The sequence below is a fragment of the Blautia sp. MSK20_18 genome (assembly GCF_020553125.1).
Lineage (GTDB): Bacteria > Bacillota > Clostridia > Lachnospirales > Lachnospiraceae > Blautia_A > Blautia_A fusiformis.
On the sequence record NZ_JAJCGR010000012.1, the window covers coordinates 1 to 98,325 of the forward strand.

A 98,325-nucleotide genomic window follows, 5' to 3' on the forward strand; every position below is an offset into this window, starting at 1 on the left:
ATGCGGCTGTTAACCGCAGTGTCGTTGGTTCGAGTCCAACAGGGGGAGTTTTTTTATGCCTGTAAACAAGGAATTGTTTACAGGCACTTTTTATATGTTTGTATAAATATCCGTTATATATATCGTAATATTTGACCGAATCAAGTAATCCCCTATAGAATGTTTTCTGATAACAGACTGGAAACTATTTCGAAATCATGCTAGAATGAAATTGGTTTGGTTAAGAAAGAATAATTTATGAGAAAGAAGCAGAAAAATGGAATTATTTGATATCATAGATGAAAACGGAAATCCCACTGGAAAGATCGTAGAACGGAGTATTGCTCACGCAGAAGGAATCCCTCATCGTACTGCTCATATCTGGATCATCCGTCGGAGGAATGAAAAAACAGAGATCCTTCTTCAGAAAAGATCCAGAAACAAGGACTCCTTTCCTGGAAAATTTGATACTTCATCTGCAGGTCACATACAGGCGGGAGATGAACCAATGGAATCGGCATTACGGGAACTGAAAGAAGAACTGGGAATCCATGCGGAATCAGCTGATCTGCAGTTTGCAGGAAAATTCCCCATATCTTTTGCCAGAGAATTTCATGGAAAAATATTCCGGGATGAAGAAATCGCTTTTGTTTATATCTACGATCACCCGGTAGAGATCAATCATCTTACACTTCAAAAGGAAGAAGTAGAAGAGGTACAGTGGTTTGATCTGGAAGAAACGTATCAGCAATGCAGTCAGCACAGAGATAAATTCTGTGTTCCGCTGGGAGGTCTGCAGCTTGTACGTCAATTTATAAAAAGTAACGGCAATACAATAAAGGAGTGAAAGATCATGAGAAAAGATTTCGGAGCAAAGCCTTACACTTATCCACAGCCGGTATTAATGATCGCTACATATGGTGAGGATGGAAAACCGGATGTTATGAATGCAGCCTGGGGAGGAATCAGCGATGATAAGGAAATTTCCATCTGTGTCAGTGAAAATCATAAAACAACTGAAAACATCCTGAAAAAAGGCGCTTTTACAGTAAGTATGGCAGATGTGGAGCATATGACAGCCTGCGACTATGTAGGAATTGTTTCCGGAAACAAAGAGCCGGATAAATTTGTAAAAGCCGGATTTACAGCAGAAAAATCTGAAAAAGTAGATGCACCTATTATCAAAGAGCTTCCAATCTGTATAGAATGTAAGCTGAAAAGCTATGACAAAGACACCTGCCGGCTGATCGGTGAGATCGTAAATGTCAGCGTGGATGAGAGCGTTCTGGATGAAAATGGAAACGTAGATGTTGCAAAAGCAGCACCGATCACTTTTGATCCGTTCAACAATGCATATATCCGTCTTGGCGAAAAAGTCGGCGATGCTTTTAAAGCCGGAACGGCACTGAAATAAATAATATCTACTGAAATACAGAAAGTCTCTTTCACAGGTACAGATAAAAAATTATCTTCTGGAAGAGACTTTCTATTTGTTATAAATATTCTTTAATTCAGAACTCCCAATTCTTTAAAGGCCTGAAAAATCCCGTCCTGATCATTACTCTTTGTTACAAAAGAGAAATGTTTTTGCAGCTCAGAAGGTGCATTTCCCATCAAAACTCCACATCCTACTGCCTCCAGCATTTCCAGATCATTATAATTATCTCCGAATGCAATAGTACTGGTAAGAGGGATTTTTCGAAGATCACAAAGATATTTTACAGCTTCCGCTTTGTTTATGCCGCCAGCCATGATCTCCAGAAGAGAATCGGAAGATCTTGCAATAGATAATTCCGGAAAATATTTGCGAAGAAGTGTTTCTGACGGTGACATATATTCAGAATCGCACATACACAGGATTTTATCTACCATAAGCGTATCTGAGAGAGACTGAAGGGATCCCTCTATAGAGGTAGTTTCCACAACCGTTTCTTCATGGATCACATGAGGGTCTGTCCGGTCTTTTACGATCCAGTCTTCTGAGGTAAAAACATTCCAGGTCACGTGAGGACATTTTTTTTCGATCACATCAATGATTTTGGAAGCGTCAGAAATGCTTATTCCTTTTTCGTAAAGGATATTTTGATCTTCATCCAGGATTAGTGCACCACTGAATGCAATGGTACAACAATGGAAATCATTTTTTTTAATAATAGGACGGATGCCGGAAGGGCTTCGTGCTGAAGAAATAGTAAATAGAACGCCCTGATCTGTCAAAGTATGAATGGCGGAACTAGTCAGCGGAGATACCACATGTTCTGAGGTTAGTAAAGTGCCGTCAATATCGCTGAAAACAGCCTGTGGCTTAAATGAAGATAATGGTTTCATATTCGAGATCCTTTCTGTAAAAGATGAGTATAGGTGTTTCTGTATATAAAATAGCACATAAATAACAAAATAAAAATATATCCAGATTTCATTATGACAAAGCTTTTTTTGGAGCCAGTGCAGTATATGCCTCTTTTGGAGCATCGGCCACTAGAGAGATCGAAGCAGCTGTGAAACGCTGCGTGTATGCCAATGCAGAGGAAAGCTATCTTCTGGCGGACCATACCAAGTTTGGCAAAAAAATCTCATAAAATATAATGATGTCAGTGAGTACCAGCTGATCTTTACCGATGAAGAATTGGAAACGGAGCAGAAAAATAAAGTGATCCGACAGGGTGGAAGATTTTGTGAATAGCAAAAATACAGAAATCTGTTGACAGAAGATAAATCTGCAGATTATATATAAATATAACAGATTCACGAAAAAACCTCGGATTATTCAGAAAATTCATGCTTGTAGGTGAATATAGGATATGATAACATAAAAAATATCATTTTTGTAAAAACGCAAAAAAGGAGGTGCTGACATGCGCTCAATGAGAAAAAATGTATACAGGAGAGCTATATCTTCCTAATGATGATGAGATCATCCAGGATCAGATCAAAAAGCTGGATTGACTTTATGATTTCAATATGACACGTCCCACACAGTTGGATAAAAGAAAAGAAATGCTGAAAGAGATACTACACTATGATATAAGAGTGGAAGGAATGTCCGGCTTTTGAAAAATCAAAAAGAAGCAGGTTGATAGGAACAGGAATGGATGAGGACCTGTCTGATGCTGAAAGAAAAGAGGATAAATTATGGGAATGAATGAAACACCGTCAGCAGACCGTGTACATATCGGTTTTTTTGGCAGAAGAAATGCAGGAAAATCCAGTATCGTAAATAAGGTGACAGGCCAGGAGCTGGCTGTGGTATCCGATGTAAAGGGAACTACTACAGATCCGGTAAGTAAGGCCATGGAACTACTTCCTATGGGCCCGGTGGTGATCATAGATACACCAGGTATTGATGATGAAGGACATCTTGGAGAACTTCGCGTCCGCAAGGCGAAACAGGTGTTGAACAGAGTGGATGTAGCAGTTCTTGTAGTAGATGCCACTGTGGGAAAAACCAGTGTGGATGAAGAATTGATCCATATTTTTAAAGAGAAGGAGATTCCATATCTGGTTGTTTATAACAAGGCAGATCTGCTGAAAACAAAAGATGGGAACCGGCTTTCTTCAGATAATAACTTAAACCGGAATACCCATGCGGGTGCGGTCAAAGAGAGTAGTGTCAGCCAGAAACAGGATCATGAAAACCAGAACACAGAGCAATCTATTTATGCCAGCGCCGCCACCGGTCAGAATATCTACGAATTGAAAGAAAAGATCGCTTCGCTGGCAGTAACGGATGAACTGAAATTGCGTCTGGTAGGGGATCTCCTTGAACCATCAGATTTTGCGATTCTTGTAGTTCCCATAGATAAAGCTGCACCAAAAGGGCGTCTGATCCTTCCGCAGCAGCAGACGATCCGTGATGTGCTGGAAGCCGGAGCAGCAGCCATCGTGATCAAAGAGGATGAGCTTTCCAATACACTGGAAACCTTGGGGAAAAAACCAAAGCTTGTGATCACAGACAGCCAGGTCTTTGCCAGAGTCAGTGAAGAAACTCCAGAAGATATCTGGCTTACTTCATTCTCTATTCTGTTTGCCAGATTTAAAGGAAATCTAAAGACAGCGGCAGCTGGGGCAGCAGCACTGGACCGGCTGAAAGACGGTGACAAGATCCTGATCTCAGAGGGATGTACCCACCACAGGCAGTGTGATGATATCGGAACAGTCAAGCTTCCACGCTGGATCCGTAATTATACGGGGAAAGAGCTGGAATTTGAGTATTCCTCCGGAAGAGATTTCCCGGAGGATGTGACAAAGTACAGTCTGATCGTGCATTGTGGCGGATGTATGCTTAATGAGAGAGAAATGCGTTACCGTCAGAAATGTGCATTGGATCAGGAGATTCCTATCACCAATTACGGAATTGCCATTGCCTACATGCAGGGAATCCTGAAACGTTGTGTGGAAATGTTCCCGGATGTGAGGAAAGAACTGGATCAGTAATTTTTTTCAGGTGTTTACATTTTTTCCGAAAAATGATATAGTAGCGATTGTTCATTTTATAAATTTGCAAAAGGTGACGATAAGGAGTTGCAGATACAATGATCGATCAGACACTTTCACAGGCCCTACAGAAAGAAATTCCAATACTTACAGCTCAGATCCGAAGTCTCTATGCAGAATTCGATAAAAAATTTCATCTTAACGGAGCAAAGATCCCTATAACTTTTGGCATGGAGCCGGATCTGCTGGGATCTTATACAAGAGGCAACTGCCACGAAAAAGAGCATTTCCATTTTTCTCTGCTGTTTATCGGCTATGCGGTAAAAAATCCTCTGAAAAAAGAAGACCGACTGGATCTTTACAAACATGAATATGCTCACTATATGCAGTATAATTTTCACATTCCCTCAGAGTATCAGTGGCAGCACGGAACCCACGGAAGCGCCTGGAAATACTGCTGTTCCCTGACTGGTGCGGCACCAACGCCATATTATAAGGCAGGGGAAGCTCTGATGAAACACAACTATGAGAAAAAACTCCGAAGCCCGATCCATGACCGTACTGTAACGGTGCGGGATACTTACAGAAGAGAGCAGCAGCACAGGAATACTCAGAACAGTATTGTACGCTATGAGATCGGAGAGGATGTCAGTCATCCGAAATTCGGAACCGGAAATATTGAGCATGTAGAGCAGCTTCCGGGTTCTGTAAGGCTTCACATCCGTTTTGGAGAAGAACTGAAAGTGATCGATCAGAAATGGCTTCTTCGGACAAAATATAAAAAGATCTGAATATAGTTTTATAAAAATAGACATCATCCTGGATATCAAAATAGATATCATATGGAGATGTTTATTTTTTTTATATCATTGATACAGTATAAAAAAATTCTCCGGTACAGAAAATCTGTGTTCCGGAGAATTTTAAGTCAGGCGGATATTTGCGATCCGTATTTAGCCAGTTGCCTGATTCGGTTAAAAAATCAGCTTATATTACTCAGAAACCTTCACAAACTGGCTGTTATAAAGCTTCTGATAGAATCCGCCTTTTGCCATAAGCTCTTCATGGTTTCCCTGCTCGATGATGCTTCCGTCTTTCATGACAAGAATCTCATCTGCATTGCGGATGGTAGAAAGACGGTGTGCAACGATAAAGCTTGTTCGTCCCTGCATCATCCGGTCAAAGGCCTCCTGGATCAGCATTTCTGTTCGGGTATCAATACTGGAGGTTGCCTCGTCAAGGATCAGCATCGGCGGCAGACACAGCATGACACGGGTGATGCAGAGAAGCTGCTTTTGTCCTTGACTTAAGCTGTCTTCATAAAGAATGGTATCCAGGCCATTTGGAAGACGGCGGATAAATTCCCAGCTGTGGGACATTTTAGCTGCCTGGATCACGTCCTCATCAGAAGAATCCGGCTTTCCGATACAGATGTTGTCACGGACAGTTCCATGCTTGATCCAGGTATCCTGGAGAACCATGCCATAGCTTTCGCGGAGGGCATGTCTGGAAATATCGGTGATGGGGGTTCCGTCTACGGAAATACTTCCACCGGTGACGTCATAGAACCGCATCAGCAAGTTGATAAAAGTTGTCTTGCCACAACCGGTAGGGCCTACGATGGCAATACGTCTGCCTGGTTCTGTATGAAGATTAAAGTTTTTAATGAGAGGTTTGTCCGCTTCGTAGCGGAAGGAAACATTCCGGATATCCACGGCACCTTTTACATCGACAAGAGTTCCGGATGGATCCGGGCTTTCTGGCTCTTCCTCCAGAAGATCAAAGATCCTGGTAGCGCAGGCCAGAGCGTTCTGAAGCTCTGTGATCACGGAGCTGATATCGTTGAAGGGCTTCATATACTGGTTTGCATAAGCCAGCAGTACGGAAAGTCCACCGACAGTCAGATGACCGCCCGGGATCAGAAAGGCACCTGCAAGAGCTACACCTGCGTAAATGATGTTGTTGACACATCGTGTGGACGGGTTGGTGAGGCTGCTGTAAAAAACAGCCTTCTGGCTGGCATCACGGAGTTCTTCATTGATCGCAGCAAAACGTTCGGAAGAACGATTTTCGTAACCAAAGGCCTGAACCACTTTTTGATTTCCGATCATTTCCTCGATCAGTGCAGTCTGACGTCCACGGGCATCACTCTGCGCACGGAACATCTGGAAGGAATGGGAGGAGATGAATTTCGCTACAAAAAAGCTTACAGGTGTCAGGACAATGATCATCAGAGTGATCCACACATTTTTGGAGAACATGAAGAGCAGGGTTCCGATGATGGTGATGACACCGGAAAACAGCTGTGTAAATCCAAGGAGCATACCATCGGAAAGAATATCCGTATCTGCGATGACACGGCTGATGATATCACCGGTGCTGTGTCCGTCCAGGTAGGACAGAGGAAGCTTCTGGATATGGCGGATGGATCTTGCACGGATATCCTGTACTGTGCGGTAGGTCATACGGTTGTTGATGACACTCATGATCCAGGTGGCAATGCCGGAAAATACGATCATGACAAGAATACGGGAAAGATAGAATCCCATTCTTGTAAAATCAACTTCGTGGGCAGCAACGACCTCATCAATGGCATAACCAAAAAGTACGGGAACATACAGCTGCAAAATTACAGTGACTGCTGCTAGGATCACACTTGATAAGAGAAGAAAACGGTATTTTCCAATGAAACGTAGTACCTTGAAAAAGGTTGCCATGCTGTTTTTGCTTTTGGCGTTTGTATCTGTTTTACTCATGACAGGACCTCCTTTCCAGTCGCTTTTTCATATTTGGTACGCTCTTCCGGGAACTGTGAGAAAAAGATCTCACGGTAGGTTTTACAAGTAGAGATCAGCTCCTGATGGGTTCCTTTTCCGGAAAGCTGACCGTCATCCAGTACCAGGATCAGATCGGCCTGGCGGATGCTGGCGGCTCTCTGGGATACCAGGAAGGTGGTTGTTTTTCCACCAAGCTGGTGAAGGGATTTCCGAAGTGCCGCATCTGTGGCAAAGTCAAGAGCACTGGCACTGTCATCCAGGATCAGGATCTCTGGTTTTTTCACAAGGGCGCGGGCAATGGTAAGTCTCTGACGCTGGCCACCGGAAAGATTCCGGCCGTTCTGTTCCAGACGGAAATCCAGCTGACCGTCCTTTTTCTCTACGATTTCACGAGCCTGAGCGGTGGTAAGTGCTTCCCACATTTCTTCGTCCGTGGCATCTTCCCGTCCCCAGCTTAAGTTATCGCGGATGGTTCCCTGGAAAAGTGCTGCTTTTTGAGGAACTACGCCGATTTTTTCCCTGAGTTCCTGCCTGGAATAGGTCTGTACATTCTGACCATCGAGGGTAATGACTCCGGAGGTTGCGTCGTAGAAACGGGCGATCAGATCCACAAGAGTGGATTTACCGCTTCCGGTACCGCCGATGATTCCGATCGTAGAGCCTTTTTTTGCGGAAAAAGTGATATCAGAAAGGCTAGGTGCGCCGGTTCCTGCATAGGAGAAACTTACATGGTCAAAGGCAACTGCATAGTCACTGTTTTCCGCAGTCGGTAAGGAAGCTTTGTCCGGGTAAGTCATGGTGGAATCGACCTTCAGGATTCCGGCAATGCGATCCGCACAGGCCATGGATTTATTCAGGGTGATGATCAGGGACGCAAGCTTGACCAGTTCTACGATCATCTGTGCCATATAGTTGTAAAGAGCAACTATTTCACCCTGCTGCATGTTTCCGAGGTTTACTTGTACACCTGCAGTCCGGATCAGGATTACTGTTGCGATATTGATCAGTACATAAGTTGCAGGATTTAAAAGTGCAGAGATTTTTCCGACAAATTCGTTCAGTCTGGTAAGTGCAAGATTGCTTTCGTCAAACTCCGCAACGGCATCAGCTTCACGGCAAAATGCACGGATCACACGGACACCGGTCAGGTTTTCTCTGGTAAGACGGGTGACGGAATCCAGACGTCCCTGTACTTTTTTGAAAAGCGGGATACTTAAAAACATGATCACAAAGACAACCAGGAACAGTACCGGAATGGCAACTGCGAAGATCAGTGCACAGCGCACATTGATGGTAAAAGCCATTACCATAGAGCCTAGAACAATAAACGGGCTTCGAAGAAGAAGACGGAGTCCCATGTTTACTCCGTTCTGTACCTGATTGACATCGTCTGTAAGACGGGTGATCAGCGTGTCAGTGCCAAGGGTGTCCAGCTCCGTATAGGAAAGCTTCTGGATATGGTCAAATACAGCCTGACGCACTTCTGCGGCAAAGCCTACGCTGGCTTTTGCAGCAAAAAACTGTGCAGTAATGCTGACTGCAAGTCCTGCAGCAGCCATCAGTATCAGGATAAAAAACTTCTGAACGATATAGCCGTGGTCATTATTTGCAATTCCCACATCGATGATCTGGGCGATGACGACAGGCACCAGCAGATCAAATACAACTTCCAGAAACTTGAAAAAAGGAGCCAGAACGCTTTCTTTTTTGTAGTTTTGAAGATATTTTGCAAGTGTTCGCATTTCTTTTTCTTCCTCCGTTTCCTTATTTTTCTATAATAAACCTCTGTTATTATACTCCTATGGAGATAATACGTATAATATTGTTTTTAATGTATGATAATATAATTTTGCTATTGCCTGGGACGGAAATCTGTGGGATGATAGAAGTATGGTTTTTCGGATAATTGTGTGGGAAAGATATTCATAGTATTTACAAAGTATTGCAGATATAGTATTTCTTAACCGAATTAAGAAAGTACTTTGTGGGATAGCGAAAAGCAATAAGCAGTAGATGGGTTTTGCCTGTGTTATATACCAGATAAAGAAAGAAGGATTTATATATGGAAATCAGACAGCTGGAATATTTTCATGAGATCGCAGCAACAGGAAGCATCAATGAAGCCGCAAGGAGACTGAACATGTCCCAGCCGCCGCTGAGCTATCAGATCAAGCAGCTGGAAGCAGAGCTGAAGGTGAAGCTTTTTGAGCGGACCAGGGCAGGCGTGACACTGACAGAAGCCGGAAAGCTTCTTTATGACAGGACAGAGAACATTTTGAGCTACGTTCGTTCCACAGAACTGGAAGTATCCAAAGCAGGGAAAAAACAGGTTTTACGTATCGGGATCACGCCAACCACAGTGACCACCATTATGCCTTATATTTCCAGATTTTCCAGGGAAAATTGTGATGTAAACTTTGAGGTAAGGGATGCGATCACCTTTACACTTCTGAATTATCTGATGGATGGGATCATTGATGTTTCGGTAGTGCGTACACCTATCAAGCTGGAAGGTTTAAATTATCTGGAACTGGATGAGGAACCCATGATCGCGGTCCTTCCTCCGGAGATCCCGGAAAATGAGACAAAAAAAGAGGGCATCAGCCTTAAAGAGCTGACTGGATGCCCTCTCATTATTTACCGGCGGTACGAAGAATTTCTGATGAAAGCCTTTGGAGAAAAAAATCTCCAGCCGGATATTTTCTGTGTCTGCGATGATCCCAGAGACGCCATGCTCTGGGTGCAGGAAGGTCTTGCAACCGCCGTTTTTCCAAGATCCATGGAAGATCTCTGTACAGATCTTCCGATCCGCATCATTGAAGAAGAGAAGCTGAAGACCAGGATCCTTCTTGCCTGGAAAAAGGATCGCAGGCCTTCTGCCGTGATGCAGGATTTTATCAATATCTGTGAGAAATATGCAGGAAACCCTGCAATCTGATCATGGACCTGGAAAGGGGATGTATGCAGAAATCAGTCTTTGAGATGCTCTTCCTTCCAGTGCTTCCATTTCTGAACAGCTTCCGGATTCTGCTTTTCCAGCCGTTCTTCCAGCTTTTTCCGGCGCTGTTCCAGCCGTTCTAGGACTTCCGGATGCTCGGCAAGGATTTTTTCTTTCAGCTTGCCACGGCGCTTTTCTAGAAGATGAAGGATCAGTTTCCGGTCGGAAGTTAATTCCTCAGGCAGCTCATCCATATGTAATTCAATTCTTCGAAGCAGTTCATCCTCATCCAGAACACCCAGCCCATGCCAGTTATCCAGAAGCTCTTCCAGACCTTCTTCGGAGAGACGTTGGATATCCGGGATCTGATGCAGCTGTTCAATAATGTGATGGACAGATTCTTCGATCTCTTTTACTGCATCATCACCAAAAGCCCAGGCGAACTCTTCCAGGGTATTTTCTTCCTCTGCCGGAAGAAAAGCGATACTGCGGCGCAGAAGCTTTGTCTCGTCTTCCTTTGGAACATCCAGTTCATAAGGGGCTTCGATCCCTGCGTCATGCAGAGCAGCAAGAATGGTACGGCGGACCATACCGTCCTTGATCATATGACCGATGCCGAACTGACGCAGCTGGTCATTGATCTGGGTGGAATGCTCTGTGAGGTAAAAACGGATCCCACGTTTTTTCAGGCTTGCGGAGATGGCATCCAGACGGTCTGCTGCTGTGATATCAATGCTGTTGATAGCACTGGCATCTACGATCACTACCCTGGTGTCTTTTCGGATGCTGTTCTCAATATCTTCCTGAAAAATCTTTATATTTGCAAAAAACAGGTTTTCACTGAAACGGTAGATCACAACGCCCTTAATAGGGTAGGCGAAACGGTTTTTGGACAGATCAAAATAAGCATCTCTTCCAGGGATCATACCACGGAAGGAGCGCGGCGGGTTGGTGGCCTTCAGGATCACAGCTACGAAAGAGAGCAGGATACCAATGATAACCCCATAAATGGTTCCAAGACAGAGCACACTGAAACCGGCAGCCATGAAGATGTAGAATTCTGTGCGGCTTACTTTGAAAAGACGTACAGCCAGATGGGTTTCCACCACATCCATCAAAGCAGAGATCACAATGGCTGTCAGTACAGGAACCGGAAGATATCCGATAAAACCGGTGCCGAAAAGAAGGATCAGAGCCATGGTGATCCCGGCAGTGATGGAAACCGCCTGAGATTTTCCACCGTACTGTTCATTGAGGGAGGTGCGGGAGATACTGCCGTTTACTGGGCAGCAGCCTACTGCGGCGGCAGCAATATTTCCGGCGGCACAGGCCAGGATTTCCTGACGGTCGTTCAGCTTATAATCATTGCGGAACGCAAAGGTATTCTCTGCAAGAAGAGTTTCTGCCATAATGACAACAGCAACCATAAGACCGCGGCCTGCCGCCTGGGTCAGATCAACATTTCCGAAATCCGGGATCACCAGGGAGGGAAGCCCACGTTCTACAGACTGCAGGAGGACTACGCCTTTTTCGTCTACATGAAAAATAATGGTGGAAAGAACACCCAGAGCCATAATAACGATAGCCATGGGGAATTTCGGCGCCAGCTTTTTAAATGTGCGGATCAGCACCAGAGCACCAAGCCCCATGAAGAGGGAAAGCCAGCTGATATTTTTGGCAGCAGCAAAGATATGCTCTGCCAGTTCCAGGAGCTCTCCGGATCCTGCAGGACTTCCCATAAGTTTCGGGATCTGCATCAGGATGATGGTAACTGCGATACCGCTGATAAAACCGCCCATAACAGGTGTGGAGATAAAGTCCACGATCTTATCTGCGTGAAGCAGAAAGAAGATAAACAGCCACAGACCTGCAAAAAGTGCGATGGCAGGAACATAATCCATGGCAGCTTCTGACTCTGCAGCAATGCCCAGAGTAGACAGTGCACCACCTACAATGGCAGCAGGTGCCGCATCAACTCCGAAGATAAACTGTCTTGAAGTGGAAAATAGAGCAAACAAAAGGATCGGCAGAACAGAACCGTATAGTCCGTATACCGCCGGGATCCCGGAAATCTGGGCATATCCCATGGAGATAGGGATGGAAACAGCTGCTATGATGATGCCGGAGAAAATATCTTTGGGAAGGTATTCCTTCCGATATCCTCGCAGCGTGGAAAACAGGGAAAGCTTCATATAGTCACATCCTTTTCTGAAAAATATTTTCTATTATATACCAAAGAGAGCCTGTAGGAAAGAAGCAAAGCAAAGGTTCCGGGTGAAAAATCGTGGACAAAGAATAACTGCCATATTATAATAAATGCGAAATTGCAGTAACCGTAAGAGATACAGGCTGCAAAGCTGAGAAATCATCAATCATCAGGAAAGGTTAAGATATAAATGAAAAAAGCGATCATAGCAATGAGCGGCGGTGTAGACAGCTCCGTGGCAGCTCTTTTGACAAAGGAATCCGGTGACGAGTGCATCGGCGCTACCATGAAACTTTACAACAACGAAGATATCGGTGTCCACAGGGAAAAGACCTGCTGTTCCCTGGACGATGTTGAGGATGCCAGAAGCGTAGCCTATCAGATGGATATGCCTTACTACGTGTTTAATTTTACCGCAGATTTCCATACAGAGGTTATGGACAGGTTTGTAGATGCCTACGAAAACGGCTGCACCCCTAATCCATGTATCGACTGTAACCGATATCTGAAATTTGATAAAATGTTTCACCGCATGCAGGAGATCGGCTACGATTATATTGTAACCGGACATTATGCAAGAGTGGAGTACGATGAGAAACGGGACCGCTACCTTCTGAAAAAAGCAGTGGACGATACAAAGGATCAGTCATACGTTCTCTATATGCTGACCCAGGAACAGCTGGCACATGTAAAGCTTCCGCTTGGAGGTCTCCGGAAGGACCAGGTTCGTGTCATTGCCGAAAAACATGGCTTTATCAATGCCAGAAAGCATGACAGTCAGGATATCTGCTTTGTGCCGGACGGCGACTATGCGAAATTTATTGAGAAGTACACAGGCAAAAAAACACCGGAGGGTGATTTTGTAGATAAAGAGGGAAACTATATCGGACGCCATAAGGGAATCATCCATTACACGATCGGCCAGCGCCGCGGCCTTGGCATTCCGGCGGCCAGCCGTCTTTATGTCTGTGAGATCTCTCCGAAGACCAATACGGTAGTTCTCGGGGACAACGCAGATCTTTTCAGCAGTGAACTTGAGGCAGACAGTGTAAATCTGATCTCTGTGGACAGCTTAGCTGAGCCGAAAAGAGTGACTGCTAAGATCCGTTACCGTCACAAAGAGCAGCCTGCCACTGCATGGCAGACACCGGATGGCATCCTTCATGTGAAATTTGATGAACCGCAGAGAGCCATCACAAAAGGCCAGGCTGTAGTGATGTATGACGGAGATGAGGTTGTAGGTGGTGGCGTTATAAATAAAATCTATAGCCAGTCATAAATAAAGGTGAGAACCTAAATAGATAAACCCCATTGACATACTAGGAAAAGGGTGATATGATTGCATCATCAAAAAACGGAGCACACAAAACAAGGTGAGCAACGTGATGATCAGGAGGAAATCATGAAGGTTTTACAGAAGTCAACAAGGGTGTTTATCGAAGAAAAGCGAATGTGTTGTTGTCGCTGATAAGCAGATGATCATAAGATAAGCAATTACTATTTTACCGAATATAAGAATAAAAGAAAAGAGGACAAACACATGAGCAAAATTACAAGAGATCAGAGAAAATTCAAATTTGAGACATTACAGCTTCACGTAGGACAGGAACAGCCGGATCCGGTTACAGATGCAAGAGCAGTACCAATCTACCAGACATCTTCCTATGTATTCCGCAACTGCGATCATGCAGCAGCACGTTTCGGACTTGCAGATGCCGGTAACATTTACGGACGTCTTACAAACCCGACAGAGGACGTATTTGAGAAGAGGATCGCAGCACTTGAGGGTGGTTCCGCAGCACTTGCAGTAGCATCCGGTGCAGCAGCTATCACATACACGATCGAGAATCTTGCACAGCAGGGAGATCACATTGTAGCAGCCAAAAATATTTACGGCGGTACAACAAACCTTCTGGAGCATACGCTTCCGGCATACGGAATCACAACAACATTTGTTGATGTATTTAATCTCGAGGAAGTGGAGAATGCGATCCAGGAGAACACAAAAGCTGTTTATATTGAGACTCTTGGAAACCCAAATTCTGATGTTGTAGATATTGAGGCTCTTGCAAAAATTGCTCACAAACATAAAATTCCGCTTGTTGTAGATAATACATTTGCAACACCATACCTCGTAAGACCAATTGAGTACGGCGCAGATATCGTTGTTCATTCCGCAACAAAATTCATCGGTGGCCACGGAACTACTATCGGTGGTGTGATCGTAGAGAGTGGTAAGTTTGACTGGGAGGCATCCGGCAAATTTGCATCTCTTACAGAGCCAAACCCAAGCTATCATGGCGTAAGCTTCACAAAAGCATGCGGACCGGCAGCATTTGTTACAAAGATCCGTGCGATCCTTCTTCGTGACACAGGAGCAACAATTTCTCCGGTGAGCTCCTTTATCTTCCTTCAGGGACTTGAGACACTGTCTCTCCGTGTAGAGCGTCATGTTGAGAACGCACTGAAGGTTGTACAGTATCTGAATGATCATCCGCAGGTAGAGAAGGTTCATCATCCGTCTGTATCCACAGATCCAAGCCAGCAGGAGCTTTATAAGAAATATTTCCCTAACGGCGGCGGTTCCATCTTTACATTTGAGATCAAGGGAGACGCACAGAAGGCAAAGGATTTCATTGATAACCTTGAGCTGTTCTCACTTCTTGCAAACGTTGCAGATGTGAAATCCCTTGTTATCCATCCGGCTACTACAACACACAGCCAGTGCACAGAGGAAGAGCTTCTTGATCAGGGAATCAAGCCAAACACGATCCGTCTTTCCATCGGAACTGAGAATATCGATGATATCATCCAGGATCTTGATGAGGCATTCAAGGCTGTCCAGTAAATAAGACAATTAAATAAGAAGAACACCTTCTAAAATCAATAGCACAGAAAAATCTGTCCCGGGACATATGAGAACATAGTCCCGGGGCAGATTTTTTTTGTGCTTATCTGGAAAATCCAAAAGTGGGAAGATCCGTGTCGATGGCACTGAGGATGCATGGATCATGTGCGCTTTTTTTCAGGCGGATCCCGATGCCACAAGTTCTTCTAATGTTCCGAAGGTATATCCCATCTCTTCCCATTTTGTCAGCAGCTCATCCAGAATGGAAGCATTGGTGGAAGAGGTGCTATGCAACAGCACGATGGCACCCGGATGGATCCGTCCCAGAAGCTTTTCAAAAGCTTCTTCTTTCGAAGGCTGCTTATCCTGATACCAGTCCACATAAGCCAGACTCCAGAAAAAGGTGTGGTATCCCATCTCTTTTGCCATCTCTAAATTTTCCACGCTGTAAATGCCCTGGGGCGGCCGGTAAAATTTTGTCATTTCTTTTCCGGTGGCTTCCTTATAAAGAACCTCCACATCCTCAAGCTGCTTCTGAAAGGCTTCCTTTGTGGAGATGCCGGACATATCCGGGTGTGTCATGGTGTGGTTGCCTATGGTATGGCCTGCATCTACGATCTCACGGATCAGTTCCGGTTTTTCACGGATCAGAGTCCCCACAACAAAAAATGTGGCATGTACCTGATGCTTATGTAAGGCATTCAGAATGGCAGGCATATTTCCATTGTCATAGCCTGCGTCGAAGGTAAGATAGATTTTTTTTTCATCGGTATCGGCTGCATACCAGGCATTGTATTTTTTTAATTCTTCCATAGAAGCATTTCCTGTGGGCCGTTTGCCTTCTTCCTGAAAACCGAGCCCCCAGTTTTCATTTTGGAATGTCATAGAAGCAGAAGAGGTCTGGCTGTTTTTGGCAGAATTCGGATAGGATTGTGGGTCGGAAGTAAAATGAGAATAGATCTTTCCTACAAGACTACCAAGAGCAAAAGCCATGACAAAGAAAAAAATAAGACGGTAGATGTGTTTTTGTTTCATGGGAACCTCAGAGAAAGTGGAGTTATTAATATGTTTATGAACACAAAGAAGAAGATATGAAAGCAGAAGATCATGAGATCATGTCTGTGAGACAGAGGTCAAAATAAGCAAAAAATAAGAGTCATCAGCGATTGATCTCTTCTGCCGATGACTCTTTTAATTTTCATTATCCAATGGAATATACCTCTCATTTCTTAGATTTAAAACTTATACGGAATTAAAATTTACGTTCTCGGTGGTCCGTACCTCCTTGTTTTAATTATGATGGAAAATCTTTAAATCTTCTGGTGGACTGTACCTCTCTTTCTTAGATTATGGGAAGTAAGTTATGTTTTCGGTGGGTTCACGCTCCTTTTTGATTTAGTTTTTTGTTTTCCGTTTGTTTTATTTGATGGTTAAACTATAACAGATAAAATGGAAAATGTCAACACTAAATTTTAAAAACAATAAAAATAAATTAAAAAAGAAATATAATAACAGCCATACATGCAAAATAATCAGATAATATTAAAGCGTCAACAATACAGGAAAAATAAATAGATGTTTTATTAATAGCGCAAAAGAATGACAGATTCAAAAGTATTTCCATAGTCATGCCATTGCCAGCTTCCGTCATACTTGTGGCAGATATCTTCAATAATAGAAAGTCCTAATCCGTGATTAAAAGAATCTTTTTTTGTAGTAGTATGATCAAATACTGTTTGCGGATTTTTACTATTTTTAACCAGGATAGAAATAAATCCTTTAGAGGTTGTCAAGGACAGGGAAAGATATGGTTCCGCAGATTCAGAAGAACGGCATGCTTCAATAGCATTATCTAATATGTTAAATAAAACACTGCATAAATCTGAGGACTGAATATTTGATTTTTCAGGAAGAAAAATCTTGTAGTCTGTATGGATACCTAAATGCTGAGCAAACAGTCGTTTGGATTCCAGAATGGCAAGAATAAGATTATCTTCGCAATAAGGATGAAAGCGGTCACGCTGGAAAGCTTCAAGGACCTCGTAAACGAGTTTCTGTGCATTTTCGCAATCATTTTCATGCAGAAGTTTTTGTATTGACTGGAGATTTTTTGAAAATTGTTTCTGGGCTTTAAGTGAGGTGGCTTCCTGTTGATTCATTAATAGCAGATGTTCAGAGTTTAAAAGTTGTTGCTTTTTTAACAGATTAAGCTCTGCTTCTACTTTTTCGCTTGTAAAAAGTTGCATTAAAAGCTGATATAAATTGTAACATAAGATAGTTGCAGTCAGACAGGTCAGTAAAAAAAATGAATTCAAATATTGTCCGGTATAAGTAGACAGAAGATAAAATATTTGAAAAAAAGCTAAAGATATAATAAAAATTATTTTTTGTTTAAAAGTCATAATATGGAATCCTCCTGATTGAGTGATTTACAGACTGATGTATGATTATTATGGTCTATGTTATTGCTTAACACAGAATTACAATATTTTTCTGCTGCATCTGTTTTTTTCATATCTATAAGATAAGCTAACGAAAACAGATGGTTTTCTATATCATGATTCCATTTGCGGATTTTAATGTATTCTTGTTTCATTTCTTCTGATACTTCCATTTGTTTTTTCAGTAATTCCATTTTATGGAGATTCTGTTTGAAATTTATCTGCTCTTGTTCTAAGGATTTAAGACCATGTATAAATAACAGAAAACTTATACAGCAGCAAGTGATATATAAAATAACAGGAATAAACTGGTTGCTGAATTTATAATGCTGTAGGAATTCTGTTGCAATCATGGGCAGGAAAATAGGAAGAATAATAAACAGCAGTAAAGTAAACTTCAGATAATTTATACATTCCCGTAAAAGAGAGAAAACATTTTTATAAAATAGATAAGCAAAAGAAAAAATGAGCAATTGTATGATCAGCTTTTCATGGAAAGTGCATAGAGAATAAATATTTATTGCAGTATATGTATGCTGGTGAATAAACCGGTTGTAAATTTGTATGTAAATATTCAGTGCCAGAAGTTCAGTTAATATACTGGTAAAAAGAATGATAAAGTAAGCTATCAGCTTTTTTTTAAAGGAGCCTCTGAATAAAGAAAAAAGATTCAGAAACATGACTATTTGTGTTAACATCGTCATTTCGTTATTGTGCCCATATACTTTGATCATATGAAAAGAAGACAGTAAAACAAAACAAACTAAAATATGGACAAAAGCTTTCGCTTTTGAACTTATTCGTCTGGGAAAAAGCTGCATGAAACAATATACAGGCATAGTTGAATGATATGCAGCAATAAGCATTGCAAATAACAGGTTTTTTAACATTACAGAACCTCACTTGAATTTTGGAGTAACAATTGTGCAAAGGCATCTTTAGTTGCCTGGTAATAGTTTCGGCTTACAGGAATATGGGTTCCATCAGAAAGTTCAATGCCAGCATGGCTGAAAGTATGTATGGTATTTATGTTGACCGCAAAACTTTTATGACATATACAAAAATCAGGTTTTAATTGTTCGATAAGAATCGGAATTTTTTCACGACAATAGTAAATCTGCGATTTGGTATGTATTTCAGTATTTCGTAGTTTTCGCTCCATATAAAAAATATCGGATCGAAGGAGACGGTAATCTCGGGACTGATAATTAAAACAAAAATACTGTTGACGGAGTTTATTCAGTTTGCGGCAGGAAGCAGAAAGTGCTTTAGGAAGATATTCTTCCATTTGCTGTTTATAAACAAAATAAATATGATCTGTTTCATAAACAGAAGATGCATATTGCAGATATTGGCTGATAAAAATTATCTGTGTATTCGGATTTAATAAATTGATTCTCTGAGCAAGTTTGATTCCAGACACAGATTCAGATCCAAGTTCAATATCCATGAGAATAATATGATAAGGGCATTGTTCATTGGATATTTGATTGAGAAAATCAGTGGCCGAAGAAAAGGTATCAATTTCGACTGGAATTTCAAGAGAAGAACAGGATAATGTATGAATTTGTCTGCATTGAATGTCATTATCTTCACATATTGCGAGTTTCAGCATAGAAATCTCTCCTTGAAATAAGTGATTTTGAAAGTATTATAACACAATTTTTCAATTGATAGTAAAAATTCAAGTAAAAAATCTATGACAAATGAAAAATTTAAAAAACTGATGCTTGTAGAAATAGTAAATGGTTAATTATGTACTTTACTATGTCTGTTTATGCAAATGACTAAAAAAAAGAAAAAAGTATGGTAAAATTAAAGTTACAAAATTTAGGGGAGGGGAATGAGAAAATGGATAAAATAAAAAGATGTTTGCAATGTGGAAGAGGTGTCTCAGATTCTGTGGACAATGTGGTAAGAGAGTAAATTGAGAAAAGGAAGGAGCGATTTTATGTATTCAAGGATGAAAAGAAAATGTAGTTTTATTGTACTAGTAGTAATGGTAGTTAGTCTGCTTATGGTTTCTGGAACGCCGGTACATGCTGACAGTTACAGCTGGATGGAGAGTGCAAAGAAGGTAAAAATCAATAGTACGATCAAAGGAGTGGCACGGAATAATCAGCCCCCGACTCTCATGGATCCATGGGATAGCTATGAAGAGTACTTTTATTTTAAGGCCCCGGTAAAAATGAATATCACTATTACAGTAACTATGAAAGGAACCCAAGGTGTTTCAATGTCGTTATATAATAGCAGAGGAAATTATATGAGGGATAGTAACGATTGGTTATATAACAGATCTAAAAATCAGAATAGTACAATTCTGCGGAGTACTTGTAATGCAGGAGAATATTATATTCGTCTAACGGAACTTTATAATTCTAATTCAGAAAAACATCCGTATTCATTAACAGTCCAGGGAAAACTTTTAAATTCTGCAAAGATAACTAAAATACGAAAAGTTTCTTCCACAAAAGCTAAAATAATATGGAAAAATCTTGGAAATGTTACGGGATATGAGTTATTTAGAAAGAATTATGGAGGCAGTTATAAGAAGGTTGCAACAATAACGAGAAGGAGAAATTATTACATAGATAAAGGATTGAAACGCAGAAAGAACTATTATTATATTGTTCGTGCTTACAAAACAATTGATGGTAAAAAGGTATACAGTAATAATTCTGCAGTAACAAGGATTAAAATGTAGATACTTTAACCGAATCAAGTAAGCTCACTGTTTCAATTGCGAAAATAAATAAGCAGTGGGCGGAGACTTGCTTGTATCAGGAGGAGGGCAGGCTCCTTCTGATAAACTGCGAGGCAGTTATCCGGTTATGAACAAGTAGCGAAGCGGATTGCGAATATCCGTTTGACTAGAAATGAGAGAGAAAATATAAGAAAAATCAAGAGCTTTTGTTGGATGTTTTTTTACTTTCAATAGTTATTTCAACAAATAAGACAGAAGCAGCAGTACAGGATACTAATGAAGGTACATTGAATGTTCAATGGGAAGATGAAAACTTTGGTGAGTCAATTTGCAATGCTTTGAAAAAAGAAGAAGTCACATATGCAGATATTGAAGGAATAACAGGCATCAGTATCGATTCGCAGTATGTAGTGAAGTTGGATTGGAAAGATAAGACAGAAGAATACGTTTACAATTCAGGGAATGATATGTGTGAAATACTTGCATTGCAGGAATTTTCTACATTAGAGGATTTAAAGAAATTTCCTTATCTTCGTGAATTATGTCTGAATGAATGCATAGTTGATGATAATACTGCATTAGGAGAATTGACTAAATTAGAAAACCTGAAGTTGGATGGATATTCCATAGATTCCCTTGATCGTTTGAAAAATCTGACTGCATTAAAAAGTCTGATCATTCAGGGTGCGGAGTTCGAAGATTTACAGGCATTAAAAGAACTGACTAATATGGAAGAACTAAGGCTGCCTAATAATAATATCAAAAACATCGATGCTTTGGAGAAAATGACAAACCTGGAAGAACTCATATTATACGGGAATCAAATAAAGAATATATCTGCACTCAGAAAACTCTGCAAACTTAGGGTGTTAAAACTGGAAGGGAATCTGATAGAAGACGTAGAACCATTAATGAATTTAAAAAATCTTGAGAAATTAAGCTTAGGGGATAATCCAGTTAAAAATGTACAACTTCTTGAAAATCTTACGGGAACGGATATAGATTTGGAGTGAATGTAGAAAAAGAAGGAGATTATGTGGATTTGAGTACAGATAAAACACCACACTATGGAGTTGTAACAAGAGTAATTGATTCGAATAGTTTTGAAACCATAGAGTGTAATATATTTGGAGCTCCTTGCAAAATTATTGCAATGACACGCCGGAAATCCGATGAGAGAGGTATAGTTCGTTCTACGAAAACAAGATGATGATTAAGGGAGGGATATGATGAGAAAGATTAAAAAGTATTTTATTATAATATTACTAAGTATATTCACTTTAACAACTGTAGAAACTTCATCACTGAATTTTAGTGCATATATCGTTCAGGCAAAGGTTTCTTCTTCGACGAAGAGAAAAGCTCAAGAGGCATATCGAAAATTTCTGACGCAAAGGAGATACAGATATTTTACATTATGGGATATTGATAAAGATGGCTTGAAAGAACTTCTTGTTACCGATGGAAGAGAGCGAGTTGGAAATTCACCGATCAAAGCATATGCATATACTTATACACGGGGAAAACTGAGATATGCAGGTGAGATTGGGAGTCCTATGTCAGGAATAAGCTATAATTGTATAACAAAGCGTTTGCATGCATCTTGGGGTGGATGTGGAAATGTTGAATATTGGTATTATACCTTGACAAAGAATAAAAAAGTAAAACAGGTAATATGCGGTGCGTATGTAAATGGAGTAAAAAATGGAAATGTACAATACAAATGTTTATATAACAAGAAAAAAATTTCATTAAAAAAATGGAAACAGATAACAGATAAATGGATTAAACAAACAAGCACTTTGAAATATTATAGAAATACTACAAGTAACAGAAAAAAACATATGAAAATGTAAAAGTAATAATCACAGTAAAATAGGGAAGAGGTGCAAATTACGCTCAAACGGAATGCCAGTTCCGCTACTGCGGAACGGCTATTCCATTTTTAACGGTACGAAGTACCGCTAGATGATATCATTCTGTTTCACGCATATTTATACCGTTCATCTCCAGACGATATGTATGATGTTTATCTGTGATTCGTGTAAGGCACGCATCAGCGTAGGTATTATCAGCAAACATATCAAACCATGTACTGACTGGAAACTGTGAGATGACTACAGTTGATTTTCTTCTATCCCTGGTGTCAAGGATTTCAAAAAGATCCCGGCATTTATCAAGATTGAGATCCATAAGGCCAAAATCATCGATCACAAGAAGATCCAGCTTGGTCAGCTTATTCAGGTAATCCAGATTTGTGGATTTGATACGTGCCTGTTCCATTTCGCTCATAAGAGTGTTCACTTTTATATACTTTACACTCTTAGACTGCTTCATTGCAGTTACACAAAAAGTATTGATTGAAACAATCTCAAACCCTCAGCAGAACTGGGGAGACTCGTGGACACAAGGAGCGATAAATGTAGTATCAAATTAGAATGTGGGTCTAGCAAACCACATAAAAGACAACAGAGGTATCCATGGATAATCAAAGTTTAGCACATAGTAGGTATAATTTGTACGTACCATATAAGAAGTGATGTCTTTATTGTCAGTAGAAGTAATACAGGCAACTACAAAAGTCTTGTGGACATCAATGCCACAGCAGATTTTGTACACGATTTTTAAAGCCATAGGGATTCCTTTCGGAACAGTGAGGTTTAGAGAATTATAGGGAATAACGGCATTGACTGAACGCCTAAGCCATAAACGAGATTGTTTATACAAAGATAAGATTACGTGTTCAAAGTCACACTTATTTGTGCTTAAAAAGGCGGACTATACATATAAAAATACGGTCATCCGGCAAGCCGGACAGCCCACTCACCTCCCCGTGATTTGTAGTATACCGAGATTCCTATAAGAAGAATTATAAAGAAAAAAGGCTCAGGAAAACATTTTCATAACGTTTTGTGCCTGAGCGAAGCGAAAGGAATGGATATAAATATGAAAAGAATAGTACAAATATGTTTGATAATGACAGGAATTTTTTGGGGAGTTTTTAATGTTTATGGATCTTCGACGTATCAGATTCTAAAAGATCAACAAATCGAATTTACGGATATTCTGGTAGAGGGAGATAGTTTAGTTCTGGTAAGAAATGAAAAAAATGGTTTTTCATCAGAAGGAATATATTTAGGTGTGTATAACTGTGTTGAGAGAATGTGGACTGTAGAATATCAGGCCTATGATGAATATTTGGAATCATCCTATTATGCAGGAGATGGAATATTTGCTTTGTCGGATGGAGAGACCACTACGTTATTAAATACTAAGACGCAGGAATTTTTGAAATTGGATATAAATGTTAATTTTAATAACCTTTATTTTTATAATGGATGTGCGGTGAGCGGAGCCAGAGAATCCTATGGAGATCAATTGTATGGAATTTATGAAATCGACGAAGATGGAAATTACCAAAATACCGGTATTACTGATTATATTACCGAGGATAAAATATTGAGACCTGATGATTTTGAGTTTGTATATGCGGATGGAAAGCAGGCTGTTTATATTTATGATGGGGAAGAGTTTTATATATATGATGTTGCTGCTGCAGAAGTTTACGACATTTACAATCCGGATTATGCTGATAAGTTCTGGCATGGGTGGACTGATACATTAAAAGTAAGTATATGTGGAGAAAAATATCTTGTTCTTTTAAATATGGAAGGTACTGACGGACAAAATTATTATGCGGTTATGGATTTTTATGGAAGTGTGATTACGGAGGCAACGAAATGTGATTTGGCAATAGCAACGGAAAAAGGAAACATTGTAGTAAAAAACGGTGATGGATTAAATGAGATTGAGCTTGCTAAATTGGAAACACCAGAAGAACAGTCATTAAATTTGATGCCTTTATTGGAAACAAACCGTTCTTGGAGAAATGAGCAAACGGCTGGAATGGATATTCAGGGAAATACTTATGCAAATGCAATAGAGTATTCTTTTGTCACTGATCCGTTTGGTACAGAAGAATACAGTACGTGCGATGCGTGGTATTTAGGAGAAAATTATTCAAGACTTACGGGAACCTGGTATTTTCCTGCAGATCAGATTCAAGATGGATTTGCACATATAAGATTAATAGGCGATGGAAATGTAATATATGATAATTCAGAGTTAAATGCAGATAATTGTCGGATCGATTTTGATATAGATGTAAGCGGAATCAGAGAGCTTAGTTTTGAATATAACGGGATTTGTGATATGACGGATATTTTGTTTGGCATGTCTGATGCTAAATTATGTAGTTGAGAGATTTTTAAATAAATAATAAAGGGGAAGAGAAAATGACAAAAGTTAAAAGGTGTTCACAATGTGGAAAAGAAGTGTCTCAAGGTGGTTCGTTTTGTCCGTTCTGTGGAAACATTATAAATGAGAATGTGAAGAGTGAAAGTAGAGAATCAGCTATATATGGGTTAGATGATGATACTCAAAAGAAATATCAAACTGATATAAATAAAAAATTACAAAAACAAAAACATCTGGAATATCAAAAAGAAAATTTATTAAAAAAGAAAAAGAGTTTGGGACTGAAAATTGATAATTACAGCAAGATTATACAAAAAGAGATTCCGAGTTGTGAACGAAATAAAACGGCACCGAATATGCCAGTTATAAAAACTGAGAATTCTAAAATGGACGTCAAATGGTATATAGCAGCATGTATTGCTGTTTTGGAATTTATTTCAGGATTCATGCCATGGGTGAGTTTATATTATGCGGATCTGTTTCAAGGTCAAACAATAAGTTGCGCAGGTATTTTTGATCTATTGAACGATATTTCAAAATTTGAAGATTGGACGAACTCAACACCAGAAGTGTTAAGAGTATTTGTATTTATTATTATGTTTGGTTTTGTAATGCTGTTTATTAATGGCTATTTTATAGCACAGGTCTTACAAAAAAGGGAATCTGAGGTAAGTGGAACGATAGCAGGTATCAGCGGAATTGTAGTATCAGTGGCTATCTTATTGTATAAAATTAGTATGGAAGAAGATGACTGGAGATGGATTTCAATTAATACGCAGGTTGGCGTTTGGCTGATGTTGCTTGCAGGAATCGCTTTGATTTGTGTGATTGTATTTTATAAAAGTGATACAGAAGCAGAGACAAAGAATAAATCAAACTTCGAATTTGAAGTGATGAATTATGATCCAGTTCTGCCGGTTCGAATGAAAACTCTTAAAATCAGAAAAGAAAATGATAAATTAATACTTGAATTGACGTATGCGGAATTTGAATGGGCAGGTATTGAGGAATTTATAGTAGATATTCAGTTAGTAAGATACGATGGCACTGTTAATACGTTTGTCCAAAATGCACTATTTGAGAAAAAAGGACAAAATTTCGCAAGATTCCAATTGCAGGATGCGGGATATGATCTGGATGGCATTGCAAGTGCAAGAGTAAACATTTTAGTTTATAATATATATAAAAGTCAGAAGAAACATGTGGAAAAAGGAAGTGGCTTTTCAGCATACAGTGATTATTCTGTTGATGAACTGCGTAGTGCAAGATTCGCGAATTCGAATATGGTGATGTGTATGGAAAAAAATATCGGGAAAAACCATCAGTGCTGCTGTGGACAGGTGTATTCCAATAAAAATAATAAATGCCCGCTTTGCGGAAAGGAAAGAAGGGATAAGTAGTATGAATGATACAGAATATAGAGAAAGATGCAGAGAGTTAGAAAAAAATATACATATGTTAGAATCTGAAGTCAATGTATTAAACAATGAATGTGAAAAGTTGTTGGATTTAAAAGAAAAGAGTCGAAATAGTCTGCAGATGTCTTCTTTTGGGAATAATCCGATATTTGTGGAAAAAGCACAAGTTAATATGGAGAAAGAAATTCCAACAATAGGTAAATCTCAAGACAAAAAAACAGAAGATAAATCTGAAATTTCACAAGACAAAAAAACGCAGATAAATCAATTCTGCCCGTATTGTGGAGCAGTAGTAAAAGGAATGCAATTCTGTGGACAATGTGGAAAAAGAGTAAACTGAAATAGAGAGGTGCGTATGAAGAAATGTCCGAAGTGTGGGAAAGAAAATATAGATGAGGCAAAATTTTGTACATGGTGCAGAGCAGAGTTACCGGTGATATTAGAGAAAAAGAAAAATGATCCGGGAAAAATAATAGCAATTGTAATACTTATACTAGCTATTTGTGCATGTCTGGCCGGAGTATTTATGCTTTTTAAAGATAAAAACTCTGGGAATGATCAAGGTGAAGCAATAGCACAGAAAGAAGAAAATAGACAAGTGGATAAAGACATATCTGCTGAAAAGAAGAGTTCTGGCGTATATGTGGCTCCTTTTATGAATAATGAAGGAAAGTGGGGCTATATAAACACAGATGGAGATGTAGTTATTGAATGTAAATATGATTCAGCATATGAATTTGATCAGGATGGATATGCGGTAGTTGGAATGCAGACAGACTCAGATGCAAGTGAATATTATACAATTTATGGATTGGTAAATACAGAGGGAGAAGAGATTATTCCTTTAGACTATAGCTATATTAACAGTTCAATTGGTTCTACTTGTGATAATTATGGATATAGAACTATAACCAGACTTCCGTATCCATTTGATTATGATGAGCAATATTCAGGAGTTATGGATAAGAATGGAAACATTATGATGTCTCCAGAGTATAGCAGTATATATAATATAGGTGATTCTGGATATTTTATTGCTTGTGAGTCTGAAACGGGAATGTATGGAATTATAGATGAAAATTACGAGTGGATTTGTGAAGCGGAATATTCAGGTATTTATAAAGTGTGGGAGGATTCTACTGATAATTTGGTGAAAGTAAATGGAGAGTATCTGCTGATAGCAGAGTATGATTTTCAGGAAGGGCATGGTGCTAAGATTATAAATGAATATGGCGAAACTATTGTGCCAATGGAATATTATGATATAAATTCACAATGTGGAATGAATCGTTTAGTTGTTGAAAATTCTGAAGGATATTATGGCGCTATAGATTTGGAAGGTAATCTGGAAGTACCATGTCAATATGATAAATTAGGGGATTTTTTGTATGATGATGAGACCTATGCAATGAAAGATGATGCGGTTTTTATAGTAGACATTTATGGAAATGAGAGCTTTCTTACAAATGCAGATGAGTGTTGGCAGATGGATTCAAATCTTTATGAAGTAGGGATTAATGAGAACTGGAATGTTGTTAATTCAAATGGTGAATATCTGTTTTCAGAAACTCATGATAATCATGAAGTAAATGAGAAGTATATTGCTGGCAATAACGAAGAGAAAAAACATGGTATGTTGATCTTAAAGTCAGGCGAGGTAGTTAACACAGAATATCAGAAATATATGCTTTCATATACAGTGCCGGATATAGTGGGAGTTTATGATGGAACAAATTACGGGATGCTTGGTGCGAATGGTGAATTAATAGTCCCATGTAGCTATGATAGTTGTGAAATATCTGAAGATGGTGCATATATTACTGCTGACAGACAGAGGGATGAGTATGGAAATTATACAGAATGTACTTTGTTTGATAGCAATGGTAATAAAATAGAAACTTTTGATACGGGAATTTATAATGTAGGTGTTTTTCGGAAAATTTCAAACGCTGCATAAGTGAGTTAATAGAAATAAGAGAAGAAGTTTGAAACAAATAAGTAGAGGACAGCCAAAGAATAAAGGGCATGACAAATAAACCATCGTAAGAGGTGGTTTTGAAAAGTAAATATGGACACAACAACCTAAGTCAGTACCACCAGCAAAGCTGGTGGTACTGACTTTGTCCTGTGCTTTTTTATAGTAAGCATTTACCGTATACGTAAATTAGTGTAATATCCTCGTCCTTATCAACAGAACACGTATAGACCCAACCCTTTTCGGACAAGCTACCCTCATAAACATAAGAAAAAAATCAGAAAGTGCAGGAGATCATAAACAGTATTATTATTTTCAAGGAGGGAAAAACTTATGCTACGTTATCTGCCTGTTCGAAAAGTTCATGCAAGACAGGTCCTTGATTCCAGGGGGAATCCTACGGTGGAAACGGAAGTGACTGTGGGTGAAGGAATCGTGGGGATTAACGGATACACAGGAAGAGCCATGGTGCCGTCCGGAGCATCCACAGGTAAATTTGAGGCTGTGGAGCTGCGGGACGGAAACCGGGAGGAATATCTGGGCCAGAGTGTGAAAAAAGCAGTGGAAAATATCAATACACGTCTGGCAGATGCCATTATCGGAGAGAATGCCCTGAATCAGGCCTGGATCGATCATCTTCTGATCGAAACCGACGGAACGGAGAACAAAAGCAGCGCAGGAGCCAATGCCACGCTGGCAGTATCTCTGGCAGCAGCCCGTGCAGCAGCCGGGGCCCTTCGGCTTCCTCTTTATCAGTATCTGGGCGGTTGTCATACCCTGCAGCTCCCTGTGCCGATGATGAATATTTTAAACGGGGGAAAGCATGCGGACAATACGGTAGATCTTCAGGAGTTTATGATCATGCCAACAGGAGCTTGCTGCCTGGAAAAGGGTATCCGTATGTGTGCGGAAGTCTATCAGCACTTAAAGCTTCTTCTCCGGGAAAAAGGACTCTCCACAGCGGTTGGAGATGAAGGCGGCTTTGCTCCGGATCTTTCTGATTCGGAGGAAGTGCTTACCCTGATCGTCCATGCCATAGAAAAAGCAGGATATAAACCAGGAGAGGAGATCACTATTGCCATTGATGCAGCCTCCAGCGAGCTTTATGACGAGGAAAAGGGCGTGTACTTTTTCCCTGGGGAGAGCCGCATGAAAGGAGAAAAAATCTACCGGGATGCCGGTGAGATGACAGAGTATTATGAAAAACTGGTGGAAAAATTTCCCATTGTTTCCATTGAAGACGGTCTCTGGGAGGATGACTGGGAAGGCTGGAAATATCTGACGGAACACCTGGGAAAGAAGATCCAGCTGGTAGGCGACGATCTGTTTGTCACCAATATCAAACGGCTGCACTGTGGCATCGGACTTGATGTTGCCAATGCTATCCTTATTAAAGTAAACCAGATCGGAACTCTCACGGAAACTCTGGATGCGGTGGAGATGGCTCAGCATGCCGGGTATCGTGCAGTGATCTCTCACAGGTCCGGGGAAACAGAGGATTCCTTTATCGCAGATCTGGCAGTTGCCTGTGGGGCAGGACAGATCAAAACAGGCGCACCCTGTCGCTCAGACCGGAACGCCAAGTATAATCAGCTTCTGCGGATCCACGAACAGCTCGGAGCTCTTGGAAGATATAAAGATCCTTTTGCAAAAAAATCTCAGAAAAAGCCCTGCATAAAATAAACGGAAAATGGTTGAAATCCCGGTTTAGCTATGGTAAAATAACCTCTAGTTGATTAGGAGGTGTAACCGCGTGAACATTTTGAAGATTATTCTGACTGTAATTTATGCAATAGATTGTATCGCTCTGACTGTTGTCGTACTGATGCAGGAGGGCAAGCAGCAGGGTCTTGGCTCTATCGCCGGAGTAGCTGATACTTACTGGGGTAAGAATAAGGGCCGTTCCATGGAAGGTGGTCTTGTAAGAGGTACCATTATCATGGGAGTTATTTTCTTTGTACTGTCAATCGTACTGAACATTATCTGATCTGTCAGGGGCAGAACAGAAGTTGGTAACACTCTTGCTGCGTTAGCATGCAGAAGAAACTCGGATGGGGACTTCTTTTGTTAATCAGCAGGAGTGTTTTTGCGTTGATACAGGGGCACGGGTGAGCCTTCCTCCGGAATGATAACAGGGTAAAAATGAAATATAAATATGAAACAGGAGAAAATGTGAAAAGATCGAAAAATTTTGAAAAAAGAAAAAAGTTTATAATGGAGCTTCTGGGAGATCCGCTGTATAAGCCCATGCGCCTGCGTGAGATCGCATCTCTTCTTCAGCTGGATAAGAGTGAGAAAAAAGAGCTTTTTGACGTGCTGGACGAGCTTTGCGCCCAGGGCAAGGCTGAAGTAGATAATAAAGGAAGATACAGCAAGGTTTCCGGCAAGCGCAGAGACAGACGAAAGAATAAAGAAGCTCTGAAGGCAGAAAAGCCGGAGCGTGGCCGTAAGGGAAGAGAATGCAGAGAGAAGAATCATGAGGAATATCGTTTCTCCGAGAAGGACGGAACCATCATGGAGGGAACTTTTATTGGTCATTACAAGGGCTTTGGCTTTGTGGAAGTGGAGGGTCAGGAACAGGATATTTTTATTCCGGAAAATGACACGGGAAGCGCCATGCATCAGGATAAGGTGCAGATCCTTGTACGGAACGGACATAAAGAGGGAAAACGTCAGGAAGGTGTTGTGCTGAAGGTTCTGGAAAGGGGAATGCCTTCGATCGTGGGAACATATCAGAGCAGCCGTGATTATGGCTTTGTGATCAGTGATAACCCCAAATTTTCCAAAGATATCTTTATTTCCAGAAAAAACTCCATGGGAGCAAAGGACGGAGACAAGGTAGTTGCAGAGATCACAGATTACGGCTCCAGAAACCGGAAGCCGGAAGGAAAGATCACAGAGGTGCTGGGAAACTTACGCTCACCTGGAACAGATATCCTTGCTATTGTGAAGAGCTTTAACATTCCAAGTGTATTTCCTGACAAAGTACTTCGCCAGGCTGACCGTGTGCCGGACCATGTACAGGAAGCGGATCTGGATGGAAGACTGGATCTCAGAGATCTTGTTACAGTCACCATTGACGGTGAGGATGCAAAGGATCTGGATGATGCCATTTCCCTGACAAAGGAAGACGGAATCTATCATCTGGGTGTGCATATCGCAGACGTGAGCAACTATGTTCAGGGCGGCAGTGCCCTTGACAGAGAGGCCCTGAAGCGCGGAACCTCCGTCTATCTTGCAGACCGTGTCATTCCTATGCTCCCGGAGCGGCTTTCCAACGGTATCTGTTCTCTGAACCAGGGACAGGACCGTCTGACCTTAAGCTGTCTGATGGATGTTAATGAAAAAGGAAAGGTGATTTCCCATAAGATCGCAGAAACCGTGATCCGTGTAGATGAGCGTATGTGTTACACAGATGTGAAAAATATTCTGGAAGATACTGATGAGGTGGCGAAGAAACGCTATGAAGCTCTGATCCCCATGTTTTTCCTGATGAAAGAGCTTTCCGGGATCCTGCGCAGCCGCCGTCATACAAGAGGTTCCATTGATTTTGATTTTCCGGAAAGTAAGATCATCCTGAATGCGGCAGGAAGAGCTATTGATGTGCAGCCCTATGAGGCCAATGTGGCAACCAGGATCATTGAGGATTTTATGCTTCTTGCCAATGAAACCGTGGCACAGGAATACTGCACCGGAGATTATCCCTTTGTATACAGAACGCATGAAAATCCGGATCCGGAAAAGATTGAAAGTCTTTTGATGCTTCTTCATAATGAAGGAGTCAACATACAGAAATCCGGACAGGAGATCACGCCTGGTGAGATCCAGGAGATCCTGGAAAGTATTGAGGGAATGCCCAATGAGGCACAGATCAGCCGCCTGACCTTGCGTACCATGAAACAGGCAAAATATACTACGGAATGCAGCGGACATTTCGGACTTGCAGCGAAGTATTACTGCCACTTTACTTCTCCGATCCGAAGATATCCGGATCTTCAGATCCACAGGATCATCCATGACCGTCTGAGAGGCAGACTGGTAAGGGAAGGACGTACCGAGCATTACAAGGAGATCCTGGATGAAGTAGCACGCCAGTCCAGTGTGTGCGAACGGCGTGCAGACGAAGCAGAAAGAGAATCCGATAAGCTGAAGAAAGCAGAGTATATGTCCTATCATCTCGGAGAGGAGTATGAGGGGATCATTTCCGGCGTTACAGGATGGGGACTTTATGTGGAGCTTCCGAATACCGTGGAAGGACTGATCCATATCAATACATTACGAGATGACTATTATGTATTTGACCAGGATGCATATGAACTGCGGGGAGACATGACAGGAAAGATCTTCCGTCTTGGGCAGAAGGTCCGTGTCCGTGTGGCAGATGCGGATAAAATGCTGAAAACCGTGGATTTTGTCCTGGCTGAGGAAGACTGAGGGAGCGCGAAATGGCAAAAAAAACAGGAATGAAACTGATCGCAAATAATAAAAAGGCTTTTCATGATTATTTTATCGAGGATACTTATGAGGCCGGGATCGCACTTGCAGGAACCGAGGTGAAATCCTTACGTTCCGGTAAATGCAGCATCAAGGAGGCCTTTGTCCGTGTGGAAAACGGAGAAGTTTATGTATATGGAATGCATATCACTCCTTATGAGAAAGGAAACATTTTTAACAAAGATCCTCTTCGTGTGCGTAAGCTTTTGCTGCATCGCTACGAGATCAATAAGATCGAAGCTAAATTAAAGGAAAAAGGACTGACTTTGGTACCACTGAAGGTTTATTTCAAGGACAGCCTGGTAAAAATAGAGATTGGCATGGCACGTGGTAAAAAGCTTTATGACAAGCGCCAGGATATTGCAAAGAAGGATCAGAGAAGAGAAGCGGAGCGAGACTTTAAAGTAAAAAATCTTTATTGATCGGCTGGTTTCAACTGAAAAAGTAAAAGTATGATAAAATGCGGGGAATGAGAAATGACAGAGGTACAGGAAAGACGTAAAAAAACGGTAGAAGCATCGATGACGGAGCAGGTTCATCTGATCATGCAGCAGCATCTGAACGGAGGCGGAAGACTTTTTGGCGGAGCGCTGATGCAGTGGCTGGATGAGGTTGCCGGTGTGGTGGCCATGCGCCATGCGGAAACCTATCGTGTGGTAACTGCGGCAGTGGACAACCTCCAGTTCAAACATGCGATTTATGAGGGAGAGATCGTAGTACTTAAAGGATATATAACTTATGTGGGAAGAACTTCCATGGAAGTTGAGATTGATACGTATGTGGAACAGCCGGATGGTATACGCCGGACTGTAAATCGGGCGTTCTTTGTGATGGTGGCCGTAGATAAAGACCAGAAACCGATCCAGGTACCGGAACTGATCATTACCACAGAAGCAGAAAAAGCCCGGAATGAAGCGGCGAAAATGCGCCGTGACATGCGGAAAAAAAGAAGAGAAAACGGCTTTTGACCTCAGATGTTTTAATTTTTGACATAGTCTGAAAAATCTAAAGATTCTGTGAAATTCAAACCGGTCAGGTTGACAAGAAAGTGATACTCTGTAATAATAGAAAGAGGTAAGCTGACAGCAAATTGAACCATTTTATATGGAGGAGATATAATGAAAAAACGTTATTTGATTCTTGCAGGAATTCTTGCGGCAAGTATGCTTGCTGCCGGATGTGGGAAGAAGAATTCCGTGGCACCTGAACAGAAAGTGGAAGCAACTGTGACACCGACTGTGACAGAAGCAGCGAAGACAGATGTGGTAGAAATGCAGACATCTACAGATGATACAGCAAACATCAAGAATGTGATGGGAACCAAGAGTGAGACAACCACAAGTATTGTGTTTACAAATAAAATGGGCTCTGCAATTTCCGCGATTTATGTCCGTCCTACCAGAGATGACGGAGATGACAGCGATGAGACATGGGGCAGTGATCTTGTAAACGGTAAGTTTACACTGGCCGACAAGGATAAAGCTGTTTATTATATGGAAAAGAGCCAGAAAGATGATGACGGTAACGCAGTAACAAGTTTTGATGTGAGAATTACGTTTTCTGACGAGGAGCAGAATGAATGCTTTTTCCGTAAACTGCCGCTTCTGACAATTTCTCAGCTAAGCTTCTGCATGGATGGCGAAGGCGAAGATGGAATCCCATATGCTACATATCTGGCAAGTGGAAGCACCAAGGAAGTTTCCACACTGAAGGATGTGAAGGCGAGACTTGGCATTGAAGATGACAGTGAAGAGAGCGACTCCAGTGACAGTAGTACAGATTCCACAGACGGTACAGATTCCAGCAGTACAGATTCCACATCTTCTTCAGCAGATAGCAGCAGGGATAATACTGACAGCAGTGATTCCAGCAGCACGGATTCACCATCTGCTCCGTCTTCAGATTCTTCGGATGATCCGGATCCTACAGAAGCACCATCCAGTGACGAAGATCCGGCATCTGTGGCAACAGGATATATTGGCCAGTCCATGACAGATCTTGTAAATGCATGCGGCAGTCCGAATGGCAGTGACTATGAGGACGAACCGGAGTCCGGTAAGACAGGTTATTATTATTATGATACGTTTACGGTTTCCACAACTTTTGACGATGATGGCAATGAAGTTGTGTCCGGCGTATGGTAAAGGAGAATAAACATATGAAAAGAGTGTTACTGAAATTAAGCGGAGAGGCTCTTGCAGGAGAGCAGAAGAGAGGTTTTGACGAAGCAACCGTTACAGAAGTTGCCAAACAGATCAAGACTATCGTGGATGAGGGACTTCAGGTTGGTATCGTAATCGGAGGAGGAAACTTCTGGAGAGGACGTACCAGCGGGGCAATGGACAGAAGTAAGGCTGACCAGATCGGTATGCTTGCTACAATCATGAACTGTATCTATGTATCTGACATCTGCAGATATGTGGGACTTAAGACAGAGGTGTTTACCCCGTTTGTATGTGGCGCATTTACTACTCTTTATTCTAAAGATGCTGTAGAAGAGAGCTTCGCAGAAGGAAAAGTTGTATTCTTTGCAGGTGGTACCGGTCATCCATATTTTTCCACAGATACAGCTACAGTACTTCGTGCTGTTGAGATTGGCGCAGATGCCATTCTTCTTGCCAAAGCTGTTGACGGAATCTATGACAGCGATCCGAAGGTAAATCCGGATGCCAAGAAGTATGATGAGATTTCCATTGATGAAGTGGTTGCCAAGAAACTGGCAGCTATGGACCTCACCGCTTCCATCATGTGCATGGAGCAGAAGATGCCGATGCTGGTATTCGGTCTTGATGAAAAAGACAGCATCGTCAACACGGTACACGGTAAGTTCTCCGGAACAAAGGTAACTGTGTAATCAGAAGGGAATAATAAAAAAATAACCATACAGGGAGATATGTGAAATGGATGAGAGAATTCAGGTATACGAAACAAAAATGGGAAAAACACTGAATGCTTTGGAGAGTGAGCTGACAACAATCAGAGCCGGCCGTGCAAACCCGCATATTCTTGACAAACTTACCGTAGATTATTATGGAGCACCAACTCCGATTCAGCAGGTGGCAAACATTTCTGTTCCGGAGGCACGTATGATTCAGATCCAGCCATGGGAGTCCAGCATGATCAAAGCTATCGAGAAAGCAATTCTCTGCTCTGATCTTGGTTTAAACCCGAGCAACGATGGAAAAATGATCCGTCTTGTTTTCCCGGAGCTTACCGAGGAACGTCGTAAAGAGCTGGTAAAAGACGTTAAGAAAAAAGGCGAAGGTGCCAAGGTTGCAGTAAGAAATATCCGTCGTGATGCCAACGATGCATTTAAGAAACTTGCAAAACAGGATGTTTCTGAGGATGAGATCAAAGAGCTTGAGGATCAGATCCAGAAACTTACAGATAAGTACATCAAGGAAGTTGACAAGGCGATCGAGAACAAGTCTAAAGAGATTCTGACTGTATAATTGTAAGAGATACGAGGATAAAGAGGGCTTCTTTGAAGAAGCTCTCTTTCTGTATGGAGGAGATTTATGAACGTACCAAATCATATAGCGATCATTCTGGATGGAAACGGAAGGTGGGCAAAGGAACGAGGAATGCCGAGAACCTACGGACATGTAAAGGGATGCGCCAATCTTGAAAACATTTGTTATGATATCAAAGACCTTGGGGTGAAATATCTTACGGTTTACGCTTTTTCCACAGAAAACTGGAAACGCTCCAGAGAAGAAGTGGAAGCACTGATGAAACTGTTCCGCAGTTATCTTAAGAAATGTATTAAAATTTCCAAGAAAAATAATATGCGGATGAAAGTCATCGGGGATATTACTGCTTTTGCACCGGATATTCAGAAGAGTGTCCGGGAACTGGAGGAATATTCCAAAGATTTTGACGGTATTTATTTTCAGCTGGCATTAAATTACGGAAGCCGTGATGAGATCCGCCGTGGAATGCAGAAGATGGCACAGGATGTAAAAGACGGAAAAGTTGAGCCGGACAACATTACAGAGGATACCATTGAGAGCTATCTGGACACTGCCGGTGTACCGGATCCGGATCTGATGATCCGCACAAGCGGAGAACAGCGCCTTTCCAATTTCCTGCTCTGGCAGCTGGCTTATTCCGAATTTTATTTTACCCCGGTTGCGTGGCCGGATTTCAATAAAGAAGAGCTGATCAAAGCCATCGAGAAATATAATCAGAGAGACAGACGTTACGGTGGCGTCAAGGAGGAGTAGATCATGTTTAAGACAAGACTGATAAGTGGTATCATCCTTGTCATCATTGCCCTGGCAACCATTATTTCCGGCAGCTGGATCCTGTTTTTTACACTTCTGGTTGTTTCACTGATCGGAATGAGAGAGCTTTACAAGGTAATGAAGGTAAGTGATGAGCACATTACTGTGCTGGAACTTGTGGGATATCTTGGAGCAGTGCTTTATTATATTGCCATGAAATTTGATTTTGGAAGTTATGGAACAATGGCGATCATCATCAGTATGATCCTGATTCTGTTTGTCTATGTATTCGGTTATCCGAAATACCGTGCGGAACAAGTGATGGCAGCATTTTTCGGAGTGATATATGTTGCGGTGATGCTTTCCTTTATCTATCTTACCAGAAGCCTCCCGGACGGAAAATTCCTGGTATGGCTGATCTTCTTATGCTCCTGGGGCTGTGATACCTGCGCTTACTGTGTGGGAATGCTCATCGGCAAACATAAGATGGCGCCGGTTTTAAGCCCGAAGAAATCCATCGAGGGAGCTGTAGGCGGCGTTGTGGGAGCGGCACTTCTTGGAGTGATCTATGCAGCGGCCACACAGGGAAAAATGGCGGAGTATGCCCTGATTTGTGCAGTTGGAGCCCTGATCTCCATGGTAGGTGATCTGGCAGCATCTGCGATCAAGAGAAATCAGAACATTAAGGACTATGGTAAGCTGATCCCGGGCCACGGAGGAATCCTGGACCGTTTTGACAGCGTGATTATCACAGCTCCTGTTATTTACTATCTTGCAAAAACGATTCTTGGAATTTAGGAGATATTGAAATGAAGAATATTGCAATCTTAGGTTCTACCGGTTCCATCGGAACTCAGACACTGGATGTGGCAAGAAAAAATGAAGATCTTCGTGTTGTTGCGGTCAGTGCGGGAAAAAGTGTGGAGAAACTGGAAGAACAGATCCGGGAGTTTCATCCACTTCTGGCTGCAGTCTGGGATGAAAAGGCAGCCCGGGACCTGAAAACACGTATTGCGGATACGGACACAAAGGTAGTCAGCGGAATGGAAGGACTTCTGGAACTTGCGTCCATGCCGGAATCCGATATCCTTGTCACTGCGATCGTGGGAATGATCGGGATCCGCCCTACTATGGAGGGAATCCGTGCCGGAAAGGACATCGCCCTGGCGAATAAGGAAACCCTTGTCACAGCCGGTCATCTGATCATGCCCATGGCAAAGAAATATGGCGTATCTATCCTTCCGGTAGACAGTGAACACAGCGCTATTTTCCAGGCTATCCACGGAGAAGAAAACAAAGAGATCCACAAGCTTCTGATCACGGCATCCGGTGGTCCCTTCCGCGGACGTACCACAGAAGAGCTGCGAAGGGTCACTGTTGCAGATACTCTGAAGCATCCAAACTGGGTAATGGGACGAAAGATCACCGTAGATTCCGCAACCCTGGTAAACAAAGGGCTGGAAGTTATGGAAGCCAAATGGCTGTTTGACATGGATCTGGATCATATTCAGGTGGTGGTGCAGCCGCAGAGTATCATCCATTCCATGGTGGAGTTTAAGGATGGTGCGATCATGGCACAGCTTGGAACTCCGGATATGAGACTTCCGATCCAGTACGCTCTGTACTATCCGCACAGACGATATCTGGATGGAGACCGCCTTGATTTCACGAAGCTTCATGAGATCACATTTGAGGTTCCGGATATGGAGACATTCCGGGGACTTCCTATGGCGATCCAGGCATCCCGGGAGGGCGGAAGTATGCCGACTGTCTTTAATGCAGCCAATGAGCTTGCAGTAAAGAAATTCCTGGAGGAAAAGATCGGCTTTCTGGATATTTATGAGATTATTGCACAGTCTATGGAAAGACATAAAAAAATCGCACATCCGGATCTGGATGAGATCCTTTCTGTAGAGCAGGATACTTATCAGTGGATCGAAAGCAGGTGGTAAATTGAAATTTGTGATTGCTGTAATTATTTTCAGTGTTGTGATACTGATCCATGAGCTGGGACATTTTCTTCTGGCAAAAAAGAACCATATCGAGGTATTGGAATTTTCTCTTGGTATGGGACCCAGGATCATAAGTACGGTAAAGGGCGGCACACGTTATTCCGTGAAACTGTTTCCTCTTGGAGGTTCCTGCGCCATGGCCGGAGAGGATGCGGAAGATGACAGTCCGGGAACCTTTAATTCGGCTCCTGTGTGGGGCAGGATCGCAGTGGTTGCTGCAGGTCCGGTATTTAATTTTCTGCTGGCATTTGTTTTGTCTGTGATCATTGTAGGCTGTATGGGCTATGATCCGGCAACTGTATTAGAAGTAACCCAAAATTCTGCTGCGGAAAAGGCCGGATTGAAAAAGGGCGATGTGATCACGGAATATCAGGGCTACCATATTGATCTGGGGAAAGATCTTTATGTATATTCGTATCTCAACGAACTGAAAGAGGGAGATACCATCCGGCTGAAAGTAAAACGTGATGGAAAGGAACAGGAGATTTCCTATAAACCAGATGTAAATGTGCGGTATCTTCTTGGCTTTAACCGTTCCGATGTAAATTCCATGACAGTGGAATCACTGATCAAGGGAATGCCACTGGAAGAGGCAGGTCTGGAAGCCGGCGATGTGATCACGAAGATCAACGGTGTGGAGGTTCCGGATGGAAATGCATATGAAAAATACATCGAGGAGCATCCGTTATCCAAGAAACCTGTGACGATCACCTATGAGCGTAACGGACTGGAATATGAGGCAGAGATAACACCAAGGGAATACAGAACACCGGTTTCCGGTTTCGGATATAACACATACAGTGAAAAAACTTCCGGCTTTAATGTTCTGAAATATGGTGCTGTGGAAGTGAAATACATGATCCGTACTACGATCTTAAGCCTGAAAGAGCTTGTGACCGGTCACCTTGGAATGAAAGACTTAAGTGGTCCTGTGGGTATTGCGGATGCCATTGGCGACACTTACGAACAGTCCAAGAGTGAGGGAACGCTGATGATCTGGATGAATTTGCTGAATATGGCAGTTCTTCTTTCTGCAAACCTGGGAGTGATGAACCTTCTTCCTCTTCCTGCGCTGGATGGAGGAAGGCTGGTATTTCTGGTGGCAGAAGCGATCCGGAGAAAACCGGTAAACCGTCAGGTAGAAGGCATGATCCATTTTGCGGGGCTGATGCTTCTGATGGCGTTGATGGTTATCGTTATGTATAATGATATTCTGAAGATATTCTGATGAGGATTATGAAGTAAAGATATATAAAAGATGGAATGGTCAGGAAGATGTCCGGATTGTTCCATCTTTTTTTAATGAAACATATGAAACCAAGATGAAACACATGAAACAAGATTGACATTCTATTTGTAACTTTGTACAATCAAAAATGTAGATAGCGATATTAAATCGTGCAAAATACTAAAAGAAATAAGGAATAAATCTCAAATAATAAGAAAAAATCACATAAGGAGATGAGACAATGGCAGGTACAATCAGAAAGGTTGCACAAATGGCACATGTGTCTCCAGCAACTGTTTCAAGATATTTTTCAGGACAGAATGTAGTGAGTGATGAATTATCCAGAAGAATTGAGGAGGCAGCTAATACGGTTGGTTATGTGCCAAATCATCCAACACGTAAGTCAGATGGTGTGATCGTAGTTCTGATTCCTAATCTGGAATTTGGATATTTCAGTGAATCTATAAAGGAGATTATCCGGCAGATGCCAAAATACAAATGTAGAGTGATATTTCTTCCTACATTTCCGGGAGATGATAGTTATAAGAGTATCCTGAAGGAATTGTATGTGATGGGAGTTATTTATCTGGAGGAGGAGATTGACCGTGAGGTGATACGATATATCCGGGCAAAGAATATCAAAGTGGTTATGCTGGGAGGCGCAGCTTTTGACAGCAGATGCGATATGGTACACATTAACGATATGATGGCTGCTTACGAGGGAATGAAATATCTTCTTGAAATGGGACACAGGGAGATACTGATTCTGACTGATCTTTCTACAAGCATCAGTTCAGGATTCCAGCGGTTAGTTGGCTGTAAGAAGGCAATGGAGGAATATGGACTTATGTTCAGTGATGACATGGCAGAATACGGTCAGCTTACCTTCGAAAAAGGCTATCGATCTATGAACAGTGCATTGCGAAAGAAAAAGAAGTTCACTGCAGTGTTTGCTTTTTCCGATGAGACTGCGGTAGGAGCAATTACAGCGCTAAATGAACATGGTTTGAAGGTTCCGGAAGATGTATCCGTTTTGGGATTTGATGGATTAAGTATATCAGAGCGGGTGGTTCCTAAACTTACTACGATTTATCAGCCACTGGATAAGATGGTGGAATGGACTCTTGAGATTTTGTGTAACAAAAGTAGAAACAGAGAAGAAAATATAGAGTATACACTACCCTATAAATTATTGGAAAGAGGAACTGTACTCAGAAGGGAGGAAATATAAAATGGGGGGGAAGAGCTTTAAAGATATTCTTTGGAAAATATTTAGATTTGTTTTCCTGGGATTTATGGCACTGATTTCAGTAGGACCATTAGTATGGATCGTGATGTCATCCTTTAAATCCAATAAGGAGATCCTATCATCTGCATTTGCACTGCCTACATCATTAAGCTTTAATGGGTATAAGGCTGCATTGGATTTGGCTCCAATTTTTAAGTTTTATGGAAACAGTGTTGTGATTTCTTTCACAAGTACCCTGCTAAATATCCTGATTGTTTCCATGGCTGCCTATGTGTTGGCCAGATATACGTTTAAGGGAAGTACCTTTATCACATTGCTTTTATCTGCGTCTCTTCTTGTACCTACTTCAGCACTTCTGATGCCAATCTATAAGATCATGATGGGAATCGGAATGTTTGATACAAGGTCAGGGCTTGTACTTGTGTATGCGGCACTGGGACTTCCTACTTCACTTTTCGTATTCAAAAGCTATTTTCAGGGTATCCCCAAGGAACTGGAAGAAGCTGCCTATATTGACGGAGCCGGGTTTTATCGGACATTCTTTGTAATTGTATTTCCATTGGCTAAATCAGGACTTGCAACAGGGGCAATTTTACAGTTCCTGACGTCATGGAATGAGTTCATGTTCGGACTCGTTCTTACCAAAAGCACAGAAGTAAGGACCCTTCCTCTTGCTCTGAATTATTTTACATCTCAGTTTTCGTTTAACTATACAGCGATGTTTGCGGCATTGACTATGGTAATTCTACCAAGTATCGTAATCTATGTATTGCTGCAGGAACAGGTTACTACCAGTATGGTAGCAGGATCTGTCAAAGGTTGAAGATGAAAATTTATAAATTATATAAAAGGAGGCAATTAATATGAAAACAAAAAAGGTGATGGCCACAGTATTGTCAGCAGTGACAGCATTATCCATGGCAGGAGGCATGACCACAACAGTAAAAGCGGATGATGTGACAGAAATCACATTTCCTACATCCTGGGTTGGTGTCAGTGTTAATACAGAATGGTTCCAGGATCGTCTGGAAGCTTTTAATGAGGAGTACGGTGACAGTATCAAGGTCAATGTGGAAGAAATCGCAGGTGATCAGAACTATGTGGATAAGCTGAAAGTTCTGTATTCTTCCAATTCTCTTCCGGATACATTCAGTACAGGTGGATATAATCTGATTGATTCAATGAAGGATCAACTTGTCGACCTTACTGATTATGTAGATGATGACTGGAAAAAACTTGCAACTGATGCATGCTGGGATGTAAACTCCCGCGATGGTAAGATTTATGGAATTCCTTATACCAGACAGGTAATAGGATACTTCTACAACAAAGATCTCTTTGCTCAGGCAGGAATTGAGAAACCGGCAAAGACATGGGACGAGTTCTTTGAGCAGTGTGACAAGCTTCTGGATGCAGGCATTACACCGCTTTCCATGGATACTGCAGATTCCGGTTGGGTAACTTCACTGATGCTTGGTGCTATGATTGGTGAGAGCGATGAGGGAGAACAGTTTATGAATACCATGCTCCCGACAGATTATAATACAAAAGAATTTATCGATGCAGCAACCAGGATTCAGACCATGTTTCAGAAATATACAACTCCGGATGCAGTTGGTGGAAAATATGAGAATGCTGCAAGCAACTTCTTTATGGGACAGACAGCTATCATTGCAAATGGTCCTTGGATGATTAGCGATTTCTATGATACTTCTATGGTTGAAGATGGATTTGCAGATAAAGTCGGTACTGCAATGTATCCTGGTGATGTTATGTATAACAGTGGAAAAATTGGCTTTAATGTTGCTTCCAAGGATGAGAAAACACTGGATGCAACTCTTACATTTGTAAAATTCCTCACAAATGAGGAGAGCCAGCTTAAAATGCTTGAAATTACAGGCGATATTCCGGCTATGGAGGGTCTTACATCTGATAATGTAAAGCCACTTGTAAATGAAGTCATCGCAAACGGCGATAAAGCAGCGCACAGTATTAATGATTTCCAGAGCCTTTGGTATGCAAATGTAGTGGATGAGATCAGTATTCAGTATCCGCTTCTTGCGCAGGGTGAAATTACTCCGGAAGAGTTCGCACAGGCTCTTACAGACGCTGCACAGAAAAACTGATAATTATATGATTTCCGCGGCTTCGGCAGGACATACCTTCTTCTGAAGTCGCCGGAGGCTAAGAACAGACTGAAACAGGAGAGATGAGAAATGAAAGTTAAAAAATGGAAACAGGCAAGCTTTCTTTTGCCGTGTCTGCTCCTTTTTGCATTGATTTACCTGGCTCCGATGTGTATGGTGTTTGGAAGTTCATTTTTTGAATGGAAAGCAGGCGGTGTATTTAAATTTATTGGACTGGATAATTATATCAATGCTTTCCGGAACGACGCACGAATGCTTACAGCACTGAAGAATACGGGAATCTGGGTTGTGCTTCAGTCTGTTGTGCATGTGATGCTAGGAACTGTGATCGCGTTTATGCTTTCAAAAAGAAAAAAAGGTTGGAAAGTCCTCAGAACTATCTATATGATCCCGAATGTGGTATCTGCAGCGGCACTGGCTGTTATTTTCCTGAATGTATTTAATGCGCAGTATGGTATTATCAATTCTTTTGTAAAAACAGTAACCGGGAAACCATTTATGAAAAACTGGTTCTTTGATCAGAACAGTGCCTTTATCACAGTTACATGGAGCTGGCTTCTGTATACAGGAATGATCATCATTCTTGTGCTTGCAGGTGTTCTGTCCATTCCCGAGGATGTTGTGGAAGCGGCCAAGATCGATGGTGCTACAGACATGCAGATCAATATGAAGATTCGTCTCCCACTGATCCGTACTATTATTGGAACCTGTGAGATTCTGGCGGCAACCAGTATGCTGAGAGAATTTGAACTCATTTATCTGACAACCAACGGAGGGCCGGGAGATACAACACTGAATCTTCCACTATACCTGTACAAAACATCTATGACAGATAATAATTATGGTTATGCCAACATGATGGGAGTAATTCTTATTATTGCAGGGGTAATTGTAGTAAGTGCCATTAATCGGTTGTTTAAGATGAATGAGGCAGACTACTAAAAAGACAGAAAGAGGAGGAATTACAGATGAAAATAGCAGTAATCGGCGGTGGTGGAGTACGTTCCATGTTTTTGGCAAAAAGCCTTGCTCAGAGCAGTTTGGAATTGGGGATCAACCAAGTGATTTTTATGGATAATGATCCAAAGAAGCTTAATATCTATGGTAAAATGGCACAGCAGGTTGCAAAACGTCTGCAGCCAGACTTGCAGCTGGAACTTACCGGCGACCCTGTAGAAGCCATTAAAGATGCAGATTATATCATAACAACGATTCGTGTTGGAGAGGATGATATGCGTATCCAGGATGAACGAGTAGCTCTGAATCTGGGGGTTCTGGGGCAGGAAACTACCGGTGCGGCAGGGTTTTCTTTTGCTATGCGTTCTGTGCCGGCTCTGGTAAAATATTGTGAGCTTGCAAAAAAATACGCTTCTCCGGATGTAAAGATCTTTAACTTTACCAACCCAGCGGGAGTAGTATCTCAGACTCTGCGTGATATGGGATATGATTTTACCTATGGTATCTGCGATGCTCCAAGTAGTCTTCTCCATTCCTTTGCAAAAATGTATAAGGTTCCGCAAAATTCTGTGACGGGAGACTGCTATGGATTGAATCATCTTTCTTTTTTTGACAGTATTAAGCTGGATGGAAAAGAGATTTTGCCGGAGCTTTTAAAAGATGAAAGATTGTATACGGATACAGATATGCGTTTCTTTAAAAAAGATCTGGTAGAGCATATGGGATGTATTCTTAATGAATATTTGTATTATTTTTATTACAGAGAAGAAGCAGTTCAGCATATTTTGGATGCGGGTATCACCAGGGGAGAAGTGATCCGTGATGTGAATATCCATATGACGGAGGAACTGTCACACATGGATGTCGAAAATGATTTTGAAAACTGCCTGAAGGTTTATGATAAGTGGTATGGCAAACGTGAAGATGCTTATATGGCAAATGAGACCGGCGTATCCAGAGCAAAAGAACCCTATCATTTTGATGTTTATGCAAAGGATGATGGAGGCTATGCAGGTGTTGCCCTGAAATATATCCGTTCCAAATTAAGTGGAAAAGACAGTGAGATGATCCTTTGTGTACCGAATAACGGAGCAATTCCGGGACTCCTTAATACAGACATTGTGGAAGTTACATGTGATCTTAAAGATGGTGAGATGATTCCGCATAAAGTCCCAAATCCCGGGGAATTGCAGATGGAACTTATTCGCAGGGTGAAGATTTACGAAAGGCTGGCTTCTGAAGCAATCCGTACAAGAAGCATTAGTAAAGCAATTGACTGCCTTATGGTGCATCCTCTTGTCAATTCCTACTCACTGGCCAAGAAACTGGTGGAAACATATTTAGCCACAAATAAAGACTATATGGAGGAATGGAACTGATATGAGTTTTGTAGGTGGCGTAGGCTATTCCAATATTGATCTGATCTATTCTGGTCTTGATAGACTGCCTGATAAGGGAGAGGAGATTTTCGCCAGAGGATTTTCCATGCAGTTTGGTGGTGGGATTCCGGCTACCATGATCAATCTTTCAAGGCTTGGAGTTGAGTCCAGAATTATTACTTTTGCAGGGCATGATCTTTTTTCGGAATTTGTGAAAAAAACACTGAATAGCTATCCGGTAAAAACTGTGAATCTTTATAAAGGAAACAAGATGCCGGTGGTGCTGTCTTCCACCTTGCTATATTGTGGTGACAGAAGTTTTATTTCATATACAGACGGAATGGATCTTAATGATGCTGTTATGGATGAAGTTTATGAAAATCTGAAAGGTGCATATGTGGTAGATATGCATGTTGGATTTTTAGATGTGTATAAAAGACTGAAAAAAGATGGTTGTATCCAGATTTTTGATACGGGATGGGAAGATGATCTGACATTGGAAAAATACAAGGATTATCTGGAAATTGCAGATTATTATATTCCCAACCAGAAAGAGGCCATGAAGATTACAGGAACGTCCAGTGTGGAAGAGGCTGCTGACATTCTGTCGGAATTTTTTTCTGACGTGACGATCAAAATGGACAAGGAAGGGTGCCTGCTTAAAAATAAGGATGGAATAAAAATCATATCTTCTGTACAAAATGTAAAAGCTATTGATGCAACAGGAGCAGGAGATGCATTTATGAGTGGCTTTATTTATGGACTTTATCATCATTATCCAATTGAACAGTGCATTAAGTTTGGAAATGTAACAGGAAGTGCGTGTGTTCAGGGAATGGGCTGTATCAGCAATTTTGTCAATGAAGAACAGCTCTTGGAAATTGCGGGAACGCTAGAAGTCAGAGAACTTTGAAGAGGTGGAAAAAATTTATAATCTGTAACTGAAAAAGGTGTCTCTTATTTGTATATCAGGTAAGAGACATTTTTTTTATGCAAACATATACTAGCAGAGAACCAGTGTGCTTTCAGGCACAAAAAGGAGCCTCTGTTTATGAAAAATCATTCTTATATTTCCATGCAGCAGGATATGCCGGATCAGGGACAGCTGCAGGTGACGGTGCTGGACAGTGCCAGTAACCGTCCTGTGGAAAATGCTACAGTGCGGATCTCGTACACAGGAGTCCCGGATAATGTGATCGAAGAAATCCGTACGGATTCCTCCGGAAAAACGCCCATGCTGGAGCTGGCAGCTCCTCCACTGGAATACAGCATGAAACCGGTGGAGCAGCAGCCTTATGCAGAATATACAGTTCGGATCAGTGCAGAGGGTTTTACACCAAAAGAAGTTGCCGGGACAGAAGTTCTTCCCCATTCCATTGCCAGGCAGGGAGCATCCCTTAGCAGACAGCAGGGTAGTGGAGAGGACTATCAGCGGATCGTCATCGGACCCCATACGCTTTTTGGGGAATATCCTCCCAAAAATCCGGAAGCAGAGATCAAGCCGATAAATGAAACCGGAGAGATCGTATTAAACAAAGTGGTGATCCCGGAGTATATCGTAGTCCACGACGGGCCAATAGGGGATACCTCTGCACAGGATTATTATGTAAGATATAAGGATTATATCAAAAACGTGGCCAGCAGTGAGATCTACGCAACTTGGCCGGAGGACACGATACGTGCCAATGTTCTGGCAATCATGTCGTTTACTCTGAACAGAGTTTATACAGAGTGGTACCGAAATAAGGGTTATGATTTCACCATTACATCCTCCACAGCATACGACCACAAATGGATCCATGGCAGGAATATTTTTGAGAGTATCGACCGGATCGTGGATGAACTTTTTGAAAACTACCTTTCCAGACCGGATGTACGTCAGCCGATCCTGACCCAGTACTGTGACGGACACCAGGTGCAGTGCAGGAACCGGGGATGGATGACCCAGTGGGGAAGCAAAGCTCTGGGAGATCAGGGATATTCCGCCATTGAGATCCTGCGGAGCTTCTATGGAAACGATATGTATATCAATGTGGCGGAAGCAGTTTCCGGGATTCCCGCATCCTGGCCGGGATATGACCTGACTATCGGTGTTACCGGTGAAAAGGTGCAGCAGATCCAGGAACAGCTTAATGCCATAGCAAAAGCCTATCCTGCCATCCCGTCAGTGATCGTGGATGGTATTTATGGTCCGGCTACTGCTGCATCTGTAAAAAAATTCCAGAATATATTCGGACTTCCCGCATCTGGAGTGGTGGATTATCCAACCTGGTATAAGATACAGGACATTTATGTAGCAGTGACCAGGATAGCGGAGCTGCAGTAAATATAAAAATAATAAAAATGTTCCTGGCCATTTTCGGAGTGATCTGATCGGGGTTGAGGTGTAATGCGTGAACATGATTTCAGAAAAAATATTTGACGTTTCAGAATAAACCAAGTATAATGGCTGTTTGTATCTTTGAACGTAAATTGTAAAGAGATTGCGTTTATGAGCATGTGAAAAAAGCGAAATGAGAATGTCTGCTTTACAAAAGGAGTGATGAAAATGACATTTTATCAGGAACTGCAGTTAAGCTCAACCGGATCAAAACAGCTGATCAGAAATACCACAGACAAAAAGGAGAAAAGAAGGCATATTCTGATCTATAATTTTAAAGTGTATCTTGTCATGGCATTTTGTGTGGCGGTTGTGACATTGTACAGTAAGATAACCGGCAATGACAACAGTGTTGTAGGAGTAACCGTACTACTGGCAGTGCTGGTTTTAAGACAGGCGGATTTCGGAATCCGGACGTCTCACGGATTGTTGTCCATTGCCGGGATTTTCTGTATTCTGATCGCAGGACCGAGATTATCCAATATGGTTTCACCGGTACCGGCATTTTTTGTTAATGCGATAAGCATCCTGTTACTGATGATCCTGGGATGCCATAATGTAATTATGTATAACCATTCCACATTTGTTCTCGGATATCTGCTTCTGATGGGATATGACGTAACCGGAAAGGCGTATCTGCTTCGTGTAGAGGGGCTTTTGGCCGGAATGGTTCTCTGCATGGTAGTTTTTTATAAGAATCAGAAAAACCGCCCGTATCGCAGGACGTTTCTGGACCTGTTCCGGGAATTTGACCTGCATTCCGCAAGAGGCAGGTGGTATTTAAGACTGACGCTGATCGTTTCCAGCGCTATGCTGATCATGTCTCTTCTAGGACTCCCAAGAGCAATGTGGGCCGGAATTGCTTGTATGTCCGTGTGCTTGCCGTTTACCGAGGACTGCAAGGGAAGAGCCGGAAAAAGGGGGATGTTCAATATCGTTGGATGTATTTTGTTTGCAGTGCTTTATCTGATACTTCCGGAATCTATGTATCCCTATATTGGAATGATCGGAGGAATCGGTGTGGGATATTCCGCAGGTTATGCGTGGCAGACTGCATTTAATACATTTGGAGCACTGTCCATTGCATCAGGACTGTTTGGAATGCCGGCAGCAGTGCTGCTCCGTATTGGAGCCAATGTATTTAGTTCAATTTATACTATGCTCGCAAATAAGCTTGGGGATAAGCTTGTGCAGCATATGTGGGTACGAAAGAGTGCAGAAATCTGAGATATTGCCCTGAAAAAAGTTTTGCCGTATAATGGGTAATAGCATAACAGCCTGGATATTACCGGGCCGACAGAGGAGAAGATTATGTACGAAGAAACAACAGAAAAACTGCTGGAATTTATCAGTAAAAGTCCTACAGCCTTTCAGGCGGCAGAGGAAACAAGAAGACGTTTTTTGGAGGAAGGCTTTACAGAATTGAAGGAAGAGGAGCGCTGGGAGCTGGAAAAGGGCGGAAAATATTTTGTCATGAGAAATCATTCTGCGATCATCGGATTTTCCATTCCTGTCAATGACTGCAGGAGATATCATATCATTGCAAGTCACAGTGACTCCCCGTCTTTTAAAATAAAAGAAAATCCGGAGATGTCTGTAAACGGAGCTTATGTGAAGCTGAATGTGGAGCGGTACGGAGGAATGATCCTTTCTACCTGGTTTGACCGTCCCCTTTCTGTGGCAGGCCGCATGATCGTCCACAAAAACGGAAAAATTCTGGAAAAGCTTGTAGATATTGATAGAGATCTGGTCATGATCCCGAGCCTTGCGATCCATATGAACCGGGATATTAATGGAGGCTATCATTATAATGTCCAGAAGGATATGCTTCCATTGTACAGTGGCAGTGGCGAAAAAGGAAACTTCATGCGGATGCTGGCAGAAGAGGCAGAGATCCGTCCGGAGGATATCCTGGGCCATGATCTGTTTCTCTATAACCGGATGCCCGGAACGATCTGGGGATCCAGGAATGAATTTGTTTCCAGTCCAAGATTAGATGATCTGCAGTGTGCTTTCGCTTCAATGGAAGGCTTTCTTCAGGCAGATAAGAAGAAGGGCATTGCAGTCCACTGTGTACTGGATAATGAAGAAGTGGGAAGCACTACCAGGCAGGGAGCTGCATCCACATTTCTTAAAGATGTACTGTTTCGTATCAATCTGGCCCTTGGCGGAGATCAGGAAAGTTATCTGATGGCCCTTGCAGAGAGCTTTATGATCTCTGCGGACAATGCACATGCATTACATCCGAATTATACAGACAAGGCAGATCCTGTAAACCGTCCGGTGATGAATGGTGGAATTGTGATCAAATATAATGCCAATCAGAAATATTGTACCGATGGGATTTCCACAGCAATCTTTAAGGAACTCTGCAGAGAAGCAGATGTGCCATATCAGACATTTGTGAACCGTTCTGATATTGCCGGTGGTTCCACTCTGGGAAATATTTCCAATACCCAGGCAGCCATAAATACGGTCGATATCGGTTTGCCGCAGCTGGCGATGCATTCCGCTTATGAAACAGCCGGAGTGAAAGATACGGAAAGTCTGATCCGTGCGGCAAAGGTATTTTACAGGTGATATCGGAGGACAGGAAAATGAGCAGAAAAGCAGTATTTTTTGATGCGGACGGAACAGTCTGTGATATGAAAAAAGGAGTGCCGGACAGTGCCATAGAAGCCATCCGTGCGCTGGTAGATAACGGACATGAAGCGTGGCTCTGCACAGGAAGAAGTCGTGCGTTTGTATCCTGGTATCTGGAGCAGATCCCTTTTACGGGAATGATCAGTGCCTGCGGATCCACCATTGAGAAGGACGGGAAGAGGCTTTTTAATAAAGAGATGACGCCGGAGGTTGCAAAGCTTTCTGTGGAGGTTCTTAGAAAATACGGACTGATCCCGGTAATGGAAGGCGCGGATTTTATGTATTATGACAAAGAGGAGTATACCGATGAAGTGAACTGGTATGCCAGTCTGATCACAGAATCCCTGGGCGATAAATGGAGGCCTATCCGTGGAAATGAGGATTGTATGCGGATCAATAAGATCAGTGCAAAAATGACGGAGGGATGTGATGCGGAGGCAGCGTTATCCATTTTGTCAGAATACTATGATATCATCCGCCATGAAGGCAGCAGTTCGTTTGTGGGAAATACCATTGAACTGGTGCCAAAGGGATTTAACAAGGCTGTTGGGATCGCAACTGTGATCCGCCTGTTTGATATTTCGTGGGAGAATACCGTTGTTTTTGGAGACAGCAACAATGATCTTGCCATGTTTGAATACGCTGCAATAAAGGTTGCCATGGGAAATGCTTCTCCGAAGATCAAAGAACTGGCAGATTATGTTACGTCTGATATGTTCCACTACGGCATTCGGGATGGCTTGAAATATCTGAAGCTGATCTGAGAGAATGCTTCGTTTGTTTTGTAGGCTATGAGATTGTAAGAACAGAAACATCCACATCAGAAATGATAGCTTTATGTGAATATGCTTTTATAAAAAAATGCTGTAAGAACCAGAAATCATAGTTCTTACAGCATTTTATGTTACAGATTTTTCCGGGTAGATAATATGCAGAAGCTGCAATATCAGATCAGTCCCAGACCTTTGCAGATAAACAGCCAGAGTGTCAGGGTAAAGGCACTGAATAATGTGGTAAGAAGCACGACTCCCGAAGAAAAAGAGCCCTCATGTCCCATGTTTTTTGCCATGACAAAGCAGGTAACGGTGCTGGCAGACCCCAGCATGATAATGATGGAAACCAGCTTGTCCTTTGTAAAACCGCAACGGATGGCAAGAGGAAGAAAAAGTGCTTCATAACCGACAAGTTTCATAAATGTACAGGCAACAGATGCTTTCAGCCGGGAAAAGGCTTTTCCGAAGTGCAGAGATCCGCCCATAGCCATGAGGCCAAGAGGAGTGGCGGTTTTTGCAAGATTGCCTGCCGTAGAGTCCAGGATCTTCGGAAATGGAAGACGAAGAAGGGACCAGAGTGTACCGGCTGCAATGCCGAGAATGATGGGATTGGTGACAATTCCCTTTAAAGTGCGCTTCAGAACGGTACCATCTATTTTTCCCTGACCTGGTTTAAAGACAGAGAGAACTACAACAGCCATTACATTGTAAAGAGGGACGCTGGCAATGATCATCAGTGGTGCCATACCTGCATTTCCGTAAAGGTTCTGGATAATGGCGATACCAAGGATCGCTGCGCTGCTGCGGTAGGATGCCTGGATAAACTCGCCCCGGATATCGGAAGGGTGGAGAAAACGGGACAGGAGCACGGAGATCATAATACTGAGCGATGTGATCGCAAAACAGAAAAGAACCATCTTGGGATCCCAGGCCTCATAGATATCGATTTTAGCGATGTCCTGAAACAGAAGCACAGGCAGGGGGATGACAAACACAAATTTGTTCATACGATTGACAAATGTTTCATCAAACAGTCCGATCCTCCGGAAAAAATATCCCAGGAGCAGTGTAAGAAAGATGGGCACGGTAACATTCAGACAGAAAATAAGATTGTCCATAAAAGAAAGCCTCCCTGTGGTAAAATTTCTCTGTTTATTATATCCAAACTACGAAAATTGTCAAACGAGGTATACGGGACTTGAGATTTCTGGTATGATAAAAAGTGTTGCGAAGAAAGCAGCACAGGGGTTGAGAAGGAGAAAGGAAAGAAAATGAGATACGGAAAAATACGGATCGAAGATGGCTTTTTTGTGTTTACCAGACATATGATGCTCAACAGTCTTCCGTGTAAAGATATTCTCTGGGCGTACATGCGCCGTGAGGGAACAGATAAAACCGGTGAAAAGCAGCTGATCATTAATTATCTGGTGATCATAACCAGACGTCAGAAGCGTTATAAATTTGATATGACAGAGCAGGAGGTACAGGATTGCCTTCAGCTTCTTAAAGTACTGAATCCGGATCTTGCGGTTGGTTTTCCAAAAGGAAGCAGGCTTCCGCTTCAGAATCTTCCGAATACAAGAGATCTGGGTGCATTGATGACAGTAGACGGTTCGCATATTCTTCCCAGAAAGCTTTTGCGCAGCGGAGAAATCTATCATGCTTCTGCTGCAGACAACCGGATCCTTTCAGAAGAATATAATGTAAAAACAGTGATTGATTTCAGGTCAGCTGCAGAAGTAAAGAAAAAACCGGATGATATCATGGCAGGAGTGGAGTATTATCACATTCCAATCCGGGATGAGGACAGCAGTGGAAACAGCTTTTTTGAACATGTGATGTCCTGCTATGGTGATGTAGACCGGTATATGCAGGACTGGTACCGGAATTTCGTTACGGATGAGTATTCTCTGAAGCAGTATGCACGTTTTCTAGATGTCCTGCTTCATGTAAAGAATGGAGCTGTTGTTTTTCACAGTGCCACAGGAGAAGACCGGACAGGAGTCGGAACAGCACTTTTGCTCTTTGCTTTGGGTGTACCTAAGGAAACGATACGAAGGGATTATATGCGGTCAAATCCATGTCTGGAAGATGAACTGAAATATATGCGCAGGCTTTACCGGGCAGACCGGCCGGAAAACAGCCGGAAGCTTGCAGATCTGAAAGCCTTCTATCAGGTGAAGGAGTCCTATATCAATACAGTTTTTGATGTCATCGAAAAAGAAAACGGAGGAATTGAAAGATTCCTTCGGAAAAAACTTTATCTGACACCAAAGGCATCCGAGGAGCTTAAGAAAAAATATCTGATCTGAGGATAAAAACATTTCTTATCATCCTGAAGGAATTTTGCAGGAAATTTTGATTGACAAAATTTTCGAAGTTGTTATAATGGTAAGAAAGCAAGGGTTTATTAGATTAAAGCGTTAACTGACGAAGTCGGTTTTCTATACATAAAAGTGTTGAAAGCAGGTGTATTATGGAAAAGAGAATACTATCCATCCTTGTGGATAATACCTCCGGAGTCCTTAGCCGTGTGGCTGGTCTTTTCAGCCGCCGTGGATATAATATTGACAGCATTACCGCAGGAGTGACTGCAGATCAGAGATATTCCCGTATGACAGTTGTATGTGAGGGAGATGATCAGATGCTCCAGCAGATCACTAAGCAGCTGGCGAAGCAGGAAGATGTACGGGATGTTAAGGTCCTTGAACAGGACGACAGCGTTGCCCGTGAGCTGATGCTCGTCAAGGTTGCTGTGAAGCCGGAACAGAGACAGGGAGCTCTTTCTGTTGCAGATATCTTCCGTGCCAAGGTGGTGGATGTAAGTAAGGATTCTCTTATTATGGAGATGACCGGAAGCCAGAACAAGCTGCAGGCGTTTGTGGAGCTGATGGCTGACTATGAGATCCTTGAGCTTGCAAGAACGGGAATCACAGGTCTGTCACGAGGCAGTGACGATGTCCGTTACCTGTAAATTTTTTACATATGTTTGCTAGGAGAGCAGCTACTCTCTTAACGATAAATAATTTTTATGAAGAAGATGTTGTAAACATCAGAGGAGGAAAGTAAAATGGCAAATAAGATTTTTTACCAGGAAGACTGTAATCTTGGATTATTAGATGGTAAGACAATTGCGATTATTGGATACGGAAGCCAGGGACATGCACATGCACTGAACCTTAAAGAGTCCGGATGTAATGTAATCATCGGTCTTTACAAAGGAAGCAAATCTTGGAAAAAAGCTGAGGAGCAGGGCTTCGAGGTATATACATCTGCTGAAGCAGCTAAGAAAGCAGATATCATCATGATCCTGATCAACGATGAGAAACAGGCTGCACTTTACAAGAAGGATATCGAGCCGAACCTTGAGGAAGGCAACATGCTTATGTTCGCTCATGGCTTCAACATTCATTTCGGATGCATCAAACCACCAGCATATGTTGATGTTACAATGATCGCGCCGAAAGGACCTGGACACACAGTAAGAAGCGAGTATCAGGCTGGTAAAGGTGTTCCTTGTCTGATCGCTGTAGAGCAGGATGCTACAGGTAAAGCTCAGGATATCGCACTTGCATATGCACTTGGAATCGGCGGAGCAAGAGCTGGTGTTCTTGAGACAACATTCCGTACAGAGACAGAGACAGACCTCTTCGGTGAGCAGGCTGTACTTTGCGGTGGTGTTTGCGCACTTATGCAGGCTGGTTTCGAGACACTTGTTGAAGCTGGTTATGACCCAAGAAACGCATACTTCGAGTGTATCCATGAGATGAAACTGATCGTTGACCTGATCTATCAGTCAGGATTCGCAGGAATGAGATATTCTATCTCCAATACAGCTGAGTATGGCGATTACATCACAGGACCGAAGATCATCACAGAGGATACAAAGAAAGCAATGAAGAAAGTTCTTTCCGATATCCAGGATGGTACATTCGCAAAAGAGTTCTTACTCGACATGTCCGATGCAGGTGCACAGGTACACTTCAAGGCTATGAGAAAATTAGCTTCTGAGCATCAGTCTGAGAAAGTCGGCGAGGAGATCCGTAAACTCTACAGCTGGAACGGCGAGGATAAGCTTATTAATAACTAAGCAAAATTTATTGCAGGTGCAATAAATTTTGCTTTACTCGAACGAAGCGCAGCGAAGTTTGAGTCAAAAAAGTCACACACGTAATACAGTGGTAGGAAACTTTTTTGAAATTTAAAATTCCCATCTGGTCGCAATGATCAGATGGGAATTTTTTTTACATTCCTTTATTTATCCGGATGCTCTGTTTCATCATCAAAAAATGGCGCGATCAAAGCCGAATCAGCATCTTTCTGTCTGCATACAAACCCGATCTCACGCAGCGGAAAAGAAAATCCTACCGGTACTTCCACCAGAGTTCCTTCTTCCAGCTCTTTTTTTACAAAATCACGGATCACACATGCAATCCCAAGACCAATTTCCGCAAACTGGATCAGAAGATCCATAGTTGTTACTTCCAGAATATGACTTAATTCCACATGATGTTCTTTCAGCTGAGTGTTCACGGTCTGACGTGTAATATTGTCCTCATCCAGCATCATGAAAGTTGCTGCCTGGATCAGAGGTTCATCCGGATAGAGCTTTTTCTGATTTTCCAGATACTGCTGTGTACAGACAAAGGTATCCTGGATTTTCAAAAGAGGCTGAAAATAATATCCCCGAAGCTTCTGCGGCCGTCCGATGAGTCCCAGATCGATTTTTTCCTCATCCAGAAGCTGCAGCGTCTGATAAGTAGACTGGCAGGAAATTGTGATACGTACATGAGGAAAACGTGCAATATAGTTTTCCAGGTGGGAGAGCAGTACATATCTGGTAAGAGTAGAACTGGCGCCCAGACGCAGCTTTGGAATGTCCCGGGAACGGTTATGGCGAATGGAATTTTCTCCTTCATCCAGAAGTGAAAGAGCTTCTTTTACTTTTTCAAAAAGAAGCTCACCATCCGGGGTCAGAGTGACACCCCGGGAACTGCGTTTAAAAAGAACGGTATCCAGATTCTGCTCCAGCTTCTGGATCGCCTTGCTGATAGCAGGCTGACTGATATAAAGGTCCCGGGAACTGTGGGAGATACTGCCGGTACGTGCTACCGTATAAAAAATATGATAAAGAGACAGATTATCCTGCATGCAAAACCTTCCTTTCGAAAAATAGTAAAGTAATAAAGGTAATAAAAAAATCCGAAGTCATCAGACCTCGGAAATCCTTGAATTTGTTAGAAATATCGGGGCAACAGGATTTGAACCTGCGACCTCACGGCCCCCAGCCGTGCGCGCTACCAAGCTACGCCATACCCCGCAACGCATATAACTATAACATAAACGAATTGTAAATGCAACCATTTTTTGAGGAGAAAGATGGTTGTATGGATGATAATAAAGAGTGTGATCCCTTGATACTTTCATAGGCTTCACACTCTTTACATGATATGATCAGGCTGTCTGTATTGTGTTACCTGGGTCAGGTAAAATACCTCTTCCCTGAAGTACAACGACAAGAGTTTCTGTTGTGTCCTGTAAATTTTTGATATCTTTTCGGATATCCCGTTCTGCAAGCTTAACATCCAGTGAAAGGTCGTCCAGGCGTTTTCTGTTGGTATCACATTTCAGATCGATCATTTCAAGTCTGTTTTCTACCCGGTTGAAGCGGGCATCTATTTCATCAAAACGAACATCCATAGCATCAAGACGAGCGTCGATACCGTCAAAACGAACATCCATAGCATCGAGACGAGCGTCGATACCGTCGAGACGAGTATCCACTGCATCCAGTCTGGCGTCGATACCATCTAATCGGTTATTTATATTGCCCAGCTGGACATTGATCGGATTTATCATACCGGCTAATAATTCCAAATCTTTCTGATCTAGCATATGCGCATCCTCCTATAAAAATTGTACCGCATATTTCTCTGTGCGGATATTGTATCATGTTTCGAGTGTGAAGTCTATGAAATTATCAAAGAACAGAATGGACAGGAACAATAAGTTCTTAACTAGTATAATATATATAATAAGAAAAAACAAGACATATTTTTATATCTTTAATAATAATAGAAAATGCAGGCGAACTACCTGAAGAATAAAAAAGGAGGCCGGGAGTTGTGCTGACTCCCGGCAAAAAAGTATGAAAAAGAAAAAGATTGTTTAGCATTTGCTATCTACAGTTAATAATATAGTAAAAAAATGTGTGCATTGTGTGAAAGGAAAATGAAGAGAATGTGAAAACTGCCGCTTAATGTTAGATTAAGCGACAGTGATTTTTTCGGATTATTCTGTTGTTTGATCCAAGATTTTGAACCATATGTAATGATAACATCCGCTTTAATGCTTGTCAAGTGATCTGAAACTGCCATAGCGGTCCAATTATGTCGCTTTTTGTGCCGTTTTATGCAGCTTTTTATATATCAGAGAAAGAAAAATACATATCAATATATAAAGTGGTCATGATAAGTGGTCAGATGTATAGTCCCAGGGACCTGTATTTTGCGGGAAATATTAGGCTTCTTGTTATAAGATTCATGGTCATAAGTGGTCAGCTTTTGTGGTCAGAAAAATGGCGAATTTCCTTATATACAGGTTTTTTCAGGTCCTGTCGCTTAATCTAACATTAAGCGACAAGATAATAATATTGGATAAGTTATATAAATAAATGGAAGGAAGAGAACATGCCGTCCAATATAGGCTACAGCATAACAACCAGAAGACTCCGACTTTGCTGCGGACATCCGGAATGGCTCAGGAAAACCCAGGATTTCTATAATGAAATTGAAAGCTTTTATTATGATCTTCTGCTGGCTCATGAGGAACTGGGAGAACTGGGGAGCCAGAAAACTCTTCGGGCCCTGGAGGTTCTGACTATTATGGGAAGAGACAAGCAGGTTCCCCAGAATCCCCTTCCCTGGGAAAAAGTCCCATTGTATTTCAGGCGGGCTGCGATAAACAGTGCTATAGCCGCAGCAAAGAGTCACATATCCAGGCAAAAGTCCATTCCGGGGAGGAAAGCAGAAAAGCTTCATTCAGCAGTTACCTATTATAAAGGAATGTACAGAGATTTTTCTCATAAGGAGATTACACTGAAGGTATGGACAGGAGAACAATGGAAATGGATGAGATGCAGACTGTATGGCAGAGAATTTCCCGCAGAAGCAGAGCTGATGTCACCCTCAGTAACCTTTGAGAAGAAATATCTCATGCTGCATGTTCCCGTGAAGGAATTTACAGCAGACACTGCAACAGTAAAGCAGCGTATCCAGGAAGGACGGAAGATCTGTGCCATCCAGTTTACAAACGGAGATGTTTTTGCTGTGGGGACAGTATGTGACGGCACAGGGAAGGAAACAGATGTGAAATTCTGGGGCGGCGGAAAAGAATATACGCATCGCTGCGATCAGATCAGGAAGAAAATCGAGAAAGCCCGGAAATCTCTCGGTGGGGAAAAACAGCCCGGAGAAAACAGGAAATACTGGATGCATCTGAAGCATCTGTCGGAGCATTATGCCCATGAGATTAGTTCTCAGATCATAGGCTTCTGCCTGGAAAAGCAGGTTTCGCTGATCGTCCTTCCAAAATACAAAAAAGAATACACAGATTATGTGATGATCGGATCAGGAAACTGGAGCACTATGCATCTAAGCTCCGGAATCAGGAGCAATCTGCCTTATAAAGCATGGAAAAACGGCATTCTGGTTATTGAAACCTATGCAAAAGGGATATCCGAAACCTGCTCTGTCTGCGGTGCGCCAGTTAAGACCGTAAACCGCAAAACAGATGAATATACCTGTGAGAACGGGCACAGAGGAAGCCGAAGCCTGAACAGTGCCAGAAACCTGAGCCATAAATGTATTCTTCAGTTTGGAAAACAAGTGGTATGACCACTGTTTTATAGAGCGAGAGCACAACTCAGCTTCTGCTACAGGCAGATGCTGACAGGTTGAATACCGCCTGTCGTGTCTCCCTTATCATAAGGAAGAGTCGGCCAAGAATTTCCGCCAGAAGCTCCGGCACAGCCGAGACAGCGGATAAGAGTATTCGAAGTTATGTAAAAAAAAGAAAGTATGAGAAAGCAAAGGATAAGGATAGCAATGAACACAGAATACAGGAAACTGAAAAATCTTTTTCTGCGGCAAAGCTGCCAGGATGCATGGGAAGACTATGCACGAAGCATCCGCAAAGTAAATTTTCCCAGATGGGACTATGTGATACTGACCTCATCAAATGAAGAACAGGCCAGATCCTTCCGCAGCCAGATCGCAGACAGATTGGAACAGGGCGTATTGCCGGGATGGACAAAATATTTCGTGCTCCCGGATCCGGAAGGCAAGAGAGTAGGCTCCGGCGGAGCAACTCTGAATGTACTCCGATTTCTTTCGGAGGAAGAAGGACTCCGGGGAGATTTCCATAACAAAAGAATCCTTGTGATCCATTCCGGCGGAGACAGCAAAAGAGTCCCACAGTATTCTGTGTGCGGAAAGCTTTTTTCACCAGTACCAAGAGAACTTCCGGATGGAAGAGGCTCCACATTGTTTGATGAATTTCTCATCAGCATGGCAGGTGTTCCGGCCAGGTTCAAAGAAGGAATGCTGGTACTTTCCGGGGATGTGCTCCTCCTTTTTAATCCTTTACAGATAGATGCCCAGTTCCGCGGAGCTGCGGCGATCTCCATGAAATCTCCGGTAGAAGTGGGAGTCGATCATGGAGTGTTTTTGAATGATGGAAGCGACCATGTAAAAATGTTCCTTCACAAACAGCCGGCAGAAACACTTCGCAGGCTGGGAGCCGTGAATGGACAGGACTGCGTGGATCTTGACACAGGCGCCGTACTTTTGGACGCCGAAATATTGGAAACACTTTTTAGTCTGATCGCTGATGCATCAGGAAAAAAAGCAGATCCGGATAAATACGAAAGTTTTGTAAATGAAAAAGCAAGGGTCAGCTTTTACGGAGATTTTCTGTATCCGCTGGCGGCAGATTCCACCTTTGAACAATATCAGAAAGAAAAACCGGAAGGCGAATTCTGCACAGAGCTTTTTACCTGCAGAGAAAAAATATGGAAGGCATTAAGTCCTTTTCAGATGAAGCTGATCTGTCTTTCTCCTGCAGAATTTATCCATTTCGGAACAACGAGAGAGCTGCGTGCTCTGATGACAGAAGAAGTAACCGATTATGAGTTCCTTGACTGGAAAAAACACGTATTCACCAATGACTTGAATTGCCAGGGAGCTTTGCATACAGCACTGATCGGGCCGGAAGCAGACATCGAGGAAGGAACCTATATTGAAGACACCTGCCTTGAGGGAAGAACCCATGTCGGAAAGGGCGCTGTAGTATCCGGACTTTCCCTGAAGGATGTACATATACCGGCGAACACAGTATTTCACGGTGTGAAGCTGAAGGACGAGATCACAGAACTTTACGGCGGTCAGACAGGACGATGCGTGATCCGTACATATGGAGTCATGGATAATCCGAAGAAAACGCTGGAAGAACGAGGAAGCTTTCTGCGGGGAAACCTAGCAGATTTTCTTTCAGCCAATGGACTGAAGCCGGAAGATATCTGGACCGGCGAAACCCACGCACTCTGGAATGCAAAACTGTATCCGGTCTGCAAAACATTCCAGGAAGCAGCACAGGCAGGAAACCTTCTTGTAAAAATGAGCGAAGGACTTGCTGAACCCCGGCAGATCGAGAGCTGGAAAAAACAGCCGAGACTGAGTCTGGAAGAATCCTTCCAGTATGGAAATACAGAAAATATCCTTTCCTGGAAAAAAGATTTGGAAGCAAGGATCCTGGTGGCAGTATTTCTGGAAGAGCTGAAAAAAGGCGGACATTATATTCCTGCACTTAAGATCTTTGGTGAAAAAGAAATCCAGGAACGACATTACCATCTGCTGATGAAAGAAGCTGAAAAAGCAGATTTTTCACAGAAAATACGGATCCTGTATGCAGTATCACGCTCCATGAAATTCACTAAAAAATGCTTTGACGGAAAAACATACGATGTGCTGGAGCAGGAGTGCTTTTCTCAGATCCAGAAAGAGATCGCATCTCAGACACAGCTGACAGGAAACTGCGGCTATACGATCGCAAAAGAACAGGTAAAGGTAAATCTGCCGGTACGTGTGAACTGGGGCGGTGGCTGGTCAGACACACCGCCATACTGCAACGAACACGGAGGAACTGTTCTTAACTCAGCAATCCTGCTGAGAGGCTGTGAACCCATCGAGGTAGAGATCCGGAAGATACCGGAATTACATATTGAGCTGGCAAGCACAGACACAGGTGCTTACGGAACAGCAGAAAGTGCAGAAGAGATCCAGGATTGCCATAATCCATACGATCCTTTTGTCCTGCACAAGGCAGCCATTATCGCCTGCGGGATCCTTCCGCTGGAGGAAAAGGCCGACCTGAAAAAGGTCCTGGAAAAAATGGGCGGCGGATTTTACCTTTCCACCTGCGTCAAAGGTGTTCCCAAAGGCTCCGGCCTTGGAACAAGCAGTATCCTTGCAGGAGCCTGCGTCAAAGCTTTTGCAGAGTTTCTTGGGGAGAACTGGGATGACAGCCAGATCTATGATACAGTCCTCAACCTGGAGCAGATCATGAGCACAGGCGGCGGCTGGCAGGATCAGGTTGGTGGCCTAACACCCGGAATCAAATTTATCACATCAAGACCCGGAATCCGGCAGCAGCTGAAGGTAGAAAAGGTAGAGATCTCGGAAAAAACGAAACAGGAGCTTCAGGAACGATTTGCTCTGATCTATACAGGCCAGAGGCGCCTTGCCCGAAACCTTCTCAGAGAAGTCGTAGGAAATTACATCGGCGGCCGAAAAGAATCTCTGGAGGCGCTGGATGAGATGCAGAAAGTAGCAGCACTCATGAAATTCGCCCTGGAAAAAGAAGACATCGACGAATTCGCGAGCCTTCTCAACCAGCACTGGGAAATCTCCAAAAAGCTGGATGCCGGCTCAACCAACACCTGCATAGACCAGATCTTCAGTGTATGTGAAGACATGATCGACGGAAAATTCATCTCCGGAGCCGGAGGCGGCGGCTTCCTACAGGTAATACTGAAGAAAGGCGTCACACAGGAGATGCTGCATCAGAGGTTGAGAGAGGTGTTCCAGGATTCCGGGGTGGATGTCTGGAATGTGGAGTTTGTGTGAAGATAAGTTTTGAAAAACTTCATTTCTTAATAAGGAATGAAGTAAATTTGGAGGAATATAGCAGATGAAGAAAGAGAGCGCAGGTAAGAAAAATCTTCTGATTTATGCTCATTACTATATTCCAGATACTGCGTCAACGGGGCAGATCCTCCGTGAACTGGCGGAGAGTATGCTGGATAAATTTAACATTACAGTCATTTGTGTAGTGCCCAGTTATTTAGGGACGATTGAAGATAAATATAAAACAAAGAAATATTATGAAGAAGAAATCAACGGCGTAAAAGTGCTGCGGATCCGAGTGCCGGAATTTAGCAAGACCAATAAGAAGAGCCGCGTAAAAAACATCGTTTCTTATTTCTTTGGAGCAATGGGAGCAACCTTTAAGGTTGGAAAGATGGATTATGTGTTCTCAATTTCTCAGCCTCCTATTCTCGGCGGCCTTCTTGGCGTTTGGGGCAAATGGATGAAACACGCCAAGTACATTTATAATATTCAGGACTTCAATCCAGAGCAGGTGCTGGCCGTTGGCTATACCAAGAGCAAGTTCGTTACGGACGTTATGATGTGGTTTGACAAGTTCAGCTGCAAGAGAAGTGACTTGATCATCACAGTTGGGCGGGATCTGGTCGAGACGGTAGAAGGCAGATTCAAGGGCAAGAAAGTCCCGAAGACTGTCATGATCAATAACTGGATCGATGAAAATGAAATCTATCCGCTGGAAGCAGGCAACGAGAGAGTAGTTGCTTTTAAGAAGAAGTACGGCCTAGATAGCAAGTTTGTCATCATGTACTCCGGCAATATCGGTTTGTACTATGACCTTGAGAACCTGATCAAAGTGGTTGAGAAGTTTGGTGCTGATACCAAGACGGCAGATGGCCGAGAGGTTGTCTTTGCCTTTGTCGGTGCTGGTTCTGTGTTGAAAACACTGGAAGACTATGTGACCGAGCATCATATGGAGAATGTAGTTTTTATCCCATATCAGGACAAGGCAGACTTGATTTACAGTCTGAATGCTGGAGATGTCCACTGGTGTGTGAATGCGAAAGGCATTAAAGGCGTGAGCTGCCCGTCAAAATATTACGGGTTGGCTTCTGCTGCAAAGCCAGTAATTGGAGTGCTGGAATCTGGATCTGAGATTCGCTGCATTATTGAGGACACAAAGGGTGGCCTGTGTTGCGAGCCGGGCGAGTATGACCAGGTGGAAGAAAACATCAGCTGGTTTATTGAGAATGCTGGAAGTGAAAAGCTGAAGGCCATGGGAGCCAGAAGTCGGGAAAACCTTGAAAAAAATCTGACAAGAAACGTAAGTGTACAGAAGTATGCAGAAGAAATTCTGAAGCTGTAAAGGAGGCGAGAGGGAATGAATAGTAACTGGTTCAAGCTGGTTATGAAGATGACGAAAATTGAATATGGAAAGAACCTCTTGCTGAAAGGCGTACCAATCATCTTCAACAAAGGTGGTGCCAAGCTGAAGATCGGTGAGAACACCACGATTAAGAGCAGCTTCCTCAGTAATCTGGTTGGACTTTACAGCCGGACAATCATCGTTACCCGTGCACCTGGTGCAGAGATTGAAATTGGAGATAATGTGGGAATTTCAGGTGCTACGATTTACGCCCGCAAGAAGATCACGATTGGTGAGAATACCTGCATTGGTGGTAACTGCAAGATTCTGGATAATGACTTCCATCCTATTGAAACAGAAACCAGAAACAAACTGCTCCGGGATGAAAATGGTGGTGACAGTGATCTGGTGCCAAGCAGAGAAATCAAGATCGGTAAGAACTGTTTCATCGGGTGCAACAGTATAATCCTGAAAGGCACAGTGCTGGGGGATGGCTGCGTTGTCGGTGCCGGTGCTGTGGTATGCGGAAAATTCGAAGATAACTGTGTGATTGCTGGTAATCCGGCGAGAGTTATTAAGAGGTTGGAGGGCAATAGCTGATGAAGAAAATATGTTTTATTGCTCAGTTTCCTCCTCCAATGCATGGCTTATCCAAGGCAGTTGAGACTCTTTATAATTCAAATTTGAATTTTGAGATTGATTCGCAAGGGGAGTTTGAATTTGAAAAGGTGGATATTACCAATAACAAGAACTTTATTAAGAATCTCCTGAAGATAAGCCGTAGCAAGGCTGATTTGTTTTATTTTACAATCAGCCAAACGAAAGGCGGAAATCTTCGGGACTTGGTCATTTTTAAGCTGTTGGAATTGCAACACAAGAAATGTTTGATTCATCTCCATGGCGGATATTATCGTCAGTTAGTCGATAACGATATGGCTGGCTGGCAACGCAAAGCAAATTATAAAGCCATCAAGAAACTCTCAGGTGCAATTGTCTTGTCAAAGTCTCTGAAGAAGATTTTTGAAGGGATGATTGATGAAGATAAAATTTTTGTCGTAGAAAACTGTGTTGATGATCAGTATTTGCTCACTGATCAGGAAATAGATGAAAAGTTGAAAGCACTTGAGAACGAAAAAGTTCTTCATGTGCTATGGCTGAGTAACTTTATACGAAGCAAAGGCTATCCGGTGGTTCTTGAGATGGCAAAAGCAGAGAAAGAGCGTGTGGATGCCGGTGGGGAGAAGAGGTTTCATTTTGATTTTGCAGGCAAGTTTTTTGAAGAAAGCGAAAAGGAATACTTTGAAATCTATGTAAATGAAAACCGGCTGGAAGAGTATGTTACATATCATGGAGTTGTAGGCGGCGAAAAGAAGAGAGAACTTCTTAAGAAGTGTTACATTTTTGCATTGCCGACACGATATCCAAACGAAGGACAGCCTATTAGCATTCTTGAAGCAATGGGCAACGGAATGTTTATTATTACAACTGATCATGCCGGAATTCCAGATATCGTGGAAGATGGTGTGAATGGGATTGTGATGAAAAACGAAGGAAATGCGTATAGTAAAATGGTTGCTTTTAAAGCTAATGAATTAAAAACTGTATGTAAAAGTAATCGAAAGTGCTGTAAGAAAATATATACAGAAAAACGATACTTACATATGATGGAAACGCATTTTAGGGAAAATTGAGAGTTGAGGAAAATTGTGGTGAAAAAATATCTAATAAAGAAAAGTCAAGTAGTGGCAATAGTGGTTTTTCTTATTGAAATCATGGGTGCATTCATTTTGGCACAGATAGATGTGTCGAAAAATGTTCTGGGAAAAATAGGTTATGTGGCCATTATATACGGAGTTCTTTCTACGATAGTGTTATATCAAGTCAAGAAAGAATGGGACGTTTTTCTCATATTTATGATAATGTGCTACTTGTTCTCTTTTGGACAATGTATACTAGTAGCATTTGGATATGAGTTGGGAGTATTTGCGTTTTCGATGGACAGAGGCTTTTTTTCTAACCAGGAAATATTAAATGCAAGTGTTTTTTGCTTTATTGCTATTGCGTTAACAGGAATTGGCTTTTGCTTTCATAAGGGGGCTATCAAATATGAAAAGCTCTCGGAGAAACCTGTATTGACAGACAATGTATTGTGTAGGGTGGCTTGGGGACTTTTACTCGTATCAGTTGTTCCAACATTCTATGAATTATATAAAGATATAACAACTGTTTTTTTTAATGGATATAGTAATACATTGGGAAATGCAACAGGCATTGATAAGATTTTTACATTACTTTCGGGGTTTTATGCAAGTGCAATTTTGATTTTATACTGCTTTGAAGAAAAAAGAAGAAAAATGGTATACCTCGCTTTAGGTAGTTATGCGCTGTTTCAATTATTGGGTGGAAGTAGAATAGATGTTTTTCGTTTGGCTATAGTCTTTCTTGTTATTAGCAATTTGTATAGAAGAGAAATAAGCAAAAAAAGAGCTATTATGATTTGTATTTTTGGATTAGCGGGTGTCTTTGCGTTTTCGTTTGTGTCAAGTTTTAGAAATTATATCTATCTTGCAAATAATGTACAACTTTTTTTGAAGGAAACAGCGACAGATTTGATAGAAAACAATTTTGTTTTTTCTGCAATTAAAGAAATGGGAAATACACAAGTCATTAATACGCTGGTATATGCTTTGTGCCCGAAAAAAGTGGATTATAGATACGGAATGTCCTTTGTTAGAAGTATATACAGTATTTTGCCAAACTTTTTGAATTTGGATTATATAAGCATCGATGAAGTGTTTTCTCCATATTACACAGTGACAAATGCAGGATGTGGAGCATCATTTATAGCGGAGGGATACTGGAATTTCGGATATTTATCAGTACTTTTTTTTATAGTGTTGGGATATGTTTGGGGAACTCTATCGAATAGTTTCAAGAGACTTTGTAATTCGAAATATGTAAAGCCAGAGAGCTTCTTTGTGATCATATACTTGATGTACTACATGATCTTTCTTGTTAGAAGTGAAAGCATTGAGTTGGGACGTTCTTTTGTGTATTACGCTGTAATTCCAATTCTGATTAGCAAATTACTAAAGACAAAAGCTGTCCGGGGGGGGAAGACAAGCTAAAGAATGGCTTGCTTACATTCACTCTTGTATAGATAGTATTCCCAAAAGGCTGTGTGATGCAGTTACATACTGCTATTTCTTTGAAAGAGAGGTAGCGGTATGAAAACATATGAAAAAGTTATTGTTATTGTATTCGTTATCTTTAATTCAATATCGGGTTTACAAATTTCGGGAATTTCTGTCAATGCTGTATTTGTTGGACTTTTCGCATTATTTGCAGGAGTTGAATTCCTTAAGCATAAAGACAAGAGAGGAATGAAAATACCGCGAACTTCAGGATTTCTCTTGTTTATATTATTTAGTATGGTATCGTGCCTGTTTTCCATGGCATACAATTTTCGGGTGGAACATTATGATATAGTGAAAAGCTATTTAATCAATAGCACTTTGTATCTTGTGATTTTTGTACTGTTTTTTAACTGTACAAACAAGTATATATCAGAATGCACAGATTGCTATGTAAGAGGAATTGTTTTGGCGGCACGGATACAAGCCATATGGGGAATTCTTCAGTTGGTTTTACAATATAGTGCAGGAATTAATATCAACCAAATTCTGTTTGTAGATATTCTTCACTCTACAAATACGAGAGATTGGATTATGGGATTTATCTCTGGGAATTCTTGGAACATGAGAATTACTGGTTTGAATTTTGAAAATTCGATGTTTGCTCTTGTTGTATGTTTGGGTGCGGTGCTTGAAAAGAAGAGAATATGGAAGTTTATATTGCTAGTCACAGCAGTTCTTAGTTTGTCAAGAACAGGATGGGTAATGGTGGCAAGTTATGTGCTAATTGTAATTATTAGAAAATTGAAGGGAAAGGGGAAAATAAAAAAGAATGCGTTGGTTAGGAATGCAATTGGCGGAGTAACTGTAATTGTAGCCTCATTAGCAGCGTATTTGAAAATACCATCTATCCGCAGACAGGTTTCAAATATATTATTGCGGATAACTGATACAGGTGCGATAAATGTTTCAGGAATGCGGCATTTATTATATTATCCGTATGGATTTGAAATATGGCTGACACGTTCAAACGTTTTTCAAATGTTATTCGGATACGGAATGCGATGCTCTGGAACTGCATTCTCTGAACAGCAAGATATTTGCAGAATAATAGGCATACAGCAGTATTCAAGTGCATGGGCCGTAGAATGTGATGTTATTGGATTACTACTTGGGGGCGGAGTGTGTACATTTTTGGCATATTATTATGAAGTAGTAAAATGCATGAAAACAAAGTTTAAGGATGCAATGATAATAATTATATTTGGTGGAATTACTTATCATTATCATTCGATAAGCTATGTGATTTTTTTGCTAATGATGGCTTCATTGAGCAAAGTGAAAAAATTTGACTAAGGAAGGCGAAGTGGTATGAAACAAAAATCGTTAGGACTAAATGCTGTATTAAATGGAATTAAGCAATGCTGTTCCATTATTTTTCCATTGATTACATTTCCGTATATATCAAGAGTATTAGGAAATGATGGTTATGGAAAATACAGCTTTTCATATTCTGTGACGAATTATTTCATACTGCTGGCAGCCCTTGGAATATATACTTATGCGATTCGGGAAGGTGCAAAAGTACGCGATGACCAAAAAGAAGTAGACAAGTTTTGCTCACAGGTGTTTTCCATTAATGTATGTTCAGGAGCAATTTCATTGCTGTTGCTCAGCATAATGGTATTTTGCCTGCCCAAATTTTCGGGATACAAACCCTATATTTTTATCCAGAGTACAGCAATCATCATGGCTGTAATTGGTACAGACTGGGTAAATGGCATCTTTGAAGATTATTTTTATATTACAGTACGGTACATTGCAGTTCAGTGTGTGTGCCTCATTGCAATGTTTGTTTTCGTAAAGAAGCCAGAGGATATTATTCCATATTGCATCATATCAGTTTTAGCAACTAATGGCGGAAACCTGATTAATGTATTTTATGTCCGTAAGTATGCGAAGATTCGCTTTACGTTTGATATGGACTTGAAAGAGCATCTTGTGCCATTGCTGATCTTATTTGTGAATTCAATTGCTATCTCAATTTATGTCAATTCGGATATTACGATGCTTGGATTTTTTGAATCGGATGCGCAAGTCGGCGTATATAGTTTTGCATCTAAAATATATAACCTGCTTAAACAGCTGATCAATGCGGTGATTGTTGTATCAGTTCCAAGAATTGCGTACATCATTAAAAATAAGCCTTTAGAGTATAAGACGTTTCTAAATCGGATCTTCTCTGCGTTGAATATTGTATTACTTCCACTCGTAGTGGGAATGTTTTTCATGAGCGATTCCATGATTTTAATTGCAGGGGGAGAACAGTATATCGCTGGTGATGCAGCTTTGAAAGTTTTAAGCGTTGCGACCTTATTTGCTATATATGCGTCACTGTTTACGAACTGTGTTTTGATTGTTAATCGTCAAGAAAAACTTTGCCTTAAAGCGACAGTGGTTTCAGCAATTGTAAATGTTGGATTAAATTTCATTTTAATGCCTACAATTGGAATGATTGGTGCTGCAATTACAACAGTAATAGCTGAGTTAGTGAACTGCATGATGCAGATGCTTTTTTCAAAACCGTTTTTTGATTGGAGAACGTTGGAATTGAAACCAATTGCTTCGTGCATTTGTGGCAGTGCGTTTATTGGAATTATTTGTTTACTATGCAATGGTTTCTGCCATAGCAGCTTGATGAAGATGGTTTGTGCTGTTGCGCTTTCTATTTTGGTGTACATGGTAACTTTGATTGCTATGAGAAATCCATACGCCACTGCTGCTATGGATGTTATAAAGAAGAAAATGAGGAAGAAGAATGGGTAAGAAAGTGTCAGTCGTTATGACAACTTATAACGGACAAAAATATTTGCGGGAACAAATGGATTCCTTACGAGAGCAGACAATGCCAATTGACGAAGTAATTATCATGGATGATTGTTCAACAGATCATACACCCGATTTAGTGAGTGCTTATATAAAAGAGTACGACCTGAAAGGGTGGAACTTGGTTCAAAATGAGCAGAACCAGGGATGGAAGAAAAATTTTAAGAGTGGCTTTGATTTAGCAACTGGTAATTATATTTTTCCGTGCGATCAAGATGATATTTGGCATCTGGATAAAGTTGAGAAGATGGTAGAGTGCATGGAAAATAATCCTAAAATTGAATTGCTCGCCGCTAATTATAATACTTTCTTTTCAGAAAAAGATAACGGAAGCGGGAGTAAGCTGTATGCGTCTAACAGTAAAAAAATGAAAAAAGACGAAAGTATAGATCTTTTGGGAATTGATCCCAAGTGGCCCTATATTAATCGTCCGGGATGTGTGTTCTGCTTCACAAAAAAGTTTTACAACTCGATTAAGGATAAATGGGATACGAAATACCCACATGATGCAATACTGTGGCGTTTTGCAAGAATGGATCATGGTTTAGGATTGTTCAATTACCCAGTAATAGAATTCCGTAGACATGGTGACAATGCAACAAGTGAAGAGAATAGAACCAAAGAAAGTAGGATTCAAACATTTAATGATTATATTCGTTTTCATGAGATGGGCTTGGAACGAGTAACGTCAGAAAAAGACAAAGAAACGCTAAAAAATGGAATTGAGTTTCTTGAACTAAGAAAACGTTTTTTTGAGACTGGAAATATTGCGTTATGGATAAAACTTGCAAGCAAATATCGGGATTTTTATAACTCAACAAGGGGCTGCTTGGGTGACTTGTATTTTGTTTATAGAAAATAATATAGAGGAGTAAAGTAATAATGGATGACAAAACATTACGAAAGGTTCAACTCGCACAGCTGGAGATTGCAAAAGAAATAAAGCGTGTGTGTGATGAAAATAACATCAAGTACTTTTTGGATTCAGGAACATTGCTTGGTGCAGTTCGACATAAAGGTTTTATTCCTTGGGATGATGATATGGATATTGGAATGCTTAGAGATGAGTATGAAAAGTTCATTCGAATTGCACCCGAAAAGCTAGGCGAAAACTATTTCTTGCAAACATGGAAAAGTGATCCAGGCTATCCGTTCCCGTATGCAAAAGTTCGGAAATTAGGAACGTGCTATATAGAGAATGTTTCGCAGGCCAGTGGGGCACATAATGAATTGTTTGTAGATGTTTTTCCATATGATGCTTGTCCTAATGACAAGAATACTTTAAGAAAACAATCAAGGAAAGTTACATTGTATCGCTATGCATTGCAAATGAAAAATAAAATTAAACCATGGACAAGACATCGTAAAGCCTGGAAGAGAATCCTATGTTCAATTAAGTACTTTCCCTTTATGGTATATGCAGTTACTCAAAGCCGAGATCGGCTTATACAGAAAAATGAAAATTTGCAAACAAGGTTCAATGGATTGAAAACGGCGTATTATGAAGCTGCCAATGCCAGCGCATATGCCTCTTGGATAATCCCAGCAGAATGTTTTGAAACATTGAAAATAGCACAGTTTGAGGATGATGCATTTTTGATACCGGGGAACGCGGACCTATATTTGAAAGTAGCTTATGGTGACTATATGCAGCTTCCTCCTGTAGAGGAACGAGGAAATCAACATCAAATTATTGAATTGAAACTTTGATTTTAATTTAGCGCCTACTTACTTAGGGCGTGTTTCTAAAGTGTAATGGATGACAGAATCGAAAAAATCATGCAAAAATAACGGGAAAATCATGATAAGACGGTGAATAAAGAGGTATTGAAAAACAAGGAGAATTTAATGCCATGAGATGCTACGAAGTAACAGATGAACAATGGAAAATCATTGAGCCTCACCTGGGGAATAAGCCCAAATGATTGGGTAGACCGCAGGTTGATAACCGAAAATTGTTTGAGAGAATTCTCTAGATTCTGAGAATTGGTGTGCCTTGATGGGATTTGCCAGAACATTATAGACCGTGGCAGACTGTGTACAAGCGGTTTGCGCAGTGGCTGGAAAATGGGAAATTGAAATCTTTGTTTGACCAACTGCGTGAAGGCGCAGATATGCAGGATTTGAGTATAGTTGGTATTGCAAACTTGGCTGATTTGAAAGAAGGGAGGTATAAATTGTGACCAAAGTAATTACCTATGGAACATACGATATGTTGCATAGAGGACATATTAGACTTCTTGAAAGAGCAAAAGCATTGGGTGATTATCTTATTGTTGGTGTCACAGCTGATGACTTTGATAAAACTCGCGGTAAGATTAATGTGCAGCAATCATTGATGGAGAGAATCGATGGAGTGAAGTCCACAGGATTAGCCGATGAAATTATTGTTGAGGAATATGAGGGGCAAAAAATTGATGACATCAAGAAGTATGATGTTGATATTTTTACGGTTGGATCTGACTGGAAGGGTAAATTTGATTACCTGAATGAATATTGCAAAGTTGTCTATTTAGAAAGAACACAAGGTGTATCAAGTACAGAAATTAGAGAACAGAAGCGACAGCTCCGGATGGGATTGATTGGTGAATCGAAATATTTGTGTAAATTACTCAAAGAGAGTACATATGTAAATGGATTGAGTATAGAGGCAATTTATTCTGATACACTGGATGATGTACCGGCTGAACTTAAAAAGCTAAATACGGTAACAGACAATTTAGATGTTTTTTTTGATGCTGTTGATGCGGTTTATATCAGGTCGTTTCCGACAAAACATTATGAACAAATAAAAAAAGCGTTAAATTCAGGAAAACATGTTTTGTGTGAATCTCCGATTACCTTGGATAAACAGAAATGCAAAGAACTATTTGAATTGGCGCAATCAAAAGGCTGTATTTTAATGGAGGCAATAAAAACTGCATATAATACGGCTTTTTCAAGGCTTGTACTGTTGGCGAAAAGCGGAAAAATTGGAGATATTATATCCGTTGACGCTACTTGTACAAGCTTAAAGGAACTTTCGGTAAATGAAGTTGAAAAATTTATTGTATGGAACAGTGCATTTGATTGGGGACCGACAGCAATGCTTCCGGTTTTTGAAATCTTAGGCACAAACTATAAGATCAAAAGAATTGTAACGCACTATATTGATAAAGAAAGAAGTTTTGATGATTTCACAAAAATTGACTTTACATATGATAACGCGGTTGCGTCAATCAAAGTCGGAATGGGTGTGAAGTCTGAAGGCGAACTGATTGTGTCGGGGACAAAAGGATATATATATGTTCCAGCTCCATGGTGGAAAACAGATTATTTTGAACTGCGTTATGAAAATGCAGCAGATAATCGGAGGTATTTCTACCAGCTAGATGGAGAAGGAATTCGGTATGAATTGGTTGCTTTTGTAAGAGCAATTGAGAATGGCCGTATGGCACGATATATCGAAGAATATGTATCTGAGGCGCTTTCTTCGGTGTTAAGCGACTTTCATAATGGAATAGATGTATTTGCAATCAAAAAATGAGGAGGATATAAAATGTATTATTTGGATAGTAAGGTGGAAAATCTGTATAGAATTTTTGATCAGAATGCGAGAAAGGATTATCTGAGATTAGACTTAAATGAGAATCCGGGTGGTCTTCCGCAGGAATTCATTGATGATGTCCTTAAAAATGTGACACCGCAGTTTGTTGCACAGTATCCAGAAACGTTACATTTTACGGAGGTTCTGGCTGATCATCTTGGAACTGACATTTCTCATGTTTGTCTGACAAATGGTTCAGCAGAGGGCATACGTTATATCATTCAGGCATTCACATCAGTAAATGGACGTATTGTTGGTGTTGTCCCGTCCTACTTTATGTTTCAGGTTTATTCTGAAATGTATGAACGCAATTTTGTAAAGGTCCCATATAAAGAAGATTTGAGTATGGATGTTAATGATATTATTCGTGAAATGACGGATGATACACAGCTTTTAATTCTTTTGAATCCGAATAACCCGATGGGAAATGTATATTCGGATGATGAGTTCGAATCTATTATGAAGATTGCAAGGGAGAAGCAGATTACGGTACTGGTTGACGAGGCATATCATTATTTTTATCCTAAGACATTTATTAAATATGCATTGACAAAGGATCATGTGTTTATTACAAGAACATTCTCCAAGTTGTTCTCTATGGCTGGTTGCCGTCTGGGTTACGTTGTAGGTTGGGCTGATGGTGTTAAGATGGTGCAGAAGATGTGTACACCGCATAATACAAATGCATTTGCTATGTTATTTGCAGAAAAAGTATTAACGACACCGGGAATGCTTGATTCTCTGATTACAAAGTTTAATGGTGGAAGAAAGTATCTTGTTGATTCTTTGGATAAAAATGGGTATCGTCATAAGGGCGAAGCCGGTAATTTCATTTTTATCGAACCTAAAACAGATGCACAGACTGTCGTGGATAGGATGAAAGCGGAAAAGAAAATCCTGATTAAGGCTTACCCGAATGTCGGTGAGTTTGGTAATTGTTTGCGAGTATCAATTGGTGAAGAAAAGTATATGAAGCAATTTATGGATGCATTGCTTGAAATTGATCAATGAATCAATTATAAAGCCAATATATTCTCTTTGATGGTGATCAATTTAATGGTGCTAGAGATAGTAAGGAAAAACTATTCCGCGTTGCGAGTTCACTAGAGATTTCAATTGGAAATATTGAACAGTTGCTGGTAAGACAATTTATTATAAAAAAGGAAGAGGACTATCAAACAATAGCTCGACTTGTTCGCATGATTGCAGAGCAATGATAGGCAACTTTACGAAAAAAAGGTTTCATGGTATCATTATTTTATATATAATTGATGCTATGGAACCTTTTGAACATAACAGGCATATAAAGTGGTGATTTTAGTGAATACAATTTATCGGATTCGTGAAAGTTTACAATGGAATCAGGAAAAAATGGCTGATGAGATGAACGTTACAGCTGTTACAGTGAAGCGTTGGGAAAATGAGGATGGGATTCCGAGTAAAGCTGCCCAGGAGAAGCTTATCTCTATATGCCAGAAGGAAAAAATAGATTTGGCTGAAGTAGTAGAGAAGTCAATCAGAGAACAGGCACAGGAAATTGCGAAAAGTAATACGTATAGAGAAATTTTGTTTCATGGTTCTAAGTTGGGATTGAAAGGAAATATTTCTTTGGCTAATCGGATATGTAGAGACTATCGCCGTGAAGGTAAGTATTTTGATGAAATCATTGACAGTGCAAGACAGAAGTAGGTGAAAATAATGGATTCGATAGAACTGAAGCTTTGTGATATTCAGGGCAGGTTGTTTGAGTTGGCGTGGAAAGAGCATTATAACAGTGAGAGATTTATACGGTATTTTATGAATTCAAAGGTAGCCCGGGCGTTAGATTCGGAGTATAACCGGATGCAGTGGGCTGGAGAAGAGTATTTATTGGAAGAGTTTGCAGATGAATGCCCGGAAGTAAAGAAAGATGGTATACAGCATGATAAGGAAGTTATGTATTGGGCGGGATATGTGTATCGATACTGGCATTATGTAACAGGTGAATCAAGCAGAGAGATTTATCGTCAGGCTCCGGCAAAAACCATGAATGTAAATTACCTGATGTTTCACACGATGGATCCGGAGATGGCGGTGGAGGATCTTAAGGAAATCTACAGGCAAAAAAGGGGTGTGTAAAATATGGGTGCATCGCAGATCGAGCAATATAAAAAAAATTGATGCACTGCTGATAAAAAATCAAAAAGCTGACAGAAGTACGAACCTGTGTCATTGTAAAAGCAGATTTGTTCTGTCAGCTTTTTTATGTAAGTATAATTCGAGCGGCAGAGGATGCTCTGTGAAATTATACCAGTTTATTTAATTTTTCAATAATTTCTGTAAGTTCTTCTCTGGAATACCCGCCGAAGCTTACCAGCGCACGTAATGGCATGGAGTCGGTCATGGCTTCTGTCATTTCTTCAGTGATAGCTTCGGAAGCGGCTTCAGAAGAGGACTCTTCACCAACGTTCATGGCTGAGATATATTTTGCTGTCAGTTCTTTTGCTGTTTCGCTTGTTTTCGGGTTGCGGAACAGTTCGCCCAGGGTGGTGTTCATATGAACATGCATCGGAAGCTCCTGGCTGCTGTTCAGATGGATCCTGCCTTCAAGATGGATATCTCTGGAAGAGGTACCGACAAGGAGCTTATATTCGCCGCTGGCTGCGAACCAGTCGTGAAGCTCTGTATTGTACCATGCGAAGCTTCTCTTGTCCAGCTCCATGGTTACTGTTTTGGTTTCGCCTGGATTCAGGAAAACCTTTTCGAAGCCCTTGAGCTCTTTTTCCGGACGGATTGCGGAACTGGTACAGTCTTTGACATAGAGCTGTACGACTTCTTTTCCTGCCATATTTCCTGTGTTTGTTACATCAACCGAAACGGTGATGGTGTCTTTGTCTGTAGGATTTTCATTGGAGATCTTCAGGTCGCTGCAGGCAAAGGTAGTGTAGGAGAGTCCATAGCCAAACGGATATGCTACATCCATTTCTTTTGTATCGTAGTAGCGATAGCCTACGAATACGCCTTCACGGTATTCAACCTTTTCACCACCGCCGAAGTTCAGGTAGGATGGATTGTCGGAGAGCTTGAGCGGCATTGTCTCAGCAAGCTTGCCGCTGGGATTTACTTTTCCGTAAAGGATGTTTGCGACAGCGGTACCGCCTGCCTGACCGCCGAGGTATGCTTCCAGAAGGCCTTTTATATCATTGAGCCATGGCAGCTCCACGGGGGAACCGTTGTGGAGGACGATCACGGTATTCGGCTGTACTTTAAGGATCTCAGCAATGAGACGGTTCTGACATTCAGGAAGCCTCATGTGGGAACGATCGTATCCTTCAGATTCAAAGCTGTCCGGAAGTCCGGCGAAGATCACAACCTTGTCAGCGGCGGCAGCAGCTTTGATCGCTTCAGCTGCAAGTGCATCATCGTAGAGATCTTTGTCTGCAGGAAAACCTTCTGCATAAGTAACCTGTGCATCGGAAGGAACGGAATCCAGTGCGTTTGTGATCTTGAAGCAGTTGATATGAGAGCTTCCGCCGCCCTGGAAACGAGGCTTCTTTGCAAAACCACCGATGAAAGCAATTTTCTCGGATGCTTTCAGAGGGAGGATCTGCTCATCGTTTTTCAGAAGAACCATAGATTCTTCGGCAATGTGGCGTGCTTCTTCATGGTCTTTTTCCATGGTGAATTCCTGCGGTGCCCGGTTGTCTGCATATTCAAAAATTATGCGTAAAATGCGTTCAACAGCCTGGTCAAGAATGTCTTCCTTGAGGGAACCGTCTTTTACGGCCTGTACGATGAGGGCATCGTTGACCCCATTGGAGGAAGGCATTTCCAGCTCAAGACCTGCCTCAAGACCTTTGACGCGGTCATTGACTGCACCCCAGTCGGACATTACATAGCCCTTGAAGCCCCAGTCGCCGCGGAGAACATCTGTGAGAAGCCATTTATTCTCAGATGCGAAAGTGCCGTTGATCTGGTTGTAGGAGCACATGAAGGTGTATGGCTGAGCTTTTTTTACTGCGGTTTCGAATGCAGGGAAATAGATCTCACGTAAAGTGCGCTCATCTGCCTCGGAAGAATTACTCATGCGGTGATATTCCTGGTTGTTTGCTGCAAAGTGCTTGATAGAGGTTCCTACATGCTGGGACTGTACTCCGTTTATAAAAGCGGCTGCGATCTCACCTGCGAGATATGGATCCTCGGAATAATATTCGAAGTTTCTTCCGCAGAGAGGAGAACGTTTGATGTTTACGGCCGGTCCGAGAACTATGGATACATCGTTGGCCTGAGCTTCTTTTCCGATGGTTTTGCCCATTTCTTCCACCAGCTTGCGGTCAAAGGAGCAGGCGCTTAAAGCGGCCGGCGGGAAGCAGACGGCTTTGATGCTGTCATTCATTCCAAGATGATCGCCCTTGTCATCCTGCTTACGAAGTCCGTGAGGGCCGTCGCTGACCATTACTTCCGGGATCCCCAAGCGTTCCACATGTTTCAGATGCCAGAAATCAAGACCTGAGCACATGCCGGCTTTTTCTTCCAGTGTCATCTGGCTTACGATTTTTTTCAGATCACGTTTCATTAAAAATACCTCCGAAATGTTTTTCTTACTATGAACTATAGCATGTTTTGCTGGTAAAATATAACAAAAATTTGTTAAAAATAAAAAAATATTGCAGTTTAGCCGAATTAAGTAAGTCTCTTACTTCAATTGCGAATATCCGCATGACCCTCACATTTTCAGGAATATAAAAACGATATGCAGGTCGATTGACAGAGCGGTGAGAGATATCTTTTTCTGGCTTTTGTGGGAAGAGTGTAGTAATATAGGTAGGAATAATGACAGAGCTGCCGGACAGAAGAATGGTCGGCTGTCTGGCTTATGTGAAAGGACTTATAATGAAAGACATCATATCAAGTATTATTACAAGTGTACTGACAGCTTTGTACCAGCCATTTTGGTTTTCTGTGATTCTGTCTGTGATGGTACTGTTTTTTTATCTCTTTGCCTACCATAATGAGACAGGTGGAAGGGGAATCAGGGGCGCTTTTTCCGTGTGGTGGCAGTATTTCAGAGGAAATGCTTTTTTTCGGAAGCTGTTTTTTCTGACCTTTTATACAACCATGATCTTGTTTCGCACGCTGCTGAACCGGGATATGTGGATGAATCCCCTTTCGGATGTGATGGCGAACTGGTGGATCTGGAAATATGGAGAGGATGGTACCAGATATCTCACAACTGAGTGTATTGAGAATCTGATGCTGTTCATTCCGTTCACGATCCTGCTGTTCTGGACCGCAGGAAAGAAAATATTGAAAAAAACAACATTCTTGAATATTGTGTGGACCGGACTTAAGATTACCTTTGTATTCTCACTGTCCATTGAACTTCTGCAGCTTTTCCTGAGGCTTGGGACGTTCCAGGTTTCTGATCTGACATATAATACTCTTGGAGGAGGTATTGGCGGGACTGTGTACTGGATTGGTCATCAGCTCTCAGTCAGGCGGGGAGCCGAATAATGTCTGCCGCAGATAGCAGGAAGACAGAGAAACGGATCAGCCCGGATTGCTGTTCGTGAGTGATGCACTGAAATTTTTGCGCGGTGCATCGCTAAAATTTCGTTGACAAATCTTCCATAACGTGTTAACCTAATACCAGTTTCAAAAAGAAAATGCGTAGATGAGGAATAGTACACAAGAGAACGGAGCACAGAGAGCTGCTGTCCGGTGAGAAGCAGCGGAAGGGATTTGTGGAACTCGCCTCGGAGCATCTGCCTGAAATCTTTATATATTATATAAGAGAGTAGACGCAGACGGTGTCCGCCGTTATCCGGAGAGGATATAAGGATGTATATACATTCCGTATCTGTCAAGTGTGTGAATTTTTATTCATGAAATAAGAGTGGTACCGCGTAGGACAGCAGTTGTCTTTCGTCTCTTGCAGAATCTGCAGAGGCGGAAGATTTTTTTAATGTCTTTATATCAAAAACAGAAACCAAAGAGAAATTTTAATGGAAACAGAAAGTGGAGGAAAACAAAATGATGACACCATCCAAGTACAAACGTCAGTATTACATGCCGCCGGTGAAATGTATGAAATGGGCGGAGAAAGAATATGTGGATAAGGCCCCGATCTGGTGCTCTGTAGACCTTCGTGACGGAAATCAGGCACTTGTGATCCCGATGAGCCTGGAGCAGAAAGTGGAATTTTTCAAGCTTCTTGTAAAGATTGGTTTTAAAGAGATCGAGGTTGGATTTCCGGCTGCTTCTGAGACAGAGTATGAGTTTCTCCGTACGCTGATCGAGCAGGATCTGATCCCGAAGGATGTAACGATCCAGGTGCTGACTCAGGCAAGAGAGCATATTATCCGTAAGACTTTTGAAGCTGTTAAAGGCGCCCCAAAAGCGATCGTTCATGTATACAATTCCACATCTGTAGCTCAGAGAGAGCAGGTATTCAAAAAATCAAAAGAGGAGATCCTGAAGATCGCAGTAGATGGCGCTGCACTTCTGAAAAAACTGGCTGATGAGACAGAAGGCAATTTTCAGTTTGAGTACAGCCCGGAGAGCTTTACGGGAACAGAGCCGGAGTATGCACTGGAGGTGTGCAATGCGGTTCTGGATGTATGGCAGCCCACTGCAGATAACAAAGCGATCATCAACCTGCCTGTTACGGTTGAGCATTCTATGCCGCATGTGTATGCAAGTCAGGTGGAATACATGTGTGATAATCTGAAATACCGTGAAAACGTGATCGTTTCTCTTCATCCGCACAATGATCGTGGATGTGGCGTTGCAGACTCCGAGATGGGTCTTCTTGCAGGTGCTGACCGAATTGAGGGAACTTTGTTCGGAAATGGTGAGCGTACCGGTAATGTGGATATTGTAACGCTTGGTATGAATATGTATTCCCAGGGTGTGGACCCGAAGATTGATTTTTCTGATATGCCGCATATTTGCGAGGTTTATGAGAAATGTACCGGAATGCAGATCTATGAAAGAAGTCCGTACAGTGGAGCTCTTGTATTTGCTGCATTTTCCGGATCTCATCAGGATGCCATCGCAAAGGGTATGCACTGGAGAGAGAACGGAGATCTGGAGCACTGGACTGTTCCGTATCTGCCGATCGATCCGACAGATGTGGGAAGAAACTACGACGCAGATGTTATCCGTATCAACAGCCAGTCCGGAAAGGGCGGTGTAGGCTATATACTGGAGACAAAGTTTGGCCTGAACCTTCCTCCGAAAATGCGCGAGGCTATGGGCTATGCAGCCAAAGCAGTGTCCGATCACAAGCACAAAGAGCTTCATCCGGACGAGATCTTCAGTCTGTTCAAATCTACCTTCGAAAATGTGGTTGAACCATACAGCATCAATGAGGTTCATTTCCAGCAGAAGGAAGACGGCATCGTAACACGGGTTACTTCTACATTCCGTGGAAAAACCATCGTTACAGAGGCTTCCGGAAATGGTCGTCTGGATGCGGTAAGCAATGCGCTGAAGAAAGCTTACGAACTGAAATACACACTGGAAACTTATCAGGAGCATGCTCTGGAGCAGAGCTCTTCCTCCAAGGCTATCGCTTATGTGGGAATTCGCAAACCGGATGGAACGCTTGCCTGGGGAGCGGGTGTTGATCAGGATATCATCCGTGCCTCTATTGATGCACTGGTAACTGCGATCAACAATCGATAAGCATCCGGTTCCGGATAGGTTTACAAAAAATGAGAAGCTGCCATAAAACGCAGCTTCTTTTTTTGCCGTGCAGATGCTATAATAGTGCGGAATGTGAAAATAACAGTGAGTAAGAGGGATATTATGAAAAATAAGAAAAAAAACAGAAGCTCATACAGCCTGTCTGCAGAGCTGAAAAATACTCTGAAATATCTGCTGATATGGGGAATGATCTTGATCTTTTCCGCATATTTGCTTAGTGATTCGGAGATCCTCGGAAATGTAAGGCAGCAGGCAAGACCGGATACCTGGTCTATGATCGGTGCGGGAGGAAGCTTTGAAGAGGAGTTTACCTGCAAAACGAACCGTCTGTCCGGTGTGGAGCTTTTTCTTTCTACAGAGAGTGCATCGGTTGCTGGAACGTTTCAGATAACGCTGTACCAGAATGAAAGGGAAATCCAGAGCTGGCAGGCCAGCAGACTGACCATATCGTCGGGGGATACCACGTATTTCCGGCTTGACCAGAAGCTTACGGAATGTAAGGGGCAGAAATTCCGGATCGTTTTAGATGGCGCAAAAGGGGATACCGGAGTGGCTGCAGGGTTGGTGAGCCAGAAGGATGATACACAGACACTTGCCTATCGGATCATTTCCAGGCCATTTCCAAAATCACTGGTGTTTCTGGTGATTGGAGCGGCGGCAGCTGTGATGCTGGTGATCTTTGCATTTCTGAAACGCAGACAGCTCCGGGCAGAAGTGGTGTTTGCCGTTGTTTATATTTTTATGAGTATCTGTACGCTGGCGGCGGTTCCGGCCTTTAATTCGCCGGATGAGTACAGCCATTATCTGAGAAGCTATGAGGTTTCCAGAGGATATCTGACGTCGGAAGGCAACGGAGGAAACGACTTATTCTCATATGGAAGGACGTTTAACAGTGGTCTGGTTCCGGAATTTTCCGCCAAGGATCATGTATCATTATGGGATATCGGAGAGAATGCAGATCAGCGTATCGACCGGGAAAAAACACAGTTTTACGGATTTGGAAATACAGCCTTGTATGCACCTACTTCGTATCTTCCCCAGGCAGTAGGGATCCGCATTGCAGATCTGTTTACGGACCGGCCGATGGTTCTTGCCTATGCGGGAAGGATCGCCAATATGCTTATGTTTGGACTGTTCTTTTTCTTTGCCATTCGTCTGACGCCTGTTGGGAAAAATTTCCTCGTACTTCTGGGGCTGGTACCTGTGAATATCCAGTCAGCAAATTCCATGTCAGCAGATGCCCTGGCCCTGGCTCTGACGGTTGCTCTGGCTGCCTTTGTACTGGCTATGCGATATAAACAAAAAGAAGTGATGAGTAGAAGACAGCTGATATGGATGTACGTGCTGACCGGATTCCTGTGTCTTTGCAAAGTGGTTTACATGCCGTTTTGCCTGCTCCTGTTCCTGATCCCGAAAGAACGGTTTAAAAGCAGAAAAAATTACTGGTTTCATGTGGTCTGTGCAGGAACTGTGATCTTGATCTTAAGTTTCGGCTGGCTGGTCATTGCATCCCGATATCTCTGTGAGTCACAGCCAGGTGTGGATACAGCTGCACAGCTTGTGGGGATCCTGAAGGATCCGGCTGCCTTTGTCCTGACTTTTGTGCGGAGCCTGGATAATTTTGGTGTGACCTATCTTACAGAAATGATAGGAAGTAATCTTGGATGGCTGAACATTCCTGTCTGTGCCCTGCTGGCAATGGGATATCTTTTGATCTTGGTCCTTCAGGTTTCCGGGAATGATGATATATCGGGAATCCGTCTGGAGCTTCCGGCAAAGGGCATTCTGGGAGGAGTCAGTCTCCTGGTATTTGCGCTGATCTTTGTAACGTTATACGGACAGTGGACAGCCTATGGCTACGATAAGATCTTGGGCGTGCAGGGACGGTATTTTCTGCCGCTTCTTTTTCCACTGATTCTTGCGCTGAAGCCCAAACGGTTTGCCGAAGGAGCCGGGGAAACACCATGGGGACTGTTTCTGGGAGCCTGGAGTATCGATCTGTGTGTTTATGCGACACTTTTCGTGCAGGCCCTGTGCCGTTTTGCATAAGGCGTCGGATTTGGTCGAGCAAAAATCCTTGACTGACTGAAAACAAAATATTATAATCAAATCTGTAAATAACAGAGGAAAAAACTGTTCTGAAAAAGGATAAACAGGCAGATAGAAGTACGATTTCCGGAAAGTGGGTGTACAACATTGGACGGAGATAGAGACGCTATCTGCCTTTTTTTCTGAAATGAAATATGACATGAGTGTGGATAACTCTGCGATTTTATGTGGAATACATGTGGATAAGGTGTGGATAAAACACAAATACCGCCGTTGAAGCGTTAAATACGGGAAAAAGCTTGACATATTCAATATTATTAAATATAATTTTCCCATACATTACAAAAATGTTACAAACATGTAAAGGAAATCGTAATGATCCGTATTTATCCGGGAAGCGATGATAATGGGGGCTGTGATATCGCATCGGAGGATTATGGGCTGTTACAGAAAATGAAACGCAAGGAATGAGATTATGAAAGTTGAGAAAGATTTACGTGAGACTGACGGAGTGCAGGATGAACGTAGAAATGGAAAAACCGGAGGAAATTCCGCGCGCAGTTTTGCAGTGCTGACATTATGTGCAGTTTTGGCGATGGTTATTTCTCTGGGGACAAGGACATTTGCAGAAAGTGAGGGAGGCAGGGTTTATGCAGCTTCAGATGGAGGAGAGGGCTCTCCCTATGAAGAGGTTGCTGTTCCTACCGGGATCGCAGGTGTGGTTTCAGGAGTTACGGATACACCATTATCCGGAAGCACGGTTACAAGGATCGGAAGCTCCTGTGAGCAGGTGATCGTAGGCCAGAGAGTACAGAAAGTAACCAATACTGCTGCAGATCTTAATGTAAGCTCCTCTATGGAAAACAAAGTAAATGAACTTGATGCAAGGTCGATCACACTGGCAGAAAATCCCACACTGATGTCAGATGAAGACTATGATACACTTCTGAGGATCGTGGAGGCAGAAGCAGGAAGTGAAGATATCAAGGGCCGTGTTCTGGTGGCCAACGTCATCATGAACCGTGTAAAAAGCGAAGATTTTCCGAATACGGTGACAGAGGTTGTCTGGGATAACAGTGACGGCGTTCCGCAGTTTTCACCGACCTATGATGGCAGGATCAATGAAGTTGCAGTTTCCGATGAAACAAGGGAAGCGGTCAAGCAGGCGCTGAAGGGTACGGATTATTCTGAAGGTGCACTGTTCTTTATCCAGAAATCTGCAGCAGAGGAACATAATGTGAAATGGTTTGAAAAGGACCTGAAGAGGCTCTTTAAATACGGGGTCCATGAATTTTATACATATAAATAGGAAGAACTGATGCAGTACAGAAGGAACCAACCGCCGGCAGAAACAGACCGGCGGTTTCTTTTTATCCGAAAGCTGTGAATATCTGTCTGATCACAGGGTGGGATTGGGCAAGACAGATTCTTTTTTAAAAGTGGTGGCATTTTCCATAATTCCATGCTATAATGTGATAACGTTGAAAAGAAAACGAATATCTTACAATAGAAAGGCGGAACACCAATGCAGGTATTGTACAAGAGCACCAGAGGAAAAGAGCAGGCAGTTACAGCGTCTATGGCCATACTTAAGGGCCTTTCTGAGGACGGCGGACTGTTCGTGCCTGAAAGCATTCCACAGCTGGATGTACCAATGGACAAGCTGGCACAGATGACCTACCAGGAGACAGCATATGAGGTAATGAGCCGTTTCCTTACAGATTTTACCGAGGATGAGCTTAAGAACTGTATCAACAAAGCATACGACAGCAAATTTGATACAGAAAAGATCGCGCCTCTTCATGAAGCGGATGGGGCATATTTCCTGGAACTGTTCCATGGCGCGACCATTGCATTTAAGGATATGGCACTTTCCATTCTTCCGCATCTGATGACAACTGCAGCGAAGAAGAATAATGTTAAGAATGAGATCGTGATCCTTACCGCAACATCAGGAGATACCGGTAAAGCTGCCATGGCAGGCTTTGCAGATGTGCCGGGAACGAAGATCATTGTATTTTATCCGAAGCATGGTGTCAGCCCGATCCAGGAGAAACAGATGGTAACTCAGAAGGGTGCCAACACTTATGTGGTAGGTATTACCGGTAACTTTGATGATGCCCAGACTGCAGTTAAGAAGATGTTCAATGATCATGAGCTGGCAGCAGAGCTGGATCAGGCAGGCTTCCAGTTTTCTTCTGCAAACTCTATCAACATCGGTCGTCTTGTTCCTCAGATCGTATATTATGTATATGCCTACGCATCACTGGTACGCGATGGCAGGATCAAAGACGGACAGGAGATCAATGTGGTAGTTCCTACCGGAAACTTCGGAAATATCCTTGCTGCATACTATGCGAAACAGATGGGACTTCCGATCCACAAGCTGATCTGTGCATCGAATGAGAACCGTGTTCTTTATGATTTCTTCCGCACAGGAACCTATGACAGAAAGAGAGATTTCATCCTTACGACATCTCCTTCCATGGATATCCTGATCTCCAGCAATCTGGAAAGACTGATCTATCGTCTTACCGGAGAAAATGCTGAAAAATGTGCAGAGCTTATGAAATCCTTAAGTGAGGGCGGCGAATATACCATTACTGACGAGATGAAAGCACAGCTTGTTGATTTTTATGGTAATTTCTGCAGTGAAGATGAGACTGCACAGGCCATCAGTGATATCTACAAAAACAGCAATTATGTGATTGATACGCATACTGCAGTTGCAGCCGGCGTATATAAGAAGTATGTAAGTGAGACAGCGGATCATCTTCCGACAGTGATCGCCTCTACTGCAAGTCCGTATAAATTCACAAGAAGTGTTATGGAAGCACTTGGTGAGGAGCATAAAGATCTGGATGATTTTGGCCTTGTAGACGCATTAAGTGCGCTTTCCGGAGTACCTGTTCCACGTGCAGTTGAAGAAATCCGTACTGCCCCGGTTCTTCATGACAGGGTGGTAGATGCAGTGGATATGCCGGCAGCAGTAAAGGATATCCTTAAGATCAAATAATAATTGATAATAAAATCAGTAAGAAAATGTATTTTCTGTTGAAAAAGCACAAATACTGGTTTATAATAAAAACAACGAAAACCGAATCCTGGAATGTTCGATCCCCCTTTTCTTTTTGAACCTACATTGACATTTTGGGAATCCAAAATCGCAGGTTGGATGTCAGACCTCACGTCGTGGTAGGCAGAAGACACTGTTGAGGATACCCACCTAGCATCTGCTAGGCGTCAAAAATAAGGGAACGGCATCCCGGGATTAATCGGTTAAAGACATAGAGCCGGTTAGTGGCTCTTTTTTCATATATGGGAGGAATTAAAACATGAGTGTTTCTGAAAGGAAATTTGGGGTACTTCCTACAGGAGAAGAAGTAAAAATCTATCATCTTGAGAATAAAAAAGGTGCCTATGCGGAAGTGCTTCAGTATGGTGCGATCCTGGTGAAGATATGTGTTCCGGATAAGAACGGAGATCTGAAGGATGTGGTCCTTGGATATGACGATATCCGAGGATATGAGATTAATGGATGCTTTTTCGGTGCGATCATTGGAAGAAGTGGAAACCGTATCGAGAATTCCAGATTTTTTATTGATAATAAAGAAGTGGTTCTTGCAGAGAATGAGAATCATAACAATCTTCACAGCGGTCCGGATGGCTTTGAGAAAAAGCTGTGGGAAGTAAAAGAAATTTCCCAGGAGAAGAATAGCGTGGATTTCTTCCGCATCAGTCCGGATGGAGAGAACGGATTTCCGGGAGAATTTTCCATTGTTGTGAAATATGAATTCACAGAGGAAAACGAACTGAAGATTTTTTACAGAGGACGCTCTGATGCAGCTACCGTTGCCAATATGACCAACCATTCTTATTTTAATCTGAACGGAGAAGGCAGCGGAGATGTGCTTGACCAGGAAGTATGTATTCATGCGAAGTATTTTACTCCGGTAAAAGACAGCCAGTCCATTCCTACCGGTGAATATGCACCGGTGGCGGGAACGCCGATGGATTTTAATGTTTCCAAACCGATCGGCAGAGACATTGAGGCGGATTTTGAACAGCTGAAGTTCACAGGTGGTTATGACCATAACTATGTAACCGATAATTATGCAAAGGGCAATGTCCGTTCGATCGCTACTGCATACTGTAAGGAATCCGGTATCGGTATGGAGGTTTCCTCCGACTGCCCATGTGTGCAGTTCTATGCAGGCAATTTTGTTAAGGATGAGAAGGGAAAGAACGGTCATGTTTATCATGAACGTTATGGATTCTGCCTGGAGACACAGGTGGAGCCAAATGCAGTCAATGTAGAGGATTTCCATTCTCCGATCCTGCTTCCCGGTGAAGAGTACAGCTCTGAAACGGTTTACCGTTTCTTTGTGAAATAACAGACAAACAGAAATAAAAGAGGTGCGAGAAGGCAATGCAGATACGTGTGGCAGAAGAGAAGGATGCAGCAACACTTTTGGAAATTTATTCCTACTACGTAGAAAAAACTGCGATCACATTTGAATACGAAACACCTTCCATAGAAGAGTTTACGCAGCGAATCCATGATATAAAGGTGAAATATCCGTATATTGTGGCAGAAGAGAAGGGAGAGATTCTGGGATATGCCTATGGTTCGGCGTTTCACCCGAGGGCTGCTTATGGCTGGTGTGCGGAGATGTCTGTTTATGTGAGACATGACCGGCGGGGCAGCGGTGCAGGAGGCAGACTCTATCGAGCCTTGGAGAGTCTTCTTGCAGAGATGGGAATTCTGAACCTGAACGCCTGCATTGCAGTTGCACCAAAAGATGATGAATACCTGACCAGTGCCAGTGTGGATTTTCATAAGCATTTCGGCTATAAGCGTGTGGGAGAGTTCCACAGATGCGGCTATAAGTTTAACCGCTGGTATAATATGGTATGGATGGAAAAGATGATAGGTGAACATAAGAGCCTGCAGCCGGAAGTAAAGCTTTTTCCGGAAATCCAGGATAAGATCGGATTTGAACGTTTTTCCTGGTGAAAAAAGAAACCTGAGGGAGGTCAGCATGGACGAGGAAAAGAAAAATATAATCCAGCTCATGCTGGGATTTGTGCGCAGGGCAAACGGAGATCATGTCAGTGCATATGCGGCCCAGGCAGCGTATTTTCTGATCATGTCTTTTATCCCGTTTATACTGTTTCTTACAACGCTGATCCGTTATACACCGTTAAGCTATAATGTTGTCAGGGATGCCATCATCGGGTTTGTGCCCGGAAATCTGCAGACCTTTGTGCTGAGCATTGTGGTAGAAGTATACAAAAGAAGTACAGCCATCGTGCCGTTGTCTGCGCTGATGGCGCTTTGGGCGTCCGGAAAGGGAATGCAGGCGATCACCAATGGCTTAAATACCATTTATCATGTAAAGGAAACCCGAAACTGGCTGATGACCCGAATCTATTCGGTTTTTTATATGCTGTTGTTTGTGCTGGCGATCATTGTCACTCTTCTGGTCCTGGTTCTTGGTAATCGAATCCAAGTAGCTGCACAGAGAACCATTCCGATTCTCGGGAGGCTGCTGGCCAAGGTTATAGGGGCCAGGACATTGCTTGTATTTGCCGTGCTGTTTGCAGTGTTTCTGGTCCTTTATAAAGTGCTTCCAAACCGAAAGGCAACCTTTAAAAGCCAGCTTCCGGGTGCATTTATGATCGCAGTGGCATGGATGATATTTTCCTATGGATTTTCTCTGTATTTTGAATTTTTTCCGAATTTTGGAAATATGTACGGAAGTCTGACTGCGCTGATCATGGTAATGCTGTGGCTGTATGTGTGTATGAACCTGCTTCTTTACGGGGCGGAGATCAATGCCTACTTCGAAAATGAATTCCGAAAGGCCCAGAGATCTGTAAAAACACTTCTTTCCAAGAAAGAAAATGAAAAAAACAGTTCCAAAGAATCCTGACTTTGCGCTTGACAGAAGGCAGACCTTGTGGCATAGTATTAAAAGACAGAAAAGCTGTGAAGGTGTTTATAGAGGATCATTTTCTCACAGAGAAGGGAAGTCACCGGCTGTAAGCTTCCCCGGGTTCAGATGGTTCTTGAATTTCCCACCGGAGCTTCCTCTCTGAAGTAACAGTAGGAGATGACGTAAGCTGCGCGTTAAGCAGACAAGAGGTGCCCGTGATCTTTTCATGGGAAACTGGGTGGTACCGCGGATATTCCGTCCCTTTTATAAGGGACGGTTTTTTTATTGCCCATATCTGGATCTTCGGGGTGGGCGGCGGATCATTTGATCATTTTAATTAAAGGAGAAATAGACCATGGATATGAAAGAAAGACTTCAGGAACTGGCTGAAAATGCCAGAAAACGGATCGAGGAATCCGAGGGCCTGGATAAGCTGAATGATGTGCGTGTTGCATATCTTGGAAAAAAAGGTGAGCTTACTGCAATCTTAAAAGGTATGAAGGATGTTGCTCCGGAAGAACGTCCGAAGGTTGGACAACTTGTCAATGAGACAAGAGCTAAGATCGAAGAACTTCTGGAAGCCTCCAAAAAGGATTTCGAGGAGAAGGTCCGTGAGGAAAAAATGAAGGCAGAAGTGATCGATGTAACACTTCCTGCAAAGAAAGCGAAGATCGGTCATCGCCATCCGAATACTATCGCTCTGGAAGAAGTTGAGCGTATTTTCATCGGAATGGGCTATGAGGTTGTGGAAGGTCCGGAGGTTGAGTATGCGGACTACAACTTTACAAAGCTGAATATTCCGGAGGATCATCCGGCAAGAGATGAGCAGGATACATTCTTTATCAATGATTCCATTCTGCTCCGTTCCCAGACATCACCGGTGCAGGCACGTGAGATGGAAAAAGGCAAGCTTCCGATCCGTATGATCGCACCTGGCCGTGTATTCCGTTCTGACGAGGTAGATGCAACACATTCACCTTCCTTCCATCAGATCGAGGGCCTTGTTATTGATAAGAATGTTACGTTTGCAGATCTTAAGGGAACCCTTCAGGAGTTTGCAAAAGAGCTGTTCGGACCGGAGACAAAGACCAAATTCCGTCCGCATCATTTCCCGTTCACAGAGCCGAGCGCTGAGGTTGATGTTTCCTGCTTCAAATGCGGCGGAAAAGGCTGCCGTTTCTGTAAAGGTTCCGGCTGGATCGAAATCCTTGGCTGTGGTATGGTTCATCCGAATGTTCTCCGTATGTGCGGGATCGATCCGGATGAGTATACAGGATTTGCCTTTGGTGTAGGTCTGGAGCGTATCGCACTTCTGAAATATGAGATCGATGATATGCGTCTTCTCTATGAGAACGACAGCAGATTCCTGAAACAGTTCTAAAACAGTGAACACGGATCATGAGTATCCGTCTGACAGTAAATATAGAAAAAAGAAGGGACAACCAAAATGAATACTTCATTATCTTGGATTAAAACATATGTGCCGGATCTGGATGTAACGGCACAGGAATATACAGATGCCATGACCTTGACAGGCACAAAGGTAGAGGGCTTTACAGAGCTGGATGCAGATCTCGATAAGATCGTGATCGGCCAGATCGATAAGATCGAGAAACATCCGGATGCAGATAAGCTGATCATCTGCCAGGTAAATATCGGAACTGAGAGTGTGCAGATCGTAACAGGCGCTCCAAATGTAAAAGAAGGAGATAAGGTTCCGGTTGTTCTTGATGGCGGACGTGTTGCAGGCGGCCATGATGGAAAAATGACTCCCGGAGGGATCAAGATCAAAAAAGGCAAACTCCGTGGCGTTGAGTCCTTTGGTATGATGTGCTCTATCGAGGAACTTGGAAGCACCAGAGAAATGTATCCGGAAGCACCGGAATACGGAATCTATATTTTTCCTGAGGACGCAGTTGTGGGTGAGAGCGCTGTTAAGGCACTTGGCCTTGACGATGTGGTATTTGAGTATGAGATCACTTCCAACCGTGTAGACTGCTACGGTGTTCTTGGAATCGCAAGAGAGGCAGCAGCAACCTTCCAGAAGAAATTCTGCCCGCCGATTGTAGAGGTTAAGGAAAATGATGAGAAAGCTTCCGATTATGTAAAGGTTACTGTAGAGGATCCGGAGCTTTGCCCGCGTTACTGTGCAAGAGTTGTAAAAAATGTCAAGATTGGTCCGTCCCCGAAGTGGATGCAGAGATGTCTGGCTTCCAATGGAATCCGCCCGATCAACAACCTGGTTGATATCACAAACTATGTAATGGAAGAGTTTGGACAGCCAATGCATGCATATGATCTGGATACCATCGCAAATCAGGAGATCGTTGTACGCCGTGCAGGAAAAGATGAGAAATTCGTCACACTGGATGGCCAGGAGCGTATCATGGATGAGAACGTTCTGATGATCTGTGACGGTGAGAAGGCTGTCGGCATCGCGGGTATCATGGGTGGAGAGAATTCCATGATCACAGACGATGTAAAAACGGTTCTTTTTGAGGCGGCGTGCTTCGATGGAACCAGCATCCGTCTTTCTTCCAAGAGGATCGGACTTCGTACAGATGCATCCGGTAAATTTGAGAAGGGTCTTGACCCGAACAATGCACAGGCTGCAATTGACCGTGCATGCCAGCTGATGGAAGAGCTTGGTGCAGGTGAGGTTGTAGGCGGAATGGTTGATGTCTGCAGCGAGACAAGAGAGCCATCCAGAGTAAAATTTGAGCCTGAGAAGATCAACAAGCTTCTTGGAACCAGCCTTACAAAAGAAGAGATGATCGATTATCTTGGACGTGTAGAACTGGCTTATGATGAAAAAACAGACGAGATCGTTGCACCGACATTCCGTCAGGATATCCACTGTAATGCAGATGTTGCAGAGGAGGTTGCAAGATTCTATGGCTATGATAAGATCCCGATGACACTTCCTACAGGAGAGGCTACTACAGGTAAGCTGCCATTTAAGCTTCGTATCCAGGAGGTTGCAAGAGATATCGCAGAATACTGCGGATTCTCAGAGGGAATGTCCTATTCTTTCGAAAGCCCGAAGGTATTTGACAAGCTTTGTATTCCTGAGGACAGTGATCTTCGTAAAGTCATCACCATCAGCAATCCTCTTGGAGAGGACTACAGTATCATGCGTACAAGCACACTGAACGGTATGCTGGCATCCCTTTCCACAAACTATAACAGACGTAATAAAGATGTTCGTCTTTACGAGCTTGGAAATATCTATCTTCCGAAGTCCCTTCCGGTTACAGAGCTTCCGGATGAGCGTACCATGTTTACACTTGGAATGTACGGAAAAGGCGATTTCTTTGATATGAAGGGTGTATGCGAGGAGTTCTTCGAGAAGATCGGAATGAAGAAAAAGGTTACCTACGATCCAAACAGCGGAAAACCATTCCTTCATCCAGGAAGACAGGCTAACATGATCTACGAGGGTAAGGTAGTTGGATACTTAGGTGAGGTTCATCCGGCTGTTGCAGATAATTACTCTATCGGAGAAAAGGCATATATCGCAGTGATCGACATTCTGGATGTTCTGGAATTTGCTGGTTTCAACCACAAATATACAGGAATTGCCAAATATCCGGCTGTAACTCGTGACCTGAGCCTTGTAGTTCCCCATGCAGTTCTCGCAGGACAGATCGAGGAGATTTTTGATCAGAGAGGCGGAAATATTCTTGAGAGTTATCAGCTGTTCGATATCTACGAGGGCGCACAGATTGAGAAAGGTTTCAAATCCATGGCTTATTCTCTGGTATTCCGTGCCCATGACAAGACTCTTGGTGAAAACGAGATCTCCGCAGCAATGAAAAAGATCATGAATGGTCTTAACGGACTTGGAATCGAGCTGAGAAGCTGATGCTGATCTACATTGTAAGACATGGCCTGACTGAGTGGAATAAATTAAAAAAGCTTCAGGGCGCAGCGGATGTACCTCTTGCGAAGGAAGGGATCCTTCTTGCAGAAAAAACCGGAGAAGCTCTCCGTGATGTGAAGTTTGATATCTGTTTTACAAGTCCGCTCTCAAGGGCAAAACAGACGGCAGAATATGTTCTGGGGAAACGCGATGTTCCGATCATACCGGATAAGCGGATCCAGGAGATCGATTTTGGTGTGTTGGAGGGTGATCAGGTAAGAGATGCAGATGGCAATTATATCGATCCGCAGATCGAGACTTTTTTCCGTGCTCCGGTAAATTTTAAACGACCGGAAAAGGGCGAGGATATTTTTGATGTAATCGCCAGGACAAAGGATTTCTGGGATGAAATAACATCAGATCCGACTCTTGCGGATAAAACAATTCTTGTTGCCTCTCATGGATGTGCAGTCCGTGCTCTTCTTCAGAATGTAGATCCTGATCCGGAGAATTTCTGGAGAGGCTCCGTGCCGCCAAACTGCTGTGTTAATCTTGTGGAAGTAAAGAATGGAAAGACAACGCTTCTGGAAGAAGATAGAGTTTATGCATAGAAAATAATGAGAAACGCAGAATAACTGTAATGGCTGTTCTGCGTTTCTTTTTTTGCTTGTTTTTATTGGTGGAATTTCACAGGTTATGATTGACTAATTGAGATAAAATGAGATAAAATATATAAAAATAATGAATGATTCAGAAAAATAAAAGTTAAACTTTACTAATTATATAAAGATGCAGAATTGTGTTAGAATTATATGAAATCATTTAACCAAGTGCGGATTGCGAATATCCGCCTACGGATAGAGGATAATTACTGATAGTGATGTGATATATGGAATGGGGTGAGTATATGCAGTCATTAAATGAGACAAAAGCAGGGGAAAGCTACACGATCAAGTGGATGACCGGAATGCCGGAGACTATGGAACAGATCAGACAATATGATGTCAGTGAAGGAAAGACCGTACAGATCATAAGCAGGATACTTGGCGGAGTGATCGTAGGTGTTTGCGGACGCAGGATCCTGATCAGCGATGATGCAGCCTGCCGTATAAAAGTATAAATAAAAGTATAAATAGAAAAAAGACGAAAGGACAATTCTTTTGGCGAAGGAATTGTCCTTTCTGGTTGTTTTAGGGAAGATGTTATGATAGTATGGGAACAAAAGAGTAACTTTTTTCAAAAATAAAGACAGGGGAGGCATATTATGGGAAAAAAGTTTATGAATACAGTGCTGTTTCTGGCAGTAACAGTGGCCGCGGCAACCCTGACTGCTTATGTTGGAAAAGGCTCCGGGAATGTGTTGCTTTATAATTTTACATTTCTGGGACTTATGCTGATCATATATGCAGTGGGGCTTTTTGCAGGTTTATATCGGATGGATAACCTGTCAAGAGCACTGAAGCATGGCGCTGGTGAGATCACAGAGGTGTTTCAGCTTCCGGGAAGAGCCAGAAAAGAAGAGATTGGGCAGCTGCGAGGGATTTTCGGTGACCGCTATCTCGACAAAAAGATGGATGATTTTGTTGACAGCATCAGCAGAACGGAAGAAGGGATCGCTGAAGTAGAGGATTTTGTGAATATTGAGGATGTAGATGTACATATCCACAAGAGACTCCTTGAGATGGCTCCGGACATTTTTACAAGCCTTGGTATCCTTGGAACATTTATCGGTCTTGTGTGGGGACTTAAGAATTTCCAGCCCACAGATTATGAAGTGATGACAAGCTCGGTATCCGCTCTTGTAGATGGCATCAAAGTTGCGTTTCTGACTTCCATTTATGGAGTTGCACTTTCTGTTGTGTACACATTTGGGATGAAAAGCGGATATTCTGCGATGTCCCAGGCGATGCAGGATTTTCTGGATCGTTTTCACGCACTGGTGCTCCCTACTGCGGAGAATGAGTCCTGGAATCTCCTTGTTTCCAGCCAGAAGACGCAGACAGAAGCCATGAAACAGATGGCGGAACAGTTTTCTGTGCAGATGGCAGATAGCTTTGAGAAAGTGATCACACCTACTTTTCAGAAGATGAATGATTCTCTGGACGTTCTTGCCGCATCTGTGACAAAAGGGCAGCAGGATGCGATCCGGGAGATCCTGGATACGTTTTTAAGCGAGATGCATGGTTCCTTTCAGATGCAGTTTGAAGATTTTAATGATGCTCTGGCAGAACTTAAGAAGGTGCAGAAGGAGAATACAGAATATACATCAGAATTGTACAAGACCATGAGCAGTCAGCTGAGTGAAACTTTTACGAAGCAGGAACGTGCCATGAAGGATGCCATTAAGGAAATCGATGAGATGCAGAGCAGTTATATGAAGACTGCAGACCGTATTATCCGGGATAATCAGATGATCCAGCAGCTGCAGAAACAGGATTACGAAAAGTTTGCCCGGCATATGCATGAAAATGAAAAAGAATCCGCAGATCTCTGGAAAAACTGTAATGCATCTATGCGCCAGTATGTGGACAGTGCTGCAGAAGGGATGAAAGCAGTTGCGGATTCCAGTAGGATCAGTGAGGAGCTTCTTCGTGAAGATAAGAAGATGATCGAAGATTTTGAAGCCAGAGTGAAAGAATTTACCGAGAGCCAGAAGATGGTCAACAGTGTTCTGGATGAGGTACGCAGGCTTCTTTCTGAGATCAAGACGGCAAAAAATAACCGTGATATCCATCTGATCGCCGGACAGCCCTGGGGCTATGGAAGCAATGCCGGTATCCAGGAACTTAAGGATAAGCTGACGGGTCTGGAGGATCTTCTGGAAGGACAGGGTGCAAGACAGGAAGCGCTGCTGGATGAGATCGAGCGCAGTATCCGTGAGGCAACGAAGGCAGCACAGAAAAGCCGTTTTGGTTTATTTAAATAAGAGAGGAATTGTCAATGCGCAAAAAAAGAAAGCCGGAGGAGCATGGGTTTAATGTCTGGCGTTCTTATTCGGATATGATGGCAGGAGTTTTGCTGCTTTTTGTTCTGATCATGTGTGTGACACTTTTTCAGGCACAGAAGAGCTATCAGGACAGTCTGAAGGAACGGGATGAAAAAATCGCTCTTCAGGAAAAATATACAGAAGAGCTTCTTGAAAAACAGAATGCGCTGGATGAGCAGGCAGGAACATTAAAGAGCCAGGATGAGCAGATCAAGTCCAAGGACAAGCAGATCAAATCTCAGGATGAAGAACTGTCTTCTCTGGCGGAGAAGCTTGCCAAACAGCAGGAAACACTGGAGGCACAGCAGGAAAAGCTGAAAGAACAGCAGAAAAAGCTGTCCTCTCAGAAAAAGAAGCTTTCCAGCCAGCAGGATACACTGAAAGAGCAGCAGTCTGCGCTGGATGAAAAAACAGAGCTTCTGGAAGAGCAGCAGGAGAAGATCGACAAGATCATCGGCGTGAAAGCGGAGGTTGTGGAAGCTTTGCAGAAGGAATTTGAAAAAAAGAACCTCAATGTGGATATTGATCCACAGACAGGTGCGCTGACGTTGAATGCCAATGTTATGTTTGATTATGATCAGGCAGAGCTTACCGATTCCGGTAAGATGACATTGTCTATGGTACTGCCGACATATTGTAAGGTATTGCTGGATGATTCCTATAAGAAATATCTTGGCGAGATCATTATTGATGGTTATACGGATACAGACGGAGATTACAGTTATAACCTGGAGCTGTCACAGAAGAGGTCTCTGGCGGTAGCGCAGTATCTTTTGGATATTAAGAGTGATTTTCTGAAGGATTCACAGGTTCAGGAACTGAAGGATTGTCTGACAGTGAATGGGCATTCCATGTCAGATCCGGTTTTGGATGCAGAAGGAAATGTAGATAAGGATGCGTCCAGACGTGTAGAGGTAAAATTCCGTTTGAAGGATGAAGAGATGATCCAGGAACTGAATAAGATCATGCAGGGAGATTCTGCAGAGTCCGACAGTACTGCTCAGAAAAAAGAAAAGAATCAGAAAGAAAATCAGGATAATAAGCAGTAATAAAATATGGCTGCTTTATATTTTTTAAGGAGGATTGGGTATGAAAAGAAAACTGGCATTGATGCTGAAATGACGCTTCTGGCTGGCAGCCTGGATTCGGGAATGCTGGTCAGTGCAGCTGATTTTTCAGCAGAAGAGAGTGTGGAACAGGCAGTGGAAGAGGAGCTTTTTCCGGCTGTACATTCCTTTCTTCCATCCACATTCTGGATAATGGGGTGGTGGTAGAAGCAGGTGCATTTAAGCAATGTACAAGTCTTACCCGTATCCATATCCCTGCATCAATGGTTACACATGGTTATGTGGGTGAGAGTTCGGCGTATCCGGGAATTTTTGCGGGAGATACAGGGCTGACGACGGTCACCTTTGTGAAAGGGATCACAAAGATCGCCAAGTACAGAACTCGCCTTCGGCTCAGACAGCAGGCTCTGCCGCAATAACGCCATCTCCCGCAGCCCAAGTAGTAATCACCCCTCCTCCGCAGCAGCCCGGCTCAGCGTACCACCATAAATATCGAAGAATACAGGGACCAGATCGGCCCAGCGTACCACCATAAATATCGAAGAATACAGGGACCAGATCGGCCCAGCGTACCACCATAAATATCGAAGAATACAGGGACCAGATCGGCCCAGCGTACCACCATAAATATCGAAGAATACAGGAACCAGATCGGCCCAGTGTATCACCATAAATATCGAAGAATACAGGGACCAGATCGGCACAGCGTACCACCATAAGTACCGAAGAATACAGAAACCAGATCGGCACAACGTTCCATCCTGAATACCGAAGCATACAGACAAAAGTCAACAACACAGCACACACAACAACGCAGAACTCCTTCCGTGCCCAAGAGGGTGGGGGTGCAGGGGGAGGGCCTTCGGGCTACGGAACTCTGAGATGGCCTTCCCCCTGCATATTCCCGCATTGAAAATGCGACCGGCGTAGCGCCATCCAGCGAAGAGTCTTATTATTAAAAAACAACACGATAAACAACACAATAAACAACAATAAAGATAATCCTAAAATTACAAATAAGAATAAAAAATTGTCCTATAAAGATAAACTTCCAGGAAAATCTAAAAAAATTGAAATTTATGGTTGACAAGCATAACTCCCAGTGGTATTATAACTGAGCTGTCGCAAATA

82 protein-coding genes, 1 tRNA gene, 1 other RNA gene, 3 pseudogenes and 2 other annotated features are annotated in these 98,325 nt (G+C 42.3%); of the genes and pseudogenes, 72 read left to right on the plus strand and 15 right to left on the minus strand.

The features are described from left to right. Nucleotides 1-256 precede the first annotated feature (256 nt). Nucleotides 257-826, plus strand: coding sequence for an NUDIX hydrolase (locus tag LI091_RS08500; protein ID WP_022426119.1), 570 nt, complete (start codon nucleotides 257-259; stop codon nucleotides 824-826). Nucleotides 827-832: 6 nt separating this feature from the next. Further along, nucleotides 833-1,393, plus strand: a complete 561-nt coding sequence (locus LI091_RS08505; protein ID WP_015526817.1) for a flavin reductase family protein — start codon at nucleotides 833-835, stop codon at nucleotides 1,391-1,393. Nucleotides 1,394-1,485: 92 nt separating this feature from the next. On the opposite strand, the gene LI091_RS08510 is transcribed toward LI091_RS08505, so the two are convergent. After that, nucleotides 1,486-2,307 carry a Cof-type HAD-IIB family hydrolase gene (locus LI091_RS08510; RefSeq protein ID WP_015526816.1) on the minus strand — a complete coding sequence of 274 codons (822 nt, stop codon included), beginning with the start codon at nucleotides 2,305-2,307 and terminating at the stop codon, nucleotides 1,486-1,488. Nucleotides 2,308-2,384: 77 nt separating this feature from the next. Between LI091_RS08510 and LI091_RS18740 the strand changes: the two genes are divergently transcribed. The 4 genes and pseudogenes from LI091_RS18740 (at nucleotide 2,385) to LI091_RS08520 (ending at nucleotide 5,204) form a co-directional block, all read left to right on the plus strand. Next, nucleotides 2,385-2,558 carry a hypothetical protein gene (locus LI091_RS18740; RefSeq protein WP_412660406.1) on the plus strand — a complete coding sequence of 58 codons (174 nt, stop codon included), beginning with the start codon at nucleotides 2,385-2,387 and terminating at the stop codon, nucleotides 2,556-2,558. A 373-nt stretch (nucleotides 2,559-2,931) separates the two neighbouring features. Then, a pseudogene (locus tag LI091_RS18630) lies at nucleotides 2,932-3,033 on the plus strand (hypothetical protein); the annotation flags it as partial. Nucleotides 3,034-3,111: 78 nt separating this feature from the next. Then, nucleotides 3,112-4,413, plus strand: a complete 1,302-nt coding sequence (gene hydF / locus LI091_RS08515; RefSeq protein ID WP_022426122.1) for a [FeFe] hydrogenase H-cluster maturation GTPase HydF — start codon at nucleotides 3,112-3,114, stop codon at nucleotides 4,411-4,413. Between the two features lie 98 nt (nucleotides 4,414-4,511). Continuing rightward, nucleotides 4,512-5,204 (plus strand): hypothetical protein, encoded by a 693-nt coding sequence (locus LI091_RS08520; protein WP_173759757.1) that lies wholly within the window; start codon nucleotides 4,512-4,514, stop codon nucleotides 5,202-5,204. 201 nt (nucleotides 5,205-5,405) lie between these two features. On the opposite strand, the gene LI091_RS08525 is transcribed toward LI091_RS08520, so the two are convergent. Beyond that, the gene (locus LI091_RS08525; RefSeq protein WP_265191046.1) at nucleotides 5,406-7,169 is read right to left on the minus strand and encodes an ABC transporter ATP-binding protein; all 1,764 of its coding nucleotides are present in this window, start codon (nucleotides 7,167-7,169) and stop codon (nucleotides 5,406-5,408) included. After that, the gene (locus LI091_RS08530) at nucleotides 7,166-8,932 is read right to left on the minus strand and encodes an ABC transporter ATP-binding protein (protein WP_265191047.1); all 1,767 of its coding nucleotides are present in this window, start codon (nucleotides 8,930-8,932) and stop codon (nucleotides 7,166-7,168) included. Before LI091_RS08530 ends, LI091_RS08525 begins: the two co-directional genes overlap by 4 nt. A gap of 320 nt (nucleotides 8,933-9,252) precedes the next feature. Between LI091_RS08530 and LI091_RS08535 the strand changes: the two genes are divergently transcribed. Beyond that, nucleotides 9,253-10,128 (plus strand): LysR family transcriptional regulator, encoded by an 876-nt coding sequence (locus LI091_RS08535; protein ID WP_021652963.1) that lies wholly within the window; start codon nucleotides 9,253-9,255, stop codon nucleotides 10,126-10,128. A gap of 32 nt (nucleotides 10,129-10,160) precedes the next feature. Here LI091_RS08535 and LI091_RS08540 read toward each other — a convergent pair whose 3' ends face one another. Continuing rightward, complete coding sequence (locus LI091_RS08540) at nucleotides 10,161-12,320, minus strand: SulP family inorganic anion transporter (protein ID WP_114002730.1); 2,160 nt, start codon at nucleotides 12,318-12,320, stop codon at nucleotides 10,161-10,163. Between the two features lie 204 nt (nucleotides 12,321-12,524). Here LI091_RS08540 and mnmA point away from each other — a divergent pair, with 204 nt between their 5' ends. Then, a complete protein-coding gene (gene mnmA / locus LI091_RS08545) occupies nucleotides 12,525-13,613 on the plus strand; it encodes a tRNA 2-thiouridine(34) synthase MnmA (RefSeq protein WP_059086386.1) in 1,089 nt (362 codons plus the stop codon). 261 nt (nucleotides 13,614-13,874) lie between these two features. Further along, nucleotides 13,875-15,182 carry an O-acetylhomoserine aminocarboxypropyltransferase/cysteine synthase family protein gene (locus LI091_RS08550; protein WP_015526804.1) on the plus strand — a complete coding sequence of 436 codons (1,308 nt, stop codon included), beginning with the start codon at nucleotides 13,875-13,877 and terminating at the stop codon, nucleotides 15,180-15,182. A 177-nt stretch (nucleotides 15,183-15,359) separates the two neighbouring features. Here LI091_RS08550 and LI091_RS08555 read toward each other — a convergent pair whose 3' ends face one another. The 4 genes from LI091_RS08555 to LI091_RS08570 form a co-directional block, all read right to left on the minus strand. After that, nucleotides 15,360-16,217, minus strand: a complete 858-nt coding sequence (locus tag LI091_RS08555) for a polysaccharide deacetylase family protein (RefSeq protein WP_021652959.1) — start codon at nucleotides 16,215-16,217, stop codon at nucleotides 15,360-15,362. A 548-nt stretch (nucleotides 16,218-16,765) separates the two neighbouring features. Then, nucleotides 16,766-17,584 carry a sensor histidine kinase gene (locus tag LI091_RS08560; protein WP_118609087.1) on the minus strand — a complete coding sequence of 273 codons (819 nt, stop codon included), beginning with the start codon at nucleotides 17,582-17,584 and terminating at the stop codon, nucleotides 16,766-16,768. After that, nucleotides 17,581-18,513, minus strand: a complete 933-nt coding sequence (locus tag LI091_RS08565) for a hypothetical protein (protein WP_059086382.1) — start codon at nucleotides 18,511-18,513, stop codon at nucleotides 17,581-17,583. The genes LI091_RS08560 and LI091_RS08565 overlap by 4 nt, the downstream gene beginning before the upstream one ends. Then, a complete protein-coding gene (locus LI091_RS08570; protein WP_059086381.1) occupies nucleotides 18,513-19,238 on the minus strand; it encodes a LytR/AlgR family response regulator transcription factor in 726 nt (241 codons plus the stop codon). The genes LI091_RS08565 and LI091_RS08570 overlap by 1 nt, the downstream gene beginning before the upstream one ends. Before the next feature lie 336 nt (nucleotides 19,239-19,574). On the opposite strand from LI091_RS08570, the gene LI091_RS08575 reads away from it, so the two are divergent. The 3 genes from LI091_RS08575 to LI091_RS08585 all read left to right on the plus strand — a co-directional run bounded on the left by LI091_RS08575 (nucleotide 19,575) and on the right by LI091_RS08585 (nucleotide 22,186). Then, entirely contained in the window at nucleotides 19,575-20,330 is a 756-nt protein-coding gene (locus LI091_RS08575; RefSeq protein ID WP_059086380.1) for a fibronectin type III domain-containing protein, read from the plus strand. Between the two features lie 209 nt (nucleotides 20,331-20,539). Further along, nucleotides 20,540-21,343, plus strand: a complete 804-nt coding sequence (locus tag LI091_RS08580) for a leucine-rich repeat domain-containing protein (RefSeq protein ID WP_059086379.1) — start codon at nucleotides 20,540-20,542, stop codon at nucleotides 21,341-21,343. Between the two features lie 216 nt (nucleotides 21,344-21,559). Next, nucleotides 21,560-22,186 carry a hypothetical protein gene (locus LI091_RS08585; protein WP_059086378.1) on the plus strand — a complete coding sequence of 209 codons (627 nt, stop codon included), beginning with the start codon at nucleotides 21,560-21,562 and terminating at the stop codon, nucleotides 22,184-22,186. 118 nt (nucleotides 22,187-22,304) lie between these two features. Here the strand turns inward: LI091_RS08585 and LI091_RS08590 are convergent. Both LI091_RS08590 and LI091_RS18745 read right to left on the minus strand, forming a co-directional pair. Further along, a pseudogene (locus tag LI091_RS08590) lies at nucleotides 22,305-22,691 on the minus strand (ATP-binding protein); the annotation flags it as partial. Between the two features lie 144 nt (nucleotides 22,692-22,835). Further along, nucleotides 22,836-22,964, minus strand: a pseudogene (locus tag LI091_RS18745) (IS110 family transposase); the annotation flags it as partial. 312 nt (nucleotides 22,965-23,276) lie between these two features. On the opposite strand from LI091_RS18745, the gene LI091_RS08595 reads away from it, so the two are divergent. The 26 genes from LI091_RS08595 (at nucleotide 23,277) to LI091_RS08720 (ending at nucleotide 51,459) form a co-directional block, all read left to right on the plus strand. Beyond that, the gene (locus LI091_RS08595; RefSeq protein WP_265191048.1) at nucleotides 23,277-24,590 is read left to right on the plus strand and encodes a hypothetical protein; all 1,314 of its coding nucleotides are present in this window, start codon (nucleotides 23,277-23,279) and stop codon (nucleotides 24,588-24,590) included. Nucleotides 24,591-24,625: 35 nt separating this feature from the next. Further along, the gene (locus LI091_RS08600) at nucleotides 24,626-25,987 is read left to right on the plus strand and encodes a hypothetical protein (RefSeq protein ID WP_265191049.1); all 1,362 of its coding nucleotides are present in this window, start codon (nucleotides 24,626-24,628) and stop codon (nucleotides 25,985-25,987) included. Between the two features lies 1 nt (nucleotide 25,988). Beyond that, nucleotides 25,989-26,345, plus strand: a complete 357-nt coding sequence (locus tag LI091_RS08605; protein WP_265191050.1) for a hypothetical protein — start codon at nucleotides 25,989-25,991, stop codon at nucleotides 26,343-26,345. A 15-nt stretch (nucleotides 26,346-26,360) separates the two neighbouring features. Beyond that, nucleotides 26,361-27,962 (plus strand): WG repeat-containing protein, encoded by a 1,602-nt coding sequence (locus LI091_RS08610; RefSeq protein WP_147603955.1) that lies wholly within the window; start codon nucleotides 26,361-26,363, stop codon nucleotides 27,960-27,962. Nucleotides 27,963-28,313: 351 nt separating this feature from the next. Further along, on the plus strand, nucleotides 28,314-29,663 hold the full coding sequence (gene eno, locus LI091_RS08615; RefSeq protein WP_265191051.1) for a phosphopyruvate hydratase: 1,350 nt from the start codon (nucleotides 28,314-28,316) through the stop codon (nucleotides 29,661-29,663). Nucleotides 29,664-29,733: 70 nt separating this feature from the next. Beyond that, entirely contained in the window at nucleotides 29,734-29,967 is a 234-nt protein-coding gene (gene secG / locus LI091_RS08620) for a preprotein translocase subunit SecG (RefSeq protein WP_021652956.1), read from the plus strand. 155 nt (nucleotides 29,968-30,122) lie between these two features. Beyond that, nucleotides 30,123-32,414 carry a ribonuclease R gene (gene rnr / locus LI091_RS08625; protein ID WP_265191052.1) on the plus strand — a complete coding sequence of 764 codons (2,292 nt, stop codon included), beginning with the start codon at nucleotides 30,123-30,125 and terminating at the stop codon, nucleotides 32,412-32,414. 11 nt (nucleotides 32,415-32,425) lie between these two features. Beyond that, on the plus strand, nucleotides 32,426-32,896 hold the full coding sequence (gene smpB / locus LI091_RS08630) for an SsrA-binding protein SmpB (RefSeq protein ID WP_021652954.1): 471 nt from the start codon (nucleotides 32,426-32,428) through the stop codon (nucleotides 32,894-32,896). A 54-nt stretch (nucleotides 32,897-32,950) separates the two neighbouring features. Next, nucleotides 32,951-33,442 (plus strand): acyl-CoA thioesterase, encoded by a 492-nt coding sequence (locus LI091_RS08635; protein WP_265191054.1) that lies wholly within the window; start codon nucleotides 32,951-32,953, stop codon nucleotides 33,440-33,442. 150 nt (nucleotides 33,443-33,592) lie between these two features. Further along, entirely contained in the window at nucleotides 33,593-34,618 is a 1,026-nt protein-coding gene (locus LI091_RS08640; RefSeq protein WP_180215161.1) for a hypothetical protein, read from the plus strand. Between the two features lie 14 nt (nucleotides 34,619-34,632). Beyond that, nucleotides 34,633-35,328, plus strand: a complete 696-nt coding sequence (gene pyrH / locus LI091_RS08645; RefSeq protein ID WP_021976283.1) for a UMP kinase — start codon at nucleotides 34,633-34,635, stop codon at nucleotides 35,326-35,328. A 46-nt stretch (nucleotides 35,329-35,374) separates the two neighbouring features. Next, entirely contained in the window at nucleotides 35,375-35,926 is a 552-nt protein-coding gene (gene frr, locus LI091_RS08650) for a ribosome recycling factor (protein WP_148448895.1), read from the plus strand. Nucleotides 35,927-35,992: 66 nt separating this feature from the next. Continuing rightward, nucleotides 35,993-36,700, plus strand: a complete 708-nt coding sequence (locus LI091_RS08655) for an isoprenyl transferase (protein WP_173763044.1) — start codon at nucleotides 35,993-35,995, stop codon at nucleotides 36,698-36,700. Between the two features lie 3 nt (nucleotides 36,701-36,703). Next, complete coding sequence (locus tag LI091_RS08660; protein ID WP_148448899.1) at nucleotides 36,704-37,498, plus strand: phosphatidate cytidylyltransferase; 795 nt, start codon at nucleotides 36,704-36,706, stop codon at nucleotides 37,496-37,498. 11 nt (nucleotides 37,499-37,509) lie between these two features. Further along, a complete protein-coding gene (gene dxr / locus LI091_RS08665) occupies nucleotides 37,510-38,652 on the plus strand; it encodes a 1-deoxy-D-xylulose-5-phosphate reductoisomerase (protein WP_265191055.1) in 1,143 nt (380 codons plus the stop codon). A 10-nt stretch (nucleotides 38,653-38,662) separates the two neighbouring features. Then, nucleotides 38,663-39,940: an RIP metalloprotease RseP gene (rseP, locus tag LI091_RS08670; protein WP_303006929.1), complete on the plus strand. Its 1,278-nt coding sequence runs from the start codon at nucleotides 38,663-38,665 to the stop codon at nucleotides 39,938-39,940. A 241-nt stretch (nucleotides 39,941-40,181) separates the two neighbouring features. Continuing rightward, nucleotides 40,182-41,171 carry a LacI family DNA-binding transcriptional regulator gene (locus LI091_RS08675; RefSeq protein ID WP_021652946.1) on the plus strand — a complete coding sequence of 330 codons (990 nt, stop codon included), beginning with the start codon at nucleotides 40,182-40,184 and terminating at the stop codon, nucleotides 41,169-41,171. A gap of 1 nt (nucleotide 41,172) precedes the next feature. Then, nucleotides 41,173-42,012 (plus strand): carbohydrate ABC transporter permease, encoded by an 840-nt coding sequence (locus tag LI091_RS08680; protein WP_021652945.1) that lies wholly within the window; start codon nucleotides 41,173-41,175, stop codon nucleotides 42,010-42,012. A 40-nt stretch (nucleotides 42,013-42,052) separates the two neighbouring features. Continuing rightward, nucleotides 42,053-43,315 carry an ABC transporter substrate-binding protein gene (locus LI091_RS08685; protein ID WP_173733691.1) on the plus strand — a complete coding sequence of 421 codons (1,263 nt, stop codon included), beginning with the start codon at nucleotides 42,053-42,055 and terminating at the stop codon, nucleotides 43,313-43,315. Nucleotides 43,316-43,405: 90 nt separating this feature from the next. Next, on the plus strand, nucleotides 43,406-44,278 hold the full coding sequence (locus LI091_RS08690; RefSeq protein WP_265191056.1) for a carbohydrate ABC transporter permease: 873 nt from the start codon (nucleotides 43,406-43,408) through the stop codon (nucleotides 44,276-44,278). Between the two features lie 26 nt (nucleotides 44,279-44,304). Further along, the gene (locus LI091_RS08695; protein ID WP_021652942.1) at nucleotides 44,305-45,672 is read left to right on the plus strand and encodes a family 4 glycosyl hydrolase; all 1,368 of its coding nucleotides are present in this window, start codon (nucleotides 44,305-44,307) and stop codon (nucleotides 45,670-45,672) included. A gap of 1 nt (nucleotide 45,673) precedes the next feature. Then, nucleotides 45,674-46,585 carry a carbohydrate kinase family protein gene (locus LI091_RS08700; protein ID WP_021652941.1) on the plus strand — a complete coding sequence of 304 codons (912 nt, stop codon included), beginning with the start codon at nucleotides 45,674-45,676 and terminating at the stop codon, nucleotides 46,583-46,585. A gap of 138 nt (nucleotides 46,586-46,723) precedes the next feature. Next, nucleotides 46,724-47,998, plus strand: a complete 1,275-nt coding sequence (locus tag LI091_RS08705; protein ID WP_044962381.1) for a peptidoglycan-binding protein — start codon at nucleotides 46,724-46,726, stop codon at nucleotides 47,996-47,998. 222 nt (nucleotides 47,999-48,220) lie between these two features. Next, nucleotides 48,221-49,279 carry an FUSC family protein gene (locus tag LI091_RS08710; protein WP_022426516.1) on the plus strand — a complete coding sequence of 353 codons (1,059 nt, stop codon included), beginning with the start codon at nucleotides 48,221-48,223 and terminating at the stop codon, nucleotides 49,277-49,279. A gap of 84 nt (nucleotides 49,280-49,363) precedes the next feature. After that, on the plus strand, nucleotides 49,364-50,632 hold the full coding sequence (locus tag LI091_RS08715) for a M18 family aminopeptidase (protein WP_015526779.1): 1,269 nt from the start codon (nucleotides 49,364-49,366) through the stop codon (nucleotides 50,630-50,632). A gap of 17 nt (nucleotides 50,633-50,649) precedes the next feature. After that, the gene (locus LI091_RS08720) at nucleotides 50,650-51,459 is read left to right on the plus strand and encodes a Cof-type HAD-IIB family hydrolase (protein ID WP_022426518.1); all 810 of its coding nucleotides are present in this window, start codon (nucleotides 50,650-50,652) and stop codon (nucleotides 51,457-51,459) included. 182 nt (nucleotides 51,460-51,641) lie between these two features. Here the strand turns inward: LI091_RS08720 and LI091_RS08725 are convergent, their stop codons facing one another. Further along, entirely contained in the window at nucleotides 51,642-52,586 is a 945-nt protein-coding gene (locus tag LI091_RS08725; RefSeq protein WP_021652936.1) for an AEC family transporter, read from the minus strand. Between the two features lie 153 nt (nucleotides 52,587-52,739). Here LI091_RS08725 and LI091_RS08730 point away from each other — a divergent pair, with 153 nt between their 5' ends. The 3 genes from LI091_RS08730 to ilvC all read left to right on the plus strand — a co-directional run bounded on the left by LI091_RS08730 (nucleotide 52,740) and on the right by ilvC (nucleotide 55,558). After that, entirely contained in the window at nucleotides 52,740-53,780 is a 1,041-nt protein-coding gene (locus LI091_RS08730) for a tyrosine-protein phosphatase (protein WP_021652934.1), read from the plus strand. A gap of 164 nt (nucleotides 53,781-53,944) precedes the next feature. Further along, nucleotides 53,945-54,442, plus strand: a complete 498-nt coding sequence (gene ilvN / locus LI091_RS08735; RefSeq protein ID WP_021652933.1) for an acetolactate synthase small subunit — start codon at nucleotides 53,945-53,947, stop codon at nucleotides 54,440-54,442. A 96-nt stretch (nucleotides 54,443-54,538) separates the two neighbouring features. Continuing rightward, nucleotides 54,539-55,558, plus strand: coding sequence for a ketol-acid reductoisomerase (ilvC, locus tag LI091_RS08740; RefSeq protein WP_059086364.1), 1,020 nt, complete (start codon nucleotides 54,539-54,541; stop codon nucleotides 55,556-55,558). Between the two features lie 164 nt (nucleotides 55,559-55,722). On the opposite strand, the gene LI091_RS08745 is transcribed toward ilvC, so the two are convergent. From LI091_RS08745 to LI091_RS08755, 3 genes are all read right to left on the minus strand, one after another. Next, nucleotides 55,723-56,619 (minus strand): LysR family transcriptional regulator, encoded by an 897-nt coding sequence (locus tag LI091_RS08745; RefSeq protein WP_021652931.1) that lies wholly within the window; start codon nucleotides 56,617-56,619, stop codon nucleotides 55,723-55,725. 95 nt (nucleotides 56,620-56,714) lie between these two features. Further along, nucleotides 56,715-56,788 (minus strand) — tRNA-Pro (locus LI091_RS08750). A 134-nt stretch (nucleotides 56,789-56,922) separates the two neighbouring features. Beyond that, complete coding sequence (locus LI091_RS08755; RefSeq protein WP_021652930.1) at nucleotides 56,923-57,363, minus strand: hypothetical protein; 441 nt, start codon at nucleotides 57,361-57,363, stop codon at nucleotides 56,923-56,925. 794 nt (nucleotides 57,364-58,157) lie between these two features. On the opposite strand from LI091_RS08755, the gene LI091_RS08760 reads away from it, so the two are divergent. The 14 genes from LI091_RS08760 (at nucleotide 58,158) to LI091_RS08825 (ending at nucleotide 75,720) form a co-directional block, all read left to right on the plus strand. Further along, a complete protein-coding gene (locus LI091_RS08760) occupies nucleotides 58,158-59,363 on the plus strand; it encodes a transposase (RefSeq protein WP_265191057.1) in 1,206 nt (401 codons plus the stop codon). Between the two features lie 210 nt (nucleotides 59,364-59,573). Next, nucleotides 59,574-62,651, plus strand: coding sequence for a fucose pyrophosphorylase domain-containing protein (locus tag LI091_RS08765; protein WP_265191058.1), 3,078 nt, complete (start codon nucleotides 59,574-59,576; stop codon nucleotides 62,649-62,651). 64 nt (nucleotides 62,652-62,715) lie between these two features. Further along, nucleotides 62,716-63,996, plus strand: a complete 1,281-nt coding sequence (locus tag LI091_RS08770; RefSeq protein ID WP_265191059.1) for a glycosyltransferase family 4 protein — start codon at nucleotides 62,716-62,718, stop codon at nucleotides 63,994-63,996. A 15-nt stretch (nucleotides 63,997-64,011) separates the two neighbouring features. Further along, nucleotides 64,012-64,596, plus strand: a complete 585-nt coding sequence (locus tag LI091_RS08775) for an acyltransferase (protein ID WP_138277617.1) — start codon at nucleotides 64,012-64,014, stop codon at nucleotides 64,594-64,596. Further along, complete coding sequence (locus LI091_RS08780) at nucleotides 64,596-65,687, plus strand: glycosyltransferase family 4 protein (protein WP_265191060.1); 1,092 nt, start codon at nucleotides 64,596-64,598, stop codon at nucleotides 65,685-65,687. Before LI091_RS08775 ends, LI091_RS08780 begins: the two co-directional genes overlap by 1 nt. 18 nt (nucleotides 65,688-65,705) lie before the next feature. Continuing rightward, nucleotides 65,706-67,124: an O-antigen polysaccharide polymerase Wzy family protein gene (wzy, locus tag LI091_RS08785; RefSeq protein ID WP_265191061.1), complete on the plus strand. Its 1,419-nt coding sequence runs from the start codon at nucleotides 65,706-65,708 to the stop codon at nucleotides 67,122-67,124. 99 nt (nucleotides 67,125-67,223) lie between these two features. Next, entirely contained in the window at nucleotides 67,224-68,486 is a 1,263-nt protein-coding gene (locus LI091_RS08790) for a hypothetical protein (protein ID WP_265191062.1), read from the plus strand. A gap of 15 nt (nucleotides 68,487-68,501) precedes the next feature. Next, nucleotides 68,502-69,956 (plus strand): flippase, encoded by a 1,455-nt coding sequence (locus tag LI091_RS08795; RefSeq protein WP_265191063.1) that lies wholly within the window; start codon nucleotides 68,502-68,504, stop codon nucleotides 69,954-69,956. Then, nucleotides 69,949-70,878 (plus strand): glycosyltransferase, encoded by a 930-nt coding sequence (locus tag LI091_RS08800; RefSeq protein WP_265191064.1) that lies wholly within the window; start codon nucleotides 69,949-69,951, stop codon nucleotides 70,876-70,878. Before LI091_RS08795 ends, LI091_RS08800 begins: the two co-directional genes overlap by 8 nt. Nucleotides 70,879-70,898: 20 nt before the next feature. After that, complete coding sequence (locus LI091_RS08805) at nucleotides 70,899-71,726, plus strand: LicD family protein (protein ID WP_265191065.1); 828 nt, start codon at nucleotides 70,899-70,901, stop codon at nucleotides 71,724-71,726. Between the two features lie 469 nt (nucleotides 71,727-72,195). Beyond that, nucleotides 72,196-73,542, plus strand: a complete 1,347-nt coding sequence (locus LI091_RS08810; protein WP_265191066.1) for a Gfo/Idh/MocA family oxidoreductase — start codon at nucleotides 72,196-72,198, stop codon at nucleotides 73,540-73,542. A gap of 12 nt (nucleotides 73,543-73,554) precedes the next feature. Then, nucleotides 73,555-74,613: a pyridoxal phosphate-dependent aminotransferase gene (locus LI091_RS08815; protein ID WP_265191068.1), complete on the plus strand. Its 1,059-nt coding sequence runs from the start codon at nucleotides 73,555-73,557 to the stop codon at nucleotides 74,611-74,613. Between the two features lie 309 nt (nucleotides 74,614-74,922). Next, the gene (locus LI091_RS08820) at nucleotides 74,923-75,291 is read left to right on the plus strand and encodes a helix-turn-helix domain-containing protein (protein WP_265191070.1); all 369 of its coding nucleotides are present in this window, start codon (nucleotides 74,923-74,925) and stop codon (nucleotides 75,289-75,291) included. A gap of 9 nt (nucleotides 75,292-75,300) precedes the next feature. Continuing rightward, nucleotides 75,301-75,720, plus strand: coding sequence for a hypothetical protein (locus LI091_RS08825; protein WP_265191071.1), 420 nt, complete (start codon nucleotides 75,301-75,303; stop codon nucleotides 75,718-75,720). 166 nt (nucleotides 75,721-75,886) lie between these two features. Here LI091_RS08825 and LI091_RS08830 read toward each other — a convergent pair whose 3' ends face one another. Continuing rightward, nucleotides 75,887-78,157: a glycoside hydrolase family 3 C-terminal domain-containing protein gene (locus LI091_RS08830; protein WP_265191073.1), complete on the minus strand. Its 2,271-nt coding sequence runs from the start codon at nucleotides 78,155-78,157 to the stop codon at nucleotides 75,887-75,889. A 257-nt stretch (nucleotides 78,158-78,414) separates the two neighbouring features. On the opposite strand from LI091_RS08830, the gene LI091_RS08835 reads away from it, so the two are divergent. From LI091_RS08835 to LI091_RS08915, 17 genes are all read left to right on the plus strand, one after another. Beyond that, nucleotides 78,415-79,095, plus strand: a complete 681-nt coding sequence (locus LI091_RS08835; RefSeq protein WP_022427222.1) for a VanZ family protein — start codon at nucleotides 78,415-78,417, stop codon at nucleotides 79,093-79,095. Between the two features lie 148 nt (nucleotides 79,096-79,243). Then, nucleotides 79,244-79,517: a binding site (T-box leader), on the plus strand. A gap of 97 nt (nucleotides 79,518-79,614) precedes the next feature. Continuing rightward, nucleotides 79,615-81,270, plus strand: a complete 1,656-nt coding sequence (locus LI091_RS08840) for a 2-isopropylmalate synthase (protein WP_175443004.1) — start codon at nucleotides 79,615-79,617, stop codon at nucleotides 81,268-81,270. Nucleotides 81,271-81,393: 123 nt separating this feature from the next. Then, nucleotides 81,394-83,340 carry a DUF2142 domain-containing protein gene (locus tag LI091_RS08845; RefSeq protein ID WP_129975319.1) on the plus strand — a complete coding sequence of 649 codons (1,947 nt, stop codon included), beginning with the start codon at nucleotides 81,394-81,396 and terminating at the stop codon, nucleotides 83,338-83,340. 475 nt (nucleotides 83,341-83,815) lie between these two features. Beyond that, nucleotides 83,816-84,649: a cell wall hydrolase gene (locus LI091_RS08850; protein WP_021652924.1), complete on the plus strand. Its 834-nt coding sequence runs from the start codon at nucleotides 83,816-83,818 to the stop codon at nucleotides 84,647-84,649. A gap of 216 nt (nucleotides 84,650-84,865) precedes the next feature. Then, on the plus strand, nucleotides 84,866-86,356 hold the full coding sequence (gene thrC, locus LI091_RS08855; RefSeq protein WP_021652923.1) for a threonine synthase: 1,491 nt from the start codon (nucleotides 84,866-84,868) through the stop codon (nucleotides 86,354-86,356). Nucleotides 86,357-86,438: 82 nt separating this feature from the next. After that, nucleotides 86,439-86,616: non-coding RNA, 6S RNA (ssrS, locus tag LI091_RS08860), on the plus strand. 59 nt (nucleotides 86,617-86,675) lie between these two features. Further along, nucleotides 86,676-87,734 carry an aldose epimerase family protein gene (locus LI091_RS08865; RefSeq protein ID WP_129975317.1) on the plus strand — a complete coding sequence of 353 codons (1,059 nt, stop codon included), beginning with the start codon at nucleotides 86,676-86,678 and terminating at the stop codon, nucleotides 87,732-87,734. Nucleotides 87,735-87,769: 35 nt separating this feature from the next. Beyond that, a complete protein-coding gene (locus LI091_RS08870; RefSeq protein ID WP_015526760.1) occupies nucleotides 87,770-88,357 on the plus strand; it encodes a GNAT family N-acetyltransferase in 588 nt (195 codons plus the stop codon). 25 nt (nucleotides 88,358-88,382) lie between these two features. Then, a complete protein-coding gene (locus tag LI091_RS08875) occupies nucleotides 88,383-89,276 on the plus strand; it encodes a YihY/virulence factor BrkB family protein (protein WP_021652921.1) in 894 nt (297 codons plus the stop codon). A gap of 47 nt (nucleotides 89,277-89,323) precedes the next feature. Beyond that, nucleotides 89,324-89,545 (plus strand) — a binding site (T-box leader). Between the two features lie 95 nt (nucleotides 89,546-89,640). Next, complete coding sequence (pheS, locus tag LI091_RS08880) at nucleotides 89,641-90,660, plus strand: phenylalanine--tRNA ligase subunit alpha (RefSeq protein WP_044962388.1); 1,020 nt, start codon at nucleotides 89,641-89,643, stop codon at nucleotides 90,658-90,660. 66 nt (nucleotides 90,661-90,726) lie between these two features. Continuing rightward, entirely contained in the window at nucleotides 90,727-93,144 is a 2,418-nt protein-coding gene (gene pheT / locus LI091_RS08885; RefSeq protein ID WP_015526758.1) for a phenylalanine--tRNA ligase subunit beta, read from the plus strand. After that, nucleotides 93,144-93,752: a histidine phosphatase family protein gene (locus tag LI091_RS08890; protein WP_182431235.1), complete on the plus strand. Its 609-nt coding sequence runs from the start codon at nucleotides 93,144-93,146 to the stop codon at nucleotides 93,750-93,752. Before pheT ends, LI091_RS08890 begins: the two co-directional genes overlap by 1 nt. A 296-nt stretch (nucleotides 93,753-94,048) precedes the next feature. Continuing rightward, nucleotides 94,049-94,261, plus strand: coding sequence for a ferrous iron transport protein A (locus tag LI091_RS08895; RefSeq protein WP_044962386.1), 213 nt, complete (start codon nucleotides 94,049-94,051; stop codon nucleotides 94,259-94,261). A 144-nt stretch (nucleotides 94,262-94,405) separates the two neighbouring features. Continuing rightward, a complete protein-coding gene (locus LI091_RS08900) occupies nucleotides 94,406-96,067 on the plus strand; it encodes a MotA/TolQ/ExbB proton channel family protein (RefSeq protein ID WP_265191074.1) in 1,662 nt (553 codons plus the stop codon). Between the two features lie 14 nt (nucleotides 96,068-96,081). Beyond that, nucleotides 96,082-97,176: an OmpA family protein gene (locus LI091_RS08905; RefSeq protein ID WP_161209553.1), complete on the plus strand. Its 1,095-nt coding sequence runs from the start codon at nucleotides 96,082-96,084 to the stop codon at nucleotides 97,174-97,176. Between the two features lie 6 nt (nucleotides 97,177-97,182). Then, nucleotides 97,183-97,401 carry a hypothetical protein gene (locus LI091_RS08910; RefSeq protein ID WP_021652915.1) on the plus strand — a complete coding sequence of 73 codons (219 nt, stop codon included), beginning with the start codon at nucleotides 97,183-97,185 and terminating at the stop codon, nucleotides 97,399-97,401. Then, nucleotides 97,395-97,613, plus strand: a complete 219-nt coding sequence (locus LI091_RS08915) for a leucine-rich repeat domain-containing protein (protein ID WP_250789769.1) — start codon at nucleotides 97,395-97,397, stop codon at nucleotides 97,611-97,613. The genes LI091_RS08910 and LI091_RS08915 overlap by 7 nt, the downstream gene beginning before the upstream one ends. Nucleotides 97,614-98,325: the final 712 nt, after the last annotated feature.

What these genes read in the sequence shown, in the direction of transcription:
- LI091_RS08500 (WP_022426119.1), top strand. Translation starts at nt 257, where the DNA reads ATGGAATTATTTGATATCATAGATGAAAACGGAAATCCCACTGGAAAG.
- LI091_RS08505 (WP_015526817.1), top strand. Translation starts at nt 833, where the DNA reads ATGAGAAAAGATTTCGGAGCAAAGCCTTACACTTATCCACAGCCGGTA.
- LI091_RS08510 (WP_015526816.1), bottom strand. Translation starts at nt 2,307, where the DNA reads ATGAAACCATTATCTTCATTTAAGCCACAGGCTGTTTTCAGCGATATT.
- hydF (WP_022426122.1), top strand. Translation starts at nt 3,112, where the DNA reads ATGGGAATGAATGAAACACCGTCAGCAGACCGTGTACATATCGGTTTT.
- LI091_RS08520 (WP_173759757.1), top strand. Translation starts at nt 4,512, where the DNA reads ATGATCGATCAGACACTTTCACAGGCCCTACAGAAAGAAATTCCAATA.
- LI091_RS08525 (WP_265191046.1), bottom strand. Translation starts at nt 7,169, where the DNA reads ATGAGTAAAACAGATACAAACGCCAAAAGCAAAAACAGCATGGCAACC.
- LI091_RS08530 (WP_265191047.1), bottom strand. Translation starts at nt 8,932, where the DNA reads ATGCGAACACTTGCAAAATATCTTCAAAACTACAAAAAAGAAAGCGTT.
- LI091_RS08535 (WP_021652963.1), top strand. Translation starts at nt 9,253, where the DNA reads ATGGAAATCAGACAGCTGGAATATTTTCATGAGATCGCAGCAACAGGA.
- LI091_RS08540 (WP_114002730.1), bottom strand. Translation starts at nt 12,320, where the DNA reads ATGAAGCTTTCCCTGTTTTCCACGCTGCGAGGATATCGGAAGGAATAC.
- mnmA (WP_059086386.1), top strand. Translation starts at nt 12,525, where the DNA reads ATGAAAAAAGCGATCATAGCAATGAGCGGCGGTGTAGACAGCTCCGTG.
- LI091_RS08550 (WP_015526804.1), top strand. Translation starts at nt 13,875, where the DNA reads ATGAGCAAAATTACAAGAGATCAGAGAAAATTCAAATTTGAGACATTA.
- LI091_RS08555 (WP_021652959.1), bottom strand. Translation starts at nt 16,217, where the DNA reads ATGAAACAAAAACACATCTACCGTCTTATTTTTTTCTTTGTCATGGCT.
- LI091_RS08560 (WP_118609087.1), bottom strand. Translation starts at nt 17,584, where the DNA reads ATGACTTTTAAACAAAAAATAATTTTTATTATATCTTTAGCTTTTTTT.
- LI091_RS08565 (WP_059086382.1), bottom strand. Translation starts at nt 18,513, where the DNA reads ATGTTAAAAAACCTGTTATTTGCAATGCTTATTGCTGCATATCATTCA.
- LI091_RS08570 (WP_059086381.1), bottom strand. Translation starts at nt 19,238, where the DNA reads ATGCTGAAACTCGCAATATGTGAAGATAATGACATTCAATGCAGACAA.
- LI091_RS08575 (WP_059086380.1), top strand. Translation starts at nt 19,575, where the DNA reads ATGTATTCAAGGATGAAAAGAAAATGTAGTTTTATTGTACTAGTAGTA.
- LI091_RS08585 (WP_059086378.1), top strand. Translation starts at nt 21,560, where the DNA reads ATGAGAAAGATTAAAAAGTATTTTATTATAATATTACTAAGTATATTC.
- LI091_RS08595 (WP_265191048.1), top strand. Translation starts at nt 23,277, where the DNA reads ATGAAAAGAATAGTACAAATATGTTTGATAATGACAGGAATTTTTTGG.
- LI091_RS08600 (WP_265191049.1), top strand. Translation starts at nt 24,626, where the DNA reads ATGACAAAAGTTAAAAGGTGTTCACAATGTGGAAAAGAAGTGTCTCAA.
- LI091_RS08605 (WP_265191050.1), top strand. Translation starts at nt 25,989, where the DNA reads ATGAATGATACAGAATATAGAGAAAGATGCAGAGAGTTAGAAAAAAAT.
- LI091_RS08610 (WP_147603955.1), top strand. Translation starts at nt 26,361, where the DNA reads ATGAAGAAATGTCCGAAGTGTGGGAAAGAAAATATAGATGAGGCAAAA.
- eno (WP_265191051.1), top strand. Translation starts at nt 28,314, where the DNA reads ATGCTACGTTATCTGCCTGTTCGAAAAGTTCATGCAAGACAGGTCCTT.
- rnr (WP_265191052.1), top strand. Translation starts at nt 30,123, where the DNA reads ATGAAATATAAATATGAAACAGGAGAAAATGTGAAAAGATCGAAAAAT.
- smpB (WP_021652954.1), top strand. Translation starts at nt 32,426, where the DNA reads ATGGCAAAAAAAACAGGAATGAAACTGATCGCAAATAATAAAAAGGCT.
- LI091_RS08635 (WP_265191054.1), top strand. Translation starts at nt 32,951, where the DNA reads ATGACAGAGGTACAGGAAAGACGTAAAAAAACGGTAGAAGCATCGATG.
- LI091_RS08640 (WP_180215161.1), top strand. Translation starts at nt 33,593, where the DNA reads ATGAAAAAACGTTATTTGATTCTTGCAGGAATTCTTGCGGCAAGTATG.
- pyrH (WP_021976283.1), top strand. Translation starts at nt 34,633, where the DNA reads ATGAAAAGAGTGTTACTGAAATTAAGCGGAGAGGCTCTTGCAGGAGAG.
- frr (WP_148448895.1), top strand. Translation starts at nt 35,375, where the DNA reads ATGGATGAGAGAATTCAGGTATACGAAACAAAAATGGGAAAAACACTG.
- LI091_RS08655 (WP_173763044.1), top strand. Translation starts at nt 35,993, where the DNA reads ATGAACGTACCAAATCATATAGCGATCATTCTGGATGGAAACGGAAGG.
- LI091_RS08660 (WP_148448899.1), top strand. Translation starts at nt 36,704, where the DNA reads ATGTTTAAGACAAGACTGATAAGTGGTATCATCCTTGTCATCATTGCC.
- dxr (WP_265191055.1), top strand. Translation starts at nt 37,510, where the DNA reads ATGAAGAATATTGCAATCTTAGGTTCTACCGGTTCCATCGGAACTCAG.
- LI091_RS08675 (WP_021652946.1), top strand. Translation starts at nt 40,182, where the DNA reads ATGGCAGGTACAATCAGAAAGGTTGCACAAATGGCACATGTGTCTCCA.
- LI091_RS08680 (WP_021652945.1), top strand. Translation starts at nt 41,173, where the DNA reads ATGGGGGGGAAGAGCTTTAAAGATATTCTTTGGAAAATATTTAGATTT.
- LI091_RS08685 (WP_173733691.1), top strand. Translation starts at nt 42,053, where the DNA reads ATGAAAACAAAAAAGGTGATGGCCACAGTATTGTCAGCAGTGACAGCA.
- LI091_RS08690 (WP_265191056.1), top strand. Translation starts at nt 43,406, where the DNA reads ATGAAAGTTAAAAAATGGAAACAGGCAAGCTTTCTTTTGCCGTGTCTG.
- LI091_RS08695 (WP_021652942.1), top strand. Translation starts at nt 44,305, where the DNA reads ATGAAAATAGCAGTAATCGGCGGTGGTGGAGTACGTTCCATGTTTTTG.
- LI091_RS08700 (WP_021652941.1), top strand. Translation starts at nt 45,674, where the DNA reads ATGAGTTTTGTAGGTGGCGTAGGCTATTCCAATATTGATCTGATCTAT.
- LI091_RS08705 (WP_044962381.1), top strand. Translation starts at nt 46,724, where the DNA reads ATGAAAAATCATTCTTATATTTCCATGCAGCAGGATATGCCGGATCAG.
- LI091_RS08710 (WP_022426516.1), top strand. Translation starts at nt 48,221, where the DNA reads ATGACATTTTATCAGGAACTGCAGTTAAGCTCAACCGGATCAAAACAG.
- LI091_RS08715 (WP_015526779.1), top strand. Translation starts at nt 49,364, where the DNA reads ATGTACGAAGAAACAACAGAAAAACTGCTGGAATTTATCAGTAAAAGT.
- LI091_RS08720 (WP_022426518.1), top strand. Translation starts at nt 50,650, where the DNA reads ATGAGCAGAAAAGCAGTATTTTTTGATGCGGACGGAACAGTCTGTGAT.
- LI091_RS08725 (WP_021652936.1), bottom strand. Translation starts at nt 52,586, where the DNA reads ATGGACAATCTTATTTTCTGTCTGAATGTTACCGTGCCCATCTTTCTT.
- LI091_RS08730 (WP_021652934.1), top strand. Translation starts at nt 52,740, where the DNA reads ATGAGATACGGAAAAATACGGATCGAAGATGGCTTTTTTGTGTTTACC.
- ilvN (WP_021652933.1), top strand. Translation starts at nt 53,945, where the DNA reads ATGGAAAAGAGAATACTATCCATCCTTGTGGATAATACCTCCGGAGTC.
- ilvC (WP_059086364.1), top strand. Translation starts at nt 54,539, where the DNA reads ATGGCAAATAAGATTTTTTACCAGGAAGACTGTAATCTTGGATTATTA.
- LI091_RS08745 (WP_021652931.1), bottom strand. Translation starts at nt 56,619, where the DNA reads ATGCAGGATAATCTGTCTCTTTATCATATTTTTTATACGGTAGCACGT.
- LI091_RS08755 (WP_021652930.1), bottom strand. Translation starts at nt 57,363, where the DNA reads ATGCTAGATCAGAAAGATTTGGAATTATTAGCCGGTATGATAAATCCG.
- LI091_RS08760 (WP_265191057.1), top strand. Translation starts at nt 58,158, where the DNA reads ATGCCGTCCAATATAGGCTACAGCATAACAACCAGAAGACTCCGACTT.
- LI091_RS08765 (WP_265191058.1), top strand. Translation starts at nt 59,574, where the DNA reads ATGAACACAGAATACAGGAAACTGAAAAATCTTTTTCTGCGGCAAAGC.
- LI091_RS08770 (WP_265191059.1), top strand. Translation starts at nt 62,716, where the DNA reads ATGAAGAAAGAGAGCGCAGGTAAGAAAAATCTTCTGATTTATGCTCAT.
- LI091_RS08775 (WP_138277617.1), top strand. Translation starts at nt 64,012, where the DNA reads ATGAATAGTAACTGGTTCAAGCTGGTTATGAAGATGACGAAAATTGAA.
- LI091_RS08780 (WP_265191060.1), top strand. Translation starts at nt 64,596, where the DNA reads ATGAAGAAAATATGTTTTATTGCTCAGTTTCCTCCTCCAATGCATGGC.
- LI091_RS08790 (WP_265191062.1), top strand. Translation starts at nt 67,224, where the DNA reads ATGAAAACATATGAAAAAGTTATTGTTATTGTATTCGTTATCTTTAAT.
- LI091_RS08795 (WP_265191063.1), top strand. Translation starts at nt 68,502, where the DNA reads ATGAAACAAAAATCGTTAGGACTAAATGCTGTATTAAATGGAATTAAG.
- LI091_RS08800 (WP_265191064.1), top strand. Translation starts at nt 69,949, where the DNA reads ATGGGTAAGAAAGTGTCAGTCGTTATGACAACTTATAACGGACAAAAA.
- LI091_RS08805 (WP_265191065.1), top strand. Translation starts at nt 70,899, where the DNA reads ATGGATGACAAAACATTACGAAAGGTTCAACTCGCACAGCTGGAGATT.
- LI091_RS08815 (WP_265191068.1), top strand. Translation starts at nt 73,555, where the DNA reads ATGTATTATTTGGATAGTAAGGTGGAAAATCTGTATAGAATTTTTGAT.
- LI091_RS08825 (WP_265191071.1), top strand. Translation starts at nt 75,301, where the DNA reads ATGGATTCGATAGAACTGAAGCTTTGTGATATTCAGGGCAGGTTGTTT.
- LI091_RS08830 (WP_265191073.1), bottom strand. Translation starts at nt 78,157, where the DNA reads ATGAAACGTGATCTGAAAAAAATCGTAAGCCAGATGACACTGGAAGAA.
- LI091_RS08835 (WP_022427222.1), top strand. Translation starts at nt 78,415, where the DNA reads ATGACAGAGCTGCCGGACAGAAGAATGGTCGGCTGTCTGGCTTATGTG.
- LI091_RS08840 (WP_175443004.1), top strand. Translation starts at nt 79,615, where the DNA reads ATGATGACACCATCCAAGTACAAACGTCAGTATTACATGCCGCCGGTG.
- LI091_RS08845 (WP_129975319.1), top strand. Translation starts at nt 81,394, where the DNA reads ATGAAAAATAAGAAAAAAAACAGAAGCTCATACAGCCTGTCTGCAGAG.
- LI091_RS08850 (WP_021652924.1), top strand. Translation starts at nt 83,816, where the DNA reads ATGAAAGTTGAGAAAGATTTACGTGAGACTGACGGAGTGCAGGATGAA.
- thrC (WP_021652923.1), top strand. Translation starts at nt 84,866, where the DNA reads ATGCAGGTATTGTACAAGAGCACCAGAGGAAAAGAGCAGGCAGTTACA.
- LI091_RS08865 (WP_129975317.1), top strand. Translation starts at nt 86,676, where the DNA reads ATGAGTGTTTCTGAAAGGAAATTTGGGGTACTTCCTACAGGAGAAGAA.
- LI091_RS08870 (WP_015526760.1), top strand. Translation starts at nt 87,770, where the DNA reads ATGCAGATACGTGTGGCAGAAGAGAAGGATGCAGCAACACTTTTGGAA.
- LI091_RS08875 (WP_021652921.1), top strand. Translation starts at nt 88,383, where the DNA reads ATGGACGAGGAAAAGAAAAATATAATCCAGCTCATGCTGGGATTTGTG.
- pheS (WP_044962388.1), top strand. Translation starts at nt 89,641, where the DNA reads ATGAAAGAAAGACTTCAGGAACTGGCTGAAAATGCCAGAAAACGGATC.
- pheT (WP_015526758.1), top strand. Translation starts at nt 90,727, where the DNA reads ATGAATACTTCATTATCTTGGATTAAAACATATGTGCCGGATCTGGAT.
- LI091_RS08890 (WP_182431235.1), top strand. Translation starts at nt 93,144, where the DNA reads ATGCTGATCTACATTGTAAGACATGGCCTGACTGAGTGGAATAAATTA.
- LI091_RS08895 (WP_044962386.1), top strand. Translation starts at nt 94,049, where the DNA reads ATGCAGTCATTAAATGAGACAAAAGCAGGGGAAAGCTACACGATCAAG.
- LI091_RS08900 (WP_265191074.1), top strand. Translation starts at nt 94,406, where the DNA reads ATGGGAAAAAAGTTTATGAATACAGTGCTGTTTCTGGCAGTAACAGTG.
- LI091_RS08905 (WP_161209553.1), top strand. Translation starts at nt 96,082, where the DNA reads ATGCGCAAAAAAAGAAAGCCGGAGGAGCATGGGTTTAATGTCTGGCGT.
- LI091_RS08910 (WP_021652915.1), top strand. Translation starts at nt 97,183, where the DNA reads ATGGCTGCTTTATATTTTTTAAGGAGGATTGGGTATGAAAAGAAAACT.